The following is a 115,343-nucleotide window of genomic DNA, read 5'->3' as shown; positions in this document are numbered from 1 at the left end:
CGGCGTTCAACGTGGCGCGTACCGTCAAGTCGATGATCAAGTTCGGCGCCGCCGCCATCCATATCGAGGATCAGGTTGGCGCGAAGCGCTGCGGCCACCGGCCGAACAAGGAGATCGTCTCGCAGCAGGAGATGGTCGACCGCATTAAAGCCGCGGTGGACGCGCGCACTGACGACAGCTTCGTGATCATGGCGCGCACCGATGCACTCGCGGTCGAAGGCCTCGAGGCTGCGCTGGATCGCGCTGCCGCCTGTGTCGAGGCAGGTGCCGACATGGTTTTTCCGGAGGCCATCACCGAGCTGCAGATGTACAAGACCTTCGCCGCCCGGGTGAGGGCACCGATACTCGCCAACATCACCGAATTCGGCGCTACGCCGCTGTTCACCACCGAGGAGCTGGCCTCGGCCGATGTCGCGTTGGTGCTGTATCCGCTCTCGGCATTCCGGGCCATGAACAAGGCCGCGGAAAACGTCTACATGGCGATTCGCCGTGATGGCACGCAGCAGAATGTCATCGACACCATGCAGACTCGCATGGAGCTTTACGAGCGCATCGACTATCACGCTTTCGAGCAGCACCTCGATGCGTTGTTTGCCCAGAAAAAGAGCTGAAACCCGTGCCGCTGATGAGGCGGCACGGAACGAATTGCACATCCGACAATTTCAAGAAAACGGGAGCGAGCAATGGCTGAAGCAAAAGTGTTGAGTGGCGCGGGCCTGCGCGGCCAGGTGGCCGGGCAGACCGAATTGTGCACCGTGGGCAAGACCGGCGCCGGCCTGACCTACCGTGGCTATGACGTACGCGAACTGGCGGCGGGGGCGATCTTCGAGGAGGTCGCCTACCTGCTGTTGTATGGTGAGCTGCCGACCCAGGCGCAGCTCGACAGCTACCTGCAGAAGCTGCAAGGCATGCGCGATCTGCCGGTAGCGCTCAAGGAAGTGCTGGAGCGCATTCCCAAGGATGCCCATCCCATGGACGTGATGCGTACCGGCGCCTCGGTGCTGGGCAACCTCGAGCCCGAGGCCAGTTTCGAGCAGCAGCGCGACAAGGCCGACCGGCTGCTAGGCGCCTTTCCGGCGATCATGACCTACTGGTACCGCTTCAGCCATCAAGGCCAGCGCATTGAGTGCAACAGCGACGAGGCGACCATCGGCGGTCATTTCCTGTCGCTGTTGCACGGCAAGAAGCCCAGCGAGCTGCATGTAAAAGTGATGAACGTGTCGCTGATTCTTTATGCCGAGCACGAATTCAATGCCTCAACATTCACCGCGCGGGTCTGCGCCTCGACGCTCAGTGACATTTTCTCCTGCGTCACAGCGGCCATCGGCTCACTGCGCGGGCCGCTGCATGGCGGCGCTAACGAGGCGGCGATGGAAATGATCCAGCGCTTCACCTCGGCAGAAGATGCCACCGCCGGCACCTTGGCGATGCTCGAGCGCAAGGACAAGATCATGGGTTTCGGGCATGCGATCTACAAGGAGTCCGATCCCCGCAACGAGGTGATCAAGGGCTGGAGCAAGACGCTGGCCGATGAAGTCGGCGACACGCTGCTGTTTTCCGTCTCCGAGGCGATCGACCGGGTCATGTGGGAGCAGAAGAAACTGTTTCCCAACGCCGACTTCTACCATGCCTCGGCGTATCACTTCATGGGCATTCCGACCGCGCTGTTCACGCCGATTTTTGTCTGCTCGCGGGTGTCCGGGTGGACGGCCCACGTGTTCGAGCAGCGCGCCAACAACCGTATCATCCGCCCGAGCGCCGAATACACGGGGGTCGAGCAGCGCGCCTTCGTCCCCGTGCAGCAGCGTTGAACCGATAGAGAGAGCGGGCCGCAACAGGCCCGCCAATCACTACTGTGACCGAGTCCCTGATATGAACAGTGCCAACCGCAAGCCTCTACCAGGTACCACGCTGGAATTTTTCGATGCCCGCGCGGCGGTCGATGCCATCCAGCCCGGCGCCTACGCCACGCTGCCATACACCTCGCGGGTGCTGGCGGAAAACCTGGTGCGCCGCTGTGATCCCGACACGCTTACTGCCTCGCTGAAGCAACTGATCGAGCGCCGCCGCGACCTGGATTTCCCCTGGTACCCGGCGCGTGTGGTGTGCCATGACATCCTCGGGCAGACCGCGCTGGTGGATCTGGCCGGGCTGCGTGACGCGATCGCCGACAAGGGCGGCGATCCTGCTCAGGTCAACCCGGTGGTGCCGACCCAGTTGATCGTCGACCACTCTCTGGCCGTAGAGTGCGGCGGTTTCGACCCGGATGCCTTCGCCAAGAACCGCGCCATCGAGGATCGCCGCAACGAGGACCGTTTCCACTTCATCGAGTGGACCAGGAAGGCCTTCAAGAACGTCGACGTGATCCCGCCGGGCAACGGCATCATGCACCAGATCAATCTGGAGAAGATGTCGCCGGTGGTGCAAGTACAGGGCGGGTTAGCCTTTCCCGATACTTGCGTGGGTACCGACAGCCACACGCCGCATGTCGACGCGCTGGGGGTGATCGCCATCGGTGTAGGTGGCTTGGAAGCGGAGAGCGTGATGCTCGGGCGGGCATCGTGGATGCGCCTGCCGGATATCATCGGCGTTGAGCTGACCGGTCGGCCACAGCCGGGGATCACCGCCACCGATGTGGTGCTGGCGCTCACCGAGTACCTGCGTCAGGCCAAGGTGGTCGGCGCCTACCTTGAGTTCTACGGCGAAGGCGCGGCGGCGCTGACCCTGGGTGACCGCGCGACCATTTCCAACATGACCCCGGAGTTCGGCGCTACCGCCGCGATGTTCGCCATCGACCGGCAGACCATCGAGTACCTGAAGCTGACCGGCCGTGACGACGAGCAGGTTCGCCTGGTGGGAATCTACGCCAAGGCCACCGGCCTGTGGGCTGGCGATCTGGCCAGCGTCGAGTACGAGCGCGTGCTGAGCTTCGATCTGTCCAGCGTGGTGCGCAACATGGCCGGCCCGTCCAATCCGCACAAGCGCCTGCCGACGTCGGCGCTTGCCGAGCGTGGCGTTGCCGGTGCGTGGGATGAGGTGCCCGGGCAGATGCCCGATGGCGCGGTGATCATCGCTGCCATTACCAGCTGCACCAACACCAGCAACCCGCGCAACGTGATCGCAGCCGGGCTGCTGGCGAAAAAAGCCAATGAGCTGGGCCTGATACGCAAGCCCTGGGTCAAGTCGTCCCTGGCGCCAGGGTCGCGGGCGGTGCAGTTGTACCTCGAGGCGGCCGGCCTGCTGCCGGAGCTGGAAAAACTCGGCTTCGGCATCGTCGGGTTTGCCTGTACCACTTGCAACGGCATGAGTGGTGCGCTGGACCCAGCGATCCAGCAGGAAATCGTCGACCGCGATCTGTACGCCACCGCGGTGCTGTCCGGTAACCGCAACTTCGACGGGCGCATCCATCCGTACGCCAAGCAGGCGTTCCTGGCTTCGCCGCCTTTGGTGATCGCCTATGCGATTGCCGGTACCATTCGCTTCGATATCGAGAAGGATGTGCTGGGCGTGGTCGATGGCCGCGAGATTCGCCTCAAGGACATCTGGCCGGCCGATGAGGACATCGACGCCGTGGTGGCCGCCAGCGTCAAACCGGAGCAGTTCCACCAGGTTTACATCCCGATGTTCGCCATACAGCCGGACAACGGCGAGCGCATCAGCCCGCTGTACGACTGGCGGCCAATGAGCACTTACATTCGCCGTCCGCCATATTGGGATGAAGAGGGGGAGGGTGCGCTGGCCGGGGTGCGCACGCTCACCGGCATGCGCCCGCTGGCGGTGCTGCCGGACAACATCACCACCGATCACCTGTCGCCTTCCAACGCCATCCTCGCGAACAGCGCGGCAGGCGAGTACCTGACGAAGATGGGCCTGCCTGAGGAGGATTTCAATTCCTACGCCACCCACCGCGGCGACCACCTCACGGCCCAGCGCGCCACCTTTGCCAACCCGCAGTTGGTCAACGAAATGGCGGTGGTCGACGGCCAGGTAAAGAAGGGCTCGCTGACCCGCCTGGAACCGGAAGGCCAAGTATTGCGGATGTGGGAAGCCATCGAAGCCTACATGCAGCGCAAGCAGCCGCTGATCATCATCGCTGGCGCCGATTACGGCCAGGGCTCGTCCCGCGACTGGGCCGCCAAGGGCGTGCGTCTGGCGGGGGTCGAGGCCATCGCCGCCGAAGGTTTCGAGCGTATTCACCGCACCAACCTGATTGGCATGGGCGTGCTGCCGCTGGAGTTCAAGCCGGGCACCACGCGCCTGACCCTGGGCATCGACGGCAGCGAAACCTATGACGTGCTCGGTGAGCGCACGCCAGGTGCGCAGTTGACGCTGGTGATCACGCGGCAAAATGGCGAACGTCTCGATGTGCCGATGACCTGCCGGCTGGACACCGCCGAGGAAGTGTCGATCTATGAGGCCGGTGGCGTGCTGCAGCGCTTCGCCAAGGATTTCCTCGCAGGTGCAGTGGCTTGAACGTTCAGGCGACACCTGGGCTTCCCTGGGTCGCCCGGTATTGAATCAGTCGAGTGGGCGGCGCATGCGCCTCCCTACATGAATCCGCAGAGGCGCATCACCAGCGCGTGATGCATCGCTGGGCTTCCTCAACCAGCCAGGACGACAAGCATGGCGCAGCAACCGCAGATCAGAATCCCCGCCACCTACATGCGTGGCGGCACCAGCAAGGGTGTGTTCTTTCGCCTGGAGGACCTGCCCGAGCGATGCCAGGTGCCCGGCGAGGCCCGCGACCGGCTGTTCATGCGGGTGATCGGCAGCCCCGACCCGTATTCGGCGCACATCGACGGCATGGGCGGCGCCACGTCGTCGACCTCCAAATGCGTGATCCTGTCGGCAAGCAGCCGTGCTGGCCACGACGTCGACTATCTATACGGCCAGGTATCCATCGACAAAGCCTTCGTCGACTGGAGTGGTAACTGCGGCAACCTCTCCACGGCCGCAGGCGCCTTCGCCATTCATGCTGGGCTGATCGATCCCACGCGAATCCCCGACAACGGCATCTGCGTGGTGCGTATCTGGCAGGCCAATATTGGCAAGACGATCATTGCCCACATTCCGGTGAGCCAGGGCCAGGTGCAAGAAACCGGCGATTTCGAATTGGACGGAGTTACCTTTCCAGCTGCGGAAATCGTGCTGGAGTTTCTCGATCCGTCCGATGACGGCGAGGAGGGCGGTGCCATGTTCCCCACCGGTAATCTGGTGGACGAGCTGGAGGTGCCGGGTATCGGCACCCTCAAGGCAACGTTGATCAGCGCCGGTATTCCCACCGTGTTCGTCAACGCCGAGGATATCGGCTACCGAGGCACTGAGTTGCGCGACGACATCAACGCTGATCCGCAGCAACTCGACCGGCTCGAGAAGATCCGTATCGCGGGTGCCTTGCGCATGGGGCTGATCAACAGCGCCCAGGAAGCGGCGACCCGCCAGCACACCCCGAAGGTCGCCTTCGTCGCGCCGCCCATGCCTTATCGGTCTGCCAGCGGCAAAGCGGTCGAGGTGGCGGATGTCGACCTGCTGGTGCGGGCGGTGTCGATGGGCAAGCTGCACCATGCCATGATGGGCACTGCAGCGGTGGCCATCGGCACGGCGGCAGCCATACCTGGCACGCTGGTCAATCTGGCAGCGGGCGGCGGTGCGCGCAGCGCGGTGTGCTTCGGTCATCCGTCCGGCACCTTGCGCGTCGGCGCCGAGGCCCTTCAGGACGGCGGACAGTGGTCAGTGACCAAAGCCAGCATGAGCCGCAGCGCGCGGATATTGATGGAAGGCTGGGTAAGGTTGCCAGGCGACGCGTTCTGAAGCGTATCGCCTGACATGACTTCAGTGTTGCGTGGTGCCGATCAGCAAGCCGCCCGCGCTCATGAAGAATGCGCCGGTGGTGCGGTTCAGGCGCTGTGCACCCCGGCTGGTACGGATGAAACGACGAATTTGCCGGCCGAATAGGGCGTAGAACAGCGAGGCCGCGTATTCGGCAAGCAGGTAGGTCCCGCCCAGATAGATGAACTGCTCGATAGCTGGCTGGCCCGGCTTGATGAATTGTGGGAACACGGCCGCGAACAGCAGGATGGCCTTGGGATTGCTGATGCCGATCAGGAACTCCTGCAGCATCAAGCGGCTTATCCGCCGCTGGGGCTGCACGGCGGGTACTGCGCCGTCCAGATCCAGTCCGCTGAATTCCCGGCTGCGCCAGGCGCTGATGCCCAGGTACAGGAGATACAGCGCACCGATCCATTTGATCGCCGTGAACGCGGTTTCCGAAGCAAGCAGCATCGCGCCCAAGCCTACCGCGGAAATGCTCAGAAAAATCGCAAATGCCACGACTCGGCCGGTGGTGGCGAGTACCGCTGCGCCAATGCCGTGGCGAATGCCGTTGTTCATCGCGCAGAAGTTGTTTGGCCCTGGGGTCAAGGCGATCAGCAGGGCGACAGGGGCGAACAACACGGCATCGAACAGGGTCATGACGGCGCGTCCATAACGGTTATTTGAAGCGTCTTTCGACGCCTTTTTCCACCAAGATCTTGGCGGAAATTTCTTCGACGGAAAAGTGCGTAGAGTCGATGAAGTTGATCGACTCGCGGCGGAACAGGCTCTCCACCTCGCGTACTTCGAATTCGCATTGCGCATAGCTGGCGTAACGGCTGTTGGGCTTGCGCTCGTTGCGAATGGCCGTGAGGCGGTCGGGGTCGATTGTCAGCCCGAACAGCTTGTCGCGGTATTTCTTCAGCGAATCAGGCAGTTGCAGGCGCTCCATGTCATCTTCGGTCAGCGGGTAGTTGGCCGCGCGGATGCCATATTGCATGGCCATATAAAGACAGGTTGGCGTTTTGCCGCAGCGCGATACGCCAACCAGAATCAGATCGGCCTTGTCGTAGTAATGGGTGCGCGCGCCATCGTCATTGTCGAGGGCGAAGTTGACCGCCTCGATACGCTCCATGTAGTTAGCGTTATGAACGATGGAGTGGGATTTGCCCACCGAATAGGAGGAATGCGAATTCAGCTCCTGCTCCAGAGGCGACAGAAAAGTTGAGAAAATATCGATCATGAACCCGCGGGATTCGGCCAGGATATCGTGAATCTCCTGGTTGACGATGGTGGCGAAGATAATCGGGTTAGCGCCGTCCTTGTCAGCGGCGTTATTGATTTGTTGTACCATTGCCCGCGCTTTTTCCACGCTGTCGATATACGGCCGCGTGAGCTTGGTGAAGCCGATAGTCTCGAACTGTGCCAGCAGGCTTTGGCCCAACGCTTCTGCGGTGATGCCGGTGCCGTCGGAGATGAAATACGCGGTTCGTTTCATTGCGACAATGACCTATAAGCTGGGAACGAATCTTGGCTATGATAGGTCGGTTTTTTGCCGGCCCTGATTAGGTTGGCATTGTTACTTATTTTCCAGGGCCCGGCCATTGTCCCCCGGCGTTGCCACTGACATTCCCAGCCCCTTGAGCTTTTCCAACACTGAAGTGGAGAGATCACCTTGGCAGAGTACGTAGTTTCCCTCGATAAGCTCGGCAATCATGACGTCGAGCACGTAGGGGGCAAGAACGCCTCCCTTGGCGAGATGATCAGCAACCTGGCGGGGGCCGGCGTCTCGGTTCCTGGTGGCTTCGCCACTACGGCTCAGGCCTATCGTGATTTTCTCGAGCAGAGCGGGCTCAACGCGCAGATTCACGCAGCGCTCGATGCCCTGGATGTCGATGACGTCAACGCGCTGGCCAAAACCGGCGCGCAAATCCGTCAGTGGGTCATGGATGCTGAGTTCCCCAATGAACTCAACGAGCAGATTCGCACCGCTTTCGCGGCCATGGCCAATGGCAACGACAACATGGCGGTCGCCGTGCGCTCCTCGGCGACTGCCGAAGACCTGCCCGATGCCTCGTTCGCCGGCCAGCAGGAAACCTTCCTGAATATCCGCGGCGTGGAAAACGTTATCCGTGCGGCCAAGGAAGTTTTTGCCTCTCTCTTCAACGACCGCGCCATCGCCTACCGTGTGCACCAGGGCTTTGATCACAAGCTGGTCGCCCTGTCTGCTGGCGTGCAGCGCATGGTGCGTTCGGAAACCGGCACCGCCGGTGTGATGTTCACCCTCGACACGGAGTCGGGCTTCCGCGACGTGGTATTCATCACCGGCGCTTACGGCCTGGGTGAAACCGTGGTGCAGGGTGCGGTCAACCCTGACGAGTTCTACGTGCACAAGCACACGCTCGAGGCCGGGCGCCCGGCGATTCTGCGCCGCAACCTGGGCAGCAAGGCGATCAAGATGATCTACGGCGACGAAGCCAAGGCCGGCAAGTCGGTCAAGGTCGTCGATGTCGACCGCGCCGATCGCGCGCGCTTCTGCCTGAGGGACGCCGAAGTCACCGAGCTGGCCAAGCAGGCCATGATCATCGAAAAACACTACGGCCGCCCGATGGACATCGAGTGGGCCAAAGACGGTGACGACGGCAAGCTGTACATCGTTCAAGCCCGTCCAGAAACCGTGAAGAGCCGCGCCAGTGCCACGGTGATGGAGCGCTACCTGCTCAAGGAGACCGGCACTGTGCTGGTCGAAGGCCGCGCGATCGGTCAGAAGATCGGTGCTGGCAAGGTACGCGTGATCAACGACGTATCGGAGATGGACAAGGTTCAGCCCGGCGATGTGCTGGTGTCCGACATGACCGACCCCGACTGGGAACCCGTCATGAAGCGCGCCAGCGCGATCGTCACCAACCGTGGCGGTCGTACCTGCCACGCGGCGATCATCGCCCGTGAACTGGGCATCCCGGCGGTAGTCGGTTGCGGTAATGCAACCCACATGCTGCGCGACGGCCAAGGCGTCACCGTTTCCTGTGCCGAAGGCGACACGGGCTTCATCTTTGAAGGTGAGTTGGGCTTCGACATTCGCAAGAACTCGGTCGACGCCATGCCCGAGCTGCCGTTCAAGATCATGATGAACGTCGGTAACCCGGATCGCGCCTTCGATTTCGCCCAGCTGCCCAACGCCGGCATAGGCCTTGCGCGTCTCGAATTCATCATCAACCGCATGATTGGCGTGCACCCCAAGGCGCTGCTGAACATGGACGGCCTGCCACCGGAAATTCGGGAAAGCGTCGAGAAACGCATCGCTGGCTATCCCGACCCGGTGAGCTTCTACGTCGAGAAACTGGTCGAGGGCATCAGCACCTTGGCTGCAGCGTTCTGGCCGAAGAAAGTCATCGTGCGCCTCTCGGACTTCAAGTCCAACGAATACGCCAACCTGATCGGCGGCAAGCTGTACGAGCCGGAAGAAGAGAACCCGATGCTGGGTTTCCGCGGTGCCTCACGTTACATCAGCGAATCGTTCCGCGATTGCTTTGAGCTCGAATGTCGCGCGCTGAAGAAAGTCCGCAACGAGATGGGCCTGACCAACGTGGAGATCATGGTGCCGTTCGTGCGCACCCTGGGCGAAGCCAAGCAAGTGGTCGATCTGCTCGCCGCGAATGGCCTGGCGCGCGGCCAGGATGGCCTGAAGGTCATCATGATGTGCGAGCTGCCGTCCAATGCGATTCTCGCCGACGAGTTCCTCGAGTACTTCGACGGTTTCTCCATTGGCTCTAACGACTTGACCCAGCTGACGCTGGGGCTCGATCGTGACTCCGGCATCGTGGCGCACCTGTTCGACGAACGTAACCCGGCGGTCAAGAAGCTGCTGGCCAACGCTATCCAGGCCTGTAACAAGGCCGGCAAATACATCGGTATCTGCGGCCAGGGGCCTTCCGACCACCCAGACCTGGCCAAGTGGCTGATGGAGCAGGGCATCGAAAGTGTCTCGCTGAATCCGGATTCGGTGCTGGAAACCTGGTTCTTCCTGGCCGAAGGTCAGCAAAGCTGACCGGCACGATGTAAAAGGTGACCCGAGGGCAGGTTCTACCTGCCCTTTTTTATGGCCTGCCGCTAGGCGACCTGTCGCGATTGGCAGCCCGTTGTACCAGAGCGAAGACGATGCAAAGCAGTAGTGAATTGTTCCCCGTTGCGCTGATGAGTGCCGAGCTGCGCGGCGATCTGAGTGAAGACGTTTACCGCCTCAAACCCGGCAACAGCCCTGACTTCAGCGTGGAGTTGGCGCTGACCCGGCTGGGTATGGCGGGCCACGAAGACCTGCGTGGCCCGCCGGTCATCCTGCTCCACGGCAGCTTCTCGAACCGGCGTTTCTGGTACTCGCCCCGGTGCATCGGCCTGGCGCCGTATCTGGCGCGCGCCGGCTTCGATGTGTGGATTGCCGAGATGCGCGGCCATGGCTTGTCGCCGCGCAATCTGGCTTATCGCCACAACGCCGTAGCCGATTATGCGCGCTATGACCTGCCGGCTATCGGCGCATTCGTTGCTGAAATGAATCCGCAACCCGCGCATTGGATCGGTCATTCGCTGGGTGGCCTGACCCTGGCTGCCGCGCTCGGTGGCGGCTATCTGCAGCAGGCGCATGTCGCTGGTGTTGCAGTGTTCGGCGCCGAAGTCAGCCGCCGTTACTGGTCGCTCAAGGTCCCGCCGATCGAATGGCTGGCGCGGCTGCTGCTCAAGCGTTTCGCGGTGTTGTCCGGCTCGCGGCTCAAGCGCGGGCCTGAGGATGAGCCCATCGGTATCGCCCTGGAAACGCTGCGCTGGCATCGTCTGTTTGGCCGTTTCGGCGATGCCGAGCGTGACTGGTGGGCAGGCCTGAGTGAGGTGCACATTCCTGTGCTGGCGGTTGCCGGTGAGGGCGATCGCGAGTGTCCGCCGCCGGCGTGTCGTGCACTGTTTGAGCAGTTCGCCTCTGAAGATCGTCAGTTCATCAATCTGGCCCGCGCAGATGGCTTCCAGCAGGACTACGACCACGTGCAGATGCTGGTCAGCAAGCCAGCGCAGGATGAAGTCTGGCCGCTGGTGCGGCGCTGGCTCGACGGCGAGCGACAGATGACCGTTGCCACGCCGGGCGAAGAAAGCGGGGCGGCCATTCCTGCAACACCGTGATCCGGCTACCATTGCCCTCGCCGGCCGCTGCGCACATGCGCAGCGGCGCGGACTATGCTGCAGGCCTCGATCACCTATTCAGGAGCTTCGCCATGCAATACATCACGCCCGATCTGTGTGACGCCAACCCGGAACTGGTTAGCGTCGTGGAACCGATGTTCAGCAATTTTGGTGGCCGCGATTCGTTCGGTGGGCAGATCGTCACCGTCAAATGCTTCGAAGACAATTCGCTGGTCAAGGCTCAGGCCGATCAGCCGGGCGCTGGCAAGGTGCTGGTGGTCGATGGCGGCGCGTCCCTGCGTTGCGCACTGCTGGGTGACATGATCGCAGAAAAAGCGGCTAAAAACGGCTGGGAAGGCATGGTCATCTACGGCTGTGTACGTGACGTCGATGTGCTGGCGCAGACTCACCTCGGCGTTCAGGCGCTGGGCAGCCACCCGATGAAAACCGAAAAGCGCGGCCTGGGCGACCTCAATGTGGTGGTTACCTTTGGCGGCGTCACCTTCCGCCCGGGTGAATATGTATATGCCGACAACAACGGCATCATCGTCTCGCCGCAGGCGTTGCAAGTCGCCTAACCACTGCCGGCGGCCGCTCGGCTCCTGTAACCAATCTCCGGGGTATTGATGTACGAGGAAGACAACGCGCAGTGGGGCCTGGTGCACGGCTTCGTGCTGGATGGCAAGGGCGGTGCTCATGCGGTAGCCCGTGAACAACTTGACGCATTGCAATTGGAGGAGGGGCAGAGCCTTTGGCTGCACTGGGACCGCGGGCATCCGCAGACCCAGAGCTGGTTGCGCCGCGACAGCGGGCTGAACGAGTTTGCCTGCGATCTGCTGCTCGAAGAAAACACTCGGCCCCGTGCGCTGCCGTTGCCTAACGACGAGCTGCTGGTCTTTCTGCGTGGCGTCAACCTCAACCCCGGTGCCGAACCCGAAGACATGGTGTCGGTGCGTATCTTCGCCGAGGCGCGGCGCATTATCTCCCTGCGCCTGCGACCGCTGCGCGCCACCGAGGACTTGATCGACAGGCTGCAAGCCGGCAAGGGGCCGACTACGGCGTCCGAACTGGTGCTGCAGCTCAGCGATTACCTGACTGACAAGGTCGAGGACCTGGTCAGCGAGCTTAGCGAGTTGGTCGACGATCAGGAGGAGAAGGTCGATAACGACGAGCGCGCCTTGCCCGATCATGGTCTGTTGCTACAGATCCGCCGCCGCGCTGCAGGCTTACGGCGCTTTCTGTCGCCGCAGCGCGATATCTACGCCCAGCTGACTCGCAGCCAGTTGCCCTGGTTGACCCATGAAGATGGTCTCTACTGGAACGAGCTCAACAACCGTCTGCTGCGCTACCTCGAGGAACTGGAGCTGACCCGCGAGCGTATCGGCCTGTTGCTCGAGGCCGAGAACCGCCGGATGGACCTGCGCATGAACCGCATCATGTTTCGCTTTGGCATCATCACCTGCGTATTTCTGCCGATGAGCTTTCTCACCGGCTTGCTGGGTATCAATGTCGGCGGGATTCCCGGTGCCGACAGCTCGTACGGCTTTCTTGTCGCCTGCCTGTTGATGGTGCTGATCGGTGTCGGCCAATGGCTGTTGTTCCGACGCCTGCGCTGGCTCTGATGTGACTTGCCCTCCAGGCGCTTCGTCTAGCACAGACGTTCTGTGAGGTCTGCTATGCACGATCCATTTGAAGAATCTCTGCGTGATTTGCTGAAAGCCTCGTCCTCGCCATCTCGCGATGACGATGCCTGCCTGAACCGGGTGCTCAAGACCGCCAACCGCCAGGTTGGCGCTGGCGACCTGTTCGGCCTGATGGGGCACTGGGCCGGGGCCCTGATGCTTGCCCTCAACAACGGTTCATCCCACGTGGCCCCTGTGTCACGTCGCCGTGCTTCTGCTCGCTCTTCTGATAAGGCTGAATGAAATGGAACTTGATCCCTGGACACATAGCCTGGTCGCCGCGATGACGGCGCTGTGGACGAAAGTCGCCAGCTTCATTCCCAACCTGTTCGTGGCATTGGTGCTGGTGCTGCTCGGCTTCGTCGTTGCCAAGCTGCTCGATACGCTGCTCTCCAAGCTGCTCGGCAAGGTTGGCCTGGATCGCCTGATGGCGGGCACCGGCCTGACCAAGATTCTTGGTCGTGCAGGCTTTCAGGTGCCGGTATCGACGTTGATCGGCAAAATCGTCTACTGGTTCGTTCTGCTGATCTTCCTGGTCTCGGCGGCTGAATCGCTGGGGTTGGAGCGGGTGTCGGCGACGCTCGATGTACTCGCCCTGTATCTGCCGAAGGTATTCGGTGCGGCACTTATCTTGCTCGCAGGGGTGTTGCTGGCGCATTTGCTCAGTGGCCTGGTGCGCGGCGCTGCCGAGGGTGTTGGCCTGGATTACGCTCACGGCCTGGCGCGTTTGGCCCAGGGGCTGGTGATCATCATCAGTATCTCCGTGGCGATCGGCCAGCTGGAGGTAAAAACCGACCTTCTTAATAACGTCATCGCCATCGTGTTGATTTCGGTCGGTCTGGCCGTGGCGCTGGCGCTTGGCCTGGGCAGCAAGGAATTGGCCAGCCAGATTCTTGCCGGCATTTATGTGCGCGAGCTGTACCAGGTCGGTCAAGAGATCGAAGTTGGCGACGTTCAGGGACAGATCGAGGAGATCGGCACGGTGAAAACCACAGTGCTCACCGATTCTGGCGAAATGGTTTCGCTGTCCAACCGCGTGCTGCTCGAGCAGCGGGTAAAAAGCCGCTGAGGGGCCGTTTCTGCTACGCTACGCGCCCAGTCAGCAGCCTGGTAAATCAGGTGCTGGCTGTTTTCGTCCTGACCGTTGGCTCGATTTGCTTTGAACGCACCTCAATCACCGTCATTGCGCTATGACCCACGCGAGCTCTCCGACGAGGAGCTGGTAGCACGTGCTCATGATGAGTTGTTCCATATCACCCGCGCCTACGAAGAACTCATGCGCCGTTATCAGCGCACCCTGTTCAACGTATGCGCGCGATATTTAGGGAACGATCGAGATGCCGACGATGTCTGTCAGGAGGTAATGCTTAAAGTTTTATACGGCTTGAAAAACTTCGAAGGCAAGTCGAAGTTCAAGACCTGGCTCTACAGCATCACATACAACGAATGCATCACTCAGTACCGCAAGGAGCGTCGCAAACGTCGTTTGACGGATGCGCTGAGTCTGGATCCTCTGGAAGAAGCGTCGGAAGAAAAGGCGCCTAAGATAGAGGATAGCGGTGGCCTGGATCGCTGGCTCGTGCACGTGAACCCGATCGACCGGGAAATTCTAGTCCTACGTTTCGTAGCAGAGCTAGAGTTTCAGGAGATCGCAGACATCATGCACATGGGGCTAAGCGCCACCAAAATGCGCTACAAGCGTGCGCTGGACAGATTGCGGGAGAAGTTCGCAGGTATTACCGAAAGTTAGTTCGGTGCGGGCTTCCACTGGCATAGGTAAGTTTTTCTTAAAACTTACCGTAGACTTGCATGTCTATCTGCATGCAGATCAATCAATCATAGATGGGGATTTAACGGATGAAACTGAAAAACACCTTAGGCGTAGTCATTGGCTCCTTGGTAGCCGCTACCTCCATGGGCGTGCTGGCTCAAGGCCAAGGCGCTGTCGAGGTGGAAGGCTTTGCCAATCGCTATTTCACCGACACTCAGCGTGATTTCGCTCATGACGAAGGCAACCAGTTCGGCGCGAGCGTTGGTTACTACCTGACTGACGATGTCGAGTTGGCACTGTCGTACGGCGAGTACCACGATCTGCGCGGCGAAGGCGCTGCTGGCAGCAAGAACATCAAGGGCAACCTGACTGATCTGAAAGCTCTCTACCACTTTGGTCAGCCGGGCGTAGGCCTGCGTCCTTACGTTTCTGGCGGCGTTGGCCACCAGAGCATTGGCGACGCCAACAAAGGCGGTCGCGACACCTCCACCCTGGCTATCGTCGGTGGCGGTGCCAAGTACTACTTCACTGAAATGTTCTACGCCCGTGCTGGCGTTGAAACCCTGTACAACATCGACAAAGGTGACACCGAGTGGCAAGCCGGCGTTGGTGTCGGTCTGAACTTCGGTGGCAGCACCCGTCAGGTTGCCCAGGTTACTGAGCCGGCTCCAGAGCCGATGCCAGAGCCAGCTCCGGTTGTAGAAGAAGCCCCGCAAGTTGTTCGCGTTGAGCTGGACGTCAAGTTCGACTTCGACAAGGCTGCTGTTAAGCAAGAAAGCTACGGTGACATCAAAAACCTGGCCGACTTCATGAACCAGTACCCACAGACCAACACCACTGTTGAAGGTCACACTGACTCCGTCGGTACTGACGCTTACAACCAGAAGCTGTCCGAGCGTCGTGCAAACGCTGTTCGTGACGTTCTGGTCAACCAGTACGGCGTAGGCGCTGACCGCGTCAACTCCGCTGGCTACGGTGAGTCGCGTCCAGTTGCTGACAACGCTACTGAAGAAGGTCGCGCGATCAACCGTCGCGTAGAAGCTGAAGTAGAAGCCCAAGCCCAGTAATAGGCTTAGGCGACAAGAAAAACCCGGCTTAGGCCGGGTTTTTCTTTGCCTGTAAAAAAGGCGGCCTTACAAATAAAAACGGCATCTACCAGGGCACCCGATGGGGGAAGGTGCCCTGGCAGACGCCGTATCCGTTACTCGGCTTCCCAATAAATGAGTGCCGATTTGATTTCGTAATGATAAAGCAAACATCGCGCCATATCGAGTATTTGCTTGAGCTGCCAGGAATAGACTGCAATCCCGCCTGGAATAAGGGCCATTGTCGTGCGTTGCAGCTTGCCGATGCCCAGCTACGACGCAGGGCACACCTGAGCCTCTTCCACGTAATCGCGCAGCCAGCGCAGCACGTCTACCGCGTCCCAGCGGCCAGGATCGAACATCGCATAAGCCATACCCTTGTAACCCACCACATCCAGTTGCCGGTGGTAGCCCGCGCGTTGCAGCAGCGCTTCCAGCTCCGCAAAGCAGATATTGAAATGCAGGCGATTGAAGGGGGTTTTACCTTCGGTAACGATCCCTTCCAGGTGCAGTTCCTCGACCACAGGCCGAACCTTGTCCAGCGGCATCTGGTTGATCAGGTGTTTGAGTTGCAGTACGTCCAGCATCATGAGGCTCCCGATTACGCCTGATCCAGCCAGGGCATTCCCGATTTATGGCCAGTGTGGTGATGGTAGCTAGGGTAAAACAAAAGTACTGTACAAATAAACAGTATTCGGTGATATTGGGCCCTGACGCTTCATGACTTCCATATCCACGAGCAATGCAAAGCGCCGTGGTTGTTGCCGAGGACTACGAGACAATGCAACAGATACTCATGACAATTGTGCTGTTGGTGACACTCACGGGCTGTGCGCAGCCGCATGTCGAGCAACCCAAGGTCAATGCCAACTACCTGATTATCGAAGACAGTCAGGCCTGGGCGGTTCTGGTAGAGGACGGCAAACGTGTGGAAGAGCACGGGGTCGTGGTCGACGCCATCAAACTGGCGAGTAGCGATGCGCCCGTTGCCGCCAGCTATGTGATCGATACACCGAATTGCGGCAAAGTGCAGTGGTTGGTCGAACGGCAGGATGCTGCGGATGGTGTGACCACCCGCATGACCCTGCATGACAACAAGCAGTTGAGCGCGTCAGGTTGTGTGATTGGCGATGGGTTGACGCGCATCTGGACGGTGTTGGATTACTCCAGCTGAGGTCTGGAGCGCTAATTGCTGCCAGAGCTCTCCATCTTGCGTTCCTGACTGCTGATACGTTGGCAGATCTCGATAATCTGCTCGCGCATCCAGCGATTGGCGGGGTCCTGATCGGTACTTTCGTGCCAATAGAGGTGGGTTTCCAATTCAGGAATTCCGGTCACTGGCAGTTCGCTGAAATGCAGACCGTTATCACGGGCGAAGCGCTCCGGCACGGTGATTGCCATGTCGGTATCGCGCATTACGCTGCAAGCCATCAGGTAATGCTGTGAGCGCAAGGCGATACGCCGTTGAATACCGATCTTGCCCAGCGCCAGGTCGATGTAGCCCAGCCCGCTGCGGCGGCTGGAAATGTGGATGTGAGTCAGCGACAGGTAAGCGTCCAGGCTGAGGGGCTGCTTGCTCAGAGGGTGGCCGTGGCGCATGGCGCAGACGTAACGATCCTCCATCAGTTTCACGTGACGTACTTGCGGGTCGATGTTCAGCGGTGCATCCACTGCGAAGTCCAAGCGCCCGGCAGCCAGCTCCTTGGTGGTTTCGCGGCGGCGCACCAGCATGCTTTCGATCGTCACGTTTGGCGCCTGACGCCGCAGGCGCTGAAACAGTGGCGGTAACACCACCGCTTCGGTCAGGTCGGTCATGCTGATGCGAAAGCTCTTGTTGGCTTGGGCCGGGGTGAACGTTCGGCTCTCCTGAACCGAGATTCTCAGTTGCTGCAGCGCGTTACGCACCGGCGTGATGATGTTCTGCGCCATAGGCGTCGGCACCATGCCCTGGGCAGTGCGCACGAACAGCGGATCATTGAATGTTTCGCGCAGGCGCGACAGGGCATTGGAGACTGCCGGTTGAGTGATGCCGACAATCTGTCCGGCACGCGTGAGGTTCGCTTCGGTGTAGATAGCGTCGAAAACGACGAACAGATTGAGATCGACCTTGTTCAGATTCATGCCAGCACGCTTCCCGAGATGTTGTTATGGGTCGATGTTATATCGGTGATGAATGTTAATACACGATGAAAATAGCTTCGATAAATTACGCCTCGTCCACTAGCATCCTCTGCACACAGAAAGCAGCCCAAGGTGCGCCATGGATTTCGCCTACTCTCCCAAAGTTCAGCAATTGCGTGAGCGCGTCAGCGCTTTCATGGAGGCTCACGTCTATCCGGCCGAAGCCGTCTTCGAGCGGCAGGTTGCCGATGGCGACCGCTGGCAGCCAACCGCAATCATGGAGCAGCTCAAGGACCAGGCAAAAGCCGAAGGCTTGTGGAATCTGTTCTTGCCTGACTCGGATCACGGGGCGGGGCTGAACAACACCGAATACGCGCCACTGGCGGAGATCATGGGCCGTTCGCTGATTGGTCCCGAGCCGTTCAACTGTGCAGCGCCTGACACCGGTAACATGGAGGTGTTGGTGAGGTATGGCAGTGACGCGCAGAAGCGTCAGTGGCTCGACCCGCTGCTTACCGGAGAGATTCGTTCGGCGTTCGCCATGACCGAGCCGGACGTGGCTTCTGCGGATGCGACCAACATGCAGGCCAGCGCCGTGCGCGACGGCAGCGAATGGGTAATCAACGGGCGTAAGTGGTGGACCTCGGGCGCCTGTGATCCGCGTTGCAAGATCATGATCTTCATGGGGCTTACCAACCCGGAAGGGCATCGCCACCAACAGCATTCGATGATTCTGGTGCCGATGGACACGCCCGGCGTGAAGGTGCTCAGACCGTTGCCGGTATTCGGTTACGACGATGCGCCGCACGGCCATGCGGAAGTGCTATTCGAAGACGTTCGGGTTCCTTATGACAATGTGCTGCTCGGCGAAGGGCGGGGCTTCGAGATCGCCCAGGGGCGCCTCGGTCCAGGCCGTATTCATCACTGCATGCGTTCCATCGGCATGGCCGAGCGGGCGCTCGAGCTGATGTGCGAACGGGCATTGACGCGCACGGCCTTCGGCAAGCCCTTGGCGCGTCTGGGTGGCAATATCGACCTGATCGCCGAGTCGCGCATGGAGATCAACATGGCGCGACTGCTGACCCTCAATGCTGCCTACATGATGGACACGGTTGGCAACAAGGTAGCGGCCAGCGAGATCGCGCAGATCAAGGTGGTAGCGCCGAACGTGGCATTGAAGGTGATCGACCGGGCTATTCAGATGCACGGCGGGGCAGGGGTCAGCGGCGACTTTCCGCTGGCTTATTGGTATGCGATGCAACGTACCCTGCGTCTCGCTGATGGACCCGATGAGGTGCATCGTGCGGCAATCGGCAAATACGAGCTTGGAAAGTACATGAAGTGAAACGCACTCAGGTAACCGGTGGCTCGTCGAGCCCCGGCACCAGAAGCGGGTTTTGATGTTTCAAGCGCATGTGCAGTTGCGCCGCGAAAGCGCGTGCAGCGAGCTCTTCATCGAACATGAGGGTGCGTTTGCCGAGACGTACGCACCAGCGCACGCCATCGGCTTTGTTTACGCAGTCGATCTGCACGTCCTGTTGGTTCACGTCGTCTCTTCAGGCTTCTTGTCGCGGGTTTTCAGCAGCGACAGGATAACGCCGCCAGCCAGTACGCCCATGGTAACGCCCAGTGAAAGCAGCGCGGGCACCTTGATGAAACTGTGCAGGAAGATCTTGCTGCCGATGAACATCAGCACAATGGCCAGCGCGTACTTGAGGTACACGAAACGGTGCATCAGTGCCGCCAGTGCGAAGTACAGCGCGCGTAGACCGAGAATCGCAAAGATATTCGATGTGTAGACAATAAACGGGTCCTGGGTGATGGCAAATACCGCCGGCACGCTGTCGACCGCGAATACCAGATCTGCCAGCTCGATCAGTACCAGAGCCAGTAGCAGCGGGGTGGCGAATAACAGCATCTTGCCGCTGGCGGGATCGGGCTGGCGGACCAGAAATTTGCCACCGTGCAGATCATCGGTGACACGGATGTGTTTGCGCAGGAAGATCAGCAACTTGTTCTGCGACAAATCAGGGTGCTCGTCGTGATCTTTGCTGAACAGCATTTTGATGCCGGTGAACAACAGGAACGCGCCGAATACATAGAGAATCCAGTCGAACTCCTGAACCAAAGCGGTTCCGAGGCCGATCATGATCGCGCGCAGCACGACGACGCCGAGGATGCCCCAGAACAGAACGCGATGCTGGTATTTACGCGGGATGCCGAAGAAGCCGAGGATCATCGCCATGACGAACACGTTGTCCATCGACAGCGACTGTTCGACCAGAAAACCGGTGTAGAACTCAAGCGCCTTGGTGGCACCCAATTCCCACCAGACCCAGCCACCGAACGCCACGCCAACGCTGAAATAGCCTGCATAGAGCAGCAGACTTTCGCGCATTTCGATTTCGTGCTGATCGCGGTGCAGAACGCCGAGGTCGAAAACCAGCAGCGCAAAGACGATGATGACGAACGCCATCCAGAAGTAATACGGGGTGCCGAGCAGCGGCGTGGACATAAAGGCATGTAGAGCTGTCATGGGCCCTCCCTGTCAGTGCCTAAGTTGATGTTCAACTTAGTGACTCCGACATCACGATGAGAGCACTCATCGCCAGAGGGGCCCGGCGTCACATGCAGCTAAGGCTAGGTTGAATCGCGTAGCAGGGCAAGTGCCTGCTGCGCGTTGAAAAACTCAATACACCCAGACTTCCACCCGGCGATTCTTGAACCTGCCACTGTCGTCTTCGTTGTCGGCAACCGGTAGTTCATCGCCCAGGCCGGCCACTTCGCGCATCACCACGCCTTCTCGCACCATTTCACGGCGTACTGCCATGGCGCGAAGCTTCGACAGCAGTTCGGCGCGAGCCGAGGCTGCCTTGGGGTCACCGAAACCAACCAGCACGACTTTTTTCTGCAGTTTGCCGTGCTGCTTGAGGTAATCCAGCACCCGGCGCAGGTCCTGCCCGGCTTTATTGTCGAGGCTTGCGCTGCCTTCCTGGAAGCGAAAGTTCACCGACAAACGCTGGGCCTCACGAGCCAGCGCCTGGTAAGCCGCAGGCATCTCGGCAGTTGCCTTGATGCTGACCGCCTGGACGGTCTGTGCGATGAAGCCGTTCTGCGCGACGATGGTCTGGCCTTGTGGGCTTTGGGCGAATTGCAGCAAGGCAGTCGCCCACGGATTGGTGCTATTGGGCAGACCGTAGAGAAATAGACGCCGGGACAGTGGATAGTCCTCGGTGGCGATCAAGGTCGTGCTCGGCGGCATCGCTTGTGACTCTCCGGCGGTAATGGCCAGGGCCTTGGCTTTACGTACATAGGGCAGGCCGATAAAACCGATGCCATTGGGATCACGGGCCACCGAGTCGGAGAGCTGTTCGCTGGACTCGAAGCGCTTGGCTTTGCTCGAAAGCTGCTTGCCATTGGCGCTGAGTACCAGCTCTTTGAAGGTATCGAACGTGCCGGAGTTGTCATCCCGGGCGTAGAGTGAGATCGCTCCTGAACGGCCTCCCACCTGTGCCCAGTCGGTGACCTCACCTGAAAATATCTGCGCCAGTTGCTCGGTGCCGAGCACGCCGAGGGGGTTGTCTGGGTGCAGCACGATGGCCAGCCCATCGATGGCGATGACGTGTTCGGCATCGCGGCTCTTCATGTCGCCGAGCGAGGAGAGGGTTGCCACTTCGCTGGCCTTGATTGGCCGCGAGGACGCTGCCAGTTCCGCACGGCCTTGCTCGATGGCGCTGAAGCCGGTGCTGGAACCGTGCGCGGCGATTTCCACCTTTATGGCGCGCCCCGCAACGTTGGTAGCGGATACCACCTGTTCGTTTTCCCCTGCTGCTGTCACACGGACGTTGCTCAGGCCCTGTTGCTCCAGCAGGCCCTTGACCAGGGCCGGACCCAAGCTGGCCCCGATGGTGTTGGAGCCGTGGATGCGCAGGACCGGTTGATCTCCTGCCGGCATCGGCAGAGCGGCAAATGCCGTCCAGGGGGTTACGTAACAGACGAAACCGAGCAACAGGAACGTAGCGGTTCGCATCCAGGTATCACGGTCACAGGCGGGAAGGGCGCGCAGCATGCGGCAAACACCTTAAGGGGTTGGCTGAAGTGCTGCGACGATAAGACAGAAAAGTGACGGCAAGATGACGGGAGGTCAGCTCAGCTCCAACCAGATTGGTGCATGATCGGATGGCTTTTCCATGCCGCGTAATTCGTAGTCGATACCCGCGTCCTTGAGGCGTTCCTGCAAGGCCTGAGAGGCGAGGATGACATCGATGCGCAGACCTCGCTTGGGCTCATCCTCGAAACCCCGGCTGCGGTAGTCGAACCAGCTGAAGCGGTCATCGACTTCGGGATGTAGCTGGCGGAAGCTGTCGACCAGACCCCAGCTCTTGAGTGTTGCCAGCCACTCGCGTTCTTCCGGCAGAAAGCTACATTTGCCGGTCTTCAACCAGCGCTTGCGATTCACCTCGCCGATGCCGATGTCGCAATCTTCGGGTGAAATATTGATATCACCCATGACCACCAACGGCTGGTTGCTGGCGAAGCGGCCGGTCAGCAATTCCTGCAAATCCGCATAGAAGCGCTGTTTTGCGGGAAATTTGGTGGGGTGGTCGCGGCTTTCGCCTTGCGGGAAGTAGCCATTCATCACCGTGACCGGGTTGCCTAGTGCGTCCGCATATGTGCCATAGATGAAGCGCCGCTGCGACTCCTCGCCATCGTTTGGAAAACCCTTGACCAACTCCAGCGGTGCCTGGCGCGAGAGCAGGGCCACCCCGTAGTGGCCCTTCTGGCCGTGGTAATGAACGTGGTAGCCGAGCGCACGGATGTCCGCTTCGGGGAACTGATCATCGCTGACCTTGGTTTCCTGCAGGCCGATAACATCGGGCTGGTGCTTCTCGATCAGCGCAGCGAGTTGATGCGGACGTGCCCGCAAGCCGTTGATGTTGAAGGAAACGAGTTTCATGGCGGCAATCCTGGTGAGTCGGGCAGTAAACCGGCGATGCTAGCCCATCATGGCGCTGAACGGCCAGCAGCAGGGCCGCCTGGCTGAAATCGTTTCGATTCGTTCCTGCGCGGGAATGCTGCGTTTGCCGTGATAGCATCTGCCTCATGAGAGTCATATCCACACTCGGCGCGGGATGCGCGCTACTGCTGTTCAGTTCAGTATTGCTGGCTGAAAACGCGCGCCTTGTCGTCAGCGTGAAGCCAGCCAATAACGCCTTGAAGAGCAATGTCGAGGGTTACATCGGTAGCCTTGGCGAACGCGATGCCGAAGCGCTGCAGCGTTTTCGTCGGGTGGTGGAAAGCCAGGCTGAAAAAGCCGCCCAGGCACTCGGGTATTACCAGGCGCAGATTACGACCGATGTGGTGGAGCAGACCCCGCCGCGCTTGAACGTGAATATCGTGCCAGGCGAGCCGGTTCGTATCGGTAGCGTAACGGTGCGGGTCGATGGGCCTGCCGCTGAGCTGCGAGCCTTCCGGTTGCCCAAGGACGCAGAGCTAAAACAGGGCGCCCGGCTCAACCACGGCCGTTACGAGGCCGCCAAGCGGCATATTCAAAATCAGGCGTCCCGCTATGGCTTTTTTCACGGGCGTTTCACTCAGCAACGTCTAAGCATCAATCCGCAGGCGGGTCTGGCCGATATCGAGCTGGTCTACGACAGCGGCCCGCGCTATATCCTCGGCAACGTCAGCTTCGAAGGCGACATGCCGTTCGACGATGATCTGCTACAGCGCATGGTGCCGTTCTCGGCCGATACGCCCTATGACTCCGAACGCATCGCCGAGCTGTATCAGGCGTTGCGCTCCAGTGGGTATTTCGAGTCGGTGCGCGTGGACGCCAGTCCTACCGTGGCCGAGCAGCAGGTCATTCCGGTCAAGGTTCATCTGCAAACGCGCCTGCCGCGCACCATGGGGCTTGGCCTCGGCTTCTCGACTGACGTCGGCCCCCGTGGTCGCGCCAATTGGGAGCGGCATTGGGCTAACCCACAAGGGCATAGTTATGGCGCGGAAATGGAAATCTCCGCGCCGCGGCAAAACGTCGGCCTATGGTACGACGTGCCGCTGGACCCGCCGCTCACCGACAAGCTGCGTATCGCCGGCGGCTACCAGTACGAGGAACTCGCCAACACCGACAGCCTGAGCCGGCTGCTGACGGTCGGCCCGGAATGGCACAGCAAGCTCGACAGTGGCTGGCAGCGAGTGATCTCCCTGAAATGGCAGCGTGAGGAGTATCGCCTAGGCGATGACTCGGGCCTGAGTACTCTGTTGATGCCCGGCATCAGCTATTCCTATCTGCGCAGCGATAACCGTGTCGATCCCAACTATGGCTATCGCCTGGAGTTCAGTGGTTCGGTGGCCAAGGAGGGCCTGCTCGCCGACTCGGACGTGATCCACGGCAACGTGCTGCTCAAAGGGTTGACCACCTTGTGGCAAAACCATCGTTTCCTCGGCCGTGCGCAGTTTGGCGGTACCGAGTCCAAAGGCTTCAACTCGTCAGTGCCGCCCTCATTGCGCTTCTTTGCCGGCGGCGACCAGAGTGTGCGCGGTTACGACTATCAGAGCCTGTCGCCGGAGAATAATCAGGGCGACAAGATCGGCGCACGCTACATGTTCGCGGCCAGTGCCGAATATCAATACAGCGTGGCAGAAAAGTGGCGCGTTGCGACTTTCTATGACGCCGGTAACGCCTTCAATTCGCTGGACTTCCCGACGCTGAAAAGCGCGGTGGGTATTGGCATGCGCTGGGTGTCGCCGGTTGGGCCGCTACGCCTCGACCTGGCTCATCCGCTGGATGAAGAGGGTGGCGTGCGCCTGCATTTCTCCATGGGGCCGGAGCTGTGAGGCGGGTATTCAAGTATGCCGCGCTGAGCGTACTGGCGCTGCTGGCTGTGCTGATCGTGGCGTCGACCTGGATGCTGGCGACCAATGGCGGCAGCCGCTGGGCGTTGGGCCAAGTGCCAGGCCTTCAGGTTGACGGCTTTGAGGGTCGCCTCGGCGGCCGTTGGACGGCTGAGCAACTGGTCTGGCGGCAAGGCGACAATCAGGTGCTGGTTCGCCAGGCGGATTTTGAATGGTCGCCCGGCTGCCTGCTGCGCCTCACCTTGTGCATCGATAAGTTGCGCAGCGAGCGTATCGAGCTGAATTTCGCTCCCAGTGAGGAGCCACCCAGCGACGAGCCTTTCAGCCTGCCACAACTGGATTTGCCGCTGGCGCTGGAGGTCGGTGAGGTGTGGGTCGGCAGCTTGCAGTTCAATGGTGATGATCAACTGCAAGGTCTTGAACTGGTTGCCGACTGGGCTGCCGACGGGCTGAACATCAGCAAGTTGCATGTGCAGCGTGATGAGCTGGTGATTGATCTGCGAGGGCGGCTGCAGCCCAGCGGCGAGTGGCCGCTGAGCCTGCAGGGCACTGCAGCGCTGCCAGCCCCGGACGGCAAACCTTGGGATCTGGCACTGCAGGTCGACGGCGACCTGCGGCAAAGCCTGACGCTGGCGGTCGACAGCAGCGGGTATCTGGCCGGGCGCCTGAGTGGCGAGGTACAGCCGCTGGTCGAGCACATTCCAGCGACGCTACTGTTCACGGCGGACGGTTTCAAAGCCGATGCGTCGCTGCCCGATACGCTACGGCTGGATGCCTTGAAGCTACGAGCGGCGGGTAATCTGCAAGACGGTTACGGCATCGACGGCAGCGCCAGCTTGCCGGCCGAGGAGGGTCCGGTTGCGCTGGCGCTGCGTGGTCGGGTGGATGCCGCCGGCGCAGATATCGCCACCTTGCGCCTGGCCGCGTCAGACGATCAGTATCTGGCAGTCAACGGGCGCCTGGATTGGCAGCAGGGCTTCAGCGCCGACACCCATATCGACTGGCAGAATTTCCCCTGGTTGCGCCTGTATCCGCTGGAGGAAGCGCCCCCCGTGACGCTGAACAAGCTGACCGGTGATCTGGCTTACGATAACGGCAATTATCTGGGCAATCTGGATGCCGCGCTGGATGGTCCCGCTGGCGCATTCACGGTGAAGACGCCGCTCAGCGGTGACTTGCAGCAGGTGCATCTTCCCCAGCTGCAGATTCGTGCTGGTCAGGGAGCTATCGAGGGGCAGGTGACCGTCGGCTTTGCCGAGGCGGTGCGTTGGGATGCGCAACTGCAGATCAGCGATTTCGACCCGGCCTACTGGGTCGCCGAACTGCCAGGCCGAATCGCCGGGCCGCTACGCAGCCAGGGGCAATGGCTCGACGGTAACCTGGAACTGACCGGCGATTTCAACTTGCAAGGCCGCCTGCGTGGCCAGCCCGCGCAGTTGCAAACGCAGGTAGCAGGCGCTGGGGAAACCTGGAAGCTGAGTGCACTGAGCGTGCGCCTTGGCGACAACCGCATCGACGGCAGCGGCCAGCTCGAGGGGCGCCTGCGGGGCGAATTACGCATCGCGCTCAACCGCCTTGGGCAGCTGTGGCCGGGCTTGCAGGGGCAGGCCGCGGGGCGTCTGGATCTGGCTGGCAGCCTGCAGGCGCCTCAGGGCACCTTCACGCTGAACGGACAGGGCTTGGGATTCAACGAATTGCTCATGGACCGGCTGGGGCTGGATGCCAAGCTGGATGCCAACCAGCAAGCCAGCGTGCAGGTGGTCGGTCAGGGCATCGCCAGCGGTGATACGCAGATCGGCGACCTGACTGCCAGCGGCGGCGGCAATCAACGACAGCAGCAGTTGCAGTTGAGCCTGCAAGGCGAGACTTTGCAGACCAGCCTAGCGCTCGATGGTACGCTGGATCAGGACAATTGGCGCGGCCGCTTGAGCCGCGCCGAGGTGCAGGCAGGCGGTCAGGATTGGCGTTTGCAGCAACCCGCTTCACTGGTGCGCTTGGCCAACGGCCAGATTGACCTGGGCGCTCACTGCTTTCGTTCCGGTGAAGCCAGCCTGTGCGGCGAGAACCAGCGGTTGCAGCCAGAGCCGCAGATCCGTTATCGCCTGGCCGATTTCCCGCTCGACAGCCTGGCGCCCTGGTTACCGAAAGACTTCGCTTGGGACGGCAAGCTCAACGCCGACGTCCATCTCGATTTACCCGCTGCAGGGCCCTCCGGTCGAGTACTGGTGGATGCTGGCAGCGGCACCTGGCGTGTGCGTGACAACGGGCAGTGGGTGGACTTTACCTATAACAGCCTGCGCCTGAGCAGCGAGTTGCGCCCCCAGCGTATTGACGCCGACTTGAACCTGAGCGGGCCGAGGGTCGGCGAGCTGGCCGTGCAGGCTCAGCTCGATCCACGGCCGCAAAACAAGCCGCTGTCCGGTCAGTTCCGCCTCAGCGGTCTCGACCTGGCGATTGCTCGGCCTTTCGTGCCAATGGTCGAGCGTTTGACCGGCCATCTCGAAGGCAGCGGCAACTTGTCCGGTGATCTCCTGAAGCCGTTGATCAACGGCCAGCTGCTGCTCAGCGGGGGTGAGATCTCCGGCGGTGAATTGCCGACCAATTTCGAGGATCTGCAGGTTCGCATGTTGATCGCAGGTGAAAGCCTGAGGCTCGATGGCGGTTGGCGCAGCGGCGAGCAGGGGCAGGGCTCGCTCACCGGTGAGCTGGCTTGGAGTGACCAACCGAGTGGCAGCCTGAGCGTGAAAGGCAGCCGCCTGCCCGTGGTAGTCGAGCCTTATGCGACGCTGGAGGTCGAGCCGGATATGCAGGTGCGCCTTGCTGGTGATCAATTGTCGGTGAGCGGCAAGGTGTCCATCCCGCGCGGCCAGATCCAGGTGCGCGAATTGCCCCCTTCAACGGTCAAGGTTTCCGACGATGCGGTCATCGTCGGCGCACAGACGCGTGCACAGCAGCCAGTGGCAATCAGCATGGACATCGATGTCGATGTGGGCAGCGACAAGCTGACGTTCACAGGCTTCGGCCTTAATGCCGAACTGGCCGGGCGAGTCCATATCGGCGACGACATGGATACCCGTGGCGAGCTGAATCTCAACAAAGGCAATTTCCGCGGCTATGGGCAGCGGCTGACCATTCGCCGGGCGCGCCTGCTGTTCGCCGGGCCCATCGACCAACCATTCCTCGATATCGAGGCCATTCGCAAGGTGGACGAGGTGGTTGCCGGTTTACGCTTGACCGGCAGCGCCGACCAGCCGCGTACCGAGGTGTTCTCCGAGCCCGCGATGAGCCAGGAGCAGGCGTTGTCTTATCTGGTATTGGGCCGACCATTATCAACCGGTAGCGAAGACAGCAACATGCTGGCGCAGGCTGCGTTGGCGCTGGGTGTGGCGGGCAGTTCCGGGGTCACCGGTTCGGTCGCACAGAGCCTGGGCATTGAAGATTTTCAGCTGGATACCGAGGGCAGCGGCAACAGCACCAGCGTGGTCGCCAGTGGCAACCTTTCCGAGCGTCTGAGTTTGCGCTACGGCGTAGGCGTATTCGAGCCGGTGAATACCGTAGCCCTGCGCTACGCGCTCAGTCGGCGCCTGTATCTGGAGGCGGCCAGCGGCCTGGCGAGCTCACTGGATCTGTTCTACAAGCGAGATTTCTAAGGCCACGCCAACGTCGAACGACGTTGGCGATAGAGCCGGGTGCCAGCGGGTTTATCGTGCTGGCGTCTGTTGCAGATCAATCTTTCACCTCTTACCGACGCATAGGAATCACATGGGCCAGCGGCAAACACAGATACTCAAGCATGACCTCAAGGCCGTCGCCGAAGACCTCAAATGGGCGTCCGTCGACTTGGTGCAGATAGCCGAGCGCTTGCGGGGCACGGAGAACGAATCGGATGCCTGGGCCATTCTGAGGATAGTCGGCGTGTTGATTAACGGTGAGGATCGCCTGTCCAAGTACGCCGCCGAGGTCAAGTCAGGCCGGATCGCTCGTTCCAAGGCGTGACAATGGGTCTGGGGTATCTACTGGCCGCCCTCGACACCATTGTGGGACATGAGCGCTGTGTATTTCCGGCGCGCATGGCCTGCCAAATCGAGGTAGATGAGCCTTCTAGTGAGCGCTTTGCTGACGTAGGATGACGGTCCAAGCGTGCTTTACCCACACAGAAAAGGATCATTTTTCATGGCTCAAGTAACCCTGCGCGGTAACCCGGTTCAGGTCGACGGCCAACTGCCGCAAGTTGGTCAGCAGGCACCCGCGTTCAACCTGGTCGGTGCCGGCCTGGCAGACGTCAGCCTGAGCAGCCTGGCGGGCAAGCGCAAAGTGCTGAACATCTTCCCAAGCGTCGATACGCCGACCTGTGCCACGTCGGTACGTAAATTCAATACCGAAGCCAGCAAGCTGGATAACACCGCGGTGCTTTGCGTTTCCGCTGACCTGCCATTCGCCCAGGCGCGTTTCTGTGGTGCCGAAGGCCTGGAAAACGTCATCAACCTGTCGACCATGCGCGGCGCAGAGTTTCTCAAGGACTACGGCGTAGCCCTGAGCTCCGGCCCGCTGGCTGGCGTTGCTGCCCGCGCCGTGGTGGTGCTGGATGAACATGACAAGGTGCTGCACAGCGAGCTGGTTGCCGAGATCGGCAGCGAGCCTGACTACGAGGCTGCGCTGGCCGTTCTCAAGTAACGCACGTCGCTCCTGATAACGGCCTGCTCTGCAGGCCGTTTTCGTTTGTGCGGTTCACTGCTTGTTCAAACCCGCGGCCACAAGCCGGCGCAGCCGGTTGGCCACTGGCGACAACTGCCGGCCCTTGACCAGCAGCAGGTAGTAGGGCGACATCTCGATACTCACATTGAGCGGCAGCACCTTGAGTCGGGCGCCCACCTGGTCGCCGAGTAGCAGGTCCGGCACTTCGCTGGCCAGCGGGGCGATCGCCGACGACGACACCAGAATGGCGATCATCGCCAGCAACGAGGTGGTGTTGGTGATGTTGGTCGGCAATGGCGCGCCCGCGCTGAGAAAGGCAGTTTCCATGGCCTCGCGGATCGGCGCCCGGTGGCTTTGCATCACCCATTCGTAGGGCGACAGGTCGTGCAGCGTGACCTTGTCGACGTTGGCCAGCGGGTGATCCTGGCGAACCATCAGCTTCAAGGTCTCGGTGCGGGCGGGGAAAATCTCGAAATCCGCCGGGTTCACGCCGCGCGGTAGGCGCGCCAGCACGAAGTCGTTCTTGCCGGCCGCCAGGTCATGCACCAGCACGTCGCTGGCGGCGACGTTGACGTGCACTTCCGCACGCGGCGAGATGGCTTTGAGCTGGCGGATTGCCGGAATCACGAAGCCCACGGCAGCGCCGGTCACTGCACCCACGGTGGTAATGCCGCCTTCACCGCGCTTGAGCTCTTCGACGTCCTGCGCCAGGTCGCGCAGCTCCACCAGCATGTTGTGCGAGCGCTGCGCCAGGGCGCGGCCGATCAGGGTCGGCACCATGCCTTTGGCGTGGCGCTCGAACAGCCGTGCGCCCAGCGTGTGCTCGATGTCCGCGAGCATGCGCGAGGCGGCCGGCTGAGTAACGGTCAGTTCATCCGCGGCGAGGCCGAGCTGGCCATGTTCGGCGATGGCGGCAATCAGGCGCAGCTGGGCAATCTTCAGGTGTCGGGCAATGCCGATGTCCATGGCAGCTCTCATTCTTGTCGTTGTCGAGGCGCAGCAAAGGATTCTGCGCTGCGGGCGCATGCTTGTCGATTGTGTTCATATCAATATTGGTATGACGTTGTGCGGAATATGAATTTGATTGATATGCGGGTGGGTTCTATCTTCAGCTCTGCTTTGAAAGCTCTTCGCTGAACGAACAACAATAACTGCGATGTCGCGTGTGCCCTTGGTGCGCAGCAGGCGTCGCCCAGGAGAAGCTGATGAACACTGTCCGTAAACTCGTGGCCGCCGTGGCCATGGGCGCCACCCTGTTGAGTGCCGCTTCCGCTGGAGCCGCCGACAAGGGCTACGTGGGTATCGCAATGCCGACCAAGTCCTCCGCGCGCTGGATCGACGACGGCAACAACATGGTCAAGCAACTGGAGAAAGCCGGCTACAAGGCCGACCTGCAGTACGCCGAAGACGACATTCCCACCCAGGTTTCGCAGATCGAAAACATGATGGTCAAGGGCGTCAACGTCCTGGTCATTGCGGCGATCGACGGCACCACGCTGACCAACGCACTGGAAAACGCCAACGCCGCTGACATCAAGGTGATCGCCTACGACCGCCTGATCCGCGACAGCGAATACGTGGATTACTACGCCACTTTCGACAACACCAAAGTCGGCGTGCTGCAGGCCGAGTCGCTCGTCAAGGGCATGCAGGCTCGCGGCCCAGGCCCGTACAACGTCGAGCTGTTCGGCGGCTCGCCGGATGACAACAACGCCTATTTCTTCTACGACGGGGCTATGTCGGTGCTGCAGCCGCTGATCGACAAAGGCGAGATCAAGATCCTGTCCGGGCAGACCGGCATGGGCAAGGTCGGTACCCTGCGCTGGGACGGCGCTACCGCCCAGTCGCGCATGGACAACCTGCTGTCGGCCAACTACACCAAGGAGCGCCTCGATGGCGTGCTGTCGCCCTATGACGGCATCTCCATCGGCGTTCTTTCGTCGCTGAAAGGCGTCGGCTATGGCTCCGGCGACATGCCGATGCCGGTGGTCACGGGCCAGGATTCGGAAGTGCCGTCGGTGAAGTCGATCCTTGCCGACGAGCAGTATTCGTCGATCTTCAAGGACACCCGCCAGCTCGCCGAAGTGACCGTCGGTATGGTCAAGGCATTGCTAGAAGGCAGCGAGCCGCAGATCAACGACACCAAGACCTACAACAACGGCAAGAAAGTGGTGCCGTCCTACCTGTTGCAACCTGTCACCGTCGACAAGAGCAACTGGGAAAAGGTGCTGATCGACAGCGGTTACTACACCAAGAACCAGGTCCAGTAATCGCGACTTTGCTGGCAGCGTGACGCGCTGCCAGCCATCCACCCCTTTTGTTTACCTGAGCATGGCGCGCCCGCTGCGGTTGGCGCGTGCCTTGCGGACGGATAAAGCCATGCAGCAAGACATCATTCTGGAAATGCGCGGCATCACCAAAACGTTTCCAGGCGTTAAGGCCTTGAACAACGTCAATCTCAAGGTGCGTCGCGGCGAGATCCATGCCCTATGCGGCGAGAACGGCGCTGGCAAATCGACCCTGATGAAAGTGCTCAGCGGCGTGTACCCCCACGGCAGCTACGAGGGTGAAATCGTCTACGAAGGCAAACCGCTGTCTTTCGGTGGTATTCGCGACAGCGAGCGCGAGGGCATCATCATCATCCACCAGGAGCTTGCGCTGGTGCCGCTGCTGTCCATCGCCGAGAACCTGTTTCTCGGCAACGAGATCGCCAGCAACGGCGTGATTGACTGGCCGGAGGTCTACCAGCGCACCGAGGTGCTACTAAAGAAGGTCGGCCTCGACGAAATCGCCACTACGCCGGTGGAAAAGCTCGGCGTCGGCAAGCAGCAGCTGGTGGAAATCGCCAAGGCGCTGGCCAAGGACGTCAAGCTGCTGATCCTCGACGAACCGACCGCGGCGCTGCAGGAAAACGACAGCCAGAAGCTGCTCGACCTGTTGCTGGAATTCCGCGCCCAGGGCATTTCCTCGATCCTGATTTCCCACAAACTCAACGAGGTCAGCCGTGTTGCCGACAGCATCACGGTGCTGCGCGATGGCGCCTCGGTGAGCAGCATGGACTGCCACAGCGAAGTGGTCAGCGAAGAAACCATCATCCGCGGCATGGTCGGCCGCGACATGCAGAACCGCTACCCGGAGCGCACGCCGCAGATCGGCGATACCCTGCTGGAGATCCGTGACTGGAACGTCTGGCACCCGGAATCGGCGTCCCGGCAGATGATTCGCAACGTCAACCTGAGCGTGGCGGCCGGTGAAGTGGTCGGCATTGCCGGGCTGATGGGGGCAGGGCGCACCGAGCTGGCGATGAGCGTGTTCGGCAGGAGCTACGGGCGCAATATTTCCGGCTCGGTACACCTGCGCGGCCAGGAAATCGATGTGTCCACGGTGCGCCGCGCGGTGGACAACGGCATTGCCTACGTCACCGAAGACCGCAAGTCGCTGGGCCTGGTGCTCGACGAAAGCATTCTGTGCAACACCACCCTGGCCAACCTGCCCGGTGTGTCCAGCCATGGGGTGATCGACGAACACGAAGAGCGGCGTATCGCCGAGGAGTACCGCGAGGCGTTGCACATCCGCACGCCAGGGGTGTTCCAGAAGGTGCTCAACCTGTCCGGCGGCAATCAGCAGAAGGTGGTGCTCAGCAAATGGCTGTTCGCCAAACCCGAAGTGCTGATCCTCGATGAGCCGACCCGGGGTATCGATGTCGGCGCCAAGTTCGAGATCTACAGCCTGATCAACCAGCTCGCTGCCGACGGCAAGGGCGTGATCATCATTTCTTCGGAAATGCCCGAGCTGCTGGGCATGTGCGACCGCATCTACGTAATGAATGAAGGCGCCTTTCTGGGCGAACTGGCACGCGACGAAGCGAACCAGGAAAAGATCATGTCGATGATCGTCAAGGCGTGAGCGAGGTGAACACAATGGATCAAACAAAAAACCAGGCCGCCCCAGCAGGCGAAACCCCTCAGGCGGCTCGGCCCTCATTGCTGGGGCACCTGAAGAGCCATGTGCGCGACTACGGCATGCTGATGACCCTGGTGGTCATCATGGCGCTGTTCGAAGTGCTGACCGATGGCACCCTGATGCGCCCGGTCAACCTGACCAACCTGTTTCTGCAGAACAGCTACATCATCATCATGGCGCTGGGCATGCTGCTGGTGATCGTCTCCGGGCACATCGACCTGTCGGTGGGCTCGGTGGTCGGTTTCGTCGGCGCCGCGGCGGCGGTGATGATGGTGCAGTGGGGCTGGTCGACCTCGGTGGTGGTGCCGGTGTGCCTGCTCATGGGGTGCCTGATCGGCGCGGCGCAGGGCTACTGGATCGCCTACTGGCAGATACCTTCGTTCATCGTCACCCTGGCTGGCATGCTGGTGTTCCGCGGCCTGACCTTGGCGGTACTCGATGGCCAGTCGGTTGGGCCGTTCTCCAGCAGCTTCCAGCTGATGAGCAACGGCTTTATCCCGGACATCTTTGGCGTCAAGCGGCCGAACATCACCGCTATTGCGCTTGGCGTGCTGGCAGCCGGAGCGATCCTTTACCTGGCGATCCGAGCGCGCCGTCGTGCCAAGCGCTACGGCATCGTCGACGAGCCCTCGCTGTTCTTCGTCATCAAGAACGGCCTGATCGCCTGCGCCATCGTCTACATCGCCTACCTGCTGGCCACCTACCGCGGCCTGCCGAACGTGCTGATCATCATGGCGTTGCTGATCAGCGCCTACACCTTCCTGACCAACCGCACCACGCTGGGCCGGCGCATCTACGCCATCGGCGGCAACGTCAAGGCGGCCAAGCTGTCAGGCATCAACACCGAGCGGCTGACCTTCTTCGCCTTCGTCAACATGGGCATGCTCGCCGCCCTGGCGGGGCTGATCTTCGCTGCGCGACTGAATACCGCTACACCCAAGGCCGGGGTGTCCTTCGAGCTGGATGTGATCGCCGCGGTGTTCATCGGCGGTGCATCGATGTCTGGCGGGGTCGGCAAGATCATCGGCGCAGTGATCGGCGCGCTGATCATGGGCGTGATGAACAACGGCATGTCGATCCTGGGCATCGGCATCGAATGGCAGCAGGTGATCAAGGGCCTGGTGCTATTGGCGGCAGTGATTTTCGACGTGGTCAACAAGAGCAAGTCCCGCTGAGGCGGCCCCTTTCCGCAGTAACCGGTCGGTCAGACAATGCACTGCACCGGCGGATGAGAAAACGAGGTAACAGGCCATGAATAGCCAGAATCCAACCCCAGGCAAGGCCGTTTACGCCGACCTGGCCCAGCGCACCGTGCTGGTATCCGGTGGCGCCACCGGGATCGGCAAAGCGCTGGTGCAGGCCTTCGCCCGCCAAGGCGCACGCACCGCCTTTGTCGATATTGACGACAAGCACGGCCAGGCGCTGGCCAGCCAACTGAGCGAGGAGGGCCATCAGGTGCGCTTCCTGCGCTGCGACATCACCGACGTCAAGGCTTACCAGGCCGCGATTCACAAGGTCGCTGAGCAGTTCGGGCCGATCACTGCCTTGCTCAACAATGCCGCCAACGATGTCCGTCACGCGCTGGACTCGATCAGCGTGGAGCGCTTCGACGACCTGATCGCCGTCAACCTGCGTCACGCCACCTTCGCCACCCAGGCGGTGGTGCCGATGATGCGCCAGGCCGGTGGCGGCTCGATCATCAACTTCGGCTCGGTGGGCTGGATGATGGCCTCGGCCGGCTACCCAGTGTATGCGGCCAGCAAGGCCGCCACCCACGGCCTGACCCGTGGCCTGGCGCGTGACCTCGGCAAGGACCGGATCCGCGTCAACACCCTGGTGCCGGGCTGGGTGATGACCGAGAAGCAGTTGGCCATGTGGGTCGATGAATCGGCCAAAGAACAGATTCGCCAGAATCAATGCATGCCCGGTCAATTGCTGCCTGAACACATCGCTGACATGGCGCTATTCCTGGCATCCGACGCGGCGGCGATGTGCACGGCGCAGAATTTCATTGTCGACGGAGGCTGGGTATGAGCACCTTCAAACCGGCGGTATGGCCACGCAAGCTGCGCTCCACCGAGTGGTTCGGCGGCAATTCGCGGGACCACATCTACCACCGCAGCTGGATGAAGAATCAGGGGCTGCCGGCTGATCTGTTCGATGGTCGACCGGTGATCGGCATCTGCAACACCTGGTCGCAACTGACACCCTGCAACGCGCACCTGCGTGACCTTGCCGAGCGCGTCAAGCACGGTATCTACGAGGCCGGCGGCCTACCGCTGGAGTTTCCGGTGTTCTCGGCCGGGGAAAGCTCGCTGCGCCCGACCGCGATGATGTACCGCAATATGGCGGCCATGGATGTGGAAGAAGCGCTGCGCGCCAACCCGCTGGACGGCGTGGTGCTGCTGGCCGGCTGCGACAAGACCACCCCGGCGCTGTTGATGGGCGCGGCGAGCGTCGACATTCCCGCCATCGTGGTGTCCGGCGGGCCGATGCTCAACGGCTGGTTTCGTGGCGAGCGGGTCGGCTCGGGCACCGCGCTGTGGCAGATGTCGGAAGACATCAAGGCCGGCAAGATGAGCCGCGAGGACTTCCTTGAGGCAGAGCAGTCGATGTCCCGCTCGCCGGGCTCGTGCAACACCATGGGCACCGCCAGCACCATGGCCAGCATGGCCGAAGCGCTGGGCATGGCGTTGTCCGGCAACGCGGCGATCCCGGCAGTCGACAGCCGTCGCCGGGTGGTCGCGCACCTGACCGGGCGGCGCATCGTGCAGATGGTCAAGGACGACCTGAAACCGTCCGACATCATGACCCGCCACGCCTTCGAGAATGCCATCCGCGTTAACGGCAGCATCGGCGGCTCGACCAACGCGGTGATTCACCTGCTGGCGATCGCCGGCCGTGTCGGCGTCGATCTGACCCTGGATGACTGGGACCGCCTCGGCCAGGACATCCCGACCATCGTCAACCTGATGCCGTCAGGCAAGTACCTGATGGAGGAGTTCTTCTACGCCGGTGGCCTGCCGGTGGTGATCCGCATGCTCGGCGAGGGCGGCAAGCTGCACAAGGGCGCGCTGACCGTCTCTGGTGAGACCATCTGGGAAGAGGTCAAAGGCGTACGCAACTGGAACGAGGACGTCATTCGCCCCGTGGACAACGCGCTGACCGCCAAGGGCGGGATCGCCGTGCTGCGCGGCAACCTCGCGCCGCGCGGTGCGGTGCTCAAGCCGTCCGCCGCCTCGCCGCACCTGATGCAGCACCGTGGCCGCGCCGTGGTGTTCGAGGACATCGACGACTACAAAGCGAAGATTAACGACGAGAGCCTGGATATCGACGAAAACTGCGTGATGGTGCTGAAAAACTGCGGCCCGCGCGGTTATCCGGGCATGGCCGAGGTCGGCAACATGGGCTTGCCGCCCAAGGTGTTGCGCAAGGGCATTACCGACATGGTGCGTATCTCCGATGCGCGGATGTCCGGCACCGCCTACGGCACCGTCGTGCTGCACACCACCCCGGAAGCCGCGGCTGGTGGCCCGCTGGCGGTGGTGCGTAACGGTGACATGATCGAACTAGACGTCGAGGCCCGGCGCATCCACCTGGACATCCCCGAGGCAGAATTGCGTCAGCGTCTGGCTGAATGGCAGCCCACCGTCGAGCCGCCCACCAGTGGCTACATCAAGCTGTTCCATGATCATGTCGAGGGTGCTGACAGCGGTGCGGATTTCGACTTCCTCAAGGGTTGCCGCGGTGCCGGCATTCCCAAGGACAGCCACTGACACCTGGGCGAGGGCATTACCATGACAGACATCAGCGCGACCGCAGTCAGCTGGATCGCGGTCGACTGGGGCACCTCGCAGCTTCGTGCGTGGGCGCTGTCGGCGCGCGGCGAGATCATCCAGCGCGCCTCGTCGGCGCGCGGCATGAGCACGTTGGTGCCGGATCAGTTCGAGGGCGCCTTGCTCGAGCTGGTCGGTGGCTGGCTAGCCGAGGACCGTGTGACCGAGGTGGTTGCCTGCGGCATGGTCGGCGCGCGGCAGGGCTGGCGTGAAGCGCCCTATGCGCAGGTCCCGTGCATGCCGCTGGCGGCAGAACGCATGGTCAGCCCGGCGCTGGCCGATCCGCGGCTGCGTGTGTCGATCATCCCAGGGCTGTGTCAGCGCGCGCCTGCCGACGTGATCCGCGGCGAGGAAACCCAGATTGCCGGCCTGCTCGCCGAACAGCCCGATTACCGTGGCGTGGTCTGCCTGCCGGGCACCCACAGCAAATGGGCCGAGGTGCGTGACGGGCAGGTGGTCGCGTTCCAGACCTTCATGACCGGTGAACTGTTCGCCTTGTTGAGCCAGCAATCGGTACTGCGTCATGGCATGCAGGGCGATGCTGATCAGCCGATTGACGAGGTCGCCTTCGCCGCGGGCCTGCACGCTGGCGCGCAAGGCAGCCAGCGGCTGATCGGTGCGCTGTTCGGCTTGCGTGCCGAAGGTTTGCTCGAAGGCCTGACCCCTCCAGCGGCACGGGCGCGCTTGTCCGGCCTGCTGATCGGCCAGGAGCTGGGCGCACTGGATGAACGCTGGCGGGGCCAGCAGGTCTGTGTCATCGGAGGCGGCGAATTGGCCGAACGCTATCGGTGTGCCCTCGATACCCTGGGCATTACGGCGCTGACCGTCGATGCCGAGCGAGTCACCCTGGCCGGCCTGGCCGTTGCCCACGCTAATCTTCAACGAGGAGCCTGACCATGGCGGCAAACCCGAACGGCACCACTGCGGCACGGATCGCCGATGCCCGCGCCTGTACCTTGGGTGAAGGGGTGTTCTGGCACCCGCGGCGTGAGCAGCTGTTCTGGTTCGACATTCTTGGCCGTCGCTTGCTCAGCCGGCAGGATGATCAAGCGCTGGAGTGGACGTTCGACGAGCGCGTCTCTGCGGCTGGCTGGGTCGATGAGCAGGTGCTGCTGATTGCCAGCGAGACGGCGCTGCTGACCTTCGACCTGGCCACCGGGGCGCGCGAAACGCTCTGCGCGCTGGAGGCGGGCAATCCGCTGAACCGTTCCAATGACGGCCGTGCCGATCCCTGGGGCGGCTTCTGGATCGGCACCATGGGTCTGAACGCCGAGCCGCAGGCCGGCGCTATCTATCGCTACTACCGTGGCGAGCTGCGTCGTCTGTTTGCGGATATCAGTATTACCAACGCCATCTGTTTTTCACCTGACCGGCGTTACGCCTATTTCGCCGACACCGCGCGCCAGCAGATCTGGCGCCAGCCGCTGGATGAGCCGCATGGCTGGCCGCGGGGCGAGGCGCAGCCGTTCATCGATGGTCGTGTAGCTGGCGTCAATCCCGATGGTGCGGTGGTCGATACTCAGGGGCGCCTGTGGAGCGCGCAGTGGGGCGCCTCGCGGGTCGCTTGCTATAACACGGACGGTCAGTTTCAGCAGGCGGTCGCGTTTCCGGCTTCGCAGATTTCCTGTCCGGCCTTTGGCGGGCCTGGCCTGTCGACGCTGTTCGCGACTTCGGCTCGTGAGGGCCTGCAAGGCGACCAGCTGATGGCCGAGCCTGACGCCGGCAAGCTGTTCGCAGCGGAAATTTCCGCACAGGGGCAAGCAGAGCATCGAGTGATTCTCTAGATCAAAGTTGCCCTGGTCGGCAATACCAGGCAATACATCAAAAATGCGCGCCACCCCCGTATCAAAGCCTTCGGGTGCAGTTTTATGCGCTTTTCGCCGCTTGGAAACGTCCGTGGAGGTAAATTGCCCGTAAAGAGGCTTTGCTTCGGGCCAGACAGTGCTTATCGTTCACGCTCCTCCAGGAAGCGATTGGCCCATGTCCGAAGTAAACACAACGCGCAGCAACCCATCCTCTAAACGTCAGTGGTTCATCGGTGTGCTTCTGCTGGCAGTCGTCATTGTGCTGATCTGGTGGTTCTGGCCGGCCAAGCCTGAGCCTCAGGGTGACATGGGCTGGGGGTTCAATAACGTGCCGGTGCGCATCGCTCACGTGGAGTCGCGTGATTTTCCTATCGTCCTAAAAGCCCTGGGTACAGTGACTGCCTACAACACGGCCAACGTGCGCCCGCGTGTGGATGGTCAGCTGGTGAAGATCCTCTTCAAGGACGGGCAACCAGTAAAGGCTGGCGACGTATTGGCGCAGATCGACCCACGACCGTACGAGATCGCCCTGCAGCAGGCACAGGGCACGCTGCAGCAAAATCAGTCACAGTTGCGCGCCGCTGAAAAAGACCTCGCTTTGTATCGCGGGCTGTTCGCCGAGGATTCCATTGCCCGGCAGACCCTGGATACCCAGGAAGCGCTGGTCAACCAATACCGCGGCACGCTGCAGAGCGACCAGGGCGCGGTGGCCGAGGCCAAGCTCAACCTGGACTTCACCAAGGTGCGCGCGCCGATCGACGGCCGCCTGGGCATCCGTCAGGTCGACCAGGGCAACCTGGTCAGTTCCGGCGACACCGATCCCATCGTGGTGATCACTCAGACACTGCCGATTGCCGTCACCTTCACGTTGCCCGAAGCCGAGCTGCCCGCCGTGCTGGCGCAGGTGCGCAATGATCGAGAACTGGTGGTACAGGCCTGGGATCGCGGCGAGACCAACAAGCTGGCGGACGGCGTGCTGGAGAGCCTCGACAACCAGATCGACACGACGACCGGCACCGTCAAGCTCAAGGCGCGCTTCGAAAACGCCGAGGAAATGCTTTTCCCCAACCAGTTCGTCAATACCCGCCTGCAGGTGTCGGTTCGCGAGAGCGCCTTGCTCGTGCCGGTCGCGGCGCTGCAGTTCGGCGCGAAGGGCACGTTCGTGTATGCCATCGATGCAGAAGACAAGGTTCAGGTTCGTGCGGTCAAGGTCGGCCCCAGTGACGGCGAGTTCACGGTGATCGAAGAGGGCGTTGCTGCCAACGAACGGGTTGTGGTCGAAGGCACCGATCGTTTGCGTGACGGCAACAAGGTCGAGGTGATCGGCGAGGGCGTGCTTGAACCGTCTCCCACCGAGGAAGCAGCACCGCGGGTGCGTAGCGCTTCATGAACGTCTCCCGCCTGTTCATTCTGCGCCCGGTCGCCACCACGCTGATCATGCTGGCGATCTTCCTGAGCGGTGTGATCGCCTATCGGTTGCTGCCGGTCTCGGCATTGCCTGAAGTCGATTACCCGACCATTCGGGTGATGACCCTGTATCCCGGCGCCAGTCCCGATGTGATGACCAGCGCAGTGACCGCGCCGTTGGAGCGCCAGTTCGGGCAGATGGCCGGGCTGCAGCAGATGTCCTCGACCAGCTCTGGCGGTGCGTCGGTGATCACCCTGCGCTTCAACCTCGAGGTTGAGCTGGATGTGGCCGAGCAGGAAGTACAGGCGGCGATCAATGGTGCCACCAACCTGTTGCCCAACGATTTGCCGGCACCGCCGGTGTACAACAAGGTCAACCCGGCCGATACGCCGGTGCTGACCCTGGCCATCACCTCCACGGAACTGCCGTTACCCGAGGTCAATGACCTGGTCGATACGCGCCTGGCGCAAAAGTTGGCGCAAACTACCGGTGTGGGCCTGGTGTCGCTGGCTGGCGGCCAACGTCCCGCAGTACGTATCCGCGTCAATCCTGAAGCCCTGGCAGCGTATGGCCTGAACCTCTCGGACGTGCGCACGCTGATCACCGCCAGCAACGTCAATCAGCCCAAGGGCAACTTTGACGGCCCGACCCGCGTCAGCCAGCTCGACGCCAATGACCAGCTGCGCTCTGCCGACGAATACCGCAACCTGATCCTCACCTACGCCAACGGCGGTGCGTTGCGCCTGCGTGATGTCGCTTCCATTGTCGATGGCGCGGAGAACCAGCGGCTCGCCGCCTGGGCCAATCGCAATGCGGCGGTGCTGGTCAACGTGCAGCGTCAGCCTGGCGCGAACGTCATTGACGTGGTGGACCGCATCCAGACGCTGCTGCCAAACCTCACCCAGGGCCTGCCGGCCAGCGTCGAGGTTACGGTGCTTACCGACCGCACCCAGACCATTCGCGCCGCCGTGCGCGACGTGCAGCATGAGCTGATGCTGGCCATCGCCCTGGTGGTGTTGGTGACCTTCCTGTTTCTGCGCAAGGTCTCGGCAACGCTGATTCCTTCGGTGGTGGTGCCGTTGTCGCTGATCGGCACCTTCGGCGTGATGTACCTGGCCGGCTTCACGGTCAACAACCTGACGCTGATGGCGCTGACCATCGCCACCGGTTTCGTGGTGGACGATGCCATCGTCATGCTGGAGAACATCGCCCGCCACCTCGAAGAGGGCGAAACGCCGCTCAATGCTGCGCTCAAGGGCGCCAGGCAGATCGGCTTCACGCTGGTGTCGCTGACCCTGTCGCTGATCGCCGTGCTGATTCCGCTGCTGTTCATGGCTGACGTGGTGGGGCGGCTGTTCCGCGAATTCGCCATCACCCTTGCTGTGGCGATCCTCATCTCCCTGGTGATTTCCCTGACGCTGACGCCGATGATGTGCGCGCGCCTGCTCAGGCACGAGCCGGAAGCCGAGCAGGGGCGTTTCTACAAGGCCAGTGGCGCAGTGATCGACCGCGTGATCGAGCGCTATTCGGTCGGCTTGCGCTGGGTGTTGCGCCATCAACCGCTGACCCTGCTGGTGGCTATCGGCACCATGGCGTTGACCGTGGTGCTCTACCTGGCGGTGCCCAAGGGCTTCTTTCCGGTGCAGGACACCGGGGTGATCCAGGGCATTTCCGAGGCGCCGCAGTCGATCTCCTTCTCGGCGATGAGCGAGCGCCAGCAGCGCCTGGCCGACGTGATTCTCAAGGATCCGGCGGTGGTCAGTCTGTCCTCCTACATCGGCGTGGACGGCGACAACCCGACGCTCAACAGCGGGCGCATGCTGATCAACCTCAAGCCGCATGCCGAGCGCGACCTCAGCGCCGCCGAGGTTATCGACCGGCTGCGTCCGGAGCTGGCCAAGCTCAGTGGCATCGAGCTGTTCCTGCAGCCGGTGCAGGATTTGAGCATCGAGGATCGGGTCAGCCGCACCCAGTTCCAGTTCAGCGTCGAGTCGCCCGACCCCGAGATGCTGGAAACCTGGTCCGCCAAGCTGGTCGAGGCGCTGCGCCAGCAGCCTGAGCTCACTGACGTGACCAGCGATCTGCAGAGCCGCGGGCTGCAGGCGTACCTGAAGATTGATCGCGACATGGCCGGGCGCCTTGGCGTCAGCGTATCGGCCATCGACGATGCGCTGTATGACGCCTTCGGCCAGCGGCAGATTTCCACCATTTACACCCAGGCGAGCCAATACCGGGTGGTGCTGGAAAGTGCCAATGGCGGCAGTATCGGCCCGGCAGCGTTGCGGCAGATCCATGTTGCCACCGCCGAGGGTGGGCAGGTGCCGCTGTCGTCCCTGGCCCAGGTCGAGGAACGGGCGGCGAGCCTGTTGATCAACCATATCGGTCAATTCCCGGCGGCCACGCTGTCGTTCAACCTCAGCCCTGGCGTTGCCCTCGGCGATGCGGTGGCAACGATCGAGCGCGTGCAACAGGAAATCGAGATGCCGGTCAGCGTGCAGGTGAACTTCCAGGGCGCCGCCGAGGCGTTCCGCGCCTCGCTGTCGTCCACGCTGCTGCTGATCCTGGCGGCCATCGTCACCATGTACATCGTGCTCGGCGTGCTTTACGAGAGCTACATCCACCCGATCACCATCCTCTCCACGCTGCCGTCGGCCGGGGTCGGCGCGTTGCTGGCGCTGCTGCTGACCGGCAACGACCTGGGATTGATCGCGATCATCGGTATCATTCTGCTGATTGGCATCGTCAAGAAGAACGCGATCATGATGATCGACTTCGCCCTGGAGGCTGAGCGGCACCAAGGTATGACACCCCACGACGCGATCTACCAGGCGGCGCTGTTGCGCTTCCGCCCGATCCTGATGACCACCCTGGCTGCGCTGTTCGGCGCCATACCGTTGATGCTCGCTTCCGGCTCCGGTGCCGAGCTGCGCCAGCCGCTGGGTATCGTGATGGTCGGCGGGCTGCTGCTCAGCCAGGTGCTCACGCTGTTTACCACGCCGGTGATCTACCTGTATTTCGACCGCCTGGCGCGCCGCGTCAGTGGCCGCAGCGCTGCTGGCGTACCAGCATGAGGGTGCTTTGCATGGCGGCCATCGTGCGGGGCCCGGGCGCATGAACCTGTCGGCACCCTTTATTCGCCGTCCGGTGGCGACGCTGCTGCTCAGTCTGGCGATCATGCTCCTCGGCGGCGTCAGCTTTGGCCTGTTGCCGGTAGCACCGCTGCCGAACATGGATTTCCCGGTGATCACCGTGCAAGCCAGCCTGCCCGGTGCCAGCCCGCAGGTGATGGCGGCCACGGTGGCCACGCCGCTGGAGCGTTCGCTGGGCGCCATCGCTGGCGTCAGCCAGATGAACAGCAACAGCAGCCAGGGCAGCACGCGGATCATGATCGAGTTCGATCTGGACCGCGACATCAATGCCGCCGCCCGCGAGGTGCAGGCGGCGATCAATGCCTCCCGCGAGCTGCTGCCCAGCGGCATGCGCAGCATGCCCACCTACCGCAAGATCAACCCCTCCCAAGCGCCGATCATGGTGCTCTCGCTGACTTCGACGGTGCTCGACAAGGGCCAGCTGTACGACGTGGCCTCGACCATCGTCGGCCAGAAGCTGTCCCAGGTGACCGGTGTCGGTGAAGTACAGATTGGCGGCAGCTCGCTGCCCGCCGTGCGCGTGGCACTGGAGCCGCGTCTGCTTGATCAGTACGGTGTGGCGCTCGATGACGTACGCGCGACCATCGCCGCGGCCAACGCCAAGCGGCCCAAGGGCGCCGTCGAGGACGAGCATCGTCACTGGCAGGTGCAGGCCAACGACCAGCTGGAGCGCGCCGCCGACTACGTGCCGATGATCATCCGTTATCAGGACGGCGCGGCAATACGCCTTGGTGATGTCGCGCAGGTTACCGATGGCGTGCAGGACCGCTACAACAGTGGTTTCTACAACGACAAGCAGGCCGTGCTGGTGGTGGTGAACCGGCAGAGCGGGGCGAACATCATCGAAACCGTGGCCGGTATCCGCGCGCTGCTGCCTGAGCTGCGCGGGGTAATTCCGGCCAGCGCTAATCTCGAAGTGGCGATGGACCGCTCCCCGGTGATCCGCGCCACCCTCAAGGAAGCCGAGCACACCCTGCTGATCGCCGTCGCCCTGGTGATCCTCGTGGTGTTCGCTTTCCTCGGTCGCTGGCGCGCGGCGCTGATTCCCGCGCTGGCCGTGCCGGTGTCGTTGGTCGGCTCGTTCGCGGCGATGTACCTGCTGGGTTTCTCGCTGAACAACTTGTCGCTGATGGCGCTGATCATCGCCACCGGCCTGGTGGTGGACGATGCCATCGTCGTGCTGGAGAACATTTCCCGACACATCGAAGCAGGCGAAACGCCGATGGCCGCAGCCTTCAAGGGCTCGCGCGAGGTCGGCTTCACGCTGCTGTCGATGAACGTGTCGCTGGTCGCGGTATTTCTTTCCATCCTGTTCATGGGTGGCCTGGTGGAGCGCCTGTTTCGCGAGTTCTCCATCACCCTGGCGGTGGCCATCGTCATTTCCCTGCTGGTATCGCTGACGCTCACGCCAATGCTCTGCGCACGCTGGCTGAAGCCCGAACCGGAGCGCGAAGATAAGCAGCCTGGGCGGCTGCAGGCTGCGGGTGCCCGCATCATGCGCGCCTATGCGACCAGCCTGGACTGGGCGCTGCGCCATTCGCTGCTGATGCTGATTAGCCTGTTCGCGACCATCGCCCTGAACGTATTCCTGTTCGTGAGCATTCCCAAAACCTTCATGCCGCAGCAGGACACCGGTCAGCTGATGGGTTTTATCCGGGGCGACAACGGCCTGTCGTTTCAGGTCATGCAGCCGAAGATGGAAGCCTATCGTCGCTCGATCCTGGCCGACCCGGCGGTGGACAGCGTGGCCGGCTTCATTGGTGGCAGTAGCGGGATCAACAACGCGATCATGATCGTGCGCCTGAAACCGCTCAACGAGCGTGATTTGTCGGCGCAGCAGGTGATCGACCGCCTGCGCAAGAACGCACCGAAGATCCCTGGTGGTCGGATGTTCCTGATGCCCGATCAGGACTTGCAGGTTGGCGGGCGCCAGGGGCGCAGTTCGGAAAACGAATACATGCTGCTGTCCGGCGACCTCGACGCATTGCGCGAGTGGCTGCCGAAGGTACGCGAGGCCCTGCGCGCGCTGCCGGAACTGACCGATATCGATGCTACCGAAGACGGCGGTGCGCCGCAGATTCGCCTGGTGGTCGACCGTGACGAAGCCAAGCGCCTTGGCATCGACATGAGCCTGGTCACCGGGGTGCTCAACAATGCCTTCAGCCAGCGGCAGATTTCCACCATCTACGACAGCCTCAACCAGTACAGCGTGGTCATGGAAATCAATCCGCGCTACGCCCAAAGCCCTGAGGCGTTGGCACAGATCCAGCTGATCACCGCCGACGGTGCACGGGTGCCGTTGTCGGCAATCGCGCATTGGGAGCGTAGCCTCGAGGACGACCGCATCAGCCACCAGGGGCAGTTCGCGGTGGAGAACATCGGTTTCTCCCTGGCTGAGGGCGTCAGTCTCGATCAGGCCACCCAGGCCATTGATCGTGCCGTGGCGCGTATCGGCCTGCCCACCGAGGTGCAGGGTACGCTGGGCGGAACCGGCGCAGCGTTTCAAAAGACCCAGCAGAATCAGCCGTGGATGATCCTGATGTCGCTGGTGGTGGTGTACATCGTGCTTGGCATTCTCTACGAGAGCTACGTGCATCCATTGACCATTCTCTCCACGCTGCCTTCGGCTGGCGTCGGCGCCTTGCTTGCGCTGCAGCTGCTCAACACCGAGTTCAGCCTGATCTCGCTGCTCGGTTTGTTCCTGCTCATCGGCGTGGTGAAGAAGAACGCCATCCTGATGATCGACCTGGCGCTGCAGCTTGAGCGCAACGAGCACATGAGCCCAGCGGACTCCATTCGCCGCGCCTGCCTGCTGCGCTTCCGGCCGATTATGATGACCACCCTGGCGGCCCTGCTCGGCGCCTTGCCATTAATGCTCGGCAGCGCCGAAGGCTCGGAAATGCGTCAGCCGCTGGGTATCACCATTGTCGGCGGGCTGATTCTCAGCCAACTGCTCACGCTTTACACCACTCCGGTGGTCTACCTCTATCTCGACCGCCTGCGCCACCGGGTCAACCGCTGGCGTGGCGTGCGCACCGATGCTGCTTTGGAAACGCCTTTATGACTCATGCAACCCGCCGCACCCTCGGCCTGTTGGCGCTCAGCGTCGCATTGGCCGGCTGCGCCCTCGGCCCGGATTACCAACGCCCGGATATCACCACGCCTGCTCAGTTCAAACAGGCCGAGGGCTGGAAGGCCGCGGTGCCTGCCGATGCGCTGGAACGCGGCACTTGGTGGGAGCTGTACGGCGACGGCGAGCTGAACGCGCTGGTCGGTCGGTTGAACGTGTCCAACCAGAACCTGGCCGCCTCCGAGGCCCAGTACCGCCAGGCTCGCGCGTTGTTACGCAGCGGCCGTGCCGCGTTTTTCCCGACGCTGTCGACCAGCGCCGGCATGACTCGCGCCGGGCAGGGCGGCGGCGAGGGCACGCTGCGTACCTCCGATGGCATCGCTATTGGCGGCTCCAACTCGGCGAGCATTTCCAAGAATTACGACTTGAGCCTCAACGCGAGCTGGGAACTGGATGTGTGGGGCAAGCTGCGCCGCGGTCTGGAGTCCAACCGCGCAGCCTTCGAGGCGAGCGCTGCCGACCTTGCCGCGATGCGGCTGAGTCTGCAATCGGAGCTGGTGCAGAGTTATCTGCAGTTGCGCGTGCTGGATGAACAGCAACGATTGCTCGATGCCACGGTGGTGGCCTATCAGCGTGCGCTCAAGCTGACCGAAAACCAGTACCGCGCCGGCATCGTGCCGCGCTCGGATGTCGCCCAGGCACTGACTCAACTGCGCAGTACCGAGGCCCAGGCGATAGATCTGCAGTGGCAGCGCGCGCAGCTCGAGCATGCCATCGCCGTGTTGATCGGCGTGCCGCCCAGCGAAGTCAGCATCGCCCGTCGGGAAAGCTTGCCGACGCTGCCGCAAGTGCCGGCGAATGTGCCGTCGCAGCTGCTGGAGCGTCGCCCGGATGTGGCGGCTGCCGAGCGCCGGGTGATCGCTGCGAATGCCGAGATCGGCGTGGCCAAGGCCGCCTGGTTCCCGGATCTCACGCTCTCTGCGAGCGGTGGTTACCGCGGCAGCAGCTTCGCCGACTGGATCAATCTGCCCAATCGCTTCTGGTCGGTGGGGCCGCAGCTGGCGCTGACGCTGTTCGATGGCGGGCGCCGCAGCGCTGAGAGCGAGCGCGTCGAAGCGGCCTATGATCAGACCGTTGCGCAGTATCGCCAGGCGGTGCTCGACAGCTTCCGCGAGGTTGAGGACTACCTGGTGCAGCAGCGTGTGCTCGGCCGCGAGGCCGAGGTGCAATCGCAGGCATTGGATGCCGCGCGTGAGTCCCTGCGTCTGATCGAGAACCAGTACCGCGCCGGTACGGTGGACTACAACAGCGTGGTCAATGTGCAGGCCACCGCATTGAGCAACGAGCGCAGCGCGCTGACGCTGCTGGGCAGCCGCCTGACGGCCAGCGTACAGTTGATTGCCGCATTGGGTGGCGGTTGGGACGAGCAGCAACTGAACGAGCGCGACGAGGAGCGTCTGCAGTAAACAGATAGCTGCAGCACACCGCGCACATGGCCCCGGGTGTCGCTGCGCTCGACCCGGGCTACCAAATTCGCGTGGGCTGGGCCTGGCAGAGGTTGGCTTACCGTAGCCTGGGTTAGCCGCAGGCGTAACCCGGGACAGTTCCTGGGTGTCGCTATGCTCGATCCAGGCTACGCGGTCTTCGTGTGTCGAGTATCAATACGCTATCCGCGGCGATACACGTCCTGCCCTGGCAGGCGCTCACGATCGTGGGCGCTGTCGAGATCCAGTGCGGGGCCCTTGGGCACGATGCCGGTCGGGTTGATGGTCTGGTGGCTGGCGTAGTAGTGGTGCTGGATGTGCCACATGTCCACGGTCGCGGCGATACCAGGCCATTGGTACAGCTCGCGCAGCCAGTTGCTCAGGTTCGGGTAGTCGGCAATGCGTCGCAGGTTGCATTTGAAGTGGCCGTGATAGACCGCGTCGAAGCGCACCAGCGTGGTGAACAGCCGCCAGTCGGCTTCGGTCAGGTGCTCACCCGTCAGGTAGCGTGATTGACCCAGCCGGGTCTCCAGTACCGACAGTTCGCCAAACAACTCGTCGAAGGCTTCCTCATACGCTGCCTGGGTGGTGGCGAAGCCAGCCCGGTAGACGCCATTGTTGACGGCCGGGTAGATACGCTCGTTGAGCGCATTGATCTCGGCTTGCAGCGCTTCGGGGTAGAAGTCCAGGTGGTTGCCGGTCAGCTCGTCGAACGCCGAGTTGAACATGCGGATGATCTCCGCCGACTCGTTGCTGACGATACGCTGCTGTTTTTTATCCCACAGCAGCGGCACGGTCACTCGGCCGGTGTAGTCGGGGTCGTCCTGGGTGTAGCGTTGGTGCAGGAAGTCGAAGCCATCCAACGCATCGCCAGTGGAGCCGTGCTCGGTATCGAAGGTCCAGCCGTTTTCGCGCATCAGCCAGCTGACCACCGACACGTCGATCAGCTCGTCGAGCCCCTTGAGGGCGCGCAGGATCAGGGTGCGATGAGCCCATGGGCAGGCCAGCGACACATACAGGTGATAGCGGCCTGCTTCTGCAGCGAAACCACCTTCACCTGACGGACCGGGCGACCCGTCGGCGGTGATCCAGTTGCGCCGTTGCGCATTCTCGCGCTTGAAGCGGCCACCGGCGCCGGTGTCATACCATTGGTCGTGCCACTGGCCTTCGATCAGCAAGCCCATGTTTTTACTCCCTATGTCGTGTCGGGATGGAAGCCCCGGATGGCTGGAGTGTAACCAGCCCGTTCTGAACGCAGGATATAAAAACCGGGCGCCAAGGATCGGCTAGCTCGATAGGTGGCGGGCCTGCCAGCGTCTGTGCGCGTCGTCGAACGCCGCTTCACGGGGCATACCGAGGCCACGCAGTGCCAGGGCCATGGTGGCGATGATTGCCAGCTGCCCGTAGGCATCCTCGGCCTCTCCCCGCCATACGGCGCCCAGGTGCGCGGTGTCGAGGCGTTCCGGTTTGACGTGACGCCGCTCGGATAGCATCGGCCAATCCTCGTCCCAGTTTTCGCCATGCTGCGTGCCATACAAATGGCAGACGGCGTCCGGATTGAGTTCGATCTCGCCACCGTCGCCCTTGACCACGATGGCGTGATCGCCAAGCAGCTGGCTGGCCTCGCGATGAACCGCCTGATAGCCGGGATGGAAGATACTCTGCAGGCCGCAGCGCGCCGCCAGCGGGTTAAGGATGCGCGCCAGAGAATGGATCGGCGAACGCAGGCCCAGCACGTTGCGCAGGTCGATCATGCGCTGCAGCGGCGGCATCCAGTCACCCAGCGGCATAAACGCCAGATTTTGCTGATCGAGGCTGCGTGTGACGTCATCCCAACTGCGGCAGAGGGGAATCTCCAGCTCCTCCAGCAATTGCTCGCTGTACAGGCGTCCGGCGGTGTGAGCGCCGCCGCCATGCATGAAGATACGCAGGCCGCTATTGGCCAGCGCTTTGGCTGCCAGGAGGAACCACGGCAGATGGCGTTTCTTGCCAGCATAGGTGGGCCAATCGAAGTCGACGGCAATGCCCGGCGCAGCCAGGCGTGCGCGAACCGCTTCGGTGAAACCGGCCATTTCCTCGGCGCTTTCTTCCTTGTGCCGCAAGAGCATCAGAAAGGCGCCTAGCTGGGTATCCTCGACCTGGTCGTCGAGGATCATGCCCATCGCCTCGCGGGCCTCCTCACGGGTCAGGTTGCGCGCGCCGCGCTTGCCTTTGCCGAGAATGCGCACGATGGCGGCGAACGGGTGCTCCGCTGGGGTGATCAGGTTCATAGGCAATTCGTCGGTTTGGGCAGACCCGCCAGCTTGGCGGCGAGTTTGGCAGGAGTGCCATTGAACAGGCGGTTGAGATGCAGGCTGTTGCCCTTTTCAGGGCCGAGTTTGAGCGCTGCGTATTTGATCAGCGGGCGGTTGGCTGGCGATAGCTGGAATTCGTCGTGAAAGGCGCGCAGCAGCATGAGGATTTCCCAGTGTTCGTCGCTCAGCAGCAAGCCTTCGTGCTCGGCCAGAGCAGCGGCGACATCTTCGGACCAATCCTGCAGATCGAGCAGGTAGCCATCCTTGTCCAGTTCGATGGCGCGGTCTTGGACGATCAGAGTGCTCATAGCCAGCTGTTGACCTTGTCGAAACGCACGGCGAGGGCTACGAAGCCTGGATAGTCAATCTGCTGCAGCCAATCGGCAGATGGCAAGCCACGGGCCTCGAGGTCTTCGTCGAGGGCGAACAGAGCTATACCTTCACCCAGGGCGCGCAACGCTTCGGCATGCGAGGTGCCGGGCTGGGCCGCATAAGTGCCGTCGCCGCAGAGCAGCAGGCCATCACCGTGGCCCAGCAGACGCAGGCAGCTGCTCAGCCGGTTGTCGCTGAAGGGGGAGCTGGAAATAACGTGCAGGGTTGTCATCAGAAGGTAATCACCTGGTCGTAGCGGCTGATGAGATCACGCAGGCCGGCATCATCGAGGTGCTCGACGGCCAGCGAGGTATCGGTCAAGCCGCGTTGCTGCAGGCTCAGGGAACACGCATATAGCGATTCGACGCCGAACATTGGGAGTGCCTGCAGGTTGGCGGTGAGGTCTTTCTGCTGCACGTTTTGCGGCTTCTGGCCGGGCGCCAGTTGCAGCACGCCGTCGTCGAGAAACAGCATGGCGATGGGTAGATCGAAGGCGCCGCCAGCCAGGGCGATATCCAGCGCTTCGCGGGCGGTGGGGCCGCTCCATGGCGCCTGGCGGCTGATGATCAGCAGCGAACGGCTCATTCAGTCGCCTCCAAAACAAATCACGCGATCAGCCAGTTGCGCCGCCTCGTGCAGTTGTCCGAGCCCAGAAAGCACCCAAGGCGCCGGTAGGTTGGCTGCCTGGCGTTGATAACGCAGCGCCTCTGCCTCGTCGAGCACGCCCCGGCGCAGGGCTGCGGCAATACACACCACGCCATCGAGCTGCCGGGTACTGATCAATTCACGCCACTGGCGGGCGACGTCGGTTTCATCCTGGGGGCTGACGACATTGCCCGAGGCACTGTGCACACCGTCGCCATAGAAGAACAGGCGCACAATGTCGTGGCCCCCGTCCAGCGCCGCTTCGGCGAAGCGCAGGGCGCGGCGGGAGGAGGGCGCGGAGGGCGAAGAAAACAGGGCAATGGCGAATTTCATGAACGGCCCGGCTACATAAACAGGGCGTCATGATAAGGCCTGATCGGTGGGAGTAGAAATGAAAAAGCCCATATCCGTGGATATGGGCTTTCTTGTCACAGCGGATTCAACGCAAGCGAATTACTTGATGTCGCGCTTGGTCGGGCCGGTGTACAGCTGGCGCGGACGGCCAATCTTGTACGGGCTGGAGAGCATTTCCTTCCAGTGCGAGATCCAACCGACGGTGCGCGCCAGGGCAAAGATCACGGTGAACATGCTGGTCGGAATACCAATCGCCTTGAGGATGATCCCCGAGTAGAAGTCGACGTTCGGGTACAGGTTGCGTTCCTTGAAGTAAGGATCGTTACGGGCGATTTCGTCGAGCTTCATCGCCAGTTCCAGCTGCGGGTCATTGATGCCCAGCTCAGCCAGTACTTCGTCGCAGGTCTGCTTCATGACCTGGGCGCGTGGGTCGAAGTTCTTGTAGACGCGATGCCCGAAGCCCATGAGCTTGAACGGGTCGTCTTTGTCTTTGGCCTTGGCGATGAACTTGTCGATGTTCGACACGTCGCCAATCTCATCCAGCATGGCCAGAACGGCTTCGTTGGCGCCGCCGTGGGCCGGGCCCCAGAGCGCAGCGATACCGGCAGCGATACAGGCGAACGGGTTGGCGCCCGAGGAGCCGGCCAGACGCACGGTAGAAGTAGAAGCGTTCTGCTCGTGATCGGCGTGGAGGATGAAGATCCGATCCATCGCCTTGGCCAGCACCGGGCTGATCGGCTTGGTCTCGCACGGCGTGTTGAACATCATGTGCAGGAAGTTTTCCGCGTAGCTCAGGTCGTTACGCGGGTACATCATCGGCTCGCCTTTGGAGTACTTGTACACCATGGCTGCGATGGTCGGCATCTTGGCGACCAGGCGCATCGCGGAAATGTCGCGGTGCTGCGGGTTCTTGATGTCCAGGGAGTCGTGGTAGAAGGCGGAGAGGGCGCCAACCACACCACACATGACGGCCATCGGGTGAGCGTCACGACGGAAGCCGTTGAAGAAAGTCTTCAGTTGTTCGTGAACCATGGTGTGGTTCTTGATGGTGCTGACAAAGGCCGCTTTCTGCTCTTCGTCCGGCAGTTCGCCGTTGAGCAGCAGGTAGCAGGTATCCAGGTAGTCGGCTTTTTCAGCCAACTGTTCGATGGGATAGCCGCGGTGCAGCAGGATGCCTTTGTCACCATCAATGTAGGTGATCTTCGACTCGCACGATGCGGTCGACATGAAACCGGGGTCGAAAGTGAAGTTGCCCGTGGCAGTCAGGCTCCGCACGTCGATCACATCTGGGCCAACGGTGCCGGATAAAACGGGCAGCTCGACGGGGGCTGCGCCCTCGATGATCAACTGCGCTTTTTTGTCAGCCATGTGTGGCCTCCTAGTTATGCTTGGAATCATCAGTCGGCCCCCCACGCAGGGCCCGCACCACTATAGTGTTATGAATCTGAAAGTCAATTTGCGAAAACCCAGGCAATAGAAGGGTTTGAGTGCGCTACCTGCGACAAAACGGCGCGGCCTTTTACGCCATTTTTGGGGATGGTGCAATCGGTAGAAGGTCGAGGTGTCCGCGTTGTCATTAGCGACCTAACTGTCTATACTCTGCGCCCGACTGCCAAGGGCTTTAAGCCCGGATTCTGGTAGTTGTCACTTCTTGGGTGATGGGTACCTGACCAGTGCGCTTCCCGACAACTCAGCCCTGATAGCTGGGGCTCTCAGTGTGATAAATAAAGCCGTGAATAGCCAACGACCTGTAAACTTAGACCTTCGGACGATAAAACTCCCAGTCACTGCTTACACGTCCATTCTTCACCGTATATCGGGTGTCATCCTTTTCCTCGGCATTGCCGTGCTGCTGTTCGGGCTCGACAAATCGCTGTCATCGGAAGAAGGCTTCGCTCAGGTGAAAGAATGCTTGACCAGCCCGCTGGCCAAGTTCGTGATCTGGGGACTTTTGTCCGCTCTGCTGTACCACCTGGTGGCCGGTGTGCGCCACTTGATCATGGATGCTGGAGTCGGTGAGACGCTGGAAGGCGGCAAGCTGGGTTCCAAAATCGTACTCGTCGTGTCGGCGATCGTGATTGTGCTGCTGGGGGTGTGGATATGGTAACTAATGTCACTAATTTGTCGCGTTCGGGCCTCTATGACTGGATGGCACAGCGCGTTTCTGCAGTCGTTCTCGCGGCTTATGTCCTGTTTCTGTTGGGCTATATCCTCCTGAATCCGGGCATGGGCTACGCCGAATGGCATGGTCTGTTCTCCAATAATGCAATGCGCATCTTCAGTTTGCTGACCCTCGTCGCGCTGGGCGCTCATGCTTGGGTTGGCATGTGGACGATCTCCACTGACTACCTGACGCCGACCGCGCTGGGCAAGTGGGCCACTGTTGTGCGTTTTCTGTTCCAGGCCGCGTGTGGCATTGCCATGTTCGTGTTCTTCGTCTGGGGCGTGCTGATTCTTTGGGGTTTCTGATTCATGACTAGCATTCGTACTCTTTCCTATGACGCCATCATCGTCGGTGGTGGCGGTGCCGGTATGCGCGCTGCATTGCAGCTGGCGCAAGGCGGTCACAAGACCGCAGTGGTCACCAAGGTCTTCCCGACCCGTTCGCACACCGTTTCGGCCCAGGGTGGTATCACCTGCGCCATCGCGTCGAACGATCCGAACGACGATTGGCGCTGGCACATGTACGACACCGTCAAGGGCTCCGACTATATCGGTGACCAGGACGCGATCGAATACATGTGTTCCGTCGGCCCGGAAGCGGTGTTCGAACTCGAGCACATGGGCCTGCCGTTCTCCCGTACCGAGCAGGGCCGCATCTATCAGCGTCCGTTCGGTGGCCAGTCCAAAGGCCCGGATAACCCGACTCAGGCTGCGCGTACCTGCGCCGCTGCCGACCGTACCGGTCATGCCCTGCTGCACACCCTGTACCAGGCCAACCTGAAGGCTGGCACCTCGTTCCTCAACGAATGGTACGCGGTCGATCTGGTCAAGAACCAGGACGGCGCCATCGTCGGCGTCATCGCCATCTGCATCGAAACCGGCGAAACCGTTTACATCCGTTCGAAAGCCGTGGTTCTGGCTACTGGCGGTGCAGGCCGTATCTACGCCTCGACCACCAACGCATTGATCAATACCGGTGACGGTATCGGCATGGCGCTGCGTGCTGGCGTGCCGGTGCAGGACATCGAGATGTGGCAGTTCCACCCAACCGGTATCGCCGGCGCGGGTGTACTGGTCACCGAAGGCTGCCGTGGTGAGGGTGGCTACCTGATCAACGCCCATGGCGAGCGTTTCATGGAGCGTTATGCGCCCAACGCCAAAGACCTTGCCGGTCGCGACGTAGTGGCCCGTTCCATGGTCAAGGAAGTCATTGCCGGCAACGGTTGTGGCCCTGACAAGGACCACGTACTGCTGAAGCTCGACCACCTGGGTGAAGAAGTGCTGCACAGCCGCCTGCCTGGCATCTGCGAACTGTCCAAGACCTTCGCTCACGTTGACCCGGTTGTCGCGCCTGTTCCAGTGATCCCAACCTGCCACTACATGATGGGCGGCGTTGCCACCAACATTCATGGTCAGGCCATCACCCAGGACGCCAACGGCGTTGATCGCATCATCGAAGGCCTGTTCGCCGTGGGCGAAGTGGCTTGCGTATCGGTACACGGCGCTAACCGTCTGGGTGGCAACTCGCTGCTCGACCTGGTTGTGTTCGGCCGCGCCGCTGGTCTGCACCTGGAAAAAGCGCTGAAAGAAGGCGTGGAAGTCCGCGGTGCCAGCGAGACCGATATCGAGCTGTCGCTCAAGCGCCTGTCGGGCGTCAACGAGCGCAGCACCGGCGAAGAAGTCGCGCCGCTGCGTAAGGAACTGCAGCAGTGCATGCAAAACTACTTCGGCGTATTCCGTACCGGCGAATACATGAAGAAGGGCATCACCCAGCTGGCCGATCTGCGTGAGCGTATCGCCAACGTCAAGATTGCTGACAAGAGCCAGGCCTTCAACACCGCGCGCATCGAAGCGCTGGAGTTGCAGAACCTGCTGGAAGTCGCCGAAGCCACTGCTATCGCAGCGGATACCCGTACCGAGTCCCGCGGCGCGCATGCCCGTGAAGACTACGAGGACCGTGACGATACCAACTGGTTGTGCCACAGCCTGTACTTCCCGGGTGAGAAGCGCGTGACCAAGCGTGACGTCAACTTCTCGCCGAAGACAGTCCCGGCATTTGAACCCAAAGTTCGTACTTATTAAGGGTGGCTACCATGTCTCTTGGCAAAAGCTTGAAAGTCAGCGTTTATCGCTACAACCCGGAAGTCGACAAGGCACCGTTCATGCAGGACTTCGACGTCGAAATCGACGGCAAGGACCTGATGGTGCTCGACGTACTGGCCCTCATCAAGGAACAGGACGAAGGCTTCTCCTACCGCCGTTCCTGCCGTGAAGGCGTCTGCGGTTCCGATGGCATGAACATCAGCGGCAAGAACGGCCTGGCATGCATCACGCCGATCTCTGGCGTGGTCAAAGGCAATAAGCTGGTGATTCGCCCGCTGCCCGGCCTGCCGGTTATTCGTGACCTGGTCGTCGATATGAGCATCTTCTACAAGCAGTACGAGAAGGTGCAGCCGTTCCTGCAGAACGACACGCCGGCGCCGGCTATCGAGCGCCTGCAGTCGCCGGTTGAACGCGAGAAGCTGGATGGCCTGTACGAGTGCATTCTGTGCGCGTGCTGCTCGACCAGCTGCCCGTCGTTCTGGTGGAACCCGGACAAGTTCCTGGGCCCGGCCGCGCTGCTGCAAGCCTATCGCTTCCTGGCTGACAGCCGAGATACCAAGACCGCGGAACGATTGGCGTCTTTGGATGATCCATTCAGTGTGTTCCGCTGCCGCGGCATCATGAACTGCGTGAACGTTTGCCCCAAAGGGTTGAACCCGACCAAGGCAATCGGTCACGTACGCAACATGCTGCTGCAGAGCGGTACTTGATCCATAGCTCTTTAGCTTGACCCGCAACGCCTGCAACACCGACTTCATGTCGGTGTTGCAGTATAGCCAGGACGCCGGTCTAGCCGCCGACGGCCTAACACGAAAAATATGACGACCAGCAGGGGCATTCGGGCTGGTGCCCGGACTATCTGCAGGATTCTTGGTGGCTTTGTCGAAGTCGCTTACATGACTTAGCAAGCCAGTCGGTATCCTTGCCGGTGGTGTCCCCTTACCGAGGGTGACCAAGCATGCAAGAAAGCGTGATGCAGCGCATGTGGGACAGTGCCCACCTATCCGGTGGTAACGCTGCCTACGTGGAGGAGCTCTACGAGCTCTACCTGCACGATCCCAACGCTGTGCCGGAAGAATGGCGCACTTATTTCGATAAGTTGCCATCAGAGGGCAGCACCGCCAACGACGTATCGCACTCCACGATTCGTGATCATTTCGTGTTGCTGGCTAAAAACCAGCGCCGCGCGCAGCCGGCTTCAGCCGGTACTGTAAGCAGCGAACACGAGAAGAAGCAGGTCGAAGTGTTGCGGTTGATTCAGGCATTCCGCATGCGTGGCCACCAAGCGGCCCAGCTCGATCCGCTTGGGCTGTGGCAGCGTTCTGTTCCTGCTGATCTGTCGATCAGCCATTACAGTCTTACCGACGCGGATCTGGATACCACCTTCCGCACGGGTGGTCTGGCAATCGGCAAAGAAGAAGCAACTTTGCGGGAAATCCGCGATGCGTTGCAGCAGACATATTGTCGCACCATCGGCTCCGAGTTCACCCATATCACCGATTCCGAGCAGCGCAGCTGGTTCCAGCAGCGCCTGGAAAGCGTGCGTGGTCGTCCTCAGGTATCTGCCGAGGCGCAGGCGCACCTGCTGGAGCGTCTGACTGCCGCTGAAGGTCTGGAAAAGTACCTGGGCACCAAGTACCCGGGTACCAAACGTTTCGGTCTGGAAGGTGGCGAGAGCCTGATTCCGCTGCTCGATGAGATCATCCAGCGCAGTGGTTCCTACGGCACCAAGGAAATCGTCATCGGCATGGCCCACCGTGGTCGTCTGAACGTACTGGTCAACACTTTCGGCAAGAACCCGCGCGACCTGTTCGACGAGTTTGAAGGCAAGAAAGTCGAAGGCCTGAGCTCCGGTGACGTGAAGTACCACCAGGGTTTCTCGTCTAACGTGATGACCACCGGTGGCGAAGTTCACTTGGCGCTGGCGTTCAACCCGTCTCACCTGGAGATCGTGTCTCCGGTGGTAGAGGGTTCCGTACGTGCTCGTCAGGATCGTCGCAACGATGCCGTTGGTGACAAGGTCCTGCCGATTTCCCTCCACGGTGACGCAGCCTTCGCCGGTCAGGGCGTGGTCATGGAAACCTTCCAGATGTCGCAGACCCGTGCGTACAAGACGGGCGGCACCATCCATATCGTGATCAACAACCAGGTGGGTTTCACCACCAACCGTGCCGACGATGCGCGTTCTACCGAATACGCCACCGACGTCGCCAAGATGATCCAGGCGCCGATCTTCCATGTGAATGGTGATGATCCGGAAGCCGTGTTGTTCGTTACTCAACTGGCTGTCGATTACCGCATGCAGTACAAGCGTGACGTGGTCATCGATCTGGTCTGCTACCGCCGTCGCGGCCACAACGAGGCCGATGAGCCGAGTGGTACCCAGCCGCTGATGTACCAGCAGATCGCCAAGCAGCGCACTACCCGTGAGCTGTACGCCGAAGCGTTGACCAGCGCCGGACGCCTGTCGGCTGAAGCCGTGCAGGCCCCTGTCGATGAGTACCGCACCGCACTGGATAACGGTCAGCATGTGGTCAAGAGCCTGGTCAAAGAGCCGAACAAGGAATTGTTCGTCGATTGGCGCCCCTACCTGGGTCATGCCTGGACCGCGCGTCATGACACCCGCTTCGATTTGAAGACCCTGCAGGAGCTGTCCAGCAAACTGTTGGAGACTCCGGATGGCTTCGTCGTCCAGCGCCAGGTCACCAAGATCTATGAAGACCGCGCCAAGATGGGCGCCGGCGGCTTGCCGCTGAACTGGGGCTACGCCGAAACCATGGCGTACGCGACCTTGCTGGTTGAAGGTCATCCGATCCGCATCACCGGTCAGGACGTGGGCCGCGGTACCTTCTCGCACCGCCATGCGGCGCTGCACAATCAGAAGGACGGCACTGCTTACTTGCCGCTGCAGAACCTGTATGAAGGTCAGCCGCGTTTCGACCTGTACGACTCGTTCCTGTCGGAAGAAGCCGTCCTGGCATTTGAATACGGTTACGCCACCACCACGCCGAACGCGCTGGTGATCTGGGAAGCTCAGTTCGGTGACTTCGCCAACGGCGCCCAGGTGGTCTTCGATCAGTTCATTTCCAGTGGCGAGACCAAGTGGGGTCGCCTGTGCGGCCTGACCATGTTGCTGCCGCACGGTTATGAAGGACAGGGCCCGGAGCATTCCTCCGCACGTCTGGAGCGTTACCTGCAGTTGTGCGCCGAGCACAATATCCAGGTGGCAGTACCGACCACGCCGGCACAGATCTATCACCTGCTGCGTCGTCAGGTTATCCGCCCGCTGCGCAAGCCGCTGGTGGTGCTGACGCCGAAGTCGCTGCTGCGCCACAAGCTGGCCGTGTCGACGCTGGAAGATCTGGCCGAAGGCTCTTTCCAGACCGTGATCCCGGAAATCGATGCCGTCGACCCGAAACAGGTCGAGCGTCTGGTTCTGTGCAGCGGCAAGGTTTATTACGACCTGCTGGAGAAGCGCCGCGCCGAAGGCCGCAGCGATATCGCCATTGTGCGTATCGAGCAGCTTTATCCGTTCCCGGAAGATGACCTGAATGAAGTGTTCGCTAGCTACGAGAACCTCAAGCATGTCGTCTGGTGTCAGGAAGAGCCGATGAACCAAGGCGCCTGGTATTGCAGCCAGCACCATATGCGTCGTGTCGCTACTGCGCATAACAAGGCTCTGGTGCTCGAGTATGCAGGGCGTGATGCCTCCGCTGCTCCTGCTTGTGGTTACGCTTCGATGCACGCCGAGCAGCAGGAAAAACTGCTGCAGGATGCCTTCACCGTTTAACGCCATCGCGAAGGAGGCGGTCCGATTGAGACCGCCTTCTCGAACAAACCGAATTTAAGGAACAGAACACAATGGCTATCGAGATCAAAGCCCCTACATTCCCGGAATCGGTCGCCGACGGCACCGTGGCCACTTGGCACAAGAAGCCGGGCGAAGCGGTGAAGCGCGATGAGCTGATCGTTGACATCGAAACCGACAAAGTCGTGATCGAAGTATTGGCCGAGGCCGATGGTGTGGTTGCCGAAATCGTCAAGAACGAAGGCGACACCGTCCTGAGCAACGAAGTACTCGGCACGCTGACCGAAGGCGGCGCTGCTGCTCCGGCCGCCGCTCCGGCTCAAGCCGCCTCCGCCCCGGCGCAAGCCGCTGCACCTGCTGCCGATGGCGATGACCAACTGCTGTCGCCAGCGGCGCGCAAGATCGCTGAAGAAAACGGCATCGACCCTAACAGCCTCAGTGGTTCGGGCAAAGGCGGGCGCGTGACCAAGGAAGATGTGGTCGCAGCCGTTGAAGCCAAGAAGAACGCACCAGCTGCCAAGCCAGCTGCTGCCGCCGCTGCCCCGGTTGTCGCCGCCGCTGGCGAGCGCACCGAGAAGCGCGTACCGATGACCCGTGTACGTGCCACCGTTGCACGCCGTCTGGTCGAAGCACAGTCGAACATGGCCATGCTGACTACTTTCAACGAAGTCGACATGTCGGAAATCATGGCGCTGCGTTCGAAGTACAAAGACCAGTTCGAGAAGACCCACAACGGTACTCGTCTGGGCTTCATGTCCTTCTTCGTCAAGGCGGCTACCGAAGCGCTGAAGCGCCTGCCAGCGGTCAACGCCTCGATCGACGGCAACGACATCGTCTACCATGGCTATCAGGATATCGGCGTTGCCGTTTCCAGCGATCGCGGCCTGGTGGTACCGGTTCTGCGTAACGCCGAGTCCATGGGCCTGGCCGATATCGAAGCCGGCATCGCTGCCTATGGCAAGAAAGCTCGCGACGGCAAGCTGTCCATCGAAGAGATGACTGGCGGCACGTTCACCATCACCAACGGCGGCACCTTCGGTTCGATGATGTCGACGCCGATCGTCAACCCGCCGCAGGCTGCAATCCTCGGCATGCACAACATCATTCAGCGTCCGGTTGCGGTGAATGGCCAGGTGGTCATTCGTCCGATGATGTACCTGGCGCTGTCCTATGATCACCGCCTGATCGACGGTAAAGAAGCCGTGACTTTCCTGGTGACCATCAAGAACCTGCTGGAAGACCCAGCTCGTCTGTTGCTGGACATCTAAACGGCTGCGGGTAGCAGATGGCGGGTTCCACAAGGCCCGCGTCTGCACCTGAGCTCGAAGCTTGAAGCTAAAAGGAATCTTTTTTATGAGCCAGAAATTCGACGTGGTAGTCATCGGTGCCGGCCCTGGCGGCTACGTTGCCGCCATCAAGGCTGCCCAACTCGGTTTGAAGACCGCGTGCATCGAGAAGTACCAGGACAAGGAAGGCAAGCTCGCCCTGGGCGGTACCTGCCTGAACGTCGGTTGCATTCCTTCCAAGGCGCTGCTGGACAGCTCCTGGAAATTCCACGAAGCCCACGAGAGCTTCAGCGTTCACGGTATTACTACCGGTGGCGTGAGCATTGACGTTCCGGCCATGGTTGGCCGCAAGAACACTATCGTCAAGAACCTGACCGGCGGTGTTTCCACCCTGTTCAAGGCCAATGGCGTGACCCTGCTGGAAGGCCACGGCAAGCTGCTGGCCGGCAAGCAAGTGGAAGTAACTGACCGCGAAGGCAATACCTCCATCGTAGAAGCCGACAATGTGATCCTGGCATCCGGCTCGCGCCCGATCGATATTCCACCGGCTCCGGTCGACCAGAATGTCATCGTTGACTCCACCGGTGCTCTGGACTTCCAGGCGGTGCCCAAGCGCCTCGGTGTGATCGGTGCGGGTGTGATTGGTCTGGAGCTCGGTTCGGTCTGGGCTCGTCTGGGCGCTGAAGTGACCGTACTGGAAGCGCTGGAGAAGTTCCTGCCGGCCGCTGACGAGGCGATTGCCAAAGAAGCGCTGAAGACCCTGACCAAGCAAGGTCTGAAGATCAAGCTGGGCGCGCGCGTCACCGGCTCCGACGTGCAGGGCGAAGAAGTCACCGTCAACTACACCGATTCCGAAGGCGAGCAGAAGATCGTTTTCGACAAGCTGATCGTTGCTGTTGGCCGTCGCCCGGTTACCAGCGATCTGCTGGCCTCGGACAGCGGCGTTGATCTGGACGAGCGTGGCTACATCTTCGTTGACGACCAGTGCACTACCAGCGTTCCTGGCGTCTATGCCATTGGTGACGTGGTGCGTGGCGCGATGCTCGCCCACAAGGCCTCGGAAGAGGGCGTGATGGTTGCCGAGCGTATCGCCGGTCACAAGGCGCAGATGAACTATGACCTGATTCCTTCGGTCATCTATACCCACCCGGAAATTGCATGGGTCGGCAAGACCGAACAGCAATTGAAAGGTGAGGGCGTTGCAGTCAACGTCGGTACCTTCCCGTTCGCTGCCAGCGGCCGCGCAATGGCTGCCAACGACACCGGTGGTTTCGTCAAGGTCATCGCCGATGCCAACACTGACCGCGTTCTGGGTGTACACGTGATCGGCCCAAGCGCGGCAGAGCTGGTGCAGCAAGGCGCCATCGGTATGGAATTCGGCACCAGCGCTGAAGACCTGGGCATGATGGTCTTCTCGCACCCGACCCTGTCCGAAGCTCTGCACGAAGCAGCGCTCGCAGTAAACGGCGGCGCAATTCACGTTGCCAACCGCAAGAAACGCTAAGAAGTCGTTCGTCTGGTGCCGGCCTGTTGGCCGGCGTCGTGCAGACGATTTTTCGCGAAGCAGAACCACGGTGCATGGCCCGCGCAGGCTCAGCCTACACGCGGAATGTGCGCCGGACTGCCTTGAGGCAGTCACAGGTGGTGCGGCACGCAAGTGCAGCGCCGATGCGCAATACCTAAACGAAAACGGTAGACAAGCATGAATCTTCACGAGTATCAGGGTAAGCAGCTGTTCGCTGAATACGGCCTGCCCGTATCCAAGGGCTTCGCCGTAGACACCCCGGAAGCAGCAGCAGAAGCCTGCGAAAAAATCGGTGGTACCGAGTGGGTCGTCAAGGCTCAGGTACACGCTGGTGGCCGCGGTAAAGCGGGTGGTGTGAAACTGGTCAAGAGCAAGGAAGACGCCAAGGCTTTCGCTGCCAACTGGCTGGGCAAGCGTCTGGTGACCTACCAGACCGACGCCAATGGTCAGCCTGTCACCAAAATCCTGGTCGAGTCCTGCACTGACATCGCCAAGGAACTGTACCTGGGCGCGGTCGTTGACCGTTCCAGCCGTCGTATCGTGTTCATGGCTTCCACCGAAGGTGGCGTGGACATCGAGAAGATCGCTCACGAAACTCCTGAGAAGATCCTCAAGGCCACTATCGATCCGCTGGTCGGCGCTCAGCCGTTCCAGGGTCGCGAGCTGGCTTTCCAGCTGGGTCTGGAAGGCAAGCAAGTTGCTCAGTTCGCCAAGATCTTCGTCGGTCTGGCCAAGCTGTTCAAGGATCACGACCTGGCTCTGCTGGAAGTGAACCCGCTGGTCATCAAGGCCGACGGCGACCTGCACTGCCTGGACGCGAAGATCAACATCGACGCTAACGCCATGTACCGTCAGCCGAAGCTGAAGACCTTCCACGACCCGTCGCAAGACGACGCCCGTGAAGCCCACGCTGCCAAGTTCGAACTGAACTACGTTGCCCTTGAAGGCAACATCGGCTGCATGGTCAACGGTGCTGGCCTGGCCATGGGTACCATGGACATCGTCAACCTGCACGGCGGCAAGCCAGCCAACTTCCTCGACGTAGGTGGCGGCGCAACCAAAGAGCGCGTGACCGAAGCCTTCAAGATCATCCTGTCCGACAGCAACGTTGCTGCCGTTCTGGTGAACATCTTCGGCGGTATCGTTCGTTGCGACATGATTGCCGAAGGCATCATCGGTGCAGTGAAGGAAGTCGGCGTCAAGGTTCCGGTTGTCGTCCGTCTGGAAGGCAACAACGCTGAACTGGGTGCCAAAGTCCTGGCCGAAAGCGGCCTGAACATCATCGCGGCAACCAGCCTGACCGACGCTGCTCAGCAAGTCGTCAAAGCTGCGGAGGGCAAGTAATGAGCGTCCTGATCAATAAAGACACCAAGGTTATCTGCCAGGGTTTCACTGGTTCGCAAGGTACCTTCCACTCCGAACAAGCCATCGCCTACGGCACCAAGATGGTTGGCGGCGTGACTCCAGGTAAAGGCGGTACTACCCACCTGAACCTACCAGTGTTCAACACTGTGAAGGAAGCTGTGGAAGCGACTGGCGCTGACGCTTCGGTCATCTACGTTCCGGCTCCGTTCTGCAAAGATTCGATCCTGGAAGCTGCTTTCGGCGGCATCAAGCTGATCGTGTGCATCACCGAAGGCATTCCTACCCTGGACATGCTGGATGCCAAGGTCACTTGCGACGAGCTGGGCGTTACCCTGATCGGTCCTAACTGCCCAGGCGTTATCACTCCGGGCGAGTGCAAGATCGGCATCATGCCGGGTCACATCCACCTGCCAGGCAAAGTAGGCATCGTGTCGCGTTCCGGCACCCTGACCTATGAAGCCGTCAAGCAGACCACTGACGCCGGTTTCGGCCAGTCCACTTGCGTGGGCATCGGTGGCGACCCGATCCCGGGCTCCAACTTCATCGACATCCTGAAGCTGTTCCAGGAAGACCCGAAGACCGAAGCGATCGTCATGATCGGTGAGATCGGCGGTTCGGCTGAAGAAGAAGCGGCTGCCTACATCAAGGCCAACGTCACCAAGCCTGTAGTTTCCTACATCGCTGGTGTGACTGCTCCTCCGGGCAAGCGTATGGGCCATGCTGGCGCCATCATTTCCGGCGGCAAAGGCACTGCAGACGAGAAATTCGCTGCACTGCAGGACGCAGGCGTGAAAACCGTGCGTTCCCTGGCTGACATCGGTAAGGCCTTGGCCGAGCTGACCGGTTGGGAAGTCAAGAAAGCCTAAGAACGTGTTCACGATCTCGCGAGCTAGAGCCCTGCAAGGCAAAACAGCGAGGAAGCGCAGTTTACTGGTGTAAATGAGCATTCCGAGCCAGACGCCGCAGGGCTGACGCGCAGCAGACCATGAACAGCTTCTAAAGCGTTTTGACTGTAAAAAGGCCACCTTCGGGTGGCCTTTTTCGTATGCGCGACGTGAACGTACAGAGGATCGACAGCTGATCCGCCAATTTCGAGTTGCCAGTCGATTTTGGTTAACATGGCGCCCCCTTGCGTTGCACCTGCCAGAAGCAGACGAACAGCGCGCTAACGGCCCGGCCACAAGCCTGGTCAATGTTTCCCCTGATCCCGATGGAAACCTTCACGACCTCCTCGATATTTTTGCCTGTGGTATTTCCCTTATGACTCGCTTGAAAGGCCTGGATCTCCTGGCGCTTGGTTTCATGACGTTTGCGCTGTTTCTTGGCGCGGGCAACATCATCTTCCCGCCCAGTGCGGGCATGGCGGCTGGCGAGAACATCGCGCCTGCGGCGATCGGCTTTCTATTGACCGGTGTGGGTTTACCGTTGCTCACGGTCGTCGCCCTCGCGCGTGTCGGTGGGGGGCTGCCAATGCTCACGACGCCGCTGGGCCGTTGGGCGGGCATTGCCTTGGCGGTGGCGGTGTACCTGGCCATCGGCCCACTGTTTGCCACGCCACGCACAGCCGTTGCATCGTTCGAAATCGGTATGCAGCCCTTTGTCGGCAACAGTCCCATGGCGCTGCTGGTGTACACCGCGGTGTATTTTGCAGCGGTGTTGTTCCTTTCGCTCAATCCTGGCCGCCTGGTTGACCGTGTCGGCAAGTTCATTACCCCGGTGCTTATTGTTGCGCTGATCGTATTGGGCGGCGTTGCGGTATTCGCTCCCGTGGGTGAAGTAGGCCCTGCGACAGGCGCTTATCGCAGCGAGCCACTGGTGCAAGGGTTTTTGCAGGGCTATTTGACCATGGATGCCCTTGGCGCTCTGGTATTCGGCATCGTGATCACCAATGCCATTCGGGCGCGTGGTATCACCAACGACGGCCTGATCACTCGTTACTGCGTAATTGCCGGCATCATCGCAGCCGTTGCGCTGTCGCTGGTGTATCTGTCGTTCTTCTACCTGGGTGCAACCAGCCATGCACTGGCTGCCGGTGCCGAGAACGGCGGGCAGATTCTCACCACCTACGTGAACCAGACGTTTGGCTCGACCGGCTCCCTGCTTCTGGCAGTGGTCATCATCCTGGCGTGCATGACGACTGCGGTGGGCCTGCTCACGGCATGCGGCGAGTTCTTCGGCGATCTGCTCAAGGTTCCGTACCGCGCGGTGGTGATTGTTTTGGCAGTGTTCAGCCTGGCGGTCTCTAACCAAGGGCTGACTCAATTGATCAGCGTTTCCGTGCCGGTACTGGTGGGGCTTTATCCGCTCGCTATCGTGCTGGTGGCGTTGAGCCTGGCCAACCGTTTCTGGCTGTCGCAGTCTCGGGTCTTCGTGCCAGTGATGGCCGTAACGCTGGTATTCGGCATTGCCGACGGCATGGGAGCAGCAGGCTGGAGCGCGTATGTTCCGGGTTACTTCGGCAAGCTGCCATTTGCCGCGCAAAGTCTGGGCTGGCTGGTGCCGGTGCTGGTGACGCTGGTGCTTGCGGCGATCATCGACCGCGTGCTCGGTAGCAGGCAGACCGCAGCGGCATAAGCTGTTGCAGGTGTACTGGAAGCCGCTCGCTTGAGCGGCTTTTTCATGTCTCCCAGGTCTATAATCGCTCCAGCATTACAAGGAGCCTGCATGCCTATCAGCGAAGATTATCTGCCTCATCTGCTAGCTGTCCTCTGGTTTGTCTTCTGCTGGGGCGGCTATACCCGCTACGCACAAGCCAAGGGGCGTACCACGCCCTGCCTGGCCAGCGTGTTGCACCTTTATCGCGAAGACTGGATGCGCCGCATGCTACTGCGCGACAACCGCATCGCTGACGCCAACGTGATCGGTAACCTGGAACGTAACGCATCGTTCTTCGCCTCCAGCACGCTGATCATTCTGGCTGGCATTCTTACCGTGCTGGGAGCGTCGGACCGAGCAGTGTCGTTGCTGGCTGATCTGCCGTTCGTGCAGGGCGCGAGCCGCAGCATGTCTGAGGCGAAGCTGCTGTGCCTGGGCGTGGTGTTCGTCTACGCCTTCTTCACATTCAGTTGGTGTATGCGCCAGTACAACTTCGCGGCCGTACTCGTAGGCTCGGCACCGATGATTGGTGAGCGGCATGTCACCGAGCAGGAACGCAAAGCCTTCGGCGAGCGAACTGCACGGGTCATCTCGATGGCGGCCAACCAGTTCAACTACGGTCTGCGCGCCTACTATTTCGGCATGGCCACCCTGGCCTGGTTCATCAACCCCTGGTTCTTCATGCTGGTTAGCGCAGGCGTCGTGGTGGTGCTGTACCGCCGAGAATTTCACTCCGATGTCCTGGAAGTGATGGTGTACACACAAACGCCGACCTTCGAGCCGGCCAAGGAGAAGACTGAATGAGTATTCCATTCTGGTGCGTGTTCATCAGCGCGCTGCTGATTTACGTGGCGAAGGCGCCGCTTGCCAAGGCCATGAAGGAGGAGGGCGGTGGTTACGACAATAACAATCCGCGTGCCCAGCAGGCGCGTCTCAGTGGTTTTGGCGCACGCGCACTGGCTGCTCACCAGAACAGTATCGAGGCATTCCCATTATTTGCGGCAGGGGTATTGATGGCGCATGTCACGCAGAGCAGCGGATGGCTGGTCGATTGGCTGGCCGTAGCGTTCGTGGTCGCGCGCGTGCTCTATCTGCTGTGCTATTGGGCAGATATGCATTGGCAGAGAAGTGTTGTCTGGATGGTGGGGCTGGTATGTAGCTTGCTATTGATGCTGACGCCTGCCATCTAGCGATGGGGCTGCAGGAGGCATTATCCGCAGCACGCTGCGGATAATGCAAAACGCGTTACTGCTGCTTGGTTGGGTCAGCAGGAGCACCTGGCTCGGTCGGTACCGCTGGCGGCGTGGCCGGTACAGAGGTATCACCAGGGGCGCTGTCTTCCGGCATGCTTTGCTGCGAGTTTTCCTGCTGCTCGTCTGCACGCTCCTGAGCGGCCTCGGCTTCTTTTTGCGCAGCTTCGTTGCTTTCCTCAGCGGCGTCGTTCATCGACTCCTGAGCTTCGGTGCGAGCTTCCTGAGCATCTTCGGCTTTGTTTTCGGACGGCTTGTCACAGGCCGCAAGGCCCAGCGTGGCAGCCAGCATGAAGGCGTAAGCGACTGATTTTTGCATGGTTGTGCGTCTCCTTGGGATAAATACCATTACCGTTTTTCGAGACGTCGAGGGGGCTATAAGTTCACTTCCTTTGTGCATCATGTGTCCGCTGATGCTCCGTAACTGTGCAAAACCCCAATTCAGGGCGTGTCACAAATCTGGAAAAAACCCGTCATCGCGATGGATTGAGTGCACGTCGATGATTATCGTGGCAGCGCATCCGCCGATGCGTACGTCAGTACGTCGCATTTGGTAGCGCCTCTGGCAATTGAATTAAGGAAACTGAATGGACGCGTTGCTCATCCTGGGCGGCCTGCTGATGATTCTTATCGGCTTGGTGTTGTTGGTGATGCGTGGTTTCGCTACCAGCTTGTTGTGGGGCTGGGCATGTTTGCTGCCGCCCCTGACGCTGCTGTTCATCGCTCGCCATTGGAGCAAGGCCAAGCACGCGCTGGGCTGCTGCGCGTTAGGCATGATTCCGCTGGTAGTGGGGCTGGCGGTGATGGCTGCCCAAGACCCGCAGCGCCTGGAGGCGATTGTCAGCTTGCGATGGCTGCAACCCGAGCAGCAGGCGCCAGGCGCATTGCATATCCAGCTTAACGGTCATCTTAATGGTGAGCCGTTTGCACCCAGAGAAGGCGAGCTTGTCGACGGCGTGCTTAGCCTGCGTGAGGGGCAGGACTTCTTTGCGCGCCGCGAGTTGATCATCCGCGGCCTGCCGCTTGCCGAGCAGGGGCTGCGGATGGATGTTCTACCCGACGATCAGGGGCCATTGCCGGAAATCGAACTGAGCTGGTTGTCACCGGGGCAGGACTTGCCCGAGGCACGCCAAGTCAAAGGCGGCTATACATTGCACCTTGGGCTCAGGCCCGAGGCGCCGAATCTGTTGGTTGGGGATTTCCATCTGGTCCTGCCGCCGCAGTTCGAGACCACGCTGAGCGGCTCGGTCGAGGTCTTTCACAACGGCTTGCGCTACTACAATGGGCAGGTCGATCGCTCCGTCGACTCTGGCGATACCGTGGCCTTTGTGCTCGGTGACTACCTGCAGCGTAGGTTCCAGAGCCGTGATGTGCAGCTTTCGTCGCCTGTACCCAGCGTGTCGGGGACTCATCTGATGCTCGACGTTCAGGCACGTATCGACGGCCGTGAACAGAGGCTGCCGGTGAGTTTAAGCAAGCATCCACAGCACGGTTGGCGGGTGGATGACGATCAGTTTGCCGCATTGCCGCCAATGGCTGACCAGGCATCTGCGGCGCCAGTTGCTGAACATACCGCACCAGTTGAACCGGCCAGTAGCGTCGATCTACGCCGCGATTTCTCCATGGCTCGCCTGCTCAGTGAGCCGCGACGCTTCGTCAATCAGCCCATGCGCGTGTATAGCGAAAAGGGCAGTGCAATTCAGGGACAGTTCGCTGGGTTGGAACAGGGCCAGGTTATTCTCAGGCAGCGCCTAAACGGCTCGGGCGAAGCTCGCTTTGCCATGCCGGAGGCGGACATCGTGCATGTCGAACTGATCGACCAATGACTTGAAGTTTTCCTATGCCGCCCCCACCTGATGGTCATCCGCCGTACCGCGGCTTAGCCATCAATGTGGAGTTAGATGACCATGAGTGTGGAAACTCAAAAAGAAACCCTGGGCTTCCAGACCGAGGTAAAGCAGCTGCTGCACCTCATGATTCACTCGCTGTATTCCAATAAGGAAATCTTCCTGCGCGAGTTGATCTCCAACGCCTCCGACGCCGTCGACAAGCTGCGTTTCGAGGCGCTGGCCAAGCCCGAGCTGCTTGAGGGCGGCGCTGAGCTGAAGATCCGTGTGACTTTTGACAAAGACGCCAAGACCGTCACCCTCGAAGACAACGGCATCGGCATGAGCCGCGAAGAAACCATCGCGCACCTCGGCACTATCGCCAAGTCCGGCACCGCCGACTTCCTGAAGAACCTCTCCGGTGACCAGAAGAAGGACTCGAGCCTGATCGGTCAGTTCGGCGTGGGCTTCTACTCGGCATTCATCGTCGCTGATCAGGTTGAAGTCTTCACTCGCCGTGCCGGCTTGTCGGCTGGCGAAGGCGTGCACTGGTCTTCCAAGGGCGAGGGCGACTTCGAAATCGCCAATGTCGAGAAAGCTGAGCGCGGTACTCGCATCGTTCTGCATCTGAAGAGCGGCGAAGAAGAGTTTGCCGATGGCTGGCGCCTGCGCAACGTCATCAAGAAATACTCTGACCACATCGGCCTGCCCATCGAACTGCCGAAGGAGTTTCACGGCGAAGAGAAGGACAAGCCGGCAGAACCCGAGTGGGAAGTGGTCAACCGCGCCAGCGCCCTGTGGACGCGTCCGCGTACCGAGGTCACCGACGAGCAGTACCAGGAATTCTACAAACACGTCTCCCATGATTACGACAACCCGCTGAGCTGGAGCCACAACAAGGTCGAAGGCAAGCTGGAATACACCTCGCTGCTGTATGTGCCAGGTCGTGCACCGTTCGACCTGTATCAGCGTGAGGCGCCGCGTGGTCTGAAGCTGTATGTGCAGCGCGTGTTCATCATGGACCAGGCCGACGAGTTCCTGCCCCTGTACCTGCGCTTCATCAAGGGTGTGGTGGATTCGAACGACCTGTCGCTGAACGTCTCCCGCGAAATCCTGCAGAAAGATCCGGTGATCGACTCCATGAAATCGGCGCTCACCAAGCGTGTGCTCGACATGCTGGAGAAGCTGGCGAAGAACGAGCCTGAGCAGTACAAGGCGTTCTGGAAGAACTTCGGCCAGGTACTCAAGGAAGGCCCGGCAGAAGATTTCGCCAACAAGGAAAAGATCGCCGGTCTGCTGCGCTTCGCGTCGACTGCCGAAGGCGAGGGTGAGCAGGTGGTTTCTTTGGGCGACTACATCAGTCGTCTCAAGGACGGTCAGGACAAGGTCTATTTCCTCACCGGTGAGTCCTACGCGCAGGTCAAGAACAGCCCGCACCTGGAAGTCTTCCGCAAGAAAGGCATCGAAGTACTGCTGCTCACCGATCGCATCGACGAGTGGCTGATGAGCTACCTCACCGAATTCGACGGCAAGACCTTCGTTGACGTGGCCCGCGGTGACCTGGATCTGGGCTCGCTGGACTCGGAAGAGGACAAGAAGGCTCAGGAAGAAGTTGCCAAGAGCAAGGAAGGGTTGGTCGAGCGCTTGAAGAGTGCGTTGGGCGAGCAGGTTGCCGAGGTGCGTGTCTCCCATCGTCTGACCGACTCGCCGGCCATTCTGGCCATCGGCGAACAGGACCTGGGCCTGCAGATGCGCCAGATCCTCGAAGCCAGCGGCCAGAAGGTACCGGATTCGAAGCCGATCTTTGAATTCAATCCGAACCACCCGCTGATCGAGAAGCTGGATGCCGAGCCGGACGAAGACCGTTTTGGCGACTTGTCGCACATCCTCTTCGACCAGGCCGCGCTGGCTGCAGGCGACAGCCTGAAAGATCCAGCCGCCTACGTGCAGCGCCTGAATAAGCTGCTGGTCGAGCTTTCTGCTTGATCCGCTAGCTGCAATGCAAAACGCCGCTCAATCGAGCGGCGTTTTTGTATCTGTCGTGTGGTGCCATGCTGTCTGCAATTTCCTAGCCAGGGTCGAGCGCAGCGACACCCGGGGAGATTTCCTTGGTATCGCGATGCTCAACCCAGGCTACGGGGCGTTAGCTCGGGTCTGGCCGCGTAGGTCGAGGAGCGAAGCGGCGATAACCATCAAAAAACCATCTACACGAAAAAGCCCCGTCATCCAGTAGATGACGGGGCTTCTGGTCGTGCCGGTTCAGGCGATCAGACGATGATGCCCTGGCTGCGCAGGTAGTCGTCATAGGTGCCGCTGAAGTCGGTAACGCCGTTGTCCGACAGCTCGATGATGCGGGTGGCCAGGGAGCCGACGAACTCGCGGTCATGGCTGACGAAGACCAGTGTGCCCGGATAGTTTTCCAGCGCCAGGTTGAGCGCTTCGATGGATTCCATGTCCAGGTGGTTGGTCGGTTCGTCCATCACCAGCACGTTGGGCTTCTGCAGGATCAGCTTGCCGAACAGCATGCGGCCTTGCTCACCACCGGAGATCACCTTGACCGACTTGAGGATCTCGTCGTTGGAAAACAGCATGCGGCCGAGGGTGCCACGGATCACCTGCTCGCCGGTGGTCCACTGGCCCATCCAGTCGAACAGGGTCACATCGTCTTCAAAGTCGTGGGCATGATCCTGGGCGTAGTAACCCACCTCGGCGCTTTCCGTCCATTTCACCGCACCGGCGTCCGGCGTCAGCTCGCCGACCAGGGTACGCAGCAGGGTGGTCTTGCCGATGCCGTTGGGGCCGATGATCGCAACGCGCTCGCCGGCTTCGACGGTGAAACTGAAGTTCTTGAACAGTGGCTTGCCGTCGAAACCCTTGGACATCTGCTCGATGGTCACGGCCTGACGGTGCAGCTTCTTGGTCTGCTCGAAGCGGATGAACGGGCTGACCCGACTCGACGGCTTGACCTCGGCCAGCTGGATCTTGTCGATCTGCTTGGCACGGCTAGTGGCCTGCTTGGCTTTCGAGGCGTTGGCCGAGAAGCGGCTGACGAAGTTTTGCAGCTCGGAAATCTGCGCCTTCTTTTTGGCGTTATCCGACAGCAGCTGTTCGCGCGACTGGGTCGCCGCGGTCATGTATTCGTCGTAGTTACCCGGGAACAGGCGCAGCTCGCCGTAATCCAGGTCGGCCATGTGGGTGCAGACCGAGTTGAGGAAGTGACGGTCGTGGGAAATGATGATCATGGTGCTGTTACGCGCCGTGAGGATCGTTTCCAGCCAGCGGATGGTGTTGATGTCCAGGTGGTTGGTCGGCTCATCGAGCAGCAGCACGTCCGGATCTGAGAACAGCGCCTGAGCCAGTAGCACGCGAAGCTTCCAGCCAGGGGCGACTTCGCTCATCGGGCCAAAGTGCTGTTCCAGCGGAATGCCGAGGCCGAGCAGCAGCTCGCCGGCGCGAGATTCGGCGGTATAGCCGTCCATCTCGGCGAACTCGCCCTCGAGCTCACCGACTTTCATGCCGTCTTCTTCGCTCATTTCCGGCAGCGAGTAGATGCGGTCGCGCTCTGCCTTGACCTTCCACAGCTCTTCGTGACCCATGATCACGGTGTCGATCACGTTGAATTGCTCGTAGGCGAACTGATCTTGGCGCAGTTTGCCGAGGCGCACGTTCGGCTCCAGCATGACCTGGCCACCGGATGGCTCGAGATCACCGCCGAGGATTTTCATGAACGTCGACTTGCCGCAGCCATTGGCGCCGATCAGGCCGTAGCGGTTGCCGTTGTTGAACTTTACGGACACGTTCTCGAACAGCGGCTTGGCACCGAACTGCATCGTGATATTTGCGGTGGAAATCAAAGCTGTCTATCTCGCATGTTTCAAAGGGTGGGTTTAGTCTTTTGGGCAGTTATGGCAATTGCTTTGCTCATTTGCCCAGTCGCCTTCGCCATCAATCCGTCGGGCATAGCGAGTCAGCAAGAGCGGTACGGAGTGGCTCAACTGCCTGGCGACAATGCCAGAGCCATCCTGCCATGAGGCATGGTTGCGTCTATGTGGCGCGCATTGTACGGAGGACGCTAGCGAATACCCAGCGGTTTCAAGGGATGACAGCGCGGATGCTGCAGGTAATTCGTCTGCAAGCCTGTGCCGTTTACTTGTTGAAGGCGATCGCCGGGATGCATGATGGGTCGTGAATCGTTGCGAGCCAAAGAGCAAGGCCTCGCGGTGAGCGGCTGTTTCGACGCTAGCAGCGAGCATCAGGCGCTACGAGCGATTCACCAGTTCAACGAGGTGGTCGATAAAAAAGTCAGAGGTGAATTGGGACAGGAATGCATCGGCTGATGAAAACACAATCCACTGACCGTGCTCTTTACGAAGGGTCAGGGTGGGATGCTCAGGAGAAAGGTCGCTGAGGATTATCTGCAGTGTCGAATCGACGATGTCAGGTTTGAAGATCACCGTGTTGCCTGCCAGATCGATCTTCAGCGATTCCAGCTCGATGATCGCGCCGTCAAAGCTGTACTGGTCGTAGATTCGAATCAGTTCCACGCCACCCACATTGGAGATGTCGACATGGAGCATTCTGAACAGCTCGTCCAGCTGTGCTCTGATCAGCTCGATTTGCCGATCTCGCTCGGCCATGGCGTCATCGGTTCTTTCCCGATAAATCTTCAAGGCTCTTATCAGATCACTTTTGCTTGCCATTCCGTGGGTTCCTTGGTCATGTCGTCTGACTCTAGTCCAGCATTCGAGCCGACGCCAAGCCGCGGCGTCTCAGCTGGGCGCCGCCGCGGCCGGGGGGGCGGAGCCATTTCGCTGCACATGGCTGCCGGCCAATTGAAAGCCGGAGTCACGAAACCGGTCGGAATCAGGCAAAGCAGATTGGTCAGATGATTCCAGTCGCCTTGGGGGTATCCGCACGGCCGCCCCATTCGGTCCAGGAGCCGTCATACAGCGCGGCTTCAGGCAAGCCCGCTACCTCCAGGCCGAGCAGCAATACGGCTGCGGTCACACCGCTGCCGCAACTGGTGATCACGGTCTTCTTGCCGTCGACCCCAGCCTCGGCAAACAACGTGCGTAAGGTGTCAGGGGATTGCAGGGTGTGGTCGTTGCGCAACAGCTTGCTGTACGGCAAGTTGCGGCTACCGGGAATGTGCCCCGAGACCACGCCCGGCCGCGCTTCCGCGGTGCTGCCGTCGAAGCGGTTGGCTGCGCGGGCATCGAGTATCAGCGAGTCTTCCCGGTCGATGGCTTCCAGTACGTCACCCAGACCTCTGAGCCTGCGGGTATGCACGTTGGTGGTGAAGGTACGCCCGGTCGCGACGGCAGGTTCGCCTCTTTCGCTTGGGCGACCTTCGGCGAGCCATTTTGGCAGCCCGCCATCGAGGACTGCCACGTGTTGGTGGCCAAAATAGCGAAACAGCCACCAGGCGCGGGCCGCGGAGAACAGGCCCTTCTGGTCATAGACCACAACGCGGCAGTGGTTGTCGACGCCCTCGGCAGCAATCAACCGGGCGAAACGGCCCTGGGACGGCACGGTGTGCGGCAGCGGCGTATCCGGGTCGGAAAAGGCATCGATATCGAAGAAGCGCGCACCAGGGATATGCGCCTTGAGGTACTCGTCGCGGCCGCGCTTCGCCTCGTTGGGGAGGTAAGTGCTGGCGTCGAACACCACCACATCAGCGGCATTGCCTTCGCGGGCAAGCCATTCGCTGGTGACCAATGGGCCAAAAGTCATCAATCATCTCCTGTACGTCTGTGGCTTTCATCCTGCCAACTGGGCTGGCATCTGACACCCCACCGTGCGTCAGCTCGGCTAGACCATTTTTACTATGCATAGACGGTGACGTCAGTCGCGGAAGAACACCTGAACCAGGTGATAACCGAATTGACTCTTCACCGGACCATGCACCTCGCGCAGCGCTTTCTTGAATATCACCTGGTCGATGGCGCGCACCATCTGCCCAGGCCGCACTTCGCCCAGGTCGCCGCCTTTCTTTCCGGACGGGCAGGTAGAGTGCTTGCGTGCCAGCACATCGAACGCCTCGCCGGCAGCGATGCGCTTCTTCAGGCCGGCAGCTTCCGCTTCGGTCTTGACCAGGATATGGCGGGCCATTGCCTTTGCCATGGCAGGTTCCTTCAGTTAGTCGGGCGCATAGTGTGCCAGTATTTATGCCGCGATCGGCGTGACCAGGCTGTCGGCTCGGGCTGGCTGTTGCCGCTTGCGTGGCAATCAGGGGCGTGCAGGCTGCTCGTGCGCTTCGATGATTGCCAGCAGATCATCCAGGGTGCTGTGCAGGTAACGCCCGGCACGGTAGTCGGGCTTGATCGCCTCGCCGCCGGTGATGACCGCCTGAGGCTGCTCGACGAAACGGCCGATCAGCTCGAAGCGCTCATCCAGTACCAGAACCAGTGGAATCGGGATGCGCTCCAGCTTCAGCTGGTCACTCAGGTCGTGCTCGGCCCGGCCTTTGGAGATGATCGCCAAGGTCACCTTGGGTTGCGTGCGTTGCAGGTGATCCATCGCCGTCAGGTTCAGCTGGCAATCCGGGCACCACATCTCCGCAGCCGCTAACAGGTGGTAACGGCCTTGTACTGCCGCCAGCCGGCGCCGTGTGTTGGCGCTCACATTCTCTGCGGCGTCCAGCTGCGCTCGCGCGCTGTGCACAGCGGCAATTTCGGTGGGCAGGCCGCGGCTGACGAAAGCCTCGAAGGGCTCTCCGATGGCGACCAGTTCCTGATAATGGGGCATGCGGATTCTCCAGCAGACGGCATGACAGTCCAGCAGAAAAGTCGCGGTGCGACAATCGCAGGATCTACGGCGCCGGCACGTAACGTTCGCTGATGCGTTGCAGGCTGCCGTCTTTGCGCATGTGTTCAAGGGCGTCGTGGACGGCTTTGACCAGTTGCGGATCGCACTGCAGCGAACAGGCGATATACATGTCCAGCGGCGCCAGCAGTGTACTCATCGCCAGGTCGGGGCCGGCATCCCAGAGGTGGCGGCCTTCCAGCTCAGTGGTGAACCAGGCATCCACGCGGCCGCGCCTGACCAGCTGGATCGGCTGGTCACCGAGCTTCAGCGCATACAGCTGATCGTCCCGGAAACCGCTGCGCCTGAGAATTTCTTCCTGCGCGGAGCCCAGACCGACAGCAACCAGGCGATAGCGCTGGCGCGCTTCTTCGAGGCTGGCGACCGGGTTGTCGAGGGTAAAGAAGGCGCGGTGCAGGGGTTGGATATTGGCCACCCAGGTGAAGTGTGCTTCCCGTTCCGGTGTACGCGAGAGCGGCACGATCATGATGTCTTGCGATTCCTGGGTGCGTTTTTGCGCACGTGCCCAGGGGGCATTGACCACCACGGCGTTATAGCCCGCCCGCTGCAGCGCCATGACGGCGATATCGCCGGTAATGCCGTGGCCATTGTCGCCGTGCAAGGCCAATGGCGGGGCATCCGGCATATAAAGCTGGATATCGCGCGGCCCGGCATATGACGAGCAGGGCAGCAGCACTGACAACAGGCAGGCGATAAGGCGCAAAGCGAGCATTCCTTGGCGATATATCGCGAGTATAGGAGCTGCTGGGCAGGAAATCTGTGAATCATTGGCAGGCGGCATGAGGCGTTCGAGTCTGCAGCGCCGCCGTAGGGCGCGACTGATCCGTTGCCTGATTCAGGCTGTTGGTGGGTTCTCGCCCGGCCTTGTGGGCCGGGCGATAACGGCCTTCACTCTCGCAGTTGCGGCAGGTCGCGATAGAGTTCCAGCGCCTGCGGGTTGGCCAGGGCGTCGGTATTCTTCACCGGTTGGCCGTGCACCACATTGCGTACTGCCAGTTCGACGATCTTGCCGCTGATGGTGCGCGGAATATCCGCCACCGCGACGATCCGTGCCGGCACGTGGCGCGGCGTGGTGTTGGCGCGGATCACCTGGCAGATCTGCTTCTGCAACGCGTCATCAAGCCGCACGCCATCGCGCAGACGCACAAACAGGACCACGCGCACATCACCGTCCCATTGCTGGCCGATGGCGATGGACTCCAGCACCTGTTCGATCTTCTCTACCTGACGATAGATTTCGGCGGTGCCGATGCGCACGCCTCCGGGGTTGAGAACGGCGTCTGAGCGGCCGTGGATGATGAGCCCGCCGTGGCGCGTTTCTTCGGCGTAGTCGCCATGCGCCCAGATGCCGGGAAAGGTGTCGAAGTAGGCGCTGCGAAACTTCTCGCCATCAACGTCGTTCCAGAAGCCCACGGGCATCGAGGTGAAATGCCTGGCGCACACCAGCTCACCTTTTTCGCCGACCACCGACTGGCCGTCGTCACTCCAGACTTGGACGTCCATGCCCAGGCCCTTGCACTGGATTTCGCCGCGGTACACGGGTGACACCGGGTTGCCGAGCGCGAAACACGAGACGATATCGGTGCCACCGGAGATCGACGACAGGCAGACATCGGCCTTGATGTCGCGGTACACGTAATCGAAGCTCTCGTGGGCCAGCGGCGAGCCGGTGGAAAGAATGGCCTTGAGCCGCGTCAGTCGGTGGGTTTCGCGTGGCTTGGCGCCGGCCTTTTCCAGGGCCGCGATGAATTTGGCGCTGGTGCCGAACACGCTGATGTCCTCGGCATCGATCAGATCAATCAGCCGCGTGGGCTCGGGGTGGAAGGGCGAGCCGTCGTACAACACCAGGGTGGCGCCCAGGGCCAGGCCGGAGACCAGCCAGTTCCACATCATCCAGCCGCAGGTGGTGTAGTAGAACAGCGTGTCTTCATCGCCCACATCGCTGTGCAGCCCCAGCTCCTTGACGTGTTGCAGCAGCGTGCCGCCGGCGCCATGGACGATGCACTTGGGCACGCCAGTGGTGCCGCTGGAGTAGAGAATGTACAGCGGGTGTTCGAACGGCACTGCCGTGAACTGTGGCTCGCCCTCGGCGCAGTAGAAGTCGTCCCAGCACTCGACCCTGGCCTGGGTCTGGAAGTCGCCGGCCTTGCAGCCGGTGTTGGCGTAAGGCACCACGACCAGCTGCTGCAGCGTTGGCAGGTGCGAGAGAATGTCGTTGAGCTTGCCGGTCAGGTCGAGGTTCTTGCCCGCATAGCGATAACCCGCACAGGCGATCAGCACCTTGGGTTCGATCTGGCCGAAACGGTCGATCACGCCCTGAGTGCCGAAATCCGGTGAGCAGCTCGACCAGGTCGCGCCCAGGCTGGCGGTGGCGAGCATGCCGACCAGGGTCTGCCACGTGTTGGGCATGAACGCCGCGACTCGGTCGCCAATCCCCACGCCCGCTTCCTGCAGGCTGCGCTGCAGGCCGGCTACGTGCGCTGCCAGTTGCGCGTAGCTGAGCTGTTCACGGCTGCCGTCTTCGGCTACCGCGACGATAGCAGGGTGCTCGTCACGACGGCGAAGCAGGTGTTCAGCAAAATTCAGCGTAGCGCCCGGAAACCAGTGAGCGCTGGGCATGGCCGCGCCTTCTTCGAGCACCGCCCGCGGTTGTTGGCTGAAGCGAATGTCGAAGACCTCGGCGATGGCCTGCCAGAACGCTTCGCGCTCGCTCACGCTCCAGGCGTGCAGCGCCGCGTAGTCGGCCAGATCCAGGCCGTGGCGGCAGTTCACGAAGCGGCGGAAGGCATCCATGCGTGTAGCGCTGATGCGTTCGGCCGTGGGCGTCCAGAGCGGTTGCTGCATTGGGTTACCTCACTACTTTTTTATTCGTGGGCAAGGCCGTTGAGCCCTGCCGGTTTGCGTCTATTGTGCCAGCCAGCCGCCATCCATGTTCCAGGCCGCGCCGCGTACCTGGGCCGCTGCATCGCTGCACAGAAACAAGGCCAGCTCGCCGAGCTGGTGGGGCGTGACGAACTCCAGCGACGGCTGCTTTTCAGCCAGCAGGTTAAGCCGTTCGGCTTCACTGTCGCCGCTTTCGGCCGCGCGGGCATCGATCTGCGCTTGCACCAGGGGCGTCAGTACCCAGCCGGGGCAGATGGCGTTACAGGTGATGCCCGTTGTGGCGGTTTCCAGCGCCACGGACTTGCTCAGGCCGATCAGCCCGTGCTTGGCCGCCACGTAGGCGCTCTTGCCGGGCGACGCCGCCAGGCCATGGGCCGAGGCGATATTGATGATGCGCCCCCAGTTGCGCTGGCGCATGCCGGGCAACGCCAGGCGGGTGGTGTGAAAGGCCGAGGACAGATTGATGGCGATGATCGCGTCCCAGCGCTCCGGAGCGAAATCCTCCACTGGCGAAACGTGCTGGATGCCGGCGTTGTTGACCAGAATGTCGATGGTACCGAACTCGCGCTCGGCGTAGGCGATCATCGCTTCGATCTGCTGCGGATCGCTCATGTCCGCGGGATGGTGAAGCACCTTGCCGCCAGACACCGCCACCGCGTCGATGGCCGCCTGGGCGTCGCCGAAGCCATTGAGCAGCAGGTCGGCGCCAGCTTCGGCCAGCACCAGCGCGATGCCCAGGCCGATGCCGCTGGTGGAACCGGTGACCAGTGCGGTCTTGCCTTTGAGGTTCATAACAACTCCTTGGGTGTGCAGCGAGGCGCACCTGTCACGAAAACTAAACGATGCCGGTGGTGTAAAAGACGCCGATGACGAAAAACACCGCGACGGTCTTGATAATGGTGATGCCGAAAATGTCCTTGTAGGCTTCGCGGTGCGTCAGCCCGGTCACGGCCAGCAGGGTGATCACCGCGCCGTTGTGGGGCAGGGTGTCCATGCCGCCGCTGGCCATGGAGGCGACGCGGTGCATGACTTCCAGCGGGATATTGGCGGCGTTGGCGGCGGCGATGAAACTGTCGGACATAGCCGCCAGCGCGATGCTCATACCACCCGACGCCGAGCCGGTGATGCCGGCGAGCAGAGTGACGGTCACGGCCTCGTTGACCAGCGGATTGGGGATGCCCTTGAGCGCATCCGCGAGGATCAGGAAGCCTGGCAGCGACGCGATCACCGCCCCGAAACCGTATTCCGACGCGGTATTCATCGCCGCCAGCAGCGAGCCACCGACCGCTGCCTTGGTGCCCTCGGCGAGCTTTTCGCGAATGACCCCGAAGGCGCTAATTAGTACCAACAGAATCCCTAGCAGCAGGGCAGCCTGCACTGCCCAAATGGCGGTCAGTTTGCTGACGTCGGTCTGCAGTGGCGCCGCCATGCCGGCTAATTGCAGGCTGTGGGTCTTGCCGTAGAACTCGGGAATCCAGTGGGTGAACAGCAGATTTGCCACGCCTACCAGAATCAGCGGCGCTACGGCCAGCAAGGGGCTGGGCAGCTTGATGTCGTCCGGGGTTTCCGGCTCGTTACGCAGTTCGGTGCCATAACCCTCGCCAGCCCGCAGCGCTTTGCCCAACTGCCGGCGCAGATAAAGCATGCCGACACCGAGCACGAACAGGCTGCCGATCAGCCCCAGCCAGGGCGCGGCCCAGGCGGTGGTGTTGAAGAAGGTGGTGGGGATGATGTTCTGGATTTGCGGCGTGCCGGGCAGTGCGTCCATGGTGAAGCTGAACGCGCCGAGGGCGATGGTCGCCGGAATCAGTCGCTTGGGAATGTTGCTCTGGCGGAACATCTCGGCCGCGAACGGGTAGACCGCGAACACCACCACGAACAGCGATACGCCGCCGTAGGTGAGCAGGGCGCAGACCAGCACGATCACCAGCATCGCCTGGCCGGTGCCGAATACGCGGATGGCGGCCGCCACGATGGAACGCGAGAACCCGGACAGCTCGATCAGTTTGCCGAATACGGCACCGAGCAGGAACACCGGAAAATACAGCTTGATGAAGCCCACCATCTTTTCCATGAACACCCCGGTGAAGGCGGGCGCCACGGCGCTGGGGTCGGTGAGCAGCACCGCACCGAGGGCGGCGATGGGAGCGAAGAGGATGACGCTGTAGCCACGGTAGGCGGCGAGCATCAGTAGAGCCAGTGCAGCGAGGGCGATGATGACACTCATCGACGATCTCCTGACCCTGCAGCACGGCGAATCGAGAGGCTGCCGTGGCCTTCGGATTAACTCGCACAGGCGCTGTGGGCGCTTTTGTTTTTGTTGTCGGCGGCGGGTGGGCCCGCGACTGACACATAGCGAGTTTTATGCCAGATTTATAAGCCTATGAATTATAAGAACTTTATTTTTAATCTCATGCCGCTGCGTGGTTTTTGTCCCGTTTAAGGGACGAACGCAACGCCTGGCGCTTGCCAGGCGCGCTGCATGGCGTTGTCCCTGAAATGGGATTAGTCCCGAAATAAGGACGAGAGGCCAAGTTCGAGCATCTTCCGATACAGGGTGGAGCGGCCCAGCCCCAGGCGTTTCGCCGCCTGAGGCACATCGCCTGCGGTGGTGGCCAATGCCTTGCGGATCAGCTCCCGCTCGAACTGCGCACGTGCCTGGTGAAAGTCTTCGATCTGACCCTCATCTGCGGCCGTCGTGTCTGTTTCAGGTAATGCCTGCAGCGTACCGATTGCCGCCGCTACCGCAGCGCGGTCGAGCAATATTTCATCGCTGAGCAGGCAGGCGCGCTCCAGCACATTGTGCAGCTCGCGGACGTTGCCGGGCCAGGCATGCCGAGCGAGCAGCGCCATGGCATCGGGGTGCAGTTCGTGGCGCCCCTGCAGTGCATCGAAGATCGCTTCGCAGAGCGCCGGCAGATCCTCCAAACGTTCGCGCAATGGTGGTACGGCGATGGTCAGCACGTTGAGGCGGTAATACAGGTCGGCGCGGAAGGCGCCTTTGCGCACCGCTGCCTCCAGGTCTATGGAGGTGGCGGCGATAAGCCGTATATCGCTGCGCAGCACCTCGTTGGAGCCCACCGGCTCGAACTCTTTCTCCTGCAGCACTCGCAGCAGCTTGCTCTGCAGCGGCAATGGCATGTCGCCGATTTCGTCGAGAAACAACGTGCCACCGTGGGCGATCTGCAACTTGCCGGCGCGCCCCTTACGGTCGGCACCGGTAAATGCGCCCGGCGCGGTGCCGAAGAACTCCGCTTCGAGCAGCGTCTCGGGAATAGCCGCGGTGTTCAGGCTGACGAAGGGTTTGCTGGCCCGTGGCGACGCATTGTGAATGGCATGGGCCAGCAACTCCTTGCCGGTGCCGGTCTCGCCCAGCAGCAACACCGCCGAGTCGCTGGTGGCGCTGCGCCGGGCCAGACGTTTGACCTCCAGGCTGCGGGCGCTGGTGCCGATGAAATGGGCGAAGCTGTACTTGGCCTGACGGGACTTGAGTTGCGAGCGCGTCGAGGCCAGTTCCTGCTGCATCGCCTGGTAGCGGGCCAGTAGCGGCGACAGCGACTGCAACTCGTCGAACAGCGCGAAGCCAATGGCGCCAATCACCTGGCCAGCATCGTCCTGGATGGGCAGGCGCATGACCACCAGAGGCTCGCGGGGGGTGTCCATCATGTCCAGCAGGATCGGCCGGCCGCTTTTCACAACGTCACGCAGCAGGCTGCCGGGAATCACGCTTTCGCAGGGTCTGCCGATGGCTTCGCTGGCATGCCCGAGGCCAAAACGCTGGGCGTAACGCTCGTTGATCCACACGATGCGCGCATCACGGTCGACGATGATGGTGCCTTCGCTGGATTGCTCGAAAATCTCGAACAGCGACTGGATGGCCAGTTGGCGGACGTAGGGGTAATTGCCGAGGTCGTTCATGGCGCTCATCGTGACGGATGCAGAGCGCGGATCATAAACCAGATGTTCGTCGGGACGGGGCGTGGCGCGCAAACGCGTGCCACGCCCGCTCATTCAGGGCGCGTCGGCTGCCTTGCGCGGGGCCTTGGCGGGGGTCGCCTCGATCAATCCGTCGGCCCGGAACATGGCCTTTATGCCACGCACGGCCTGGCGGATACGGTCCTGGTTTTCGATCAGCGCGAAGCGCACGTGGTCGTCACCGTAATCACCGAAGCCGATGCCCGGCGACACGCAGACCTTGGCTTCGGCGAGCTGCTTCTTGGCGAATTCCAGGGAACCGAGGTGCGCGTAGGCGTCGGGGATCTTCGCCCACACGTACATCGAAGCCTTGGGGTTCTCGACCATCCAGCCCAGCTCGTGCAGGCCCTTGACCAGTACGTTGCGGCGCTGGCGGTACTGCTCGGCGATGTCGCGCACGCACTGCTGGTCGCCTTCCAGCGCCGCGATGGCCGCCACCTGCAGCGGGGTGAAGGTGCCGTAGTCGTGATAGCTCTTGATCCTTCCCAGGGCGTTGACCAGCTCCGGGTTGCCGACCATGAAGCCGATTCGCCAGCCGGCCATGTTGTAGCTCTTAGACAGGGTGAAGAACTCCACGGCGATGTCCTTGGCGCCCGGTACCTGCATGATCGACGGGGCTTTCCAGCCGTCATAGACGATGTCGGCGTAGGCCAGGTCATGGATAACCAGTACGTTGTACTGCTTGGCCAGGGCCACCACGCGCTCGAAGAAATCCAGCTCCACGCACTGCGCGGTGGGGTTGGACGGGAAGCCCAGAATCATCATCTTCGGCTTGGGAATGCTCTCGCGGATCGCCCGCTCCAGCTCGATGAAGAAGTCCACCCCAGGCACCAGCGGCACCGAACGCACCTGGGCGCCGGCGATCACTGCACCGTAGATATGAATCGGGTAGCTGGGGTTGGGCACCAGCACGGTATCGCCATGATCCAGGGTGGCCAGCATCAGATGCGCCAGGCCTTCCTTGGAACCGATAGTGACGATGGCTTCGCTTTCCGGGTCGATGTCGACCTGATAGCGATCCTGGTACCAGCGCGAGATCGCCCGGCGCAGGCGCGGGATACCACGGGAGGTGGAGTAGCCATGGGTGTCTTCACGCTGAGCGACCTGCACCAGCTTTTCCACGATATGCGGCGGCGTCGCGCCATCGGGGTTGCCCATGCTCAGGTCGATGATGTCCTCGCCACGGCGGCGAGCGGCCATCTTCAATTCAGCGGTGATGTTGAAAACGTAAGGGGGGAGACGATCGATGCGCGCAAAGCGGCGCGGAGCTTGGTCAGCCATGCTTTCCTCGAACAACGTAAGCGCCCGGAACCGTCCGAGCGACGTAGGCCACTGCGGTGGCCTGGCCGGACAATAATCTCAGTGGAAGGCTTTGTCGAGAGCCCCAGCAGAAACAATCTCGCGTGCTGCACAGTCGCTCGTGGCCGGCATGAAACGATATTCTTGACCACAACTCGAACACCGATGCTGACCCTCGGGCACGCGAATCGGCGTCACATCACAATAAACAGAGAGCCGTCATCGAGATGAATCACCGATATATCGCCACGGGCCTGCTCACCGCCAGCCTGGCCCTGTCGCTGCCTGCCGTTGCCATGTCCGAGCAGGCGTTTCAGGCCCGTGCTGCTGAGGTGTTCAAGCCACTGATGGAAAAGTACGACGTTCCGGGTCTGGCTGTCGGCGTGACCTGGCAGGGCAAGCATTATGTGTACACCCAGGGTATGGCGGACCGGGCAGCAGCCATCGCGGTCGACTCCGACACGTTGTTCGAGGTGGGTTCGCTGAGCAAGACCTTCAACGTTACCCTGGCGGCACTCGCGCAGCAGCGTTCGCTGTTGTCGCTCGATGACCCGGTGGCGAAGCACATCCCCGAACTGGGTAAGCGTCCCTTCGGCGCGTTGAGCCTCATGGACCTGGCCACCCACCACAGCAGCGGCCTGCCATTGCAGCCGCCGGATGTGGCCAAAGACGACGCCAGCCTGATGGTCTGGCTGAAACAATGGCAGCCGGTGGCCGGCCGTGGCCATGAGCGCGCTTACTCCAACGTCAGTATCGGCATGCTTGGGCGGATCTCGGCCCAGGCATTCGGGCAGCCCTATGCCCAGGCACTTGACGACAACGTGCTGCAGCCACTGGCGCTTCAGCATACTTACGTCGACGTGCCTGCTCCGCAGATGAAGCACTATGCCTATGGCTATGCGCGTGAGACCAACGCAGCAATCCGGGTCAACCCGGGCATGCTCGATGCCGAAGCCTACGGCTTGAAGTCGAACATTGGCGACATGCTGCGCTTCATCGATATCAACCTGGGCGCCGTCGCGGTGCCTGAACAGCTTTCCGCCGCGATACAAGCGACGCATCAGGGCGTCACTCGAACATCCGAGTTCACCCAGGCGATGATCTGGGAACGCTATCCCTGGCCGGTTTCCCGCGAGCGGCTGTTAGCCGGCAACGCACCGGCCTTGGCCCTCGAAAGTCAGCCGGCCAGCCGCTTGAGCAGCAGAGAGATCTCCGAGCAGGGCGTACTCTTCAGCAAGACCGGCTCGACCAATGGCTTTGGTGGTTATGTCGCCTTCCTTCCCGATGAAGAGATTGGCCTGGTCCTGCTGGCCAACCGCAACGTGCCGTTGGAACCTCGTGTAGGTGCGGCCTTCAGGCTGTTGCAGCAAGTACTGAAGGATGATCGGTAAGCGAAGAAAGCGATTGTCGGTGCAATGAACATCCGCCAGGCAATAAAAAACCCCGCCGAAGCGGGGTTTTTTTAACGCGGGTGAAGCCTTAAGCCTGAACCACCGGGATGTTCGCGTTGGCCGCAGCCTCGCGGAACTCGGCGATCTGGTCGAAGCTCAGGTATCGGTAAACGTCGGCAGCCATGCTGTCGATGTTCTTCGCGTACTCCATGTACTCCTCGACGGTCGGCAGCTTGCCCAGGATGGACGCGACAGCGGCCAGCTCGGCAGAAGCCAGGTACACGTTGGCACCATCACCCAGGCGGTTCGGGAAGTTACGGGTCGAGGTCGACACCACGGTCGAATTCGGCTCGACGCGTGCCTGGTTACCCATGCACAGCGAGCAGCCCGGCATTTCCATGCGCGCGCCGGCCTTGCCGTAGATGCCGTAGTAGCCTTCTTCGGTCAGCTGGTGAGCGTCCATCTTGGTCGGCGGCGACAGCCACAGGCGGGTCGGCAGCTGGCCTTTGACTTGCTCCAGCAGCTTACCGGCCGCGCGGAAGTGACCGATGTTGGTCATGCACGAACCGATGAACACTTCATCGATCTTCTCGCCCTGAACGGTCGACAGCAGACGCGCGTCGTCCGGATCGTTAGGCGCGCAGAGCACCGGCTCCTTGATATCGGCCAGGTCGATTTCGATGATTTCGGCGTATTCGGCATCGGCGTCGGCGGACAGCAGGTCCGGCTGGGCCAACCAGGCTTCCATCGCCTGAGCACGACGTTCCATGGTGCGCGCATCGCCGTAGCCTTCGCTGATCATCCAGCGCAGCAGGGTGATGTTCGAGGTCAGGTACTCGGCAATGGCCTTTTCCGGCAGCTTGATGGTGCAACCTGCAGCGGAACGCTCTGCCGAGGCGTCGGACAGCTCGAACGCCTGCTCGACGGTCAGCTCGTCCAGACCTTCGATTTCCAGGATGCGGCCCGAGAAGGCGTTGATCTTGCCTTTCTTCTCGACGGTCAGCAGACCTTTCTGGATGCCGTAGTAAGGGATGGCGTGTACCAGGTCACGCAGGGTGATGCCTGGGTTCAGCTTGCCCTTGAAGCGCACCAGAACCGACTCCGGCATGTCCAGCGGCATAACGCCGGTGGCAGCGGCGAAGGCAACCAGGCCGGAGCCGGCCGGGAAGGAGATGCCGATCGGGAAGCGGGTATGCGAGTCACCACCGGTACCAACGGTATCCGGCAGCAGCATGCGGTTCAGCCAGCTGTGGATGATGCCGTCGCCAGGACGCAGCGACACGCCGCCACGGGTGCGGATGAAATCCGGCAGGGTGTGGTGGGTGGTGACGTCGATCGGCTTCGGATAGGCGGCGGTGTGGCAGAAGGACTGCATCACCAGGTCGGCGGAGAAGCCCAGGCACGCCAGGTCTTTCAGCTCGTCGCGGGTCATCGGGCCAGTGGTGTCCTGGGAGCCGACGGTGGTCATCTTCGGTTCGCAATAGGTGCCCGGACGGACGCCTTTGCCTTCCGGCAGACCGCACGCCTTGCCGACCATCTTCTGGGCCAGGGTGAAGCCCTTGCCAGTGTCGACCGGTGCTTCCGGCAGTTTGAACAGGTCGGTTGGGCCCAGGCCCAGCTCAGCACGCGCCTTCTCGGTCAGGCCGCGGCCGACGATCAGCGGAATACGGCCGCCAGCACGAACTTCGTCGAGCAGTACCGGAGTCTTCAGTTCGAACGTGGTGATCACTTCGTCGCTATCGTGCTTGCAGACCTTGCCCTGGTGCGGGTAAAGGTCGATCACGTCGCCCATGTTGATGTTCGAGACGTCAAACTCGATCGGCAGGGCGCCAGCATCTTCCATGGTGTTGTAGAAGATCGGTGCGATCTTGGTGCCGAAGCAGAAGCCGCCAGCACGCTTGTTCGGAACAAACGGAATGTCGTCGCCGAAGAACCACAGCACCGAGTTGGTGGCGGATTTACGCGAAGAACCGGTACCGACCACGTCACCGACGTAGGCAACCGGGAAACCGTCGCCATACATCTGGGCGATCTGCTTCATCGGGCCGATGGAGCCTTGCACGTCAGGCACGATGCCTTCGCGGGCCATTTTCAGCATGGCCAGGGCGTGCAACGGGATGTCCGGGCGCGACCAGGCATCTGGAGCGGGCGACAGGTCGTCGGTGTTGGTTTCGCCGGTTACCTTGAAGACGCGCAGGCTGATCTTGTCGGCCAGAGTAGGGCGCTTTTTGAACCACTCGCCGTCAGCCCAGGACTGCAGCACGCCTTGGGCGTGGGCATTGCCCGCTTTGGCTTTTTCGGCAACGTCGTGGAACGCGTCGAACATCAGCAGGGTGTGCTTGAGCTGTTCAGCGGCGATGGCGGCCAATTCGCTGTCATCGAGCAACTCGACCAGGGTGGCGATGTTATAGCCGCCCTGCATGGTGCCGAGCAGTTCGGTCGCACGCTTCTTGTCGAGCAGCGGGGAGGTGGCTTCGCCTTTGGCGACAGCGGAGAGGAAACCGGCTTTTACATAGGCCGCTTCGTCGACGCCTGGCGGCACGCGGTTGGTGATCAGGTCGAGGAGGAATTCTTCTTCGCCGGCCGGCGGATTCTTCAGCAGGTCGACGAGACCGGCGGTTTGTTCGGCGTTTAGCGGCTGGGGCACGATACCCTGGGCGGCACGCTCTGCTACGTGTTTGCGGTAGGCTTCAAGCACAGTTATTACCCTCATCATTGGTCCCAAATAGGGTGTCCGGGACGCATGCAGGAATGCATCAAACACATCCGCAGCTCAGCCTCATGGGCTGTGCGCGATGGTTTCAATGCTTCCATCCGGAAGCTGCTTTCAAAGTTTTACGCCGGCAGGACGGGTCTGATGAGGGGCTGGCATGGCCGGGGGATGACCATGCCAACATCGACCTGCAGGATCGACTGTGCTCGTGACGCTTTGAAAACAGCTTCCAACGGACATTGGCGCCTTTCGCAAGGCGCGCTGATTCTAGCGGAAAACTGCGACAAAGGTAAGCGAAAGACCCGTCACCCTCTGGGGTGATCCGTATTAGACAAAGGGCTAAGATGCGCGCTCTCAAGTCTTGTGTATCGATGTAACGCATGCCCAATCAACCGATCAAGACGCCCTGCGTCGGCCTGTGCTCCACCGTATTCGGCGATACCGTGTGCCGTGGCTGCAAGCGCTTCCACCATGAAGTGATCAACTGGAACGGTTACAGCGACGAAGAAAAGCAGTCGGTGTGGCTGCGCCTGGAAGTACTTCTGGTGCAGGTGATGGCCGCCAAGTTGGAAGTTTTCGATGAGCAACTCCTGCTCAAACAGCTGCAGCAACGGCAGATCCGCTATGTGGCGCATCAATCACCGTATTGCTGGGCGTATCAACTGCTGGCTCGCGGCGCCCGGGCGATTAGCCTGCTGGATGCTTACGGAATCGTGCTGCTGCCGGAGTTTCGCGACTGGGAATTGCCCGACCTGCGTGACGCGATCGATCGAGAGTTCTTCCTGCTTTCCGAGGCGCATTTCGAGCGCTATATCGCGCCGCGCTTTCTCAAGGAAGGTATGGAGCTGCGCGTTTAGGCCGGCTAACCCTGTAGACCGACGCTGAGGGGATCAGTTGTCCTGAGTATCGCTGCGCTCAACCACAGGCTACAGTCGCGTCAAACCTGCAGTCAGGGTTGCTCGACGATTTGCTGTCCTTGCCACGCAAAAGCCCGGCGCTTGGCCGGGCTTGCAGTTACAGCTCGCGATCTCTTAGCGGTATTCGCACAGATAGGCGGTGTCCTGCTCGACCTTCAGCTGGAACTTGCTGTTGGCGGGGACGGTGAAACGGCTACCGGCGGTGAAGGTTTCCCAGCTGTCGCTGCCTGGCAGTTTCACGGTCAGTGCGCCAGCGATTACATGCATGACTTCCAGCTGGCTGGTGCCGAACTCGTATTCGCCTGCGGCCATGACGCCGATGGTGGCCGGGCCTTCTGCCATGCCGAACGCGATGGATTTGACGGTGCCGTCGAAATACTCATTGACCTTGAACATGTGCATCCTCGTTAGGGGCAGGAATAAATGGCCGGCAAGTATGCCCAAGGCGATTCCTGGCGTCACCTGTCTCGCAAGTCGCTCATTTGCCCATCACCAGCGGTAGCAGGCGCGCGGTGTTACGCGCGTCGGTCAGGGCGCGATGCTGCTGGCCGCTGAAGCCGATACCCGCCAGTTGCAGCGCTGCATTGAGGCCAACCGGGCGCGCCAGCTGGCGTTCTTTGGCGAACCGCTGTTTGAGGTTCACGTGGGGCAGCGTCTGGAGATGGCTGGCGAGCCCGTTGCGCTGCCAATCCTGCAGCAGTTGCTGGCGGTCGTAGTCGCCCCAGCTGCACCAGCCTTGCAGGCGCGGTCGATGGGGCTCGATCCAGCGCTCGAACTGCAGCCATACGGTGCTCAGTGCTTGCGCCGAGTCGACATCCGCCTGGCTGATATGCGTCAGCTCGCGGCAGAAACGAGTGAGATTGGGGCGGCGTAGCGGGCGCACGAAACGTTGAAAATGGTCGATTTCATGACCGCTGCTGCCTACCAGGCTGGCGCCGATCTCGATGATCTCCATATGCTCGATGGGCCAGCCACCTTCCTCGGTGGTGGCCTCCAGATCAATGACTAGCCACTGCCCCATAGCCGCTCCTTGTCGATAGGCCGATGCATTGCACTCGCTTTAGAGCGCTCCAGACTCTGACTGACGAATGGCCCAATTCGTGCCGTTGGTAAAATGCCATCATGCCTCTTGTGACTTTCCATGGCTGGCTATACTTTGCGCCACGGAAGGTAATGGTCCTCTTGCCTGGGTGAAAGGTGAACGTGCTTCATGGATGACTCCTTAGTGTTGTTCGATGATGAGCCCGAGGGCGGGTCTCAGTTGCCGACCTGGCATATTCTGACCGTAGACGATGATGCTGGTTTTCAGCGCGCCACGGCGTTTGCCATCAGCGAGATGGAAATCCTTGGCCGGCGTATCGAAATTACCCAGGCTTTCAGCAACCGCGAAGCCGCCATGATGCTTGCCGAGCAGCGTGACTTCGCGCTGGTATTGCTCGATGTGGTGATGGAGACCGAAGACGCGGGGCTGCGTCTGGTCAAGACTCTGCGCGAGGTCATCGGCAACGCCGAGATCCGCATCGTGCTGCTGACCGGCGAGCCTGGCATGGCGCCCGTGCAGGAGGTCATGCGTGATTACGACATCAATGATTACTGGTCCAAGAGCGAGCTGAGCGCCGAGCGCCTGCGCACCGTGCTGACCACGGGCCTGCGCAGTTACACCCAGCTCAAGGCCACAGCACGTGCCAGACGCGGGCTGCAGATGATCGTGGAATCCAGCAATGCGCTATTTTGCTCGAAGAACACCCGCGAACTGTCAGCCAAGATCCTCTCCGAAATCGCCTCTCTGCTGGATCTGCAAGCCGAAGGCATCGTCTGCGTCAAAGCCAAGGAGCCGAGCCCAGGCGCTCTGACCAATGCGCATGTCATCAGCGCCAGTGGTCGCTTTTACAGTTCCATCGATAGCGATCTGGACAGCCTGAAAGATGACGCCGTGGCCGGTGCCTTGCGCTGCAGCCTGCAAAAACAGGCCACTCTGCGTTTCGATGACTGCACCGTGCTGTTCTTCCCGCGTTTCCAGGCCGGTGCCGATTACGCCTGCTACGTGGCCACCGAGCGCACGCTCGACGATACCGAGCTGGAACTGCTCGAAGTGTTCAGCGCCAGTATCAGCCGCGGTCTCTATAACGTGGCGTTGTTCAGCCGCCTTGAGGAAATGGCCTACCAAGACGATCTGCTGAAGATCCCCAACCGCAATGCGCTCATTCGCATGCTCGACATGACGCTGAACAGCCCGAACAAGCATGAGCGTGTGCTGGTTTTGATCGATATCGATAACTTTTCTGGTGCTAACACCGCGTTCGGCACCGGCTACGGCGACTTCATCCTGGGTCTGGTTGCCAATCGATTGCGTGAAACGTTCGACGGCAACGTGTTGATCGCCCGCGTGCGCGATGATCTGTTCGCCATCCTCGGCCCGGAAGAGCAGGTGCGCGCCGAGGACATCGTGGCGCTGTTCCGTCGCCCCAATCGACCTTACGAAATTGGTCAGGTGCACAGCCTGAGCAGCGTCACCCTGTATCTACGTGATTTCAACGATACCGCCAGTGTCGCCCTGCAGGATGCGCGGCTCACGCTCAAGCAGGCCAAACAGTTGGGCCACGATCAGCACGTGGTGCATGACCCTCAACTGCAGAGCGCGCACGCCGAGTCGTTCCGGCTTCTGCTGGCGCTACGGGATGCGGTGGCCAGCGACCTGATCAGCATCGAGTTGCAACCTCAGGTGGACTTACGTACTGGTGTGGTGACCGGTGTCGAGGCACTGGCGCGCTGGTACCACGCTGACGGCAAGTCCACGCCGCCGCTGCAGTTCATTCCTCTGGCCGAGGCCACCGGCTACATTCTGCCGCTGGGCGATCTGCTTATGCGCCTGTCGCTTCAGGCGGCCAGGCGCCTCGGAGAGGCCGGCTATGGCGACATTCGCGTGGCGATCAACGTGTCGGCGACGCAACTGTTGCAACGTGATTTCATCCAGCGATTCACCCTGCATCTGGAAGCCGCTGGTGTCACCCCAGGCCAAGTCGAACTCGAGATAACCGAGTCAGTCGCCATGCGCTCGTTCGAACTGGTGTGCGAACAGTTGCTGGCCCTGCGGGAAATGGGCGTAACGGTATCCATCGACGATTTCGGCACCGGTTTCTCCTCGCTCAGTTACTTGCGCCAACTGCCCGCCAATCGCCTGAAAATCGACCGTAGCTTCGTGCAAGAGCTGAGTTTGGAAGACGATGGCCGCTCGATCGCTGAAGCGATTATCCAGATTGCCCAGCGCGTCGGCATGACGGTGATTGCCGAAGGCGTAGAGGACCAGGAGCAAGCCGAATGGCTGAAGCAGCATAACTGCGCGGAAGCCCAGGGCTTTCTGTTCGCCAAGCCCATGCCCCTGGAGCGCCTGCTAGTTTGGCTGGGCGAGCGCAACCTCCGGTGAGCCACAGTCAGGCAGCTTCCTGGCGCAAGTGGCTCGCCAAGCCGCTGCCACGCAATCTGCTGGTGTTGTTTTTGCCTTGGTCCGTGCTGATCATCGTGCTCAGCGTGCTGCTGTATGACCGCATGCTCAGTGATCGCCTCGAGCCGTTATTGGATGCGCAGACGGACAGCCTCAACGAGGGCGTCGCCGTTTTGGAGCGGCATTTATCGAGTTTGCGCGGTGACCTGCAGTTTCTCAGTCAGCAGCCCCTGCTGAAACGAGCCATCAAGCGTGCATCGCCTGATAGTTACGCTGCGCTCAGCGAACTGCTCCTCGAGTTTTCCGAAAGCCGCGGCATCTACCAGCGCATCCGCTGGCTTGATGAGACCGGCATGGAGCGAGTGCGTGTCGATGCGGCATCCGGTGAGACCCGGGCTGTCGAGGCGGCCGATCTGCAAAACGATTCCGCCGCTTATTATTTTGTGGAAACCATGCATCTGTATCGAGGCGAGGCATATTTGTCGCGCTTCGATCTGGACCGCCAGTACCGGCCGGATGGATCGATTCGCGAGCTGATTCCGATCCTCCGTGCATCAGTGCCCGTGTTCAGTGAGCGTGGCGAACGGCGCGGCATCCTGATTCTCGACTATCGCGCCGAGCGGCTGCTCGGTCGTCTACAGGAAACCTCCGTCGCTTATGGTGGCTCGCTGCAGCTGCTCGATCACGAGGGCTACTGGATGCTGGGCGAAAGTCCCGAACACGCCTGGGGTTTCATGCTCGGCAAGCCTGAACTGACCCTCGCCAGTCAGCAGCCGATGAGCTGGCGTCGATTGCTGGAAGACCAGCGGGGCTCGTTCATCGACGTGGCTGGTTTCTGGGCGTACAGCCATTTTCGCCCAGGTGACAAAGGAGCAGCCACCTCCAACGAGGCGGATCACTGGCTGCTGTTGTCGCACCTTCCCGCCGACCATCTGCGTGCATTGCGCTGGGAGGTGCTGTGGCGAGTGCTGCTGTTCTTCGGCGTGTTGCAAGGGCTCGGGTTACTGATTAGCGTGCGGCGCGCTGTCGATGAGGCGGAGCGCCTGCGCGCCGAGCACGAGCTGTATGTCAGCAGCCAGGCATTGGCCTTCAGCAACGAGCAGTTGCAGGGCACTGTTGACCAGTTGCAGCGAACCCGTCGCGCCTTGCTGCAGGCAGAGAAGCTGTCTTCCCTTGGCACCATGGTCGCCGGCGTGGCTCATGAGCTGAATACGCCGATTGGTGCGGCCAGTGTCGCGGCGTCCACGCTGGAGAAATCCAGCCAGGCTTTTCAGGCGGAAATGCGCGACGGCTTGAAGCGCGCCACGCTGGAGCGTTTCGTGCAACGCACTGACGACGGCCTCAGCATCATCAGCACCAGCCTGGAACGCATGGCGCAACTGACTCGCGCGTTCAAGCAGCTAGCGACAGATCGTGCCAGCACCGAACGGCGTCGTTTCGATCTGCGCGAGTTAGTCGACGAGGTGATTCTGCTGTTGCAGCCGAAGCTACGGCAAAGCCCGCACCGTATCGAACTGGATCTGCCGCAGAGCGTGATGCTCGACAGTTACCCAGGCCCGCTCGGGCAGATCGTGCAGAACTTGGTCGATAACGCCCTAATCCATGCTTTCGATCCAGGCGTTAAGGGCGTGGTGACGGTTAGCGGCAAGGCCGACGAGGCGAATGGTCAATATCTGATCGAAGTCCGCGATGACGGTCGTGGCATGAGTGAAGACGTACTCTCGAAAATATTCGACCCATTCTTTACCACTCGCCGCGGTCAGGGCGGCACAGGCTTGGGGCTGCATATCACTCACCAGTTGGCAGTGGATATTCTTGGCGCCCAACTGGATGTGCGCAGCAGCCCGGGTGAAGGTTCATGCTTCAGCATCCGCCTGGATATCGGCTGACTGCCGGGAGTGCCGTGTTTGCACCTGGCACGCTAGAATCGCTCAGTGCCGTGTCGTTTCGTTTGAGGTTTCGTTCATGCAATGCCGTCCTGGCTGTGGCGCCTGCTGTATTTCACCCTCCATCAGTTCCTTCATCCCTGGCATGCCAGCCGGTAAACCGGCAGGGCAGCGATGCGTAAATCTTACTCGGGACGATCGCTGCGGTATTTTCGGTCACCCGGATCGTCCCCAGGTTTGTTCGGCATTTTCAGCCGATTTAGCGGTCTGCGGTAATAGCCGAGAAGACGCCATTCGCCTTCTCGACTGGCTTGAAGGCGCTACCGCAGCCACTGCGTGAGGCTACCCACCACAGGTTCGGAGAAATGTATGTCGTTGAGGTTGATCCATTTGTTGGCCGCAGGCACAGCTCTGTGTATCGCCAATGCCGTTCACGCTGAAGATTGGCGTCTGGCGAAGGATGAAGATGGCATCAAGGTCTATCTCAGCGAAGTGGCCGGCTCGCCCTACAAGGCCTACCGCGGCGTGACGCTGATCAAGACCGAAATCGGCAAGCTCAAGGCCTTGCAGGAAGATGTAGCTGCCTCGTGCGCCTGGATCCACGAGTGTCAGGAGCAGCGTCTGCTCAAGCACGAAGGTGACAAGAGCTGGACGTACACACGCTTCAATACGCCATGGCCCGTCACTCCACGTGACTCGATCATCGAGGTGACGACGGAGCAGGGCGTTGATGGCAGCTTTACCCGCACGCTGCACGGGGTACCCGATTACCAGCCGGAAGAGAAAGGCTATGTACGGGTCGCTGAAGTTGAAGGCCACTGGACGATGACACCCAAGGCCGACGGCATGGTCGAAGTGGTTTACGAAGCGCGTTCGGATCCAGGCGGCAGCGTCCCATCCTGGCTTTCCAACAAGTTTGTTGTAGAAGCGCCGTTCAATACGCTCAAGGGAATGCGCGACAAGGCTCAGCAGTAGGCGTTATTCAACGAGTGCCGCACATGAAAAGGCCCGCCAATTGGCGGGCCTTTTTGCAAGCGCTGACGATCAGTCGTCGCCGCCCATGATGCCGAAGATCTGCAGCAGGCTGATGAACAGGTTGTAGATCGATACATACAGGCTGATGGTCGCCATGATGTAGTTACGCTCACCGCCATGGATGATCGCGCTGGTCTGGAACAGGATGCAGGCCGACGAGAACAGCACGAAACCGGCACTGATCGCCAACTGCAGACCGCTGATCTGGAAGAAGAAGCTAGCCAGAACCGCGCCGAGTAGCACGAAGAAACCCGCAGTGATGAAACCGCTCAGGAAGCTCATGTCCTTGCGAGTCGTCAGCACGTAGGCAGATAGGCCGCAGAATACCAGTGCCGTCATCATGAACGCCGAGCTGACCACTTCCGCGCCGTTGGCCATACCCATATAGCGATTGAGGATCGGGCCCAGGGTGTAACCCATGAAACCGGTCAGGGCAAAGGCGCTCAACAAGCCCCAGCCCGAGTCACGCAGTTTGGCGGTGAGGAAGAACAGACCGTAGAAACCGATCAGCACGACAAAAATATTCGGGTAGGGCACGTTGGCACGTTGTGCCATGAATGCCACGATGCCACTGAAGGCAAGGGTGAGAGCCAGCAAGCCGTAGGTGTTGCGCAGAACGCTGCTGACTTCCGTTTGTTCAACCCGGGAAGGGCTGTTTGCGTAATCTTGTTCGCGCATGGCGACACTCCTGTAAAGGCTATTGGTTCCGTGACCAAGGTCGGGAAGCATCATAACAGAGCCTTGGGTACTGCCAAATCAGAGTATTTGACAGTGTGTTACGTTCCGGTAAGATGCGGCCCGCAACCTACAAGGTTGCAAAGGAATGTTTCGGCGGTATGAAACAGTCCACGTCAATCTGGAGGGTTGGCAGAGCGGTTGAATGCACCGGTCTTGAAAACCGGCGAACGTTAGTAGCGTTCCCAGGGTTCGAATCCCTGGCCCTCCACCAAATCGAGAAAAGCCCAGCGATCAGCTGGGCTTTTTTTTGCGTGGGGTTGCCGCACGGTGATAGCCGTATCGCCAAGCTCTGGCATTGGGGTGGGCTGTACGTTCAGCTCTATCTAGCGCGGCTGATCGACGCCATCGATGGCTATGGAGTGCTCGGAGCCGTAGCACGGGAAGTGCAGGCGGAAGCAACTGCCTTGCCCTGGCTCGCTTTCCACGGTCAGCTGGCCGTTCATTTCATTCACGAACCCACGCACCATGGAGAGCCCGAGGCCAGTGCCTTGGCCATCCTCTTTAGTGGTGAAGAAGGGGGCGAACACCTTATCCAGTACTTCGGGCGCCATGCCGCAGCCGGTATCGATGACGCTGATCACCGTGTAGCTGCCTGGTTTGAAGTTGGAGTTGTGGTGGCTGAAATTCGCGCGATCCAGGTGCGCCTCGTGGGTGCTGATGGTCAGCGTGCCGCCGTCGGGCATGGCGTCTCGCGCGTTGATAGCCAGGTTGAGAACGGCGCTTTCCAGCTGCTGCTTGTTGGCTTTGAGAAAGCGCGCGTCTGGAGCAAGGCTGAGGTTAAGCAGGATCTTGCTGCCGATCGCGGTACGCACCAGCGATGCCATGCCCAGTAGAATCTGATTGGGATCGACCCGCTCCAGCCGCTTCGCGCGCTTGCGCGAGAAGCGCAGCAGATTTTCCGCGAGGCCGGTGGCCCGCTCGACTGATTCCCTGCAGAGAGCGTAATACTTGCTCAACCTGCTGGAGTTCGCCGTCTCGACCTCTTTCTCCATCAATGACAATGCCATCGACATGCTGGCTAGCTGATTATTGAAGTCGTGGGCGAGGCCGCTGGTGATCTGACCCACCACTTCCATCTTCTGTGATTGAAACAGCGCACTTTCCAGATGCTGCTGGGCCAGCTCTTGCTCGATTTGATGGCGAAGGTCCTGCACGCTATTCATGAACCCGAGCATGGTGCCTGCGTCGTCGAACAAGGGCACGATATTGGCCAGTACAGGCACACGACTGCCATCACGCCGCTCGACGATGGTGCGGAAATTGGTAACGGCTTTCCGAGTGACCAGAATTTCCGCCAAAGGCGTCTGCTCATGAGGTACATGCACACCTTGCAAGGTCAGCAATTTGTGCGCGCCACAGAACTTGACCTGCGAATCGCCAACACTGGGTGTCTCGCCCCATATCTCGGCTGCCTTTCGGTTGTAAGCCACTACCGTGCCGGAGGCATCGCAAAGGTAAACACCGACTGGCAGGTGCTCTATAAGCTCATGGTTAAGCTTGCTTGCCAGAGAACTGCCTGCAGGCAACTGCACGCTTATGCTGAGCGAATTTTTTGGCATGAGGCCTACTGGGGGCAGGAATATATCGGGGCTAGATTAGTGCTATTCGCCGCTTCGTGCGAGAGGTGGCACATGGCATCCATTGACCGGCTATAACGTTCATAGCGGCTGCAGGTCGACTGAATGCGCAAGCGCCACGTGCATTTCAGTCATCCATGGGGACGGTCCAGAATAGCTGCACGCCATCATCCCGCCAGGCGATGGTGACGTTGTCATTTTCGGCAATCTCATCAAGGATCCGCGCCCAGTCGTCCGGGCTGTCGCTTGCGCTTTTCAACAGCACAGCCGAACGAGCTCGCTGGGCGGCTGGTGCGTTAATGGCCCGAGAAACTCGCGCGGCCAACGCTTCGTAAGAGGAGAGAGGTGCGGCAGTATCGGTTGCCATACTTGGATGCTCAGATTGCTGTATGTGCATACAGTAATTCTGTCATGCTCAAATGTCACCCTTCATTAGCATCTATATAAGGTACGGCTGAAATGAGTTTCCGATGCTGCGAGCAAACATCGGATTGGCAGGCTATCTCGTGAGTGCCGCACGCATCTCCGGAACCCGCTACCTGGTGTGCCAAGTCCGAAAGTGACCGCCTTAGTACCCCAGCGAACCTTTGAGGTCTGCATAAACAGCCGTCATCAGAATCTTGTTCTGCAACTGCGCTGCGGACAATCTGCGTGTTGCCACCAGGTTGCACTGCAGATCGAGACAATCGACCTGCAAACCATCCGATGAGGTTTCCGTGACGATGTGATAGCGGCCAGCGGTTACGGTCTTGAGTTGCTTAATGAGCAGGTCCATGCGGGGTTTTCCTCGGCGTAAGGTCACGGTCTGTAATTTCAGATCAGCGCTGTTGACCAAGCGTTCCGAATAAATTATCTGCACGTGCGGACTGCTCTCTCGGCTGTTGAAAAGCCGACCGGCAGTGCTCGGGCAACTGTTCATAATCATCAGTAGTGCCGCGATTAACGAGGTCGTTTAACGCTGTCAAACGTTGCTTGAACGTGCAGAGATTGCTCATCATGTCTCTGCCGGGTTATTGCACTGCATGCTGGGTAACCCGCTGGGCGAGGCTAGGGAGGGCGCCTTGTTTTCCGCAAATTGGCGCTGGCAATTTGACGTCACGGGCTAACTCAGGCGTCAGGTTTTTTGATATGGTGCCGTTTCCCATGTAGTCGCTGTGCGGCGTTCGCGCAGGTACGAGGTGTTCGTTTGATTAAGGTATTGGTAGTCGATGATCATGACCTCGTTCGTACGGGTATTTCACGCATGCTTGCCGATATCGATGGTTTGCAAGTCATTGGCCAGGCCAGTTCCGGCGAGGAATCGCTGAAAAAGGTGCGTGAGCTCAAGCCCGACGTGGTTCTGATGGACGTCAAGATGCCGGGCATCGGTGGCCTCGAGGCTACTCGCAAGCTGATTCGCAGCCATCCTGATCTCAAAGTGGTCGCCGTTACCGTTTGTGAAGAAGATCCGTTTCCGACGCGTCTTTTGCAGGCTGGTGCTGCGGGCTATCTGACCAAGGGCGCGGCGCTGGAGGAGATGGTCCAGGCCATCCGCATGGTCTTTGCCGGCCAGCGTTTCATCAGTCCGCAGATTGCTCAGCAACTGGCGCTCAAGTCTTTCCAGCCGCAGAGCAGCAATTCGCCGTTTGATCTGCTGTCCGAGCGCGAAATCCAGATCGCGCTGATGATCGCCGGCTGCCAGAAGGTGCAAAGCATTTCCGACAAGCTTTGCCTGTCGCCCAAGACGGTGAATACCTACCGCTACCGAATTTACGAAAAACTCTCGATCACCAGTGATGTGGAGCTGGCGCTACTCGCAGTACGCCACGGCATGGTCGATGCCACCAGTTGACGTTATGCCCGTATTCGATGCCAGCGCCTTCCTGGCCACCTGCAGCGGACGCCCCGGCGTGTATCGCATGTTCGATGCAAGTGGCAATCTGTTGTATGTCGGTAAAGCCAAGAACCTGAAGAAGCGCCTCGCCAGCTATTTCCGCAAAACGGGCCTGGCGAGCAAGACGGCAGCCCTGGTCGCCAAGATCGCCCAGGTGGAAACCACCATCACTGGCAACGAGACCGAGGCACTGCTGCTCGAGCAAACGCTCATCAAGCAGTGGCGCCCGCCGTACAACATCCTGTTGCGCGATGATAAATCCTACCCCTATGTCTTTCTGTCCGATGGCGACTATCCGCGGCTGGATATCCACCGTGGTTCCAAAAACCGCAAAGGCCGGTATTTCGGGCCCTATCCAAGCGCTGGCGCCATTCGTGAAAGCCTTGCATTGCTGCAGAAGGCTTTTCTGGTGCGCCAGTGCGAAGACAGCTTTTTCAAGAACCGTACCCGGCCGTGCCTGCAGCACCAGATCAAACGCTGCAAGGCGCCTTGCGTCGGGCTGGTGGAGCCGGCCGAATACGCTGAAGACGTGCGGCACTCGGTTATGTTTCTGGAAGGGCGCAGCAACGCCTTGAATGCTGAGCTGTCGACCAATATGCAGGAGGCTTCGCTGGCACTGGATTTCGAGAGAGCCGCCGAGCTGCGTGACCAGATGGCCTTGCTGCGCCGGGTGCAGGATCAGCAGAGCATGGAAGGTGGCACCGGCAACGTGGACGTCATCGCTGCCATGGTCAACCCGGGCGGCGCCTGTGTGCACCTCATCAGCGTGCGCGACGGGCGAGTACTTGGCAGCAAGAACTTCTTTCCGCAGGTGGCGATCGAGGAAGAGACGCAAGATGTGCTCCTGGCGTTTCTCGCTCAATACTACTTGGGTAGCCAGGAGCGCGATCTGCCGACGGAGCTGATCGTCAACTCCCCCCATGAAGACTATCCCACCCTGATTGCTGCCATCGCCGAATCGCGCGGACGCGAGCTGGGTATCAGCTACCGCGTGCGCGGCACCCGAGCGCGTTGGCAGGCGCTGGCCGTTACCAATGCCGAGCAGGCGCTGGGCGCGCGGCTGGCCAACCGTGAACACATGGCGGGGCGCTTTGAGGCCCTGGCCGAAGCGCTGGACATGGATGGCGGGCCACAACGCCTGGAGTGCTTCGATATCAGCCATTCCAGTGGCGAGGCGACGGTCGCCTCCTGCGTGGTATTTGGCCCTGAGGGGCCGATCAAATCCGATTATCGGCGTTACAACATCGAAGGCATTACCGCCGGTGATGACTATGCCGCGATGCATCAGGCGCTGACCCGGCGCTTTAGCAAGGTCAAACAGAACGAGGGCAAGCTGCCGGACATCCTGCTGGTCGACGGTGGCAAGGGCCAGTTGGCCATGGCCAGGGAAGTGCTGACCGAGCTTGAGGTGCCTGAGCTTATTCTGCTCGGCGTTGCCAAGGGCACGACCCGCAAGCCAGGGTTGGAAACCCTCTATCTGAATGATGCCGCCCATGAATTCACCTTGCCGGGCAACTCGCCGGCACTGCATCTCATCCAGCAGATCCGCGACGAATCTCACCGTTTCGCCATCACCGGGCACCGTGCACGCCGCGGCAAGACCCGGCGTACGTCCAGTCTCGAAGAGGTAGCCGGGGTAGGGCCGAAGCGGCGACGTGAACTGCTCAATCATTTTGGTGGTCTGCAAGAGTTGTCGCGTGCCAGTGCGGAAGAAATCGCCAAAGCACCTGGTATCAGTAAAAAGCTTGCCGGGTTGATTTATGCCGCTCTGCACAGCGAGTAGAATGCCGCCTCACCTAACCGCCCAGTCGAGCCGATGAATATCCCCAACCTGCTTACGGTGCTCCGCGTTCTGCTGATCCCGATCTTCATTTTGTTGTTCTACATGCCATTCTCATGGAGCTACTGGGCTGCCAGTGGGGTTTTCGCATTTGCCGCGATTACCGACTGGCTCGATGGCTATCTGGCGCGTCGCTGGGAGCAGAGCACACCGTTCGGCGCTTTTCTTGATCCGGTTGCCGATAAGCTCATGGTTGCCACCGCGTTGGTGCTACTGGTCGCCGAGCACACCAACCTGTGGCTGACCATTCCCGCAGCCATCATCATTGGCCGCGAGATCGTCGTCTCGGCGCTGCGCGAGTGGATGGCCGAGCTCGGGGCGAGGGCACACGTCGCCGTGTCCAACCTGGGTAAATGGAAAACCGCCGCGCAGATGGTGGCGCTGGTGATTCTGCTCGGTAATCCACCGTTGTTCGGCTTCTGGGTGCTGGTGGGATATGCGCTGCTGATCATCGCCGCCGTGCTGACGCTGTGGTCCATGGCGCAATACCTACTTGCTGCCTGGCCGCACCTCAGCGTCTCCGCAGAAAAGAAATAAGTTTTTGAATCAAGGGCTTGACGGGGCGTTGCTAATCTATAGAATGGCGCCCGTCGACAAGACAAGCGGGAATAGCTCAGTTGGTAGAGCACGACCTTGCCAAGGTCGGGGTCGCGAGTTCGAGTCTCGTTTCCCGCTCCAGTTTCAATGGGCCGTCCAGTACGGCCCATTCGCTTTAAAGGCTGAGTAGCAGAGTGGTTATGCACCGGATTGCAAATCCGTGAACGCCGGTTCGATTCCGACCTCAGCCTCCAAACAGAAAGCCCCGTAGTCAGTAACTACGGGGCTTTTTTGTGCCTGCGATTTGGACCAGCGTTTCCGCGGCGCCGGCTATTGTTTCCGCTATGTATCGCTATTTTGTCGTGCGGACGCTCCCCGCGATGCGCCGATATGCCGTCCTCATGGCGGTCTTGACTCCGCAGAATTTAGTTCGTCAGCCAGGGAGCTTACTGATCCGGCGTTGTCTACAGTGCTGGGAATCTTCCCGATTGTATTGAAGGAGCATCGATATGGTCCGTCCGACGTTTTTGGCGGTGGCTTGTACTTCGATTGCATTGGCGTTGGGGCCTGGTCTGGCCTCTGCCGATCCTGGCAACGGCAAGGGACACGGGCAGGGTAATGGCAACAGCAAGCACGCTCAGGGCCATGGCAATGGTGGTGGTGGCAGTTCCAAGTACAGCGCGCCAGCTATAGACCGTGGCGGCATTCTGAGCATCCTCCAAGAGCATCGTTCCTATTGGAATCCGGGTCCCGCACTGCCGCCTGGCATCCAGAAGAATCTCGCTCGCGGCAAGCCTCTACCGCCTGGCATTGCCAAGAAGCTGGATGGTCGGCTGCTGGGCCAGCTGCCGCGTTATGACGGTTATGAGTGGATTCAGGCCGGCGTGGACCTGATTCTCGTCGCGGTGGCCACAGGGGTTATCTACGAGGTATTGAACGGCGTTTTGGACTGAAGAGGTCGTGCGCCGCAGAGTAGAGCGCATTGCCTGTCAGGTATCACTGCATTCCGGGTTGCCAATAAAAAGCCCCGCAGTCAGAAACTGCGGGGCTTTACTTTGCGTGTACCCTAGAACCGTTACGGCGTATGGCTACAGACTCCCAAGTTGTCGACACGCCTGCGAGTCATCAACGGGTTTGCGGTAACCAATTGAGTTGTGCGACTGGTCAGAAAGCTCAGCGGGTGCCTGTTTTAAGGCCATCGAGATAATCGATGTTAGCTTCTTGAACCTTTTTCGCTGGCTTGGATGTTGCCTGCAGTTCGCTTCTAAGTTTCGCTTCGAGTGCCTCGAGTAGCAGCTTCTGGCGGGCTTGACCTTCCAGGTGGGCCTCGATGGCTCGAATAATCTCCGTGTTCATGCTGGTGTAGTTGTCATTAGCCAGATCCTCAATGCGCTTGCGCATTCCGTCTGGTAAACGCACAACGAACTTGTCCGCAGTACGGGCATTGAATATCGGTTTGGTCACGATCAGCGCCTCCGTGTTGAATGGTAATAGCTATTTGATAGTAAGCGGATCAATAGTTCATTTTTCATACAATTTTCGGCACACGCATCACGCCGCTGTTCACGGCGAAATGGGGTCGCTGGCCGGGAATGTCTCCTCGAGCGCGTGATCCATTCGAGACTCTCTATCTTGCGCGCGTTCGGCGGACTTTGGCGTGACGCCTTCTTGGTTTCGCTCCGGAATCGAAGCGGTGCGCTCATCGTGCGTGTCCTCACGCTCGCAGCCGTCAAGCAGACTCTTCAGCTGGCAATGGCCGGTCAATCCTCGCTTGGCCAGCATTGCGCCTAGCGCGATCTTGACCAAACCGCCAATACCGCCTTGCTTGATACCGCTTTTCACTCCCATTGCGCCGATGGCCAGCGAGAGCAGGCGTTCAGTACCTTCAACATTGTTCGTATGCATACGACACCTCATCAACTATCAGACTCGCCTCGCGGGGAGGCTGTGAGAATAGTGAGAGGGTGCCCCTGGGCAAGGTTCAGCTTTGCTTACCAGTGGTCAATGACGCCGGTCCGCTGCAGCTCACCAACGCATATTTGCCAGTCGACGGGTGGGGCAAAATGCCACATGCACGACGGTGCAAGCGGACTAGAATCGAAGGGTCATCAATTGCGAGGAAGGAGTTTCCAAGATGATGTCCGTTCTAGAACAGCGCCGCATCGTCGAATGCGCATTTTTACCTTTGGCCTGTAGTTGCGCCATCGATAGCAACGATTCGGTAACGATTCAAATCAGGGACCCGAACACCGGCCAAGTCTATCTGAACGTTACCGGCATATCCCGAACCGAGTTGTCGACATCCCGGCAGATATCCCAATTGGTGATGCAGTTGCGCCAGGATCTCGATGCGCTGAATTCGGGGCAGCGCCGCAAACAGGCATGATGGGCTGTCGGTTTGCCGTCATACAGAGTGAACTGCCGTCCCGATCAGCAGCCTGATTTAGCAGTACTCATCAACGAGGGCGACGATATGGACGGTGGCAAATTCGATGGCTATGACCTCGAGCGTTTCCACTCGCTGCTGGCGGAGGAGCTTGGGCTGTCTGCAGACGAGCTGGAAACCTGGATGGAGGAAGAGCGTGAACGGGTGGATGAGGATGGCCAGTTGATCGGTCATGCCGTCACATTCAATCCAGACATGCCCTTCGATCTGCGTGCCCGAGTGCGTGGGATGGCGGGCGAATATGTCGCGCATACCGGCATTATTCAGCTCGACTCCTAGGTGGCTGGGCAACCAGCCGGCAGAAAGGCTGAACTATGCCGACCAACGGCGTCTCCTAAATAGCGTCAATCACTTATATGGAGTATCCGCTAATGGCACGTAAAACTTCGCTGGAGTCCGGTTTGGATCATTTCCAGCAGGATAGCGCCAAGGAATTGAAAAAACTTCTGGACCAAGCCAGCAAAGCGCTGGGTGATGCAGAGTCTTTTTCTGGCGACAAGGCTCACGAAGCCCGCGAAAAAGTGATCGCACTGCTTAACGAAGCCAAAGGCTCGATTACTGAAAAAGGCCGTGAAGCGGTCGAGCTGGGTCGTGAAACCTTGGGCAATGCGCAAGACCGTATCGAGAGCAACCCATGGACGTCCGTTGCCGTAGCGTCAGGCTTCGGTCTGCTGATCGGCCTGCTGGTCGGCCGCGGCAGCAAGTAAGTCGACTTCGCTGCCCCGCCTCTTAGGCCGCAGCTTGAGTTATTTGATTGCACCTGTCCCATCAGGCTGCATTCACCTAAACAGCCTCGTAGATCACTGATTTACGAGGCTTTTTATTGCGTGGTTTAACCTTGCAGCGCCGCTTTGGGGTGTATATAGTCCAGCGCTCACATATTTCGCCGCCCCGATGGTGAAATTGGTAAACACAGCAGACTTAAAATCTGCCGACCGTAAGGTCTTGCCGGTTCGATTCCGGCTCGGGGCACCAATTTCGCTGTTTGCGGCGGTAGACAGCCTCAACAAAGCCGGCCATCGAGCCGGCTTTGTCGTGCCTGGAGCCCACTCAGCCTCTCGCCGTGGCGAGGCTGCAGGGCAACTGAGCTGGGCGCAGTGATAGCGCCGCGAAAGGGGAGCGGCGCGTATGCTCGCCGCACGCTTTGAAATGGGCCATCGCTGAAGTCAGCGAACGCTTTCGCCGTTTTAGAAGACGCCGGAGAGCGGATATTCGACGGCAAGACGTATCTGGTCGGCGTCCAGCTCCGCTTGTGCGGTGTTGCTGCGGTGCAGGTTGTGTCGCAGAGACACGGTGGTACCTTTGGCTGCGCCGCTCTGCACGACGTACCGCGCCTCGAGATCCCGTTCCCAATGTTTGCCACCCTTGCCGTAGCCGAGGTAGGCATAACCACCACTCTGATCGACACCGCTGCCATCGATCTTGCTGCCGCGAATGTAGGCGGCGCTGAGTTGCAGGCCCGGCAGATTCCACGCTGCCATGGTCACGGCGTAACGCGCCTGCCAGGACTGCTCATTGGGCGCGTTGAAGTCGGACATCTGTACCGCGTTGCCGATGAAGATGGCGCCGCGGGTGACGTAGTCGAACGGCGTGTTGCCGTCGACTTTCTGGTAGCCCAGGCTGAGGCTATGCGCGCCCTGGGAGTAGGTCGACATCAAGCTCCACGTGGTGTTGTCGATGCGGCCGGACAGCGACTGTCCGGTGTCCGTGGTGCGATACAGGTTCAGGTTCAGCGACAGCGAACGGTAATCATCGATGGCCTGGACGAACGTACCGCCCAGGTAGTGCTGGTTCCAGGTGTCTTCATAACGCGAGGTGTACAGGCTGCCGCTCAGGTTCTTGCTGGGCGTGAACACCACGCCAGCGAGATCGAACGCGTCGCCTTTGACGGCATTGGAGTAGTTCACCACGAAGCCCTGATCGTGGCTGCTGGCATTGCGGTCGGTGCTTTCCGTGAAGTGTCCACCCACCAGTTTCAAGGTATCGAATTCGTCGCTGGTAACGAACACGCCGGTAGCGGTTTCAGGCAGCAAGCGGCTGTCGGAAGAGCTGAAAACCGGCGTTTTAACCCGTTGTTCACCGTAAGACAGCACCGTCGATGACGCGCGCAGTTTGACCGCCGCGCCGCCACGGCTGAATTCATCCTTGGGGTTACCGTCGTTATCGAGGCCCAGCAGTCGCGCCTTGCCGGCGCGGCCACCGCCGCTATCGAGTTTCACGCCGAGGTAGGCATGAGCGTCGACACCGACGCCGATCACCCCTTGAGTGAAGCCGGACTGCAACGTGCCCATCAGTCCATATCCCCACTCTTCGGCATAGCCGTTGCGTTCAGCGCGCGGTTTGTAGGCGTTGCGCGCACCGCTGTTGCTACCGCCGTTACGGTATTCGCGGTTGTCGTAGACAGTGCGGTTGAGCAGGCTCCAGGTGCTGTCTTCGATGAAGCCGCTGGCTTTGGATTGGGCGGAGTCAGCCAGCGCCACTGGGCTGAACAGCAAGGCAAGGCTGAGGGAACGAAAGGGGAAGGCTGTCATGTCAATCTCTGTTCACACTTGGATGGGAGCGGCAGGGCTGGCCAGCGGGGAGGGTGCAGATTCGCCCGTTTCGGTATCGGTCGTTGTCGAGCCGAGCCGGATGCGTTGATCGGATACTGCGTCGATCAGGGCTTCGTCATGGCTGACAAGCAAGACGGCGGTATCATTTTCGCGAGCGGCCTCGACGAGCAGCTCGATCATTTCCTGCTGGGTGATCACGTCGAGACGCGAGCTAGGTTCATCGGCAAAGATGAACACCGGGTTGAGCAGCAACACCCGCAGCAGCGAAAAGCGCTGCAGTTCGCCGCCGGACACATTGCCGGGCAAGCGACTCAACAACGCTGGCTCAAGGCGCAAGCGCTTCAGCAGCACGTCGATGCGGCTGCCATCGAGTCGGTGTAAGCGCACCAGGTCGTGAAGATTGCGGGCCAGGGTGATGGTCGGTGGAAATGCCGCCACCGGATCCTGATAGAGCTTCTGAAAGGCGACCCTGGGCGCGCTGTGCAATTTGTTCACGGTGCCCTTGCGGGCGGCCATCAGGCCCAGGATGACGTCGCCCAATGTGGACTTGCCGCACCCTGACGGGCCGGTAACGCCGACGATTTCGCCGCGTCGTACATCGAACGACAAGCCGTCGAACAACAGGCGCTCGCCGCGTTCGACGCTGAGGTCACGCACTTGCACCACCGGCTCACCGTTGACTTTCGGTTTGCCGCTACGTGTCCAGCGTGCCGGATCGGCAGCCATGAGGCGGCGCGTGTAGTCATGTGCCGGATTGTTGAGCACGTGTTCAGCGCTACCGGCTTCGATGATCTTGCCCTTGAGCATGATCATCACATTGCCGCCGAGGCGCCGAGCTACCTCGATGTCGTGGGTGATGATCAGCAGGGCGCCGCCGTCAGCGATGCCTGCTTGCAGCAGGCGGATCACGTCGCCGATGCGCGCGCTGTCCAGGCCTTTGGTCGGCTCGTCGGCGATCATCACCTTGGCACCACCGGCATGGGTGGCGGCGAAGGCCAGACGTTGCGCCATGCCGCCGGAGAGCTGGAATGGGAATTTCGTCTCGGCGTGTTCGAGGCCGAGCTGAGCCATGTCCTGGCGGGCCAGGCGTTGCGCGTCCTGTCTGCTTTTGCCGACCACGTGCTGGTACGTTTCGCAAACCTGCTGCCGGGCGCGCATGGTTGGGTCGAGGCTGAGCCAGGGTTCCTGTGGCAGCACGGCAATCTCACGGCCCCACAGAGCCTGACGGCCACGCTGGCGGCCTTCTTCGCTGAAGCCGCTGGCGAAGTCGATTTGCCCGTGAGCCTGCAGGCCTGGCGGCAGATTGCCGACGACGCCCTGCGCGAACAAACTTTTCCCGGAGCCGGTTTCGCCAATGATGGTCAGCACCTCGCCTGGCCAGAGCTCGATGGACAGCGGCTCTACCAGCGTCGCGCTGGCCGTGCGGATTTCCAGGGCGTGGGTCTTCAACAGTGGTTTCACGGCTTGCGCCCCCCGGCAATCAGCATCAATGACAGTACGATCAGGAAGATCACCAGGATCGGCAGTGCAATGATCACCGGCGCTTCGGCGAAATAGGGCAGCAGCTCGGTGATCATCAAGCCCAGTTCAGCGGTCGGCGGGCGTACGCCCACGCTGACGAAACCCAGCGCGGCGATCGCCATGATTGCTGACGCGGCGCCGAATGCGGCGATGGTCATCAGTACCGAAGCCAGCTCTGGCCACAGATGACGGCGGATGATGTAGAGCGGCCCGAAGCCCAGCAGGCGCGAGGCCGCCACCGCGGGCGAGGCCAGCACGGTGCGTGACAATGCGCGGGTCATGCGGAAATATTCGATCCACAGCACCAGCGCCACAGCGCCGTACAGCGCCAGGAACGAGCCGGGATGGATCGCCACGATCAGCAACACCAGCAGCAACCCGGGCAGCGCCAGGAACATCTCGGCAAGCAGGCCAAGGCACTTGTCGGTCATGCCGCCTTTCCAGGCCGCGAGGATGCCTAGCAAAACCCCCGGTATCGCGGCAGTGGCGACGCTGACCAGCGCCAAACCCAGCGACAGGCGAACAGCGGCAGCCAGCCGCGCGAGCATGTCGCGGCCCAGATGATCGGTGCCGAGCGGGTGGGCGCCAGCGGGAACAGAGAGGATTGCGTTGTAGTCCTGCCTGGCGATGTCCACTCCCCAGAACAGCGGTACACACACTGCAAATGCGATCAGCGAGGCCAGGATGGCGACCCCGATAAGCCGTGAGGTCGCGCGCGGTTGCGGCGCCGCATCGTCAATGGCGATATCCAGATTCATGCGTCCCTCCGGCGCGGGTCGATCAGATGGTTGGCCAGGTCGACACAGGTATTGAGCACCACGAACATCAGCCCCATGGCCAGAGCGGCGCCTTGCACCATCGGCACGTCGCGCTGAACGATGGCGTGCACCAGGCCGTGGCCGATTCCCGGCCAGGCGAATAACGTCTCGACCACCACGACGCCCTCGATCAGGTACACCAGCTGCACGCCCAGGTACGTCACCACCGGCACGCCGATGTTGCGCAGGCCGTGGCGCATGAACACCTTGAAAGCGCTCAGGCCTTTGAGCCGCCCAAAGGCGAAATAGGCCGACGAGGCGACGGCTACCGTGGCGTCGCGGGCAACCCGCGAGGATACGGCCGCGAGGCCGAGCGCCAACGTGACGGTCGGCAAGATGGTGTGGGCGAAGCTGCCGTGACCGGCCGAAGGCAGCAACGCCAGCGACACGGCGAAGATCAGTACCAGAATGATCCCCAGCACGAAGTGGGGGATTGCCCGAGTTGCCGTGCTGATCAGCAACAGCAGGCGATCCAGCCAGCCTCCGGGGCGCAGCCCGGCGATGACGCCCAGCGGTGGACCGATGAGGAACGAAAGCAGCACGGCGCCAACGGCGAGGCGCACCGAGCTGCCCAGCTCATGGGCGACCATGTCGATTACCGGCCTGCCGGTGACCAGCGAGTTACCCAGGTCGAGAGTCAGCAAGTCGCCGATCCACGCCACGAATCGCCACATTACCGGTTGATCGAGCGCCAGCTCGGCCCTGACGGCTTCTGCCGCGGCGCTGTTGACCATGTCGTAGCCGTAGCGGCCGGCGGCGATCCGGTAGGCCGCATCGCCGGGTAGCAGGCTCATCAGCAGGAATGTCAGTGCGCCGATCAGTATGGCGACCATGACCGCCTGCAACAGTCGGAAACCGAGCAGCCTGATCATTCAGCCCACCGCATCGTGCTCAGCCCGAACGTGCGCTCGAACGGATCGATTGCAGCGCCTTCGACCTTGTTGGAGACGGCGATCGACTGGCGGTACCAGGCGATTGGAATCAGCGGCAGTTCTTCCTGCACCAGTGCGACGATCTTGTTGCGTAGACGCTGTTGTTCAGCTGGATCGTCGGCAGCCAGCAACGCGGTCATGGTTTCGCTGAACTGCGGGTTGTTCCAGCCCAGAGGGCCCCATTCTGCGCCGCCGTTACCAAAATCGGCGAGCAGGGTCACCAGCGGGTCAGGCACCAGCGCGTAGTTGCGGCCATAAAGGGCCAACTGCAGCGTGCCGTCGTTGTGAGCGGCGGGAATCGCACTGGCGTTTTCCACCGCGACCTCGACCTCCACGCCGACCTCGCGCAGCTGTGCCTGCAGAGCGGTGGCAATCAGCGGAAGTTCGGGGCGATCCGAGTAGGTGATCAGCTTCAGACGCAAGCGCTCGCCATCTTTCTCGACAATGCCGTCGGCACCTGGAATCCAGCCCTGCGCCCTGAGCAGCTCGCGTGATGCCTGTGGGTCATAGGCAAGGGCTGGCAGGCTGGGGTCATGCCACGCGGCTACGTTTTCGGCAAACATTTGCGTGGCACCCGTACCGGGCGCGCGCAGCACTGCTGCGGCAATGCCTTCACGCTGAATCGCCAGGCTGAGCGCCTTGCGCACTTCGACCGGAGCCGTAGCGCCGCTGCCGGCATTGGCTGCCAGCATGACGACGCGTGGCACCGCGCCGATCAACACATTGACATCCTTGGCGCGCTTGAGGCGCGCAATGCTCGGCGGGTCGAGCTGGAACACCAGCTCGGCGCCGCCGCTTTCAGCCATCAGCGACCGCGTTTCACCTCGGCCGGCGCCAAGGTAGGTGGTTTTTTCAATACTGGGTTTCTCGCCCCAGTAACCGTCGAAGCGCTGCGCAGCCAGCCGCTGCGGCGGCTCCAGCAGGGTCACCTGGTAGGGGCCGGTACCGATGATTTTCTGCACCTTGTCGTCGGCGTCATAGGCGGTTGGGGCGAGGATATTGGTGGAAGAATGAGCCAGCAACGCGGTGAGAGGCTTGAACGGCTCCGCGAGAGTGATCACGACGTCGTTGCCTTGCGCGCTGATCGACTCGATCTTGGCGTTGCGCAACATGCCAGTGCTGTTGCGCGACACGTTGAGCGAATGCGCAGCGGCCGCAGCGGTGAGGTCACTGCCGTCGTGGAATTTGACGCCCTGGCGGATCGTCAATGTCCATCGTTTACCGTCATCCGAAACCGACCATTTCTCCGCCAATGCGGGAATCGGCTGACCTTTCTCGTCGGCCTCGAGCAGGGTTTCGGTGATCTGCATGCGTTGAAAGATAAAGCCGGAAATCGCTGGGTCCAGCCCGCCGATCTCGAACGGAGCGACCACGTCGAATACGCGATCCTCGGCGCTGACATAGGCGCTATTGATGCTCAGCCAAGAGGCGAAAGCCGCGGCGAATAGCGAGAGACGGTGCTTCTTTCTTAACAACATGAGAGTCCTTTTATGCTCAACAACCCCGCCGGGGCACAGGCACGGCTGATCGTTGCAGCGTCACGAGGCGTGTAAACGCCGTGCTCACCTTCGCAAAAGGCAAGCAGGGCAAGGAGTAATCGGGCGCGCAGTTTAGTTATGTTATTTCATCTCGTCTATCACGTGATGCGATTTGACGCTGCTCGGCGGTTTGCCGGACGGATGAGAATCAAGAAGGGAGGCGGTACCCGGCAGCAGGCGAAGAGAAATAGACGTCGGGGCAAGGAGAGCGGAGCGGTGATTGGTTATCACCGTTTCGTCAATGCATGGATTGTGCTGCGCGAAAACGGAGCGACCCGATAGCTATCGGCAGGATATATCCAGGGTGCCTGGGTCGCCGGAGCGAAGAGCGCTGACTGCTCAGGCATCTCGCAGTGCCAGAGCTGCCGCCCATAAGCAGGCGGCAGCGTGGTGTGGCAACTAGAAGTGGGCTTTGGCCAACAGGCTGATCGCGCTCTGGTTGGTGCCGTCGAGCACCTCATCGCCCAGGAAGCTATCGTTGTCGATGCCGTATTTATGCTTCCAGTAGTCGTACTCGACACCCACGTAGAACTTCTTGCCCCAGCCCATGGCTTTGGCCAGGTCGTATTTGATCTGCGGGTTGATGTGCAGGTTGGCGTGGTAACTGTCGTCGTTATCGACCACCCAATCGATGAAGCCATCGATCACCAGATCCGAATTGCCGACCGGGATGGTGTAGCTCCACGCGGGGGTGATCTGCCAGACATTCCTGCCGTCGCGCTTGCCGTCCGGGCGGCGCAGGTAGGTGTTGAGCTGGAAGTAGTCGAAACCCGGAATCGCCAGGTCGACGGCAGGCCCGAGCAGATAGGCGTCAACGTCGTCTTCGCCGAATTCGTAGGTGGCGGCCAGCAGCACATCCTTGACCGGGCCGAATGACAGGTCAGCGCCGCTGATCTTGCCGAATGACAGGCGTGGGCTGAACTCACCGTAGAACGTATGTCCATCACCTGCACCGTTGGTGGCTTCAGTGTTGTACTTGATGCCGTCGACGAACAGAAACAGGTCGCCAAAACTCCAGCCGCTGGCATGCTCGAAGGTGATCGTCTGCTGGCGAGGCGGATCGATCTTGAAATCGATGCCATTGAGATAGGTCAGGCTGTTGTCCTGCCAGAGCAGCAAGTCATCGGCCATTACCTGAACAGCGGGCAGCAGGCAGCCCGCCAGCAGCAGTGAAGTCGCGGTGTGTTTCATCAGAAGTGTTCCGGAAGTGTCGAATTAACGGTCGGCCGATTGCAAAGCAAGAGCGCAGAACAGGCAGCTTGGAAGTACGCGCAAAAAACGCCGAAAACCGCTCTGCAATGCCGGTCCTGGCTAGCGCGGCGCGGGAGTGTACAGTAAATGCGGGCAGGTGAAATGCAGCGAAATAAACCAGAAAATAAAACGCCGTGTGCTCTTTCGAACACACGGCGTTGTGGTGAGCGACAGACCGCGCCGCTCAGATTGGCGGATGGCCGATCATTCGCCGAGTTGTTTGGCTGTCTCGACGCCAGCAGAGCTGAGCTTGATCGGGTAACTGATGGAGACCTCGCCGGCAGTGCTCGTCACGCTACCGTCATGGATGAGCCCGCTCTCTTGCAGGTGCTTGAGGGTATCGGCGACCGCGTGCTCGCCTCGGAAATTGTCCAGTACCTCCTTCCCCAGGCCGGCAGGGTGGGCGTGGAGTAGGCGGGTCAGAACTTCTTTCTTCAAATCATTGTCGATGGACATGCGAACCTCGCTTTGCGGTGGGCTTCATTGTCTGTGACTGTCCCGTTACCCAAACGTTTGAGGTGTTTACCGTACTGTCGTTGTAAGCCGCAGGCGTCCTGTTAGACTGCTCCGGTGTCGATAATTAGCTCTCATTTCAGGGACTTCCATGATCAAGAAATGCTTGTTTCCCGCTGCCGGTTACGGCACCCGTTTTCTCCCGGCAACCAAGGCCATGCCCAAGGAAATGCTGCCGATCGTGAATAAGCCGCTGATCCAGTACGGCGTGGAAGAAGCCCTCTCGGCCGGCCTCAATGAAATTGCCGTCGTGACGGGGCGCGGCAAGCGCTCCCTGGAAGACCACTTCGACATCAGCTACGAGCTGGAAGAGCAGATCCGCAACACCGACAAGGAAAAGTACCTGGTCGGTATCCGTCGTCTGATCGACAACTGCAGCTTTTCTTACACTCGCCAGGTCGAGATGAAGGGCCTCGGCCACGCCATTCTGAGTGGCCGCCCGCTGATCGGCGACGAGCCGTTCGCCGTGGTGCTGGCCGATGACCTGTGCCTGAACCTAGATGGCGACAGCGTGCTGACCCAGATGGTCAAGCTGTACAACCAGTTCCGCTGCTCGATCGTGGCGGTTCAGGAAGTGCCGATGGATGAAATCCATAAGTACGGCGTGATCTCTGGCGAAATGATCCGCGATGACATCTTCCGCGTGAACAGTATGGTCGAGAAGCCCAAGGCTGAAGATGCGCCGTCTAACCTGGCGATTATCGGCCGCTACATCCTGACCCCGGATATCTTCGAGTTGATCGAAAACACCGAGCCGGGCAAGGGTGGCGAGATCCAGATTACCGACGCGCTGATGAAGCAGGCTCAAGACGGTTGCGTACTGGCCTACAAATTCAAAGGCCAGCGTTTCGACTGCGGCGGCGCCGAGGGTTATATCGAGGCCACCAACTTCTGCTACGAGCACCTGTACAAAACCGGCAAGGGCTGATCGGCCTGGGTTGAAAAAGCCGCCTTCGGGCGGCTTTTTCGTTTCAGGCTGTCCCGTCCTGAATAAGGTTTACACCTTCTACCTGAGAATCTGGAGATCTCGATGGAGCAAGGTGTTAAGCGTACGCAGCGTGATTACTCGCTGACTTTTAAATTGGCGGTGGTCGACCAGATCGAAAAAGGCGAGTTGACCTATACGCAGGCTCAGGAGCGCTATGGCATCCAGGGCCGCTCCACTGTTTTGGTATGGTTGCGTAAGCATGGTCGGCAGGATTGGAGTCAGGGGGCCTCGATTCGAGCCGACAGGAGCCAAGCCGTGACCGATCCTAAAAACTTGACGCCTGAGCAGCGCATCAAGGAGCTGGAGCAACAACTGCAGTTCATGAGCCAGAAGGCCCAGTTCTTCGAGGCTGTAGTCGATGTGCTGAAG

The 115,343-nt window shown here is 60.8% G+C and carries 101 protein-coding genes, 4 tRNA genes and 1 pseudogene (1 of these 106 running past the window's edge); 62 read left to right on the top strand and 44 right to left on the bottom strand.

Annotated elements, in window-relative coordinates; genetic code table 11:
- From prpB to prpF, 4 genes are all read left to right on the top strand, one after another.
- A protein-coding gene (gene prpB, locus BLS60_RS15465; protein WP_092369694.1) for a methylisocitrate lyase crosses the window boundary here: on the top strand, positions 1–611 show its 3' portion. 277 nt of this gene lie to the left of the window's left edge; only the last 611 of its 888 coding nucleotides appear in the window; its start codon lies beyond the left edge, outside the window; it ends in the stop codon at positions 609–611.
- Between the two features lie 72 nt (positions 612–683).
- Positions 684–1,811 (top strand): bifunctional 2-methylcitrate synthase/citrate synthase, encoded by a 1,128-nt coding sequence (prpC, locus tag BLS60_RS15460; protein ID WP_092369691.1) that lies wholly within the window; start codon positions 684–686, stop codon positions 1,809–1,811.
- A 61-nt stretch (positions 1,812–1,872) separates the two neighbouring features.
- Entirely contained in the window at positions 1,873–4,473 is a 2,601-nt protein-coding gene (gene acnD, locus BLS60_RS15455) for a Fe/S-dependent 2-methylisocitrate dehydratase AcnD (protein ID WP_092369688.1), read from the top strand.
- 150 nt (positions 4,474–4,623) lie between these two features.
- Positions 4,624–5,811 carry a 2-methylaconitate cis-trans isomerase PrpF gene (gene prpF / locus BLS60_RS15450; RefSeq protein ID WP_092369685.1) on the top strand — a complete coding sequence of 396 codons (1,188 nt, stop codon included), beginning with the start codon at positions 4,624–4,626 and terminating at the stop codon, positions 5,809–5,811.
- Positions 5,812–5,832: 21 nt separating this feature from the next.
- Here the strand turns inward: prpF and BLS60_RS15445 are convergent, their stop codons facing one another.
- Together BLS60_RS15445 and ppsR are read right to left on the bottom strand one after the other, a co-directional pair.
- The gene (locus tag BLS60_RS15445; RefSeq protein ID WP_092369682.1) at positions 5,833–6,471 is read right to left on the bottom strand and encodes a LysE family translocator; all 639 of its coding nucleotides are present in this window, start codon (positions 6,469–6,471) and stop codon (positions 5,833–5,835) included.
- Between the two features lie 19 nt (positions 6,472–6,490).
- Entirely contained in the window at positions 6,491–7,309 is an 819-nt protein-coding gene (gene ppsR / locus BLS60_RS15440; RefSeq protein WP_092369679.1) for a posphoenolpyruvate synthetase regulatory kinase/phosphorylase PpsR, read from the bottom strand.
- Positions 7,310–7,486: 177 nt separating this feature from the next.
- On the opposite strand from ppsR, the gene ppsA reads away from it, so the two are divergent.
- The 8 genes from ppsA (at position 7,487) to BLS60_RS15400 (ending at position 15,494) form a co-directional block, all read left to right on the top strand.
- Positions 7,487–9,859, top strand: a complete 2,373-nt coding sequence (ppsA, locus tag BLS60_RS15435; RefSeq protein ID WP_092369676.1) for a phosphoenolpyruvate synthase — start codon at positions 7,487–7,489, stop codon at positions 9,857–9,859.
- Between the two features lie 110 nt (positions 9,860–9,969).
- On the top strand, positions 9,970–10,974 hold the full coding sequence (locus BLS60_RS15430) for an alpha/beta fold hydrolase (RefSeq protein ID WP_092369673.1): 1,005 nt from the start codon (positions 9,970–9,972) through the stop codon (positions 10,972–10,974).
- Between the two features lie 92 nt (positions 10,975–11,066).
- On the top strand, positions 11,067–11,552 hold the full coding sequence (gene rraA / locus BLS60_RS15425; RefSeq protein ID WP_070883089.1) for a ribonuclease E activity regulator RraA: 486 nt from the start codon (positions 11,067–11,069) through the stop codon (positions 11,550–11,552).
- Between the two features lie 48 nt (positions 11,553–11,600).
- Complete coding sequence (locus BLS60_RS15420; RefSeq protein WP_092369670.1) at positions 11,601–12,596, top strand: zinc transporter ZntB; 996 nt, start codon at positions 11,601–11,603, stop codon at positions 12,594–12,596.
- 54 nt (positions 12,597–12,650) lie between these two features.
- On the top strand, positions 12,651–12,899 hold the full coding sequence (locus BLS60_RS15415) for a CrfX protein (protein ID WP_070883091.1): 249 nt from the start codon (positions 12,651–12,653) through the stop codon (positions 12,897–12,899).
- A gap of 1 nt (position 12,900) precedes the next feature.
- A complete protein-coding gene (locus BLS60_RS15410; protein WP_070883092.1) occupies positions 12,901–13,725 on the top strand; it encodes a mechanosensitive ion channel family protein in 825 nt (274 codons plus the stop codon).
- Positions 13,726–13,815: 90 nt separating this feature from the next.
- A complete protein-coding gene (sigX, locus tag BLS60_RS15405) occupies positions 13,816–14,406 on the top strand; it encodes an RNA polymerase sigma factor SigX (protein WP_070883093.1) in 591 nt (196 codons plus the stop codon).
- A 107-nt stretch (positions 14,407–14,513) separates the two neighbouring features.
- The gene (locus tag BLS60_RS15400) at positions 14,514–15,494 is read left to right on the top strand and encodes an OmpA family protein (protein ID WP_070883094.1); all 981 of its coding nucleotides are present in this window, start codon (positions 14,514–14,516) and stop codon (positions 15,492–15,494) included.
- A gap of 290 nt (positions 15,495–15,784) precedes the next feature.
- Here the strand turns inward: BLS60_RS15400 and BLS60_RS15395 are convergent, their stop codons facing one another.
- Positions 15,785–16,099: a transcriptional regulator gene (locus BLS60_RS15395; protein ID WP_070883095.1), complete on the bottom strand. Its 315-nt coding sequence runs from the start codon at positions 16,097–16,099 to the stop codon at positions 15,785–15,787.
- 194 nt (positions 16,100–16,293) lie between these two features.
- Here BLS60_RS15395 and BLS60_RS15390 point away from each other — a divergent pair, with 194 nt between their 5' ends.
- Complete coding sequence (locus tag BLS60_RS15390) at positions 16,294–16,686, top strand: lipoprotein (protein ID WP_070883096.1); 393 nt, start codon at positions 16,294–16,296, stop codon at positions 16,684–16,686.
- A gap of 11 nt (positions 16,687–16,697) precedes the next feature.
- Here the strand turns inward: BLS60_RS15390 and BLS60_RS15385 are convergent, their stop codons facing one another.
- Complete coding sequence (locus tag BLS60_RS15385; RefSeq protein WP_092369667.1) at positions 16,698–17,633, bottom strand: LysR family transcriptional regulator; 936 nt, start codon at positions 17,631–17,633, stop codon at positions 16,698–16,700.
- Positions 17,634–17,772: 139 nt separating this feature from the next.
- Between BLS60_RS15385 and BLS60_RS15380 the strand changes: the two genes are divergently transcribed.
- Positions 17,773–18,978, top strand: coding sequence for an acyl-CoA dehydrogenase (locus tag BLS60_RS15380; protein WP_070883098.1), 1,206 nt, complete (start codon positions 17,773–17,775; stop codon positions 18,976–18,978).
- A gap of 7 nt (positions 18,979–18,985) precedes the next feature.
- Here the strand turns inward: BLS60_RS15380 and BLS60_RS15375 are convergent, their stop codons facing one another.
- From BLS60_RS15375 to xthA, 4 genes are all read right to left on the bottom strand, one after another.
- Positions 18,986–19,180 (bottom strand): hypothetical protein, encoded by a 195-nt coding sequence (locus tag BLS60_RS15375; protein ID WP_070883099.1) that lies wholly within the window; start codon positions 19,178–19,180, stop codon positions 18,986–18,988.
- Positions 19,177–20,169 (bottom strand): TerC family protein, encoded by a 993-nt coding sequence (locus tag BLS60_RS15370; protein WP_070883100.1) that lies wholly within the window; start codon positions 20,167–20,169, stop codon positions 19,177–19,179. Before BLS60_RS15370 ends, BLS60_RS15375 begins: the two co-directional genes overlap by 4 nt.
- Before the next feature lie 153 nt (positions 20,170–20,322).
- Positions 20,323–21,702, bottom strand: a complete 1,380-nt coding sequence (locus tag BLS60_RS15365) for a substrate-binding domain-containing protein (RefSeq protein WP_092369664.1) — start codon at positions 21,700–21,702, stop codon at positions 20,323–20,325.
- A gap of 75 nt (positions 21,703–21,777) precedes the next feature.
- Positions 21,778–22,590 carry an exodeoxyribonuclease III gene (gene xthA / locus BLS60_RS15360; RefSeq protein ID WP_092369661.1) on the bottom strand — a complete coding sequence of 271 codons (813 nt, stop codon included), beginning with the start codon at positions 22,588–22,590 and terminating at the stop codon, positions 21,778–21,780.
- Positions 22,591–22,736: 146 nt separating this feature from the next.
- Between xthA and BLS60_RS15355 the strand changes: the two genes are divergently transcribed.
- The 4 genes from BLS60_RS15355 (at position 22,737) to tpx (ending at position 29,162) form a co-directional block, all read left to right on the top strand.
- A complete protein-coding gene (locus tag BLS60_RS15355; RefSeq protein WP_092369658.1) occupies positions 22,737–24,470 on the top strand; it encodes an autotransporter assembly complex protein TamA in 1,734 nt (577 codons plus the stop codon).
- Complete coding sequence (locus BLS60_RS15350) at positions 24,467–28,138, top strand: translocation/assembly module TamB domain-containing protein (RefSeq protein WP_092369655.1); 3,672 nt, start codon at positions 24,467–24,469, stop codon at positions 28,136–28,138. Before BLS60_RS15355 ends, BLS60_RS15350 begins: the two co-directional genes overlap by 4 nt.
- Before the next feature lie 112 nt (positions 28,139–28,250).
- The gene (locus BLS60_RS15345) at positions 28,251–28,484 is read left to right on the top strand and encodes a hypothetical protein (protein ID WP_070883105.1); all 234 of its coding nucleotides are present in this window, start codon (positions 28,251–28,253) and stop codon (positions 28,482–28,484) included.
- A gap of 177 nt (positions 28,485–28,661) precedes the next feature.
- A complete protein-coding gene (gene tpx / locus BLS60_RS15340) occupies positions 28,662–29,162 on the top strand; it encodes a thiol peroxidase (protein ID WP_092369652.1) in 501 nt (166 codons plus the stop codon).
- A 54-nt stretch (positions 29,163–29,216) separates the two neighbouring features.
- Here the strand turns inward: tpx and BLS60_RS15335 are convergent, their stop codons facing one another.
- Positions 29,217–30,149, bottom strand: a complete 933-nt coding sequence (locus BLS60_RS15335) for a LysR family transcriptional regulator (RefSeq protein WP_070883107.1) — start codon at positions 30,147–30,149, stop codon at positions 29,217–29,219.
- Between the two features lie 239 nt (positions 30,150–30,388).
- On the opposite strand from BLS60_RS15335, the gene chvE reads away from it, so the two are divergent.
- The 11 genes from chvE (at position 30,389) to BLS60_RS15280 (ending at position 47,880) form a co-directional block, all read left to right on the top strand.
- Complete coding sequence (gene chvE, locus BLS60_RS15330) at positions 30,389–31,453, top strand: multiple monosaccharide ABC transporter substrate-binding protein (RefSeq protein WP_092369649.1); 1,065 nt, start codon at positions 30,389–30,391, stop codon at positions 31,451–31,453.
- A 109-nt stretch (positions 31,454–31,562) separates the two neighbouring features.
- Positions 31,563–33,089, top strand: a complete 1,527-nt coding sequence (gene mmsA / locus BLS60_RS15325; RefSeq protein ID WP_092369646.1) for a multiple monosaccharide ABC transporter ATP-binding protein — start codon at positions 31,563–31,565, stop codon at positions 33,087–33,089.
- Positions 33,090–33,103: 14 nt separating this feature from the next.
- Positions 33,104–34,321, top strand: coding sequence for a multiple monosaccharide ABC transporter permease (gene mmsB, locus BLS60_RS15320; RefSeq protein WP_070883197.1), 1,218 nt, complete (start codon positions 33,104–33,106; stop codon positions 34,319–34,321).
- A 76-nt stretch (positions 34,322–34,397) separates the two neighbouring features.
- The gene (locus tag BLS60_RS15315) at positions 34,398–35,180 is read left to right on the top strand and encodes an SDR family NAD(P)-dependent oxidoreductase (RefSeq protein ID WP_092369644.1); all 783 of its coding nucleotides are present in this window, start codon (positions 34,398–34,400) and stop codon (positions 35,178–35,180) included.
- Positions 35,177–36,922 (top strand): L-arabinonate dehydratase, encoded by a 1,746-nt coding sequence (gene araD, locus BLS60_RS15310; protein WP_070883111.1) that lies wholly within the window; start codon positions 35,177–35,179, stop codon positions 36,920–36,922. Before BLS60_RS15315 ends, araD begins: the two co-directional genes overlap by 4 nt.
- A 21-nt stretch (positions 36,923–36,943) precedes the next feature.
- Positions 36,944–37,876, top strand: coding sequence for a 2-dehydro-3-deoxygalactonokinase (locus BLS60_RS15305; RefSeq protein WP_092369641.1), 933 nt, complete (start codon positions 36,944–36,946; stop codon positions 37,874–37,876).
- 2 nt (positions 37,877–37,878) lie between these two features.
- Positions 37,879–38,766 carry an SMP-30/gluconolactonase/LRE family protein gene (locus BLS60_RS15300; RefSeq protein WP_092369638.1) on the top strand — a complete coding sequence of 296 codons (888 nt, stop codon included), beginning with the start codon at positions 37,879–37,881 and terminating at the stop codon, positions 38,764–38,766.
- A gap of 196 nt (positions 38,767–38,962) precedes the next feature.
- Entirely contained in the window at positions 38,963–40,177 is a 1,215-nt protein-coding gene (locus BLS60_RS15295) for an MdtA/MuxA family multidrug efflux RND transporter periplasmic adaptor subunit (RefSeq protein ID WP_092369635.1), read from the top strand.
- Positions 40,174–43,266, top strand: a complete 3,093-nt coding sequence (locus BLS60_RS15290; RefSeq protein WP_092369632.1) for an MdtB/MuxB family multidrug efflux RND transporter permease subunit — start codon at positions 40,174–40,176, stop codon at positions 43,264–43,266. The genes BLS60_RS15295 and BLS60_RS15290 overlap by 4 nt, the downstream gene beginning before the upstream one ends.
- 40 nt (positions 43,267–43,306) lie before the next feature.
- Positions 43,307–46,408, top strand: coding sequence for an efflux RND transporter permease subunit (locus BLS60_RS15285; protein ID WP_092369980.1), 3,102 nt, complete (start codon positions 43,307–43,309; stop codon positions 46,406–46,408).
- Positions 46,405–47,880, top strand: coding sequence for an efflux transporter outer membrane subunit (locus BLS60_RS15280; protein WP_092369630.1), 1,476 nt, complete (start codon positions 46,405–46,407; stop codon positions 47,878–47,880). Before BLS60_RS15285 ends, BLS60_RS15280 begins: the two co-directional genes overlap by 4 nt.
- A gap of 200 nt (positions 47,881–48,080) precedes the next feature.
- Here the strand turns inward: BLS60_RS15280 and BLS60_RS15275 are convergent, their stop codons facing one another.
- The 7 genes from BLS60_RS15275 to gltA form a co-directional block, all read right to left on the bottom strand.
- On the bottom strand, positions 48,081–49,082 hold the full coding sequence (locus BLS60_RS15275; protein WP_092369627.1) for a glutathione S-transferase family protein: 1,002 nt from the start codon (positions 49,080–49,082) through the stop codon (positions 48,081–48,083).
- Between the two features lie 102 nt (positions 49,083–49,184).
- Entirely contained in the window at positions 49,185–50,168 is a 984-nt protein-coding gene (locus BLS60_RS15270) for a glycosyl transferase family protein (RefSeq protein ID WP_070883118.1), read from the bottom strand.
- Positions 50,165–50,500 carry a TusE/DsrC/DsvC family sulfur relay protein gene (locus BLS60_RS15265; protein WP_070883119.1) on the bottom strand — a complete coding sequence of 112 codons (336 nt, stop codon included), beginning with the start codon at positions 50,498–50,500 and terminating at the stop codon, positions 50,165–50,167. The genes BLS60_RS15270 and BLS60_RS15265 overlap by 4 nt, the downstream gene beginning before the upstream one ends.
- On the bottom strand, positions 50,497–50,796 hold the full coding sequence (tusB, locus tag BLS60_RS15260) for a sulfurtransferase complex subunit TusB (protein WP_070883120.1): 300 nt from the start codon (positions 50,794–50,796) through the stop codon (positions 50,497–50,499). Before tusB ends, BLS60_RS15265 begins: the two co-directional genes overlap by 4 nt.
- Complete coding sequence (tusC, locus tag BLS60_RS15255; RefSeq protein WP_092369624.1) at positions 50,796–51,149, bottom strand: sulfurtransferase complex subunit TusC; 354 nt, start codon at positions 51,147–51,149, stop codon at positions 50,796–50,798. The genes tusB and tusC overlap by 1 nt, the downstream gene beginning before the upstream one ends.
- On the bottom strand, positions 51,150–51,542 hold the full coding sequence (tusD, locus tag BLS60_RS15250) for a sulfurtransferase complex subunit TusD (protein WP_092369621.1): 393 nt from the start codon (positions 51,540–51,542) through the stop codon (positions 51,150–51,152).
- 120 nt (positions 51,543–51,662) lie between these two features.
- On the bottom strand, positions 51,663–52,931 hold the full coding sequence (gene gltA, locus BLS60_RS15245) for a citrate synthase (RefSeq protein ID WP_042553721.1): 1,269 nt from the start codon (positions 52,929–52,931) through the stop codon (positions 51,663–51,665).
- Between the two features lie 352 nt (positions 52,932–53,283).
- Between gltA and sdhC the strand changes: the two genes are divergently transcribed.
- From sdhC to BLS60_RS15185, 12 genes are all read left to right on the top strand, one after another.
- Positions 53,284–53,670 (top strand): succinate dehydrogenase, cytochrome b556 subunit, encoded by a 387-nt coding sequence (sdhC, locus tag BLS60_RS15240; RefSeq protein WP_167357677.1) that lies wholly within the window; start codon positions 53,284–53,286, stop codon positions 53,668–53,670.
- Positions 53,664–54,032: a succinate dehydrogenase, hydrophobic membrane anchor protein gene (gene sdhD / locus BLS60_RS15235; RefSeq protein ID WP_070883124.1), complete on the top strand. Its 369-nt coding sequence runs from the start codon at positions 53,664–53,666 to the stop codon at positions 54,030–54,032. Before sdhC ends, sdhD begins: the two co-directional genes overlap by 7 nt.
- A 3-nt stretch (positions 54,033–54,035) precedes the next feature.
- Complete coding sequence (sdhA, locus tag BLS60_RS15230) at positions 54,036–55,808, top strand: succinate dehydrogenase flavoprotein subunit (RefSeq protein WP_070883125.1); 1,773 nt, start codon at positions 54,036–54,038, stop codon at positions 55,806–55,808.
- A gap of 11 nt (positions 55,809–55,819) precedes the next feature.
- A complete protein-coding gene (locus tag BLS60_RS15225) occupies positions 55,820–56,539 on the top strand; it encodes a succinate dehydrogenase iron-sulfur subunit (RefSeq protein WP_092369618.1) in 720 nt (239 codons plus the stop codon).
- Positions 56,540–56,787: 248 nt separating this feature from the next.
- A complete protein-coding gene (locus tag BLS60_RS15220; protein ID WP_092369615.1) occupies positions 56,788–59,619 on the top strand; it encodes a 2-oxoglutarate dehydrogenase E1 component in 2,832 nt (943 codons plus the stop codon).
- A gap of 71 nt (positions 59,620–59,690) precedes the next feature.
- Positions 59,691–60,905 carry a 2-oxoglutarate dehydrogenase complex dihydrolipoyllysine-residue succinyltransferase gene (gene odhB, locus BLS60_RS15215; RefSeq protein WP_092369612.1) on the top strand — a complete coding sequence of 405 codons (1,215 nt, stop codon included), beginning with the start codon at positions 59,691–59,693 and terminating at the stop codon, positions 60,903–60,905.
- A gap of 85 nt (positions 60,906–60,990) precedes the next feature.
- On the top strand, positions 60,991–62,427 hold the full coding sequence (gene lpdA / locus BLS60_RS15210; RefSeq protein ID WP_092369609.1) for a dihydrolipoyl dehydrogenase: 1,437 nt from the start codon (positions 60,991–60,993) through the stop codon (positions 62,425–62,427).
- A gap of 198 nt (positions 62,428–62,625) precedes the next feature.
- On the top strand, positions 62,626–63,792 hold the full coding sequence (sucC, locus tag BLS60_RS15205) for an ADP-forming succinate--CoA ligase subunit beta (protein WP_042553713.1): 1,167 nt from the start codon (positions 62,626–62,628) through the stop codon (positions 63,790–63,792).
- Positions 63,792–64,679: a succinate--CoA ligase subunit alpha gene (gene sucD, locus BLS60_RS15200; protein ID WP_042553712.1), complete on the top strand. Its 888-nt coding sequence runs from the start codon at positions 63,792–63,794 to the stop codon at positions 64,677–64,679. Before sucC ends, sucD begins: the two co-directional genes overlap by 1 nt.
- 394 nt (positions 64,680–65,073) lie before the next feature.
- A complete protein-coding gene (gene brnQ / locus BLS60_RS15195; protein WP_092369606.1) occupies positions 65,074–66,387 on the top strand; it encodes a branched-chain amino acid transport system II carrier protein in 1,314 nt (437 codons plus the stop codon).
- Between the two features lie 90 nt (positions 66,388–66,477).
- The gene (locus BLS60_RS15190; protein ID WP_092369603.1) at positions 66,478–67,212 is read left to right on the top strand and encodes a DUF599 domain-containing protein; all 735 of its coding nucleotides are present in this window, start codon (positions 66,478–66,480) and stop codon (positions 67,210–67,212) included.
- The gene (locus BLS60_RS15185) at positions 67,209–67,598 is read left to right on the top strand and encodes an MAPEG family protein (RefSeq protein ID WP_092369600.1); all 390 of its coding nucleotides are present in this window, start codon (positions 67,209–67,211) and stop codon (positions 67,596–67,598) included. The genes BLS60_RS15190 and BLS60_RS15185 overlap by 4 nt, the downstream gene beginning before the upstream one ends.
- Positions 67,599–67,653: 55 nt before the next feature.
- Here the strand turns inward: BLS60_RS15185 and BLS60_RS15180 are convergent, their stop codons facing one another.
- On the bottom strand, positions 67,654–67,977 hold the full coding sequence (locus BLS60_RS15180) for a hypothetical protein (RefSeq protein WP_070883133.1): 324 nt from the start codon (positions 67,975–67,977) through the stop codon (positions 67,654–67,656).
- A gap of 268 nt (positions 67,978–68,245) precedes the next feature.
- Here BLS60_RS15180 and BLS60_RS15175 point away from each other — a divergent pair, with 268 nt between their 5' ends.
- Both BLS60_RS15175 and htpG read left to right on the top strand, forming a co-directional pair.
- Positions 68,246–69,484, top strand: a complete 1,239-nt coding sequence (locus tag BLS60_RS15175; RefSeq protein WP_092369598.1) for an MFS transporter — start codon at positions 68,246–68,248, stop codon at positions 69,482–69,484.
- Between the two features lie 81 nt (positions 69,485–69,565).
- Complete coding sequence (gene htpG / locus BLS60_RS15170; RefSeq protein WP_070883199.1) at positions 69,566–71,470, top strand: molecular chaperone HtpG; 1,905 nt, start codon at positions 69,566–69,568, stop codon at positions 71,468–71,470.
- Between the two features lie 281 nt (positions 71,471–71,751).
- On the opposite strand, the gene BLS60_RS15165 is transcribed toward htpG, so the two are convergent.
- The 11 genes from BLS60_RS15165 to alaC all read right to left on the bottom strand — a co-directional run bounded on the left by BLS60_RS15165 (position 71,752) and on the right by alaC (position 84,448).
- Positions 71,752–73,338 (bottom strand): ABC-F family ATPase, encoded by a 1,587-nt coding sequence (locus BLS60_RS15165; protein WP_070883135.1) that lies wholly within the window; start codon positions 73,336–73,338, stop codon positions 71,752–71,754.
- Between the two features lie 405 nt (positions 73,339–73,743).
- The gene (locus BLS60_RS15160) at positions 73,744–74,184 is read right to left on the bottom strand and encodes a hypothetical protein (RefSeq protein WP_092369595.1); all 441 of its coding nucleotides are present in this window, start codon (positions 74,182–74,184) and stop codon (positions 73,744–73,746) included.
- Positions 74,185–74,365: 181 nt separating this feature from the next.
- Entirely contained in the window at positions 74,366–75,217 is an 852-nt protein-coding gene (sseA, locus tag BLS60_RS15155; protein ID WP_092369592.1) for a 3-mercaptopyruvate sulfurtransferase, read from the bottom strand.
- A 111-nt stretch (positions 75,218–75,328) separates the two neighbouring features.
- On the bottom strand, positions 75,329–75,607 hold the full coding sequence (locus tag BLS60_RS15150) for a peptidylprolyl isomerase (protein WP_070883138.1): 279 nt from the start codon (positions 75,605–75,607) through the stop codon (positions 75,329–75,331).
- A 105-nt stretch (positions 75,608–75,712) separates the two neighbouring features.
- Positions 75,713–76,231: a thioredoxin family protein gene (locus tag BLS60_RS15145; RefSeq protein WP_092369589.1), complete on the bottom strand. Its 519-nt coding sequence runs from the start codon at positions 76,229–76,231 to the stop codon at positions 75,713–75,715.
- Between the two features lie 64 nt (positions 76,232–76,295).
- Positions 76,296–77,012 carry a substrate-binding periplasmic protein gene (locus BLS60_RS15140; protein ID WP_244153419.1) on the bottom strand — a complete coding sequence of 239 codons (717 nt, stop codon included), beginning with the start codon at positions 77,010–77,012 and terminating at the stop codon, positions 76,296–76,298.
- Positions 77,013–77,197: 185 nt separating this feature from the next.
- Positions 77,198–79,153 (bottom strand): acetoacetate--CoA ligase, encoded by a 1,956-nt coding sequence (locus BLS60_RS15135; RefSeq protein WP_092369582.1) that lies wholly within the window; start codon positions 79,151–79,153, stop codon positions 77,198–77,200.
- A 60-nt stretch (positions 79,154–79,213) separates the two neighbouring features.
- The gene (locus tag BLS60_RS15130) at positions 79,214–79,984 is read right to left on the bottom strand and encodes a 3-hydroxybutyrate dehydrogenase (protein ID WP_092369579.1); all 771 of its coding nucleotides are present in this window, start codon (positions 79,982–79,984) and stop codon (positions 79,214–79,216) included.
- 43 nt (positions 79,985–80,027) lie between these two features.
- The gene (locus tag BLS60_RS15125) at positions 80,028–81,419 is read right to left on the bottom strand and encodes a GntP family permease (protein WP_092369576.1); all 1,392 of its coding nucleotides are present in this window, start codon (positions 81,417–81,419) and stop codon (positions 80,028–80,030) included.
- Between the two features lie 278 nt (positions 81,420–81,697).
- Positions 81,698–83,110, bottom strand: a complete 1,413-nt coding sequence (locus BLS60_RS15120; RefSeq protein ID WP_420848476.1) for a sigma-54 interaction domain-containing protein — start codon at positions 83,108–83,110, stop codon at positions 81,698–81,700.
- Between the two features lie 93 nt (positions 83,111–83,203).
- Complete coding sequence (alaC, locus tag BLS60_RS15115; protein WP_092369573.1) at positions 83,204–84,448, bottom strand: alanine transaminase; 1,245 nt, start codon at positions 84,446–84,448, stop codon at positions 83,204–83,206.
- A gap of 245 nt (positions 84,449–84,693) precedes the next feature.
- Between alaC and ampC the strand changes: the two genes are divergently transcribed.
- Positions 84,694–85,857, top strand: coding sequence for a class C beta-lactamase (gene ampC, locus BLS60_RS15110; protein ID WP_092369570.1), 1,164 nt, complete (start codon positions 84,694–84,696; stop codon positions 85,855–85,857).
- An 88-nt stretch (positions 85,858–85,945) separates the two neighbouring features.
- Here the strand turns inward: ampC and acnB are convergent, their stop codons facing one another.
- Positions 85,946–88,555, bottom strand: coding sequence for a bifunctional aconitate hydratase 2/2-methylisocitrate dehydratase (gene acnB / locus BLS60_RS15105; protein ID WP_070883147.1), 2,610 nt, complete (start codon positions 88,553–88,555; stop codon positions 85,946–85,948).
- 395 nt (positions 88,556–88,950) lie between these two features.
- Here acnB and BLS60_RS15100 point away from each other — a divergent pair, with 395 nt between their 5' ends.
- A complete protein-coding gene (locus BLS60_RS15100; RefSeq protein ID WP_092369567.1) occupies positions 88,951–89,427 on the top strand; it encodes a DUF1289 domain-containing protein in 477 nt (158 codons plus the stop codon).
- A 174-nt stretch (positions 89,428–89,601) separates the two neighbouring features.
- On the opposite strand, the gene ppnP is transcribed toward BLS60_RS15100, so the two are convergent.
- On the bottom strand, positions 89,602–89,883 hold the full coding sequence (gene ppnP, locus BLS60_RS15095; protein ID WP_070883149.1) for a pyrimidine/purine nucleoside phosphorylase: 282 nt from the start codon (positions 89,881–89,883) through the stop codon (positions 89,602–89,604).
- An 82-nt stretch (positions 89,884–89,965) separates the two neighbouring features.
- Complete coding sequence (locus tag BLS60_RS15090) at positions 89,966–90,508, bottom strand: 3'-5' exonuclease (RefSeq protein WP_092369564.1); 543 nt, start codon at positions 90,506–90,508, stop codon at positions 89,966–89,968.
- 189 nt (positions 90,509–90,697) lie between these two features.
- On the opposite strand from BLS60_RS15090, the gene BLS60_RS15085 reads away from it, so the two are divergent.
- From BLS60_RS15085 to BLS60_RS15070, 4 genes are all read left to right on the top strand, one after another.
- Entirely contained in the window at positions 90,698–92,911 is a 2,214-nt protein-coding gene (locus tag BLS60_RS15085) for a putative bifunctional diguanylate cyclase/phosphodiesterase (protein WP_092369561.1), read from the top strand.
- On the top strand, positions 92,908–94,818 hold the full coding sequence (locus tag BLS60_RS15080) for a sensor histidine kinase (RefSeq protein WP_092369558.1): 1,911 nt from the start codon (positions 92,908–92,910) through the stop codon (positions 94,816–94,818). Before BLS60_RS15085 ends, BLS60_RS15080 begins: the two co-directional genes overlap by 4 nt.
- Before the next feature lie 76 nt (positions 94,819–94,894).
- On the top strand, positions 94,895–95,155 hold the full coding sequence (locus BLS60_RS15075; protein ID WP_092369555.1) for a YkgJ family cysteine cluster protein: 261 nt from the start codon (positions 94,895–94,897) through the stop codon (positions 95,153–95,155).
- A 29-nt stretch (positions 95,156–95,184) separates the two neighbouring features.
- Positions 95,185–95,790 carry an START domain-containing protein gene (locus BLS60_RS15070; protein ID WP_092369552.1) on the top strand — a complete coding sequence of 202 codons (606 nt, stop codon included), beginning with the start codon at positions 95,185–95,187 and terminating at the stop codon, positions 95,788–95,790.
- A 69-nt stretch (positions 95,791–95,859) separates the two neighbouring features.
- On the opposite strand, the gene BLS60_RS15065 is transcribed toward BLS60_RS15070, so the two are convergent.
- Positions 95,860–96,528, bottom strand: a complete 669-nt coding sequence (locus BLS60_RS15065) for a Bax inhibitor-1/YccA family protein (protein WP_070883154.1) — start codon at positions 96,526–96,528, stop codon at positions 95,860–95,862.
- 180 nt (positions 96,529–96,708) lie between these two features.
- On the opposite strand from BLS60_RS15065, the gene BLS60_RS15060 reads away from it, so the two are divergent.
- A tRNA-Ser gene (locus BLS60_RS15060) sits at positions 96,709–96,799 on the top strand.
- Positions 96,800–96,911: 112 nt separating this feature from the next.
- On the opposite strand, the gene BLS60_RS15055 is transcribed toward BLS60_RS15060, so the two are convergent.
- The 3 genes from BLS60_RS15055 to BLS60_RS15045 all read right to left on the bottom strand — a co-directional run bounded on the left by BLS60_RS15055 (position 96,912) and on the right by BLS60_RS15045 (position 98,940).
- A complete protein-coding gene (locus tag BLS60_RS15055) occupies positions 96,912–98,147 on the bottom strand; it encodes a two-component system sensor histidine kinase NtrB (protein WP_092369549.1) in 1,236 nt (411 codons plus the stop codon).
- A 145-nt stretch (positions 98,148–98,292) separates the two neighbouring features.
- Positions 98,293–98,532, bottom strand: a complete 240-nt coding sequence (locus BLS60_RS15050) for a DUF1654 domain-containing protein (protein ID WP_241077685.1) — start codon at positions 98,530–98,532, stop codon at positions 98,293–98,295.
- Positions 98,533–98,733: 201 nt separating this feature from the next.
- Positions 98,734–98,940, bottom strand: coding sequence for a hypothetical protein (locus tag BLS60_RS15045; RefSeq protein WP_070883158.1), 207 nt, complete (start codon positions 98,938–98,940; stop codon positions 98,734–98,736).
- A gap of 411 nt (positions 98,941–99,351) precedes the next feature.
- On the opposite strand from BLS60_RS15045, the gene gacA reads away from it, so the two are divergent.
- The 6 genes from gacA to BLS60_RS15015 all read left to right on the top strand — a co-directional run bounded on the left by gacA (position 99,352) and on the right by BLS60_RS15015 (position 103,368).
- Complete coding sequence (gene gacA / locus BLS60_RS15040) at positions 99,352–99,996, top strand: response regulator transcription factor GacA (protein WP_070883159.1); 645 nt, start codon at positions 99,352–99,354, stop codon at positions 99,994–99,996.
- A 4-nt stretch (positions 99,997–100,000) separates the two neighbouring features.
- Positions 100,001–101,821 (top strand): excinuclease ABC subunit UvrC, encoded by a 1,821-nt coding sequence (gene uvrC, locus BLS60_RS15035; RefSeq protein WP_420848475.1) that lies wholly within the window; start codon positions 100,001–100,003, stop codon positions 101,819–101,821.
- 33 nt (positions 101,822–101,854) lie between these two features.
- A complete protein-coding gene (gene pgsA / locus BLS60_RS15030) occupies positions 101,855–102,415 on the top strand; it encodes a CDP-diacylglycerol--glycerol-3-phosphate 3-phosphatidyltransferase (protein WP_070883161.1) in 561 nt (186 codons plus the stop codon).
- Between the two features lie 65 nt (positions 102,416–102,480).
- Positions 102,481–102,556 (top strand) — tRNA-Gly (locus BLS60_RS15025).
- Between the two features lie 39 nt (positions 102,557–102,595).
- Positions 102,596–102,669 (top strand) — tRNA-Cys (locus BLS60_RS15020).
- Between the two features lie 255 nt (positions 102,670–102,924).
- Positions 102,925–103,368 carry an anti-virulence regulator CigR family protein gene (locus tag BLS60_RS15015; protein ID WP_092369543.1) on the top strand — a complete coding sequence of 148 codons (444 nt, stop codon included), beginning with the start codon at positions 102,925–102,927 and terminating at the stop codon, positions 103,366–103,368.
- A gap of 220 nt (positions 103,369–103,588) precedes the next feature.
- Here the strand turns inward: BLS60_RS15015 and BLS60_RS15010 are convergent, their stop codons facing one another.
- A complete protein-coding gene (locus BLS60_RS15010; protein ID WP_083328733.1) occupies positions 103,589–103,879 on the bottom strand; it encodes an Arc family DNA-binding protein in 291 nt (96 codons plus the stop codon).
- Between the two features lie 99 nt (positions 103,880–103,978).
- On the bottom strand, positions 103,979–104,320 hold the full coding sequence (locus BLS60_RS15005; protein WP_070883164.1) for a YgaP family membrane protein: 342 nt from the start codon (positions 104,318–104,320) through the stop codon (positions 103,979–103,981).
- Between the two features lie 229 nt (positions 104,321–104,549).
- On the opposite strand from BLS60_RS15005, the gene BLS60_RS15000 reads away from it, so the two are divergent.
- The 4 genes from BLS60_RS15000 (at position 104,550) to BLS60_RS14985 (ending at position 105,836) form a co-directional block, all read left to right on the top strand.
- Positions 104,550–104,801, top strand: a complete 252-nt coding sequence (locus BLS60_RS15000; protein ID WP_070883165.1) for a DUF1652 domain-containing protein — start codon at positions 104,550–104,552, stop codon at positions 104,799–104,801.
- A gap of 87 nt (positions 104,802–104,888) precedes the next feature.
- On the top strand, positions 104,889–105,140 hold the full coding sequence (locus BLS60_RS14995) for a hypothetical protein (protein WP_070883166.1): 252 nt from the start codon (positions 104,889–104,891) through the stop codon (positions 105,138–105,140).
- A 92-nt stretch (positions 105,141–105,232) separates the two neighbouring features.
- On the top strand, positions 105,233–105,568 hold the full coding sequence (locus BLS60_RS14990) for an ElaB/YgaM/YqjD family protein (protein WP_070883167.1): 336 nt from the start codon (positions 105,233–105,235) through the stop codon (positions 105,566–105,568).
- 181 nt (positions 105,569–105,749) lie between these two features.
- Positions 105,750–105,836: transfer RNA gene (locus BLS60_RS14985), tRNA-Leu, on the top strand.
- Positions 105,837–106,048: 212 nt separating this feature from the next.
- Here BLS60_RS14985 and BLS60_RS14980 read toward each other — a convergent pair.
- From BLS60_RS14980 to BLS60_RS14950, 7 genes are all read right to left on the bottom strand, one after another.
- The gene (locus BLS60_RS14980) at positions 106,049–107,392 is read right to left on the bottom strand and encodes an OprD family porin (RefSeq protein WP_092369540.1); all 1,344 of its coding nucleotides are present in this window, start codon (positions 107,390–107,392) and stop codon (positions 106,049–106,051) included.
- 12 nt (positions 107,393–107,404) lie between these two features.
- Positions 107,405–108,874, bottom strand: a complete 1,470-nt coding sequence (locus tag BLS60_RS14975; protein WP_092369537.1) for an ABC transporter ATP-binding protein — start codon at positions 108,872–108,874, stop codon at positions 107,405–107,407.
- On the bottom strand, positions 108,871–109,692 hold the full coding sequence (locus BLS60_RS14970; protein WP_092369534.1) for an ABC transporter permease: 822 nt from the start codon (positions 109,690–109,692) through the stop codon (positions 108,871–108,873). Before BLS60_RS14970 ends, BLS60_RS14975 begins: the two co-directional genes overlap by 4 nt.
- Positions 109,689–110,624 (bottom strand): ABC transporter permease, encoded by a 936-nt coding sequence (locus tag BLS60_RS14965; RefSeq protein WP_092369531.1) that lies wholly within the window; start codon positions 110,622–110,624, stop codon positions 109,689–109,691. Before BLS60_RS14965 ends, BLS60_RS14970 begins: the two co-directional genes overlap by 4 nt.
- Complete coding sequence (locus BLS60_RS14960; protein WP_092369528.1) at positions 110,621–112,162, bottom strand: ABC transporter substrate-binding protein; 1,542 nt, start codon at positions 112,160–112,162, stop codon at positions 110,621–110,623. The genes BLS60_RS14965 and BLS60_RS14960 overlap by 4 nt, the downstream gene beginning before the upstream one ends.
- Before the next feature lie 459 nt (positions 112,163–112,621).
- Positions 112,622–113,413 carry an outer membrane protein OmpK gene (locus tag BLS60_RS14955; RefSeq protein WP_092369525.1) on the bottom strand — a complete coding sequence of 264 codons (792 nt, stop codon included), beginning with the start codon at positions 113,411–113,413 and terminating at the stop codon, positions 112,622–112,624.
- A gap of 264 nt (positions 113,414–113,677) precedes the next feature.
- Positions 113,678–113,929, bottom strand: coding sequence for a hypothetical protein (locus BLS60_RS14950; RefSeq protein WP_092369522.1), 252 nt, complete (start codon positions 113,927–113,929; stop codon positions 113,678–113,680).
- Positions 113,930–114,077: 148 nt separating this feature from the next.
- On the opposite strand from BLS60_RS14950, the gene galU reads away from it, so the two are divergent.
- Positions 114,078–114,914 carry a UTP--glucose-1-phosphate uridylyltransferase GalU gene (gene galU / locus BLS60_RS14945; protein WP_070883176.1) on the top strand — a complete coding sequence of 279 codons (837 nt, stop codon included), beginning with the start codon at positions 114,078–114,080 and terminating at the stop codon, positions 114,912–114,914.
- A gap of 102 nt (positions 114,915–115,016) precedes the next feature.
- Positions 115,017–115,343 (top strand): annotated as a pseudogene (locus BLS60_RS14940) (IS3 family transposase); the annotation flags it as partial.

The sequence above is a fragment of the Phytopseudomonas seleniipraecipitans genome (genome assembly GCF_900102335.1).
GTDB lineage: Bacteria > Pseudomonadota > Gammaproteobacteria > Pseudomonadales > Pseudomonadaceae > Aquipseudomonas > Aquipseudomonas seleniipraecipitans.
Note: the sequence above shows the minus strand (reverse complement) of the source record. Positions and strands in the feature narration are given on the sequence as shown.

Coding starts and splice junctions, on each gene's coding strand:
- BLS60_RS14990 (WP_070883167.1), top strand. CDS start 105,233: ATGGCACGTAAAACTTCGCTGGAGTCCGGTTTGGATCATTTCCAGCAG.
- rraA (WP_070883089.1), top strand. CDS start 11,067: ATGCAATACATCACGCCCGATCTGTGTGACGCCAACCCGGAACTGGTT.
- sdhD (WP_070883124.1), top strand. CDS start 53,664: ATGGTAACTAATGTCACTAATTTGTCGCGTTCGGGCCTCTATGACTGG.
- BLS60_RS15150 (WP_070883138.1), bottom strand. CDS start 75,607: ATGGCAAAGGCAATGGCCCGCCATATCCTGGTCAAGACCGAAGCGGAA.
- galU (WP_070883176.1), top strand. CDS start 114,078: ATGATCAAGAAATGCTTGTTTCCCGCTGCCGGTTACGGCACCCGTTTT.
- ampC (WP_092369570.1), top strand. CDS start 84,694: ATGAATCACCGATATATCGCCACGGGCCTGCTCACCGCCAGCCTGGCC.
- BLS60_RS15300 (WP_092369638.1), top strand. CDS start 37,879: ATGGCGGCAAACCCGAACGGCACCACTGCGGCACGGATCGCCGATGCC.
- BLS60_RS15075 (WP_092369555.1), top strand. CDS start 94,895: ATGCAATGCCGTCCTGGCTGTGGCGCCTGCTGTATTTCACCCTCCATC.
- BLS60_RS15270 (WP_070883118.1), bottom strand. CDS start 50,168: ATGAACCTGATCACCCCAGCGGAGCACCCGTTCGCCGCCATCGTGCGC.
- BLS60_RS15400 (WP_070883094.1), top strand. CDS start 14,514: ATGAAACTGAAAAACACCTTAGGCGTAGTCATTGGCTCCTTGGTAGCC.
- BLS60_RS15275 (WP_092369627.1), bottom strand. CDS start 49,082: ATGGGCTTGCTGATCGAAGGCCAGTGGCACGACCAATGGTATGACACC.
- BLS60_RS15045 (WP_070883158.1), bottom strand. CDS start 98,940: ATGGACCTGCTCATTAAGCAACTCAAGACCGTAACCGCTGGCCGCTAT.
- BLS60_RS15390 (WP_070883096.1), top strand. CDS start 16,294: ATGCAACAGATACTCATGACAATTGTGCTGTTGGTGACACTCACGGGC.
- sucC (WP_042553713.1), top strand. CDS start 62,626: ATGAATCTTCACGAGTATCAGGGTAAGCAGCTGTTCGCTGAATACGGC.
- sdhA (WP_070883125.1), top strand. CDS start 54,036: ATGACTAGCATTCGTACTCTTTCCTATGACGCCATCATCGTCGGTGGT.
- BLS60_RS15430 (WP_092369673.1), top strand. CDS start 9,970: ATGCAAAGCAGTAGTGAATTGTTCCCCGTTGCGCTGATGAGTGCCGAG.
- BLS60_RS15415 (WP_070883091.1), top strand. CDS start 12,651: ATGCACGATCCATTTGAAGAATCTCTGCGTGATTTGCTGAAAGCCTCG.
- tusD (WP_092369621.1), bottom strand. CDS start 51,542: ATGAAATTCGCCATTGCCCTGTTTTCTTCGCCCTCCGCGCCCTCCTCC.
- BLS60_RS15225 (WP_092369618.1), top strand. CDS start 55,820: ATGTCTCTTGGCAAAAGCTTGAAAGTCAGCGTTTATCGCTACAACCCG.
- lpdA (WP_092369609.1), top strand. CDS start 60,991: ATGAGCCAGAAATTCGACGTGGTAGTCATCGGTGCCGGCCCTGGCGGC.
- BLS60_RS15345 (WP_070883105.1), top strand. CDS start 28,251: ATGGGCCAGCGGCAAACACAGATACTCAAGCATGACCTCAAGGCCGTC.
- BLS60_RS15100 (WP_092369567.1), top strand. CDS start 88,951: ATGCCCAATCAACCGATCAAGACGCCCTGCGTCGGCCTGTGCTCCACC.
- mmsA (WP_092369646.1), top strand. CDS start 31,563: ATGCAGCAAGACATCATTCTGGAAATGCGCGGCATCACCAAAACGTTT.
- BLS60_RS15185 (WP_092369600.1), top strand. CDS start 67,209: ATGAGTATTCCATTCTGGTGCGTGTTCATCAGCGCGCTGCTGATTTAC.
- BLS60_RS14955 (WP_092369525.1), bottom strand. CDS start 113,413: ATGAAACACACCGCGACTTCACTGCTGCTGGCGGGCTGCCTGCTGCCC.
- BLS60_RS15280 (WP_092369630.1), top strand. CDS start 46,405: ATGACTCATGCAACCCGCCGCACCCTCGGCCTGTTGGCGCTCAGCGTC.
- brnQ (WP_092369606.1), top strand. CDS start 65,074: ATGACTCGCTTGAAAGGCCTGGATCTCCTGGCGCTTGGTTTCATGACG.
- odhB (WP_092369612.1), top strand. CDS start 59,691: ATGGCTATCGAGATCAAAGCCCCTACATTCCCGGAATCGGTCGCCGAC.
- BLS60_RS15000 (WP_070883165.1), top strand. CDS start 104,550: ATGATGTCCGTTCTAGAACAGCGCCGCATCGTCGAATGCGCATTTTTA.
- BLS60_RS15445 (WP_092369682.1), bottom strand. CDS start 6,471: ATGACCCTGTTCGATGCCGTGTTGTTCGCCCCTGTCGCCCTGCTGATC.
- BLS60_RS15295 (WP_092369635.1), top strand. CDS start 38,963: ATGTCCGAAGTAAACACAACGCGCAGCAACCCATCCTCTAAACGTCAG.
- BLS60_RS15085 (WP_092369561.1), top strand. CDS start 90,698: ATGGATGACTCCTTAGTGTTGTTCGATGATGAGCCCGAGGGCGGGTCT.
- BLS60_RS15365 (WP_092369664.1), bottom strand. CDS start 21,702: ATGCTGCGCGCCCTTCCCGCCTGTGACCGTGATACCTGGATGCGAACC.
- ppnP (WP_070883149.1), bottom strand. CDS start 89,883: ATGTTCAAGGTCAATGAGTATTTCGACGGCACCGTCAAATCCATCGCG.
- BLS60_RS15125 (WP_092369576.1), bottom strand. CDS start 81,419: ATGAGTGTCATCATCGCCCTCGCTGCACTGGCTCTACTGATGCTCGCC.
- BLS60_RS15160 (WP_092369595.1), bottom strand. CDS start 74,184: ATGGCAAGCAAAAGTGATCTGATAAGAGCCTTGAAGATTTATCGGGAA.
- tpx (WP_092369652.1), top strand. CDS start 28,662: ATGGCTCAAGTAACCCTGCGCGGTAACCCGGTTCAGGTCGACGGCCAA.
- mmsB (WP_070883197.1), top strand. CDS start 33,104: ATGGATCAAACAAAAAACCAGGCCGCCCCAGCAGGCGAAACCCCTCAG.
- BLS60_RS15050 (WP_241077685.1), bottom strand. CDS start 98,532: ATGGCAACCGATACTGCCGCACCTCTCTCCTCTTACGAAGCGTTGGCC.
- BLS60_RS15380 (WP_070883098.1), top strand. CDS start 17,773: ATGGATTTCGCCTACTCTCCCAAAGTTCAGCAATTGCGTGAGCGCGTC.
- BLS60_RS15065 (WP_070883154.1), bottom strand. CDS start 96,528: ATGCGCGAACAAGATTACGCAAACAGCCCTTCCCGGGTTGAACAAACG.
- BLS60_RS15285 (WP_092369980.1), top strand. CDS start 43,307: ATGAACCTGTCGGCACCCTTTATTCGCCGTCCGGTGGCGACGCTGCTG.
- uvrC (WP_420848475.1), top strand. CDS start 100,001: ATGCCCGTATTCGATGCCAGCGCCTTCCTGGCCACCTGCAGCGGACGC.
- BLS60_RS15265 (WP_070883119.1), bottom strand. CDS start 50,500: ATGAGCACTCTGATCGTCCAAGACCGCGCCATCGAACTGGACAAGGAT.
- BLS60_RS15305 (WP_092369641.1), top strand. CDS start 36,944: ATGACAGACATCAGCGCGACCGCAGTCAGCTGGATCGCGGTCGACTGG.
- BLS60_RS15175 (WP_092369598.1), top strand. CDS start 68,246: ATGGACGCGTTGCTCATCCTGGGCGGCCTGCTGATGATTCTTATCGGC.
- BLS60_RS15180 (WP_070883133.1), bottom strand. CDS start 67,977: ATGCAAAAATCAGTCGCTTACGCCTTCATGCTGGCTGCCACGCTGGGC.
- BLS60_RS14960 (WP_092369528.1), bottom strand. CDS start 112,162: ATGTTGTTAAGAAAGAAGCACCGTCTCTCGCTATTCGCCGCGGCTTTC.
- BLS60_RS14970 (WP_092369534.1), bottom strand. CDS start 109,692: ATGAATCTGGATATCGCCATTGACGATGCGGCGCCGCAACCGCGCGCG.
- BLS60_RS15135 (WP_092369582.1), bottom strand. CDS start 79,153: ATGCAGCAACCGCTCTGGACGCCCACGGCCGAACGCATCAGCGCTACA.
- BLS60_RS15220 (WP_092369615.1), top strand. CDS start 56,788: ATGCAAGAAAGCGTGATGCAGCGCATGTGGGACAGTGCCCACCTATCC.
- BLS60_RS15410 (WP_070883092.1), top strand. CDS start 12,901: ATGGAACTTGATCCCTGGACACATAGCCTGGTCGCCGCGATGACGGCG.
- BLS60_RS14950 (WP_092369522.1), bottom strand. CDS start 113,929: ATGTCCATCGACAATGATTTGAAGAAAGAAGTTCTGACCCGCCTACTC.
- BLS60_RS15055 (WP_092369549.1), bottom strand. CDS start 98,147: ATGCCAAAAAATTCGCTCAGCATAAGCGTGCAGTTGCCTGCAGGCAGT.
- BLS60_RS15355 (WP_092369658.1), top strand. CDS start 22,737: ATGAGAGTCATATCCACACTCGGCGCGGGATGCGCGCTACTGCTGTTC.
- chvE (WP_092369649.1), top strand. CDS start 30,389: ATGAACACTGTCCGTAAACTCGTGGCCGCCGTGGCCATGGGCGCCACC.
- BLS60_RS15015 (WP_092369543.1), top strand. CDS start 102,925: ATGGTCCGTCCGACGTTTTTGGCGGTGGCTTGTACTTCGATTGCATTG.
- BLS60_RS15005 (WP_070883164.1), bottom strand. CDS start 104,320: ATGCATACGAACAATGTTGAAGGTACTGAACGCCTGCTCTCGCTGGCC.
- BLS60_RS15335 (WP_070883107.1), bottom strand. CDS start 30,149: ATGGACATCGGCATTGCCCGACACCTGAAGATTGCCCAGCTGCGCCTG.
- prpF (WP_092369685.1), top strand. CDS start 4,624: ATGGCGCAGCAACCGCAGATCAGAATCCCCGCCACCTACATGCGTGGC.
- BLS60_RS14980 (WP_092369540.1), bottom strand. CDS start 107,392: ATGACAGCCTTCCCCTTTCGTTCCCTCAGCCTTGCCTTGCTGTTCAGC.
- araD (WP_070883111.1), top strand. CDS start 35,177: ATGAGCACCTTCAAACCGGCGGTATGGCCACGCAAGCTGCGCTCCACC.
- tusB (WP_070883120.1), bottom strand. CDS start 50,796: ATGACAACCCTGCACGTTATTTCCAGCTCCCCCTTCAGCGACAACCGG.
- BLS60_RS15370 (WP_070883100.1), bottom strand. CDS start 20,169: ATGACAGCTCTACATGCCTTTATGTCCACGCCGCTGCTCGGCACCCCG.
- BLS60_RS15070 (WP_092369552.1), top strand. CDS start 95,185: ATGTCGTTGAGGTTGATCCATTTGTTGGCCGCAGGCACAGCTCTGTGT.
- BLS60_RS15395 (WP_070883095.1), bottom strand. CDS start 16,099: ATGCTGGACGTACTGCAACTCAAACACCTGATCAACCAGATGCCGCTG.
- xthA (WP_092369661.1), bottom strand. CDS start 22,590: ATGAAACTCGTTTCCTTCAACATCAACGGCTTGCGGGCACGTCCGCAT.
- BLS60_RS15090 (WP_092369564.1), bottom strand. CDS start 90,508: ATGGGGCAGTGGCTAGTCATTGATCTGGAGGCCACCACCGAGGAAGGT.
- BLS60_RS15190 (WP_092369603.1), top strand. CDS start 66,478: ATGCCTATCAGCGAAGATTATCTGCCTCATCTGCTAGCTGTCCTCTGG.
- BLS60_RS14995 (WP_070883166.1), top strand. CDS start 104,889: ATGGACGGTGGCAAATTCGATGGCTATGACCTCGAGCGTTTCCACTCG.
- alaC (WP_092369573.1), bottom strand. CDS start 84,448: ATGGCTGACCAAGCTCCGCGCCGCTTTGCGCGCATCGATCGTCTCCCC.
- tusC (WP_092369624.1), bottom strand. CDS start 51,149: ATGAGCCGTTCGCTGCTGATCATCAGCCGCCAGGCGCCATGGAGCGGC.
- BLS60_RS15315 (WP_092369644.1), top strand. CDS start 34,398: ATGAATAGCCAGAATCCAACCCCAGGCAAGGCCGTTTACGCCGACCTG.
- acnD (WP_092369688.1), top strand. CDS start 1,873: ATGAACAGTGCCAACCGCAAGCCTCTACCAGGTACCACGCTGGAATTT.
- BLS60_RS15385 (WP_092369667.1), bottom strand. CDS start 17,633: ATGAATCTGAACAAGGTCGATCTCAATCTGTTCGTCGTTTTCGACGCT.
- BLS60_RS15130 (WP_092369579.1), bottom strand. CDS start 79,984: ATGAACCTCAAAGGCAAGACCGCACTGGTCACCGGTTCCACCAGCGGC.
- BLS60_RS15120 (WP_420848476.1), bottom strand. CDS start 83,110: ATGAACGACCTCGGCAATTACCCCTACGTCCGCCAACTGGCCATCCAG.
- sseA (WP_092369592.1), bottom strand. CDS start 75,217: ATGACTTTTGGCCCATTGGTCACCAGCGAATGGCTTGCCCGCGAAGGC.
- BLS60_RS15420 (WP_092369670.1), top strand. CDS start 11,601: ATGTACGAGGAAGACAACGCGCAGTGGGGCCTGGTGCACGGCTTCGTG.
- BLS60_RS14965 (WP_092369531.1), bottom strand. CDS start 110,624: ATGATCAGGCTGCTCGGTTTCCGACTGTTGCAGGCGGTCATGGTCGCC.
- gltA (WP_042553721.1), bottom strand. CDS start 52,931: ATGGCTGACAAAAAAGCGCAGTTGATCATCGAGGGCGCAGCCCCCGTC.
- htpG (WP_070883199.1), top strand. CDS start 69,566: ATGAGTGTGGAAACTCAAAAAGAAACCCTGGGCTTCCAGACCGAGGTA.
- BLS60_RS15145 (WP_092369589.1), bottom strand. CDS start 76,231: ATGCCCCATTATCAGGAACTGGTCGCCATCGGAGAGCCCTTCGAGGCT.
- ppsR (WP_092369679.1), bottom strand. CDS start 7,309: ATGAAACGAACCGCGTATTTCATCTCCGACGGCACCGGCATCACCGCA.
- sucD (WP_042553712.1), top strand. CDS start 63,792: ATGAGCGTCCTGATCAATAAAGACACCAAGGTTATCTGCCAGGGTTTC.
- BLS60_RS15290 (WP_092369632.1), top strand. CDS start 40,174: ATGAACGTCTCCCGCCTGTTCATTCTGCGCCCGGTCGCCACCACGCTG.
- prpC (WP_092369691.1), top strand. CDS start 684: ATGGCTGAAGCAAAAGTGTTGAGTGGCGCGGGCCTGCGCGGCCAGGTG.
- pgsA (WP_070883161.1), top strand. CDS start 101,855: ATGAATATCCCCAACCTGCTTACGGTGCTCCGCGTTCTGCTGATCCCG.